This is a genomic window from Verrucomicrobiota bacterium (assembly GCA_027622555.1).
In the GTDB taxonomy this organism is placed as follows: Bacteria; Verrucomicrobiota; Verrucomicrobiia; order Opitutales; family UBA2995; genus UBA2995.
Window position 1 is genome coordinate 57,547 of sequence record JAQBYJ010000001.1, and the last position, 89,142, is coordinate 146,688.

Genomic DNA, 89,142 nt, shown 5'->3' on the forward strand with positions numbered 1-89,142 from the left:
CTCAATTCTTCCTTATTCCCACTCGATCGTGCTGGGGGGTTTTGAACTAATATCAAGCACAACTCGATTTACCCCCTTAACTTCATTAATGATTCTGTTTGAGATCTTCCCCAATAATTCATGGTCGAGCCGTGCCCAGTCTGCGGTCATTGCATCGACACTTTCAACGATCCGTAAGGCAATCACATTGTCGTAGGTTCTTTCGTCCCCCATGACTCCCACGGTTCGAACCGGCAGAAACACGGCAAAAGATTGCCATACTTTATAATAAAGATCGGCCGATTTCATTTCCTCCAAAAGAATGGCGTCCGCTTCACGAAGTACTTTAAGGATATCTTCTGTAATTGCACCCAATACACGAACGGCTAGGCCGGGTCCTGGAAAAGGCTGTCTCCAAACCACATTATCCGGGAGCCCCAAACTTTTGCCCAATACACGAACTTCGTCTTTAAACAACTGGTTGAGTGGTTCCAAAATCTTTAGTTTCATCCGCTCCGGCAAACCACCTACATTGTGATGACTCTTAATTAAAGAAGCAGGATTCCCGTCAATAGGAACCGATTCAATAATGTCAGGGTAGATAGTTCCCTGAGCGAGAAAGTCGACTTCGCCTATTTTCTCAACCTCGGCTTCGAATACATCAATGAATGTATTTCCGATAATCTTGCGCTTTTGTTCGGGATCGGTGACCCCGGCAAGGCGCGACAAAAATAAATCCGCTGCTTTTGAGACAACCAGGTTGATTTGAAAATGATCGCCGTAGAGTTTTTCAACCGCTTCCCGTTCATTTTTGCGAAGCAGCCCATTGTCCACAAATACACAGGTTAACTGGGTACCAATGGCCTCGTGAATTAATTTTGCAGCAACCGAGCTGTCGACTCCTCCACTTAATCCCAAAATTACTTTCTTGTCTCCGACGGTTTCTTTGATTGTGGCAATCGAGCTTTCAATGTAGTTTTCCATCGTCCAATCGCCGGTACAATCGCAGATCGAAAATACAAAATTCCGGATGATATCCGTTCCTTGTTCTGTATGGAAAACTTCTGGATGAAATTGAAGCCCATAAAAATTCCGCTTACAATTTTGTATCGCAGCAAAATTGCTGTTTTCAGTTTTCGCGACAGGAACAAATCCTTCAGGTAACACCGTCAACTTGTCCCCATGTGAATTCCAAACCTGGATTGTTTTTTCAATCCCTTGAAAAAGCGGGCTATCCCCGGTGATCTCCAAGGTTCCTTTACCATATTCACGTTCTTCACTGTGTTCCGTTTTGCCACCAAGAAGGAAACCAAGCAATTGTATCCCGTAACAAATACCAAGGACGGGCACGCCTAGATCAAAAATGGCAGTATCCGGTTTGGGTGCGTTATCTGCATAAACCGAGGACGGGCCGCCGGAGAGTATGACTCCTTTAACTCCATCTTTCTTGAGTGCTTCGGCTGTAGTCGAGAACGGATATACCTTTGAGTAAACTTTGCATTCCCTCAAGCGACGAGCGATTACTTGTGTATATTGTGAACCAAAATCCAGGACTGCAACTACTTCAGGCATAATCAAAATTGTAAATGGGTGTTCTTGAATTCACAACGCGGACAGTTCGATTGTTTAACTCCCATTTTGTCGGCGTAAATTTTCCCACATTTCACACAATGGTAAACTGTCTTAGAGCGCTCTGATTGATATAAATTTTTATCTCGGATGTCGTAATACACCCACAAGCATAGGACAGATCCAATCCCTAAAAGAAGATAAATAAGAAATCCGTCTGCCAAACTAATGGGTATCATTGTAAACACAAACGCGCCCGAAATTCAGGCGCGTTATAAAAGTGTTGATGGTGTGGGAAATCTCCAAGGTTATTTCTTGGATTCTTCCTCCGCTTCAGGTTCAGGTTCGTCAGCCACTGCTTCGGCTTCCAGTGTTACCTCCGCTTCAGCTACGGGTTCTTCCACTTTAGCTTCTTCGGCTTCAGCTTCTGGCTCCTCGACAACAACGGCCTCTGCTTTGGCTTCACTTTCAGAAGTTTCTACCTCTTCAGCAACGACCGCTTCAACTGCCTTGGCCGCAGCAGGTTTTTTGGCAGCTTTTTTAGCTTTCCGCTTCTTGCCGTAACCTTCGTCACCAGCAGGAATCAATTCGATGAGCGCCATTTCAGCAGCATCACCTATACGGTTACCAATTTTGTAAATCCGTGTATATCCACCTTGACGATCTTTAAACTCTTCAACCTTTTCGTTGAAGAGAATTTGAACGGCTTCCTTGTTGCGGATCCGAGAGTTTGCCAACCGACGATCAGCAAGAGTTCCCCGTTTAGCCAAGGTAATTAGCTTTTCAATGAAAGGTCGGAGTGCTCTGGCTTTTGCCAATGTTGTTTTGATTCGGCCTTCCTTGATGATGGCCATCGCAAGATTGGCCATCAGGGCCGGGCGGTGGGCTTTTTTTACCCCGAGTTCGTGTCTATGTTTTAAATGGCGCATTATGAATGATCAGTAAACTACTTTTTAGTCCATGCGAGAATCGAGGAGACGCTCATCGATTTTCATTCCCAAAGACAGACCGAGTTGCTCAAGTTTGGCTTTAATTTCATTCAGTGATTTCTTACCGAAATTACGATATTTGAGCATTTCTTGCTCAGACTTCATCGCCAACTCCCCAACGGTGGTTATGTTGGCGTTATTCAAGCAATTAGCTGCACGAACAGAAAGTTCGATTTCGTTAACGCTCATATTAAGCAGTTTGCGAAGCTTGTTCTGCTCTTCGCTAACTTCGGAGCCTTCACTTTCAAATTCTACACTTTCGTCATTAACCTTATCGAACACATCCAGGTGATGTTTAAGGATTGAAGCAGCATGCTTCATCGCGTCATCAGGTGTTATTCTGCCATCAGTGGAGATTTCAAAAATCAATTTGTCGTAATCGGTCATTTGACCAACCCGAGTGTTCTCTACGCTGTATTTCACAAGACGAACCGGGCTGTAAAGACAGTCAATTGGGATGACACCGATAGGATCATCTTCACTCTTGTTGTCCTCACCTGGGACATAGCCACGACCTACTTTAATTTCAAGCTCAGCGAAAAAACGTTTTTCGTGATCAAGTGTGCAAATCAATTGATCAGGATTAATGATCTCAATATTTGAGTCCGGCTGAATATCTGCCGCAGTGACTGGACCTTCTTTTGTCACATCGATAAGCAATTTTATAGGCTCGCGCTTATGATTAATCAAAAGAATTTTCTTAAGGTTCAAAACCAGATCGGTGATATCTTCAACAATACCCTCGATGCTTTGAAACTCATGACTAACTCCCTCAATTTTAATAGAAGAGATTGCTGCTCCTTCGATAGAGCTCAGAAGAACTCGGCGCAAAGAATTGCCAATGGTGTGTCCGTACCCGCCTTCAAAAGGTTCGGCTATAAACCGGGCAAACGTTTCATTTGAGCCCTCTTCGTCCTTAGTAAGGCGGTTGGGTATTTCGAATTTTCCTAATCGGGTGGCCATGGATCTATTTGAAGATGGTGTGTTAACTTAGCTGCAGACCGGATTAACGGTTATAGAATTCAACAATGAGCAGCTCATTGATGCCTACCTCTATCTCTTCACGAGTAGGTAGACGGTTTATTTTACCTTTGAAAGTATCTTCGGTGAGAGACGCCCATTCGGGAATGGTACGAGCCCGGGTTTCGTCAAGAGCGCGGGTCGCAAGTTGCTTTGAAGAGGTGGAGTCTTTAACTTCAATCTCGTCCCCAGCTTGAACTTGGTAACTTGGAATGTCTACTTTGTGGCCATTCACTTTGATGTGACCGTGGTTCACAAATTGGCGAGCACCCGAACGTGTCTTGGACAGATTTAATCGATAAATAACGTTATCCAAGCGAGTTTCCAACTTTTGCAAAAATACTTCACCAGTAACACCTTTGGCGTGTTTGGCTTGCTCATAGGTGCGACGGAATTGCTTTTCTGTCATACCGTACATATAACGAAGTTTTTGCTTTTCGTTCAGACCGATAGAGTAGTCGCTTTGCTTGCGGCGAAGGCGAGGTCCATGAACCCCGGGGGGATAGCTTTTGCGCTCAAAAGCCTTATTAGGTGGGAAAATCGCCATTCCAAAACGGCGATTAATACGTGTAGTGGGTCCTGTGTAACGAGCCATTCTAAGTAATTTAAAGGATTAAACGCGACGGCGTTTCGGTGGGCGGCATCCGTTGTGTGGAACGGGCGTTTTATCAACAATAGAGACAATGATCATTCCGAGCGCTTGAAGTGCACGAACAGCTGAGTCTCTTCCAAGGCCAGGGCCTTTAAGATGAACGGAAACTTCTCTCAATCCATGAGCCATGGCGGCGCGTGTGGCTTCTTGAGTCACAACCTGTGCAGCATATGCGGTTGATTTTCGTGATCCACGGAAATTGCATTTTCCAGCACTGCTCCAGGAAATAACATTTCCTTTTGTATCAGTAACCGAGACCTTCGTATTATTAAATGTAGCGATTACATGTACGATTCCATGGGTAACATTCTTACTACCCTTCGCTCTGCGAATTTTAACACCACTGAGATCATCCCCCAGTAATTCTTGAAGCGCAGAAGTTTCTCCCTTCTTTTCTTCAATTTTACCATCGCCGGAATCCTCTTCATCCGACGCGGTTGCTACCTTGGGTGACTCTTCGGAAACTTTGGCAGGTTTTGCGGCCTTCGCAGCAGGCGCCTCTTCCTTCTCCGCTTTCGCAGGTGCTTTAACTTTAGGCGCTTCTTCCTTAGTTGCAGCTTTCGGTGTTTTCTCGGTCGCCTTTGCTGGAGCTTTCGCTTTCTTCGCTACCTTTTTGGTTTTCGCTGGAACGTCTTCTGCAGGAGCCTCTTCTTCAGCTTTCACTACAGGAACTTCGGCTTTTGGAGCCTCTTCCTTAGAATCCACTTCGCTTGTTTCTTCAACTACCTTTTCGGATTTTTTAGCTTTTGGCTTATCAACCTTAGCTTCGGCTGCTGGAGCTTCTTGCTTGGGTTCTTCGGCATTTGCCTCTTCGTTCTCTGGATTGTCAGTGCTCATTTAGTGCAAAATTATTTTTTGGTTACTACGCCCACAGTTCTACGGCCGCCTTTACGAGTTCTAGCATTAGTGCTGGTACGCTGACCGCGGACTGGAAGTCCCCGGCGATGGCGATAACCCCTGTAGCACTGGATGGCTTGAAGACGCTTTAAATTCGATGCAATATCACGACGTAGATCACCTTCAGTCATCCATTGATTACGTATTATTATCTCCGAAATCTGGTTAATCTGCTCTTCAGAAAGTTCATGCGCCCGGTGGGCATGATCGAGCTTAAGCTCAGTAACAATCGCAGTTGAGCGAGTCGGGCCGATGCCGTAAATATAACGAAGAGCGAACTCGGTTCGCTTGTTATTTGGAATGTCTACACCTAGTAATCGAGGCATTGCTTATTGCTTGTTTGGAAATTGTGAAAAGTGGCCAAAATAACAGCTGATTAATGATTGAAAAGCTATTTTTTCGGTAAAGTTAATATTTCTGGACCGTCCTCTGAAATAAGGACTGTGTGCTCAAAATGGGCTGAAGGTTTGCTATCTAGAGTGACAGCAGTCCATCCATCGGAAAGAACGCGGACGCTTGGAGTTCCGAGATTGACCATTGGCTCAATAGCCAAAGTCATTCCTGGTTTTAGTTTCTCACCTTTACCTTTACGACCGTAATTGGGGATTTGCGGTTCTTCGTGCATGGATCTTCCGACTCCGTGACCTACAAAATCTCTAACGATCGCTAAACCGCGAGATTCGATGTAAGTTTGAACAGCATTGGAAATATCCCCTACTCGACCACCAGGTTTGGCAAAACCTATGGCGAATTCGAGTGATTTGCGCGTTTCTTCGACAAGGAATTGAACGTCCTCAGAAGCTTCCCCAACAATAATAGTTTTAGCATTATCGCCGATGAACCCATCTAAGCGAATGACAACGTCGAGTGATACAACGTCCCCATTCTTGATTGTTCGTTTCATACTTCCAATTCCGTGGACGACTTCTTCGTTCACAGAAATGCAAATATAACCGGGATACACTTTGCTTCCGTTACGATAATTGTAACAGGCGCTTGTGGCTCCCAATTCTTGAATGAACCGTTTCCCAGCTTGGTCGAGATCGTAAGTGTTAACTCCGGGTTCTACGAGCTGAGTGACTTTATAAAGAACAGTGGCTGCAACCTCACAGGCCGCCCTCATTTTAATGATTTCAGCGCTGTTTTTGACAGGAATCATGGATTCAGAGTCATGCAGTAAACTAACAGATATAGATCAGAGAACCCAGGTCCTTAGGACCCAAGAAATAATTCCAATCAGAAAAATTGCACCGAGAACGAGCATTAATGGACGTAGGTTGCCCATTTCAGACGTTACGGAAAGTTGTGGACGAGCTTTGGTAGCTGGATTGCGACCACGAATACGGCCCTTTTTCAAGAAGCCATCATAGTGGCGTTGCAAAAGATAAGTCTCAACTTGTTGTAAAACTTGAAGAATAACTCCCACCGTAATTAACATCCCGGTTCCTCCAAAGAAATTGGAGATTTGGTATGGAACGTTGAGGGAGAAAAGAAGAACATCAGGAAATAAAGCAATCAAAGTGAGGAACGCAGCACCCGCGAAGGTTAGACGAGTCATCACAAAGTCTAGAAACTTTGCAGTCGGCTCACCAGGACGAACGCCGGGAATGTAGCCCCCATTCTTTTTCAGATCATCAGCAACCTGGATCGGCTTAAACATGACCGATACCCAGAAGTAACTGAAAACCAATATTAGGAATCCAAAAATGAAATAGTAGGAGACCGTTCCTTGAACAAACCAACCGGAAATAGTTCCTAAAAATGAAAGACTGTTGAAACTGGCAGAAAGGGAAGACAGGATCTGTTGTGGAAACATCAAGATCGCACTGGCAAAAATCACAGGCATTACACCGGAGTAATTTACCTTCAGTGGAAGGAAAGAACTTTGTCCACCATAGACCTTGCGACCAACTACGCGTTTGGCGTACTGAACCGGAATTTTCCGCATGGCTTGAATAACAGCGACAAGTCCAGCCGTTACAACCAGCAGTAACACGAACATCAACGCGAGTTCGGGAACCTCAATTCGACTGGTGCCGATAGGCGCGAAAACCATGCGGTAAAGCGTGGCCATCGCACTGGGAAGATCGGAAATAATACCGATCATAATCAATAATGAAACTCCTTGGCCGATTCCTTTTTCAGTAATCTGCTCTCCGAGCCACATGAGAATGATAGTCCCCGTTGTTAATATGACGACCGAGCTCATTACAAACCAGGCACTATCACTCAGAATGATGGAACCATAGACCTCTTTCTCAAATCCGGAAAACAATCCTCCAGGATTTTTTAGTCCAATAATTAGCAGAGTCCCCTGGACTAAACAGATAACAATAGTAGCAAGTCGCGTGTATTGGGTAATCTTTTGTCGACCCACATCGCCTTCTCTGGCGAGACGAGCCAAACTGGGAACTACCGCTGTCATTAACTGAAAGATAATGGACGCCGATATGTAAGGCATGATGCCCAAAGCAAAAACCGCACCTTTCAGAAGTGCGCCACCCGTAAACATGTTGTAGAGACCAAGTACACCCGAGGAGCCCGATGCCGTTTGATCTGCAAAGAAATCTTGAAGCGGCGTAGGATCTATACCGGGAAGCGGAATATTGGCACCGATCCGTGCCACAAACAGCATAGACAAGGTGAAGAAAATCTTGTTACGCAGTTCCGGTATTTTGAAACTATTTGTAAAGGCGGATAGCATTTAGTTTTGGGTCAAAAAAGCTTAAGCAAGTTCGGTTACTTCACCACCAGCCGCTTCAATCTTTTGCTTGGCAGTAACAGAAAATTTATGAGCACTGACCTTGTAGGCTTTGTCTACTTCGCCAGTTCCCAAGATCTTTACCAGCTTCGATCCAGGACGCAAAACGCCCACCTTCGATAAGGTTTCGGGATTTGCTTCTGTCTCATCTCCGAGTTTTGCCAGATCACTGAGGTTCACAACTTCATACGAGGTCGTAAACTGGGCGTTACTGAAACCACGGTGCGGCAACTTACGATAAAGAGGCATTTGACCACCTTCAAAACCGATGCGAATTCCACCGCCAGTCCGTGCTTTCTGTCCTTTGTGGCCTTTCCCACAGGTCTTGCCTGTTCCGGAGCTTTCTCCGTTGCCAAGACGTTTTTTGCGGTGAACAGCACCAGGTGTATTTTTAAGATTATGTAATCTCATTGCGAAAATCTCGTTGATTAATCTGCGTTGCGAATTGCAGCAATATGTTCCTTTGAGCGTAATTGCCTCAATCCATCTAAAGTGGCGTTGATCATGGCCCGGTGGTTGTTTGAACCAAGGGACTTAGAAAGAATATTTTTAACTCCAACTGCTTCGAGCACAGCGCGAACCCCGCCTCCGGCAATGACTCCGGTTCCCGGACCGGCTGGGCGCAAAATAACTTTTCCGCCTCCGGACACACCGATAACGGCATGAGGTATGGTGTCATTACGCAGCGGAACAGTAACCATATTTTTGTGTGCTTTTTCCGTTCCTTTGCGAATTGCTTCAGGTACTTCTTTTGCTTTACCCATTCCAACACCTACGCGGCCATGGAGATCACCGGTTACTACGGTGGAGGAAAAACTAAAACGACGTCCACCCTTTACGACTTTCGCGCAACGGTTGATGTTGACAACTTTATCTACCAATTCTGGTGCTTCTTCTGGAGTAGCCATAATAAATTCGTTTAACAATTAGAATGTTAGGCCACCCTCCCGAGCAGCATCTGCGAATGCTTTTACGCACCCGTGGTATATACGTCCACTACGATCAAACACGACCTTTTCAACTCCTGCGCCTTTCGCCCGTTCGGCAACAATTTTGCCAACGGCTTGGGCACCTTCAACATTTGCCTTTAGGTTTTGACCCTTGAGGTCTTTGCTCAACGAGGACACATAGACCAAGGTCTTACCCGCATTGTCGTCAATGAGTTGGCCATAGACGTGTTTGTTACTGAGGTGAACAGCAAGACGAGGGCGTTCAGCTGAACCGATAATTTTCTTACGGATGCGCCAGCGACGTTTTTGTTTTTGAATAATTTTTTTATTAACTTTCATGATCAGTCCTCCCTTATTTACCGGCTGTTTTACCTTCCTTACGGCGGACGTATTCACCGACAATCTTCACCCCTTTGCCTTTGTATGGCTCTGGTGGGTAAAACGCGCGGATCGACGCAGCGGCTTCACCAACCATTTGCTTGTCGATGCCTTCGACTTTCAACTTGGTGTTGTCTTTAACCGTGATAGTTATTCCCGAAGGAATTGCATAAAGACACGGGTGAGAGTAACCCAGGTTCAGATCGAGATTATTGCCGTTTAACGCAGCTCGAAAACCTACTCCACTGATCTCAAGGTCTTTGCTGTATCCATCAACAACACCAGTCACCATATTGGCGATCAGTGAGCGGACAGTTCCATACATAGCCTTTGAAAAGCGTGAATTGCCAGAAGGTGCCACAATGATCTGAGCCTCTTCTTTTGTTATAGTTACAGCATTGGGGAACTCTTTTTTCAGTTTACCTTTAGGGCCCTCGACGGACACTACATTGGCTTCAACTGAAACAGTTACTTGTCCCGGAATGTCTACTGGTAATTTTCCAATTCTACTCATCGTATCCTCCTTATTGGACTTTGCAGATAAGTTCGCCACCCACGTTTTGCTGACGTGCCTGGTAATCCGTCATCAAACCCTGCGATGTAGTTAGAATGCCAGTACCCATGCCACCAAGTACTTTTGGTACTTCGCTCGCGGCAAAATAGATACGGCGACCTGGACGACTGAAGCGCTCAATGGATGAAAAGGCAGGTTCGCCATCTACGAATTTGAGCTCAACTTTCAGGAATTTCTTGTTTCCCGGCATGTCGATATCCTCGTAGCCTCGAATGTAACCACTCGCTTTTAAAATGCGGGCGATTTCGCGCTTCATTTTTGAATGCTGTACTTGGCAAGACTCCTTGTTCGCCGCGGATGCATTCCGTATTTGTGTTAAAAAATCTGCAATCGGATCTGTCATGGATTAATTAGGTGAAGTTGGATGATATCCGTATTCCCAACGTGTTTAGTTTACCAAGAGGATTTAGTTACCCCAGGGATACGACCAGCAAGAGCCAGTTCGCGGAAAGTTATACGAGAAAGACCGAAGCGCCCCATATAAGCACGGGGACGACCGGTGATGTTGCAACGGTTGCGCAAACGTACTGCAGAAGAGTTGCGTGGCAACTTTATGAGCGCACGTTGTGCCTGGAAAAACTCTTCGTCCTTTACGTCAGGGCTCGAGAGAATTTTCTTAAGTTCAGCACGACGCTCAGCATATTTTGCAACGAGGCGTTCGCGTTTCTTATTTCGATGAATTGCAGAGATCTTTGCCATAATATAAGAGAATTAAGCTGAAGGAGTAACCTTGCGAAAAGGCATACCCAGAAGCGTTAGAAGTTCGAGACCCTCATCGTCGGTAGATGCACTGGTGACGATACAAACATCCATTCCGACCAAGTGCTTATGGGTATCGACGTTGATTTCTGGGAAAATGGTATGATCGGCGATTCCGAGGGTATAATTACCACGGCCATCCAATTTTTTACCAATTCCTCGGAAATCCCGAATTAAAGGAAGGGAGACAGTGATCATACGATAAAGAAATTCCCACATGCTGTTACCCCGAAGCGTAACTTTAACTCCTACGGGCATTCCTTCGCGTAATTTGAAATTCGAAATGCTGACACGCGAAAGGGTAATGACTGGTTTTTGGCCGGTTATAAGACCTAGGTCCTTGGCGATGTCGTTGATAACATTCTTATCGTTACTGGAACCAACGCCCGAGTTTAGGACGATTTTGGTTACCTTGGGAACTTGCATTACGTTCTTATATCCGCGGCTCTTTATTAGCGCTGGAACGATTTGCTCGTTATAAGTAGTTTTAAGTGCTGGTTGATTCATTTTGTTTTTTGCCGGACTTTTAACCCGGCGGCTAAACCTTTGAGCCTAATTAGAAAGGTGGTGGAGAAAGACAAAGTTAAGATACCTTGGCAAGCGGTTAATCAATGGATTATTTTGAGCGTCGAGCGTTGTAGCGCGACTCTTCCATTAGGTTCGAATTGTGGATGCTAGCCTCACGTTCAATGATGCCACCAGACTGACGATCCTCGGCACTCGTTTGTTTTTGGTGACGCTTGACCATATTGAGGCCTTCAACGATAGACCGTTCTTTGTTCTTGTTGATCTGAAGAACTTTGCCGGACTTGCCCTTTTGGCTTCCGCTAATAGCGACGACGGTGTCGCCGGTTTTAAAGTGCATTTTCATTTATAGAACCTCCGGTGCTAAAGAAATAATTTTCATAAACCGCTTGCGGCGCAATTCACGGGCTACGGGACCAAAGATTCGAGTACCTTTGGGATTCTTTTTGTCATCGATAATGACGATGGCGTTGCTATCGAAGCGAAGGTAACTACCATCAGCCCGACGAATCGGCGCCTTGGTTCGAACTACCACCCCACGGACGACATCTCCTTTTTTAACGGACGCGTCAGTGGTGCTTTCTTTGATATGAACCACGACGATATCACCAACGCTGGCGGTTTTTTTCATCTGGCCGAGGCGACGGATCATCTTCGCTTTTTTGGCGCCGGTGTTGTCCGCAATGTCTACACTACTTAGAAGCTGAATCATTGTAAATTTTCTCTCTGTTAGAAGGGTTAGTCCAGGACGGGTGCCACTTCAATAACACGGGTAATACGAAAGCGTTTGAGCTTACTTATGGGACGTGTCTCCATGATCTCGACTTTATCGCCGGCCTTGGATTCGTTTTTCTCGTCATGCACGTGCAATACGGTCTTCCGGTTAATCACCTTATGATAACGTGGGTGTGGAATTTTATAAGCCACTGTCACTTTGACGGACTTGTCTCCAGAACGGCTTGAAACCACTCCTTGCAAAACTTTTCGACTATTTCTTTCTTCTGCCATGATAAATACTCCTGTTACTTGGCGGCGGCTACGGCGCGTTCTTTCAAAATGGTTTCCATACGGGCGATATTCCTTCGCAGAACTCGCAATTCGGAGGGCGTTTCCACCTGTCCCGATTGTTTACGTAAACGAAGGTGCAGCAATTCGCTACTAGTGTCGCGCAGTTGCTTTTCTATTTCTTGTTCGGAAAGGTTTCTAACTTCTTTAGCTTTCATGATAATAATTCCTAATCGATTGTCTCACGGACAACAAAACGGCATCTAAAAGGTAATTTCCCATCGGCAAGTCGCATGCCTTCGCGAGCGATAGTCTCACTGACACCTCCCACTTCGAACAACATGGTGCCGGGTTTGATGACAGCTACCCAATGGTCAACGCTACCTTTACCCTTACCCATCCGTACTTCTAATGGTTTTTTGGTAATTGGCTTTTGTGGGAATATACGAATCCACACTTTACCTTTTCTTTTTAAATAACGGGTCACAGCAACACGAGCAGCTTCAATTTGCTGAGCAGTCATGGCACCACGCTCGAGTGATTGGATGCCAAAATCTCCAAAGGCAAGGGTGTTCCCACGTTGGGCTATCCCATTAACGCGGCCTTTGTGCTGCTTGCGATACTTGGTTCTAGATGGTAATAAAGGCATGATTCAAATTCTCTTTTTCAGTCCGATTTATTCTTCGTTTTCTTTTAGTATCCAGCATTTCACACCGATAATTCCATATACGGTACTGGCTTCCGCAAATCCATAGTCGATATCTTCACGCAGGGTATGAAGAGGAACCCGACCTTTTTTTACCATTTCAGCGCGGGCGATATCAGTACCTCCCAGACGCCCGGCAACGCGGATCTTAATTCCTTGGACGCCGAGGCTATCAGCAATCTGCACGGCTTTTTTCATGGCGCGGCGAAATGAAATGCGTCGCTCAAGTTGAAGAGCCACATTCTCAGCGACCAATTGTGCTTCAATCTCAGGTTTTTTGACCTCCTGGATGTCCAGCATAACTTCGCGCTTTACCAGCTTGTTTAATTTCGCTTTGAGCTTTTCAAGCTCCTGACCTTTACGACCAATAACGATACCTGGACGAGCGGTATAGATTTTTACGCGAATACGATTGGACGCACGCTCAATAAAAATACGTGGCACAGAAGCGAACCTGAGTTTGTCGGTGAGTATCTTCCGGATACGGTAATCCTCTTCGAGGCAAATGCTGAAATTCTTCTTATCGGCATACCAGCGTGACTCCCAGTTACGGCGGACCGCTAGGCGAAAACCAATTGGATGTGTTTTTTGTCCCATGTTGCTTGTGTCTCTAAATTATTTGTCGTCAGAAAGGATGATGCGAATGTGGCTCGTACGCTTAACGAAAGGTTTAGCAGAACCACGGGCACCAGCACGAAAACGTTTAAGGCTAGGGCCTTCCTCAATAACTGCTTTTTTAATGATAAGATCCTCGCCGGAAAGGTTGTTGTTATTTTCGGCGTTCGCTATAGCTGAATGCAGGGTCTTTGCCACTAGACGAGCCGACTTGCGTGGAATAAACTTTAACAGTTGTTCTGCTTCAGCGGCGCGACGACCTTGAATCTCGCGAATAACTTCGCGGGCCTTCTTAGGTGATACCCGAACGTATTTTGTGAGTGCCTGGACTTCCATGATTACTTCGTTTTAAAGAGTTTGTACTTTGATTTTTGCCCGATCTCCAATTGCTAGAGATTCATGGGGACTAATTTGCGTAATGAGTGCTGCGGAGCAGTCTTTGTCTGAGCGAGTTACCAACAACTCCCCAATTTTACGACCTTCGCGAAAGACGGATAAAAGCATGCCACGTTCAATGCCCTGTTGGAGGCCGCCGCTGATCGCGACGAGATCCGCCAATTCACCGGCTTCGATAGCAGCAACAAGTATTCCATTCTGGGAGCCGTGATTATCCGCATACAGGCTGGCAGAGCTTGCTCCGAAAACCAGAGAAGCAACTAACAGCGAGCGTATACAAATAATCAGATTCATCCTAAAATTATTTCTTGGTATGAGTTCCGTGACTCTTGAATGTGCGGGTTTGAGAAAATTCACCTAACTTGTGTCCCACCATATTCTCAGTTACGTATACCGGCAAAAATGCTTTGCCGTTGTGCACGTTGATTGTCAGGCCGACAAAGTCTGGAGTGATAGTAGAACGGCGTGACCAAGTATTAAGTGGTTTGCGTGAGTTAGCCTTTTGAGCGATCGCAACCTTATCCATCAACTTGGGATCTATGAAAAAACCTTTTTTTAGTGAACGAGCCATGTGAATTAACGCTTAAACTTTTTACCGTTACGATTAACGAGAATGAATTTGTTGGTCGTCTTCGACTTACGACGTGTGGGGAAGCCCTTAGACAATTGACCCCACGGTGAAGTGGGATGTCCACCACCAGAGGTACGACCCTCACCACCACCCATAGGGTGATCGACAGGGTTCATCGCAACACCGCGAACACGAGGACGTTTTCCTAACCAGCGAGACCGACCTGCTTTACCGATTGTGCGACTTTGGTGTTGGTGGTTACCAACTTCTCCAATCGTGGCGCGGCACTTCAGATTCACCAAACGAATTTCTCCACTTGGCATTTTAACAGTCGCATAACCTCCATCAAGGCCCATCAACTGAGCAGCAGTTCCAGCAGCGCGAGCAACTTGTCCTCCCTTTCCGGGAATAAGCTCAATGTTGTGAATCTTGGTTGAGGGCGGAATATTGGAAAGAACTAATGAGTTGCCTGGATTGATCTCACTTGAAGTTTCAGAAGCAACAATACTGTCACCGATCTCTAGACCACGTGGGGCTATAATGTAGCGTTTTTCTCCATCCGCATACGCGAGCAATGCAAGATTGGCCGAACGATTTGGATCATACTGAATGTCCTGGATCTTCGCCGGGATATCCAACTTCTCTCTACGGAAATCAATGATACGAATGTGGCGTTTATGTCCTCCGCCTCTTCGGCGAGTGGTAATACGACCATAAGCATTACGTCCACTAGACCGCTTCTTGTGAATGGTCAGTCCACGCTCTGGGCGGGCTTTCGACAGTTCCACTTTGTTCTGCTTATAAAATCTCTGACTAGGAGTTATGGGTCTTTTTTCTACGAGTGCCATTTTGAAAGTTCGGTGTGTGTTATACTATTTCGATGGTGTCGCCGTCCTTCAAAGACACGATGGCCCTTTTGACAGATGCAGTCTGGCCGAATTTGCCACGACGTTTACGATCACTCTTTCTCTTACCTTTACGGTTAAGAATATTAACGCGAGTTACAGTCACATTGAATGTCTTTTCAACAGCATGCTTAACAGAGATCCTGTCGGCTTCTGGAAAGACTTCGAAAGTATACTGTCCAAGATTGGAAGACAGGATATTCGATTTCTCCGTGATACTAAATTCTTTCAATACTTGATACGCAGGTTTCATGAATTGTCGGCCTCCATCCGTTGCATGAGGGTGGCGATTGCTGCTTCAGTTATAACAATAGTGCTATAAAGTGAAAGTTGCAGTGTGTTGAGATAGGCAGCATCTTCAGTGTCCAACCCGGCGATATTGCGTGAAGCAAAAACCACTTCGTCTTGAAACCCGCTGTCTACGATGAGAATGGATCCGCGCGTTGGAACAACCTGCTTGATCACATCCACAAATAGCTTGGTCTTTGGCTCAGCAATTTTGAACTCTTTAATGACAACGAGAGATCCATCGACTGCCCGGTCGAAAAGTGCACGCTGGAAGGCAAGTGACTTAACCTTCTTGTTCACCTTTTTGGAATAGTCGCGTGGTTTAGGACCCATGGCAACACCACCACCAGAATGAAGGGGTGACCTGGAACTTCCCTGGCGAGCCATACCCGTGCCTTTTTGGCGGAAAGGTTTCTTACCTCCACCTCGAACCTCTGCGCGAGTTTTCGTGCTGGCGGTTCCGAAGCGCTTGTTCGCGCGAATGGCAATTATTACTTCCTTAATGGCTTGAACGCCTCTGTCTCCTTCGAATGAAGGGAAGGCAAATTCTTTATTACCGCTGGAAGATCCGTCTGATTTAAAAGTCTTCAGTTTCATGATTTAATGCTCCTGTTAGGCTCTCGCTGTGCGGGTTTTCTTTGAAGTACGGATAAGAACCTGAGAACCGTTGAACCCAGGAGTGCTTCCTTTAACAAGAATGAGGTTTTTGTCCTCATAAATCTTAACAACCTTCAAGTTTTGAACGGTCCGCTGCTTGTCACCCATATGACCAGGCATGATTTGCCCTTTAAACACATGGCCAGGATCTTGACACAGACCGATGGAACCAATCCGGCGATGGAACATAGATCCATGAGAGGCAGGACCACCTTTAACGTTCCAACGTTTTACTACGCCTTGGAAGCCACGGCCCTTAGTAGTTCCAACCACATCGACTTTAGCTCCTTCGACAAATCCAGATACTGTTAAAGTGTCTCCAACTTTTACCTCTGGTACTGAAGTGCAGCGAATTTCTCTCAATTGAGAAAGTCCTTCCAGCGAAGCCTTGGACAAGTGGCCGATTTGACCAGCAGTCATGTTTTTGGTCTTCTTGCGGATGTAACCGATCTGGACGGCATTGTAGCCATCGGTTTCCTCAGTCTTGACCTGAGTTACCGGACAGGGTCCGGCCTCGAAGACGGTGACAGGAACTAGACAATTTTCGGCGTCATAGACCTGGGTCATACCAACTTTTTTTGCAATCAGTGTATGTAGCATTTTACTAAGCGGTAGGCTGAGCCGAAGCTCACTTTTAAGTAGTCCTACGTTGAGTTATATGAAATTAAATTAGTTCGGTGGGTTGATTTAAAAATTAAACGTTAATAGAGATGTCCACCCCAGAAGGGAGGTTCAGTTTCTTCAATTCATCTACCGTTTGAGCAGTTGGCTCAATAATGTCGATCAAGCGCTTGTGCGTACGGATCTCAAATTGCTCCATCGATTTTTTGTTTACGTGAGGAGAGCGGTTCACGGAGAACTTCTCGATGTGAACGGGCAAAGGAACAGGGCCAGAAACTCGGGCTCCGGAGCGCTTTGCAGTCTCCACAATATCCTGGGCGGATGAATCAATTACTCGGTAATCGAAGCCCTTTAGTCTGATACGTATTTTTTGTGTGGACATGTTGATTTAAAATTAAGTGCGAACTGGTTCGCGATAAATAGAATTTGTAAGTGCCTCGAGCAGGCTATTAGGAACTTCCTCGAAATGTGAGGGCTCCATAGAGTAATTGGCTCTTCCTTTGGATAGCGAACGAACGTCCGTAGCATATCCAAACATCGCCTCTAATGGTACCATGGATGTAATAATGCAAGCATTCGTTTTACTTTCCATATTTTGGATGCGACCACGGCGGCGATTCAAGTCTCCCATAACTTCACCCTGATAATCCTCGGGCGTTGTTACTTCCACTTTCATGATGGGTTCCAAAAGGATAGGTCCAGCATTCTTCATCGCATCTTTAAAGGCAAAGATACCAGCCATTTTAAAGGCCATTTCAGAAGAATCCACCTCGTGAAAAGAACCATCGACGAGGCGTGCTTTAAAATCAATTACGGGATAAGCAGCAATGACACCATTCCTGGCGGCTTCAATAATTCCATCCAATGTTGGTTTGATAAATTCTTTGGGAATAGTACCGCCAACCACATCCGAAACTACTTGGATTCCTGCTCCAGGCTTGTTCGGTTCGATCTTTATAATAGCGTGTCCGTATTGACCACGACCACCCGATTGGCGGATAAACTTACCTTCGCCGGTGGCAGACTTCGACACAGTCTCGCGGTAGGCTATTTCTGGTTTTCCAGCTCTAGCCTGCACTTTGAATTCGCGGAAAAGCCGGTCGCTAATAATTTCCAGATGAAGCTCGCCCATACCAGCGATAATCGTTTGCCCTGTTTCCTCGTTAGAAGAAACGCGGAAGGTAGGATCTTCATCTGACAGACGTCCTAACGCCAGGGACATCTTTTCTTGATCGGCCGTTGTCTTGGGCTCGATTGACATCGAGATGACGGGCTCGGGAAATGTAGGGGGTTCAAGCGATACGTCCAAGGATTTATCGCAAACGGTATCTCCGGTCCAAACATTCTTCACGCCCACAATAGCACAGATATCACCGGAGTATGCCACGTTGATATCCTCGCGATCATCCGCTTTCATAATTAAAAGACGGCTCACGCGTTCCATTTTACGGGTGCGCGGATTGAAAACTTGAGAACCCTTGGCTAGCTTACCTGAGTAAACACGACAGAAAACCAGTTTACCAACAAATGGATCTGTCCAGAGTTTGAATACCAGGCCGACAAACTTTCCATTATCATTAGGACCTACTTCGACGGCTTCTTCCGAGGAGTTGTGTCCGACCATGGGAGGGAGATCGAGCGGTGAAGGCAGGTAATTAATAACCGCATCTAAAAGTCGTTGGACCCCTTTGTTTTTAAAGGCAGATCCCGGGATAACCCCCATAAAGTTGATGGTGGTTGTCGCTTTTCTTATGGCGATCTTAATTTCCGATTCGGACAGCTCGGTGCCGTTTAAATATTTCTCTGCGACCACATCGTCGAAATCAGATAGCGCCTCCAACAATGCTTCGCGATAACTTTCAGCTTGCTGCTTCAAATCCGCCGGGATTTCACGAACGTCGAAACTCACTCCTAGAGAATCGGATTCATCAAAGTAGATGGCGTTCATCGACACCAAATCGATCATTCCTACAAAATTCTCTTCTGCACCAATGGGAAGGTAAAGAGCATGGGCATTTGCACCAAGCTTTGTGCGCATTTCTTCAATTACGCTAAAAAAGTCTGCTCCGGTTCGGTCCATCTTGTTGACGAACGCGATTCGAGGAACCGCATATTTATCAGCTTGGCGCCACACAGTCTCCGATTGAGGTTGAACCCCTCCAACGGCACAAAATACGGCAATTGCGCCATCCAGAACTCGGAGAGAACGCTCCACTTCAGCAGTAAAGTCAACATGCCCGGGAGTATCGATGATATTAATTCTATGCTCCAATTCAGAATAGGGACCGCTCTTGGCAGACCACACGCAAGAGATTGCAGCAGAGGTTATGGTAATACCACGCTCGCGCTCTTGCACCATCCAGTCAGTAACAGCCGTGCCTTCGTGAACTTCACCGATCTTATGAACGACTCCGGTATAATATAGTATGCGTTCGGTAGTAGTAGTTTTACCGGCGTCAATATGGGCAGCTATGCCAATGTTCCGCGTACGCTCCAATGGGTATTCGCGTTCGGGCGAATTCAAAGAAGATATGTCGGAATACCCCATAGCGAATCCTTACCAACGAAGGTGCGCGAACGCACGATTGGCTTGCGCCATACGGTGGGTGTCTTCGCGTTTCTTAACAACAACTCCTGTGCTGTTATAGGCATCGACGATTTCAAGAGCAAGAGCTTCCGTTAGAGGAATTCCACGACGGTTCTGTGCGGCTGAGATCAACCAGCGGAAGGCTAGGCTTTGCTGACGCTCAAAAGATATTTCTACTGGTACTTGATAAGTAGCACCACCCACACGACGGCTTTTAACTTCAAGACGTGGGCGGATATTTTCCAAAGCTCCCAAAATAAGATCAACTGGATCACCCTTCTCAAGCTTTTCTGCTACGAGTTCAAAGGCTCCATAGACAATCTTTTGCGCAATGGATTTCTTTCCACAACGCATGACCATATTAGTAAGATTACTAACTAAAGTACTGTTGTAACGAGGATCGGGTGTTGGAACCCGTTTTACTGCTCTACGACGACGAGACATAATTCAAATTAAGATTTTTTTGGGCGTTTTACTCCGTATTTTGAACGACTACGGCGACGTTTATCGACGGCCAAGCAGTCAAGGGTACCTCGAACGATGTGATAACGCACTCCCGGTAAATCTTTTACCCGACCACCGCGTACCAACACAATACTGTGCTCCTGAAGATTGTGTCCTTCATCAGGAATATAGGCAATGACTTCGATGCCATTGGTTAGACGAACCTTCGCAACTTTGCGGATGGCTGAGTTCGGTTTTTTCGGCGTACGAGTCATTACCTGGATACAAACTCCACGACGAAATGGGTTCGAATCTAGTGCTGGCGATTTGGATTTCGCCTTAATGATATTCCGGCCTTTGCGGACTAACTGGTTAATGGTGGGCATTTCGTATCGTACAAATTTTGGGAAAAGAGGTGGAAAGTATCACCCCATAGTTGTTAATCAAGTATTAAATTGGTCTTTTCAGAATCGAATTTGGAATCATCGAAAACAGATGATTTCGAGTGTTTATCAGGCTTCGCGAGTGAATGAGATATGACGGTTTTTTGCTTTAAAAGCGATTGAGGCAGACCCGCTTAATGGGTCTGCCCCAATCGATAGAAATAGTTAGGGAAACACTTTAACCAACTTCTTCATCAGTATCCTCATCGCTTACAAATTCGTTTCCGAAAGTGTCAATTTTGAGATTCCGATAACGAGGCAGACCGGTTCCAGCAGGAATGAGGTGTCCCATAATTACGTTTTCCTTAAATCCGTTCAGTGTATCAACCTTTCCGAGTGTGGCAGAATCGGTCAGAACACGGGTGGTTTCTTGGAACGAGGCAGCAGAAATGAAACTTTCAGTTTCAATAGACGCTTTGGTGATACCAAGCAGGATTGGCTCCCCTTCGGCAGGTTTTCCACCAGCTTCTATGATTGCTTCATTTTCACGCATGAAGGTTTTCCGTTCAATCTGTTCTGCCCAGAAGAATTCGGTATCACCAGGATCTGAGATGCGAACTTTTCTAAGCATTTGAGAAATGATGACCTCAATGTGCTTATCGTTAATCGTCACACCCTGCATACGATATACTTTCTGAATTTCAGAAAGTAGAAACTCCTGCAACGCAGTTGGTCCCAAAATATCAAGGATTTCGTGTGGATCAGCTGAGCCCTCGGTGAGGTGCTGGCCTTTATAAACCAAGTCACCAACCTGAACGATAATGTGCTTTCCGTGTGCGATAAGATGCTCTTCCTGATTACCAGACTCTTCGTCAGTAACAACCAGACGCTTTTTACCGCGCACACTGGTACCGAAAGATACGATTCCATCGATCTTGGCCATTTCAGTCGCTTCCTTAGGACGACGAGCTTCAAAAAGCTCGGCTACCCGTGGAAGACCACCAGTAATATCCATCGTCTTGGAGGCCTGACGTGGTGTTTTGGCGATCAGCGTTCCCGCAGTAATGGTATCACCTTCTCCAACGGATACCTGAGCACCAGTTGGGATGGCATAGGTAGCGATAGCCTTACCCTTCTCGTCTTGAATCTCAAGTTGTGGATTCAAATCTTCCTTGTGCTCGGTTATAACCACTCCGATTCGTCCAGATGACTCATCAAGTTCTTTTTTGATGGTCACTCCAGGAATCATGTCACGAAAGACAATCTTACCAGCCTTTTCAGAAAGAATTGGCACATTATGCGGATCCCATTGGGCTAAGGTAGTTCCAGCTGTAATTGGGGCTCCATCTTCCAGTTGGATAACTGCTCCAACAGGAATGGCGTATTTTTCCAACTCTTTGTCACTATTGTCCAAGATCTGGATAGATCCCGTTTTGTTCAGGACAACGTTGATACCTGGACCAACTTCAACAAGGCGAAGTCCTTTGAACTTAACCACGCCATCATTGCGAACTTGAATATCATTACTCTTGGACAAATTCGATGCGACGCCACCAATGTGGAACGTCCGCATGGTCAACTGAGTCCCGGGTTCGCCAATAGATTGAGCAGCAATAATTCCGACAGAAGATCCCATTTCCACCTTTTTATTGGTGGCGGGATTGATACCGTAACTTCGAGCGGTAATTCCATCAACTCCACGGCATGTCAGTGGTGAAAGTATTTTCACACGTTCAATACCAAGTTCTTCAATTCGGTTGCCCACAAGTTCAGAGACCATACCGGCTTCTTCAACCAGAACTTCATCTGGATTCAATGGATTGCGAACTTCCTGTGCCACACAGCGACCAATGATGCGATCAGCCAATGGCACAATCTCCTCATCACCTTCACGGATGGCACGCTTCCAGATTCCTTCGCGGTGGCCATCATCATCTTCGGCGATGATCACATCCATGGCAACATCACAAAGCTTACGGGTCAGGTAACCGGCATCAGCTGTTTTAAGAGCTGTATCCGCCAATCCTTTACGAGCACCATGCGTTGAAATAAAATATTCAAGAACAGAAAGACCTTCCTTAAAGGAAGAAAGAATCGGACGTTCGATAATTTCACCAGAAGGTTTGGCCATCAATCCACGCGTTCCGCATAACTGACGAACTTGCTGACGATTACCACGAGCTCCTGAATCCATCATCAAATAGACAGGATTCGCTTCCTTCTTACCGTAATTATGGTCGAGACCTTCGAAAGTTGCTTTTTGGATTTGGTCAGTGGCACCGGTCCAAATATCGATGATCTTATTGTAGCGCTCACCTTGAGTGATAATACCTTTACGGTACTGCTCCTCCACTTCGTCGATCTTTTTCCGGGAATCTGCAACGATCTGGCCTTTGCTTTCCGGGATAATCATATCGCTAAGACCCATGGAAATACCAGCGGTGGTTGCGACATCGAAGCCCAGCTCTTTAAGATCATCCAGTACTTCAATGGTCTTTTCCTTACCGGAAATGTTATAGGTGGAAAGAATGATATCGCCCAACTTTGACTTCGCGACCGGGAAGTTTATATACCCTAATTCATCGGGCCAGATCTGGTTGAACATTATACGCCCAACAGTGGTGCGAATAAGCTTACGTTTGTTATTACCGTAATCCGTTTCTGGTCCTCCGTAGTCCGGGTTAACAAGATCAATCCAATCGTGCTTATTTAAAATACCGTCTGCTTCGGCCAAGAGAATTTCAGCGGCGTCGGCGGCCACAGGAATTTGGACACCTTTAGCAGGTTGAGTGCGTGGTTCGAGCGTGATGTAGTATGATCCTAAAACAATGTCCTGCGAAGGAGTAAGAGCAGGTTTACCACTGGATGGCAGGAAGATATTATTAGTAGCAAGCATCAATAGCTTACATTCCATAATCGCTTCCAGGGAGAGAGGAACATGAACCGCCATTTGATCACCATCGAAATCTGCATTGTAGGCAGCACATACGAGTGGATGTACGCGAATAGCATCACCTTCAATAAGAACCGGTTCGAACGCTTGAATCGAAAGTCTATGCAAGGTCGGCGCACGATTAAGAAGCACAGGGTGACCATTGGTTACTTCTTCAAGAATATCCCAAACTTCGGGCGTACGTTTCTCGATCATCTTACGCGCTCCGCGAACGGTATGGACGAATCCTAGTTCTTTGAGGCGACGAATAATAAAAGGTTCGAAGAGCACCAAAGCCATCTTCTTAGGAAGACCACATTGGTTTAACTTCAGGTCAGGACCGATAACAATAACCGAACGGCCCGAGTAATCCACGCGTTTACCCAATAGATTTTGCCGGAATCGTCCTTGTTTTCCTTTGAGCATATCACTCAAAGATTTCAACGGCCTGTTGCCTGCTCCAGTTACAGGACGGCCATGACGACCGTTGTCGAACATCGCATCAACCGCTTCCTGCAACATGCGCTTTTCGTTATTGATAATAACGTCAGGCGTTTTGAGCTGCATCAGATTTTTCAAACGATTATTCCGATTGATAACCCGTCGGTACAAATCGTTAAGATCGGAAGTGGCAAAACGACCCCCTTCAAGAGGAACCAATGGACGCAAATCAGGTGGAATGACTGGAAGAACCTCCAATACCATCCACTCGGGACGAGTTTCACTGGTTAAGAAACCTTGAATCAACTTCAACCGTTTCGAGATCTTCTTTTTGATTTGCTTGGAGCGCGTGTTTTGCATCGCTTCATGCAATTCTTCGATCATGGGTTCCAATTGTGCATTCGACAATACATCCCGAATCGCCTCTGCCCCCATTTTTGCGGTAAAGGCGTCTTCACCGTATTCATCGATGGCTTTTTGGTAATCGGACTCGGTAAGTAGCTGCTTCTCCTCGAGAGGAGTTTTACCTGCTTCCGTTACCATGTAATTCTCATAATAGATAACCCGCTCAAGATTACGTGCGGTTAAATCGAGCATAAGCCCTATACGGCTCGGCATACTCTTAAGGAACCAAATATGGGAAACAGGTACAGCCAACTCAATATGCCCCATGCGTTCGCGGCGAACGCGAGACACGGTAACTTCCACACCACAACGGTCGCAAACTACACCCTTGTATTTGATGCGTTTGTACTTTCCGCATGCGCATTCGTAATCCCGAACGGGACCAAAGATGCGCTGACAGAAAAGACCGCCTGGTTCAGGCTTAAAGGTTCGGTAATTAATCGTCTCCGGATTCTTTACCTCTCCACGTGACCACGAGCGAATAACATCGGGTGACGCCAGTGTGATTTTAACTGAATCGAATGTATTTTCCCGGTCCATCCCGAGAACTTCTCTTGCTTCTTGTGTGCTCATTTTTTCGAAGTGGAGTAAAAGTTAAAGTCCTGCTTTGGCTTGATTTTCAAGGCGTATATCCAAGCAGAGGCTTTGCATCTCCTTGATTAATACATTGAACGATTGCGGTGTTCCCGCGCTGAGTGAGTTGTCACCCTTTACCAGATTTTCGTAAATCTTGGTTCGGCCTTGAACGTCATCAGACTTGACCGTCAGTAACTCTTGTAAGGTATAGGCGGCACCATATGCCTCGAGTGCCCATACTTCCATCTCACCAAAACGCTGACCACCATACTGGGCTTTACCACCCAAAGGCTGTTGTGTGATGAGTGAGTAAGGACCAACCGCACGAGCATGAATCTTACTGGCGACAAGGTGGTTGAGTTTCATCATATAGATGTGACCAACTACCACTTCCTGGTCGAGCGGTTCACCCGTACGGCCATTAAAGAGTTGGCTTTTACCATGCTCGGGAATCCCAGCTTTTCGACAGTAATCCCGGATACCTTCTTCATCGATACCGTCAAAGACCGGAGTAGCAATCGTGATACCTAGCTTATGACAAGCGTAACCCAAATGGGTTTCCAACACCTGTCCTACGTTCATTCGCGAAGGAACACCTAGAGGATTCAAACAAATCTCAATGGGGGTTCCATCTGCAAGAAACGGCATGTCCTCCTCAGGAACGATCTTCGCGACAACCCCTTTATTTCCGTGGCGGCCGGCCATCTTATCACCCACTTGAAGCTTACGCTTGGTGGCGATATAAACCTTAACATGTTTGATCACTCCTGACTCTACTTCAGTTCCTGATTCAATGGTAGCGATCTTGCGTTCGCGTTCTTCTTCAAGCTCATCAAACTTCGCCTGAAAGGAACTGATGATCTCCATGATTTTGATGCGAACGGGAGAAGGATCAATTTCAACGTACTTGGCAACCGACGCGAGGCGACGAAGCAGGGTCTTTGTGATCTTCCGATTGGCCGGGATGATGATTTCATTCGTCTCACCGTTAACTACATCCAGAGGAATTTTTTCACCAAGAAGAATGTTGGAAAGGGCCTCGGTGAGGCTCTCTTTCAACTTGTCAGCTTCATTCCGGTATTCTTCGTTTATCTGTTTGGTTTGGCGACGGCGATCTGAAGGACTAAGTTTCTCCTGGTCTCCATCAATACGAGTCGACACTTTCACATCCATTACAATACCGGTAACACCGGAAGGAACGACGAGAGATGTGTCTTTTACGTCAGCAGCCTTTTCACCGAAAATGGCTCGGAGCAGTTTTTCTTCAGGAGCAAGTTCCGTTTCGCTTTTCGGAGTAATCTTTCCTACAAGAATGTCCCCGGACTTAACTTCAGCACCTACGCGGATAACGCCATCATGGTTCAAGTTTTTCAAAGCCTGTTCACCTACGTTAGGGATATCACGAGTTATTTCTTCAGGGCCAAGCTTGGTGTCGCGAGCAGTTACTTCTTTTTCTTCAATGTGAATCGAAGTGAAAATATCTTCTTTCAGGACTTTTTCACTGATCAGAATCGCATCCTCAAAGTTGTAACCATGCCAGGGCATGAAAGCGACCAGAACATTACGACCCAGGGCCAGCTCGCCATTATCGGTGCAAGCGCCATCGGCGATCACATCACCTGTTTTGAGCTTTTGACCTTTTTTAACGATGGGCTTTTGATTGAAACAAGTTCCCGCGTTCGAACGCATGAATTTGCGCAATTCGTAAACATTGAGTCCTTTCTTCGGATCGCTGACCGGACTGCGTGAGAACTTGATAGGTAATTCGCCATCAAGTGTTGTAATCACGCGGCGAGAATCAACTGAAGCTACGATGCCATCGTGCTCAGCGAGACCTACGGTTTTGGAATCCTGTGCAACCTTGGCTTCAATTCCAGTTCCCACGTATGGAGCTTGGGTCCGAAGAAGAGGGACACCTTGGCGTTGCATGTTCGAACCCATCAATGCGCGATTGGCATCATCGTGTTCGAGGAAAGGAATAAGCCCGGCAGCGACAGACACCAACTGTTTTGGTGAAACATCCATATAATGAATCGACTCAGGGGCTGCCTCAAAGAAATTATCTCCCTGACGAGCGGTAACGGCCTCAGTAAAGTTGCCTTTGGCATCTATCACAGAATTAGCCTGCGCGATGATTAGTCCTTCTTCTTCGTCGGCGGTGACATAACGGACATCATCCGTCACTTTGCCGTTTTTAACGACGCGGTAAGGAGTTTCGATAAATCCAAACTCATTAATCCGTGAGAAGATACTCAGCGAATTGATTAGACCAATATTGGGTCCTTCAGGAGTCTCAATCGGACAGATTCGACCATAATGAGAAGGGTGCACGTCACGTACTTCGAAACCGGCACGCTCACGATTCAACCCCCCAGGTCCTAAGGCACTCAAACGGCGCTTGTGGGTTATCTCAGCCAATGGATTAATTTGGTCCATGAATTGAGAGAGCTGGCTTCGAGCAAAGAAATCGCGGATAACTGTGCTGAGTGCTTTCGGGTTGATCAACTTTTGTGGAGTGATCGAATCGACGCTTTGATCATAAAGAGTCATGCGCTCACGTACGAGGCGCTCGGTGCGGGCTAACCCAATACGACATTGGTTGGCCAAAAGCTCACCGACCGTACGAACGCGGCGACTACCTAAATGATCAATGTCATCAACAACGCCTTCGCCTCTTTTGAGTCTGATCAAGTAACGGGTTGCTTCGACGATATCCTCAACCATGACGATTCGCATTTCAAGATCGGTGCCGAGGGACAGTTTTTGGTTGATCTTGTAACGACCAACACGACCCAAATCATAACGTTTTGGATCTTGGAACAGGCGCTTCAACAGCGCTTTGGCATTTGAGGTCGTGGGTGGCTCACCAGGGCGAAGACGCTTATAGATTTCCTTAAGCGCTTCTTCTTCATTGCGCGTCGGGTCTTTCTTTATGGCACGTACGATTGCACCTTCATCTACCGAAGTATCGATGACGTGAATGTCTGAAACTTCAGATTCGTGAAACTGACGAATGATACTTTTGGTAAGTGGCTCGAATGCACGCGCAAGAACTACTCCCTGGTTAGCATCGATAATATCTTCAACCAAGGTATAGTGACTGACGCTATCCAGTTTGAGTGCTGCATCCAGGTCCAAATCCTGAATCTTATAAAATAGGTCCAGGATATCAACATCGGAACCATAGCCCATGGCTCTCAGTAAGGTGGTAATAAGGAATTTACGACGACGACGACGACGGTCCAGAAAAACGTAAAGTAAGTCGTTGTTGTCAAATTGGACTTCCAACCAGGTTCCGCGATCGGGAATGATACGAAACGAATGAAGTAGTTTGCCGCTCGTGTGAGGAGCGGTTTCAAATGCGATACCCGGTGAGCGGTGAAGTTGACTTACAACGACACGTTCAGCTCCATTGATGATGAAGGAACCTCTCTCGGTAATGTGTGGAATTTCTCCCATGTAGATCTCTTCATCCTTGATCTGCTCCTCTTCCCGGAGGCGAAGTTTGACGTAGAGAGAAATGGAATATGTTACACCTTCACGAATACATTCCATCTCGGTATATTTCGGACCTACAATATTGTAGGATACGTATTCCAACATCGACTTGCCGTCATAACTCTCAATCGGAAAGATTTCTTGGAAGACAGCTTCCAGCCCTGTAGGCTTGCGCTTGGATGGCGAACAGTCCTGCTGGGTGTATTCCTTGAAGGAATCGATTTGGTTCTGGATGAGGTTCGGGGCGGAAATAACCTCCTGAAGTTTTCCGAAGTTTATGCGATCAGACATTTTAAAACCGGGATGGCGATGAATTTGTAATTGGAAACAGCCCTTTGGGGGCAGAATTTAAGCAGAAAGAGACGGCAGACTTGGCTCTTCGGCCAAGTCTGATCCGTCTCTGGAAAGAAGTTTATTCAGGTAAATCAGATTATTTGATTTCGACTTTGGCGCCTACAGCTTCGAGCTTCTTTTTAACTTCGTCAGCTTCGTCCTTGGAAACACCTTCCTTGACAGGTTTCGGAGCACCTTCAACGAGGTCTTTGGCTTCTTTAAGGCCAAGTCCTGTGATTGCACGGACTTCCTTAATAGACGCAATTTTGTTTTCCCCAGCAGCAGCGAAGATTACAGTAAACTCGGTTTGTTCCTCGGCAGCTTCAGCGGCCGCAGCAGCAGGCGCCGCAGCAACAGCTACAGGAGCAGCAGCACTGACGCCCCATTTTTCTTCGAGGTCCTTTACGAGGGCTGCGATATCGATTACAGACTGGCCGGAAAGCCAATTGATTACTTGTTCTTTTGTTATGTCAGACATATGTAACTCCTTGTTGACTAGTGTTTCTGTTAGAAACGTTTAAGAGATATCTCCTAATCAACTGTTTGAATTAATGGTGGTTTAGTTATCCGGATAGAATCCGAAATTGTTTAAATAATGGTTTCCCTTATTTGTCAGCGTAAGCTTTCAAAACGTTGACCACACTGGTCGGAACGGCGTTGAGCACAGAAACCATTTGTGTGGCGGGCGTATTGAGTAATCCAAGAAGCTGCGCCTTGAGCACTTCAATAGTAGGCAGGTCAGCCAGAATATTCACGTCGCCTTCGGTTAGCGTCTGGTCACCGAGAACACCTACCTTAACTTCGTTTTTATTTTTGGATTTGCAAAATGTTCTTAAGGCTTTGGCAACTCCGGAAGGATCGTTCCCACCAACTACGATAGCGGTAGGTCCAGCCAACCAGTCAGCCAGATCCGGCATATTGCGGCCTTTGGTCGCAACGTTGAGGATGCTGTTTTTGACCACATGGAATTCCGCACCTTGCTCAGTAAGCTTGCCGCGCAATTCTTCGGTTTCTTCAACTGTGATCCGCTCAAAATTTGTCAGAAAAACGTAATCAGACTTGCTGAGGTGTGTTACAACTTCGTCTACAAGATATTTTTTTTCAGTTCTCATATCAGTTTCTACTATAACTCAATGTATTTTGCGGTATCGACTGATATTCCAGGACTCATGGTCGAGCAAACGGATACACTTAAAATGAATTTACCACGAAAGCCTGTTGGGCGAGCCTTCGCAACGGTTTTAATAACGGTTTCGATATTCTCTTTGATCTTGTCCGAATCAAATGAACGCTTGCCTACAGGAACACCCATATTGGCGGTTTTGTCCATCTTGTATTCTACACGACCGGCCTTCACTTCATTAATCGCCTTTGCGACATCGTCCGTTACGGTGCCAGATTTTGGATTCGGCATCAGACCTCTTGGACCAAGAACACGAGCAATAGAACGAACTTCCTTCATCGCTGCTGGAGTGGATACCGCAACATCGAAGTCCATCCAACCACCCTGTACCTTGGCGATCAGGTCCGCCAGTCCCGCAAAATCAGCACCTGCATCAAGTGCTGCTTGCTCATCTTCTGTAAAAACAGCAACGACGACTTTTTTACCGCTGCCATTAGGCAAAGAAACGGTGCCACGAATCATTTGATCACTTTGGCGGGGATCAACCCCAAGCCTGAATGACAGTTCGACGGTTTCGTCAAATTTTGCGGGAGGAAATCCCTGTAAGATTGTAATAGCTTCGTCGAGATCGTAGTCTTTAAGAGTATCTACCGATTCGGAAGCTTGAGTATAGCGTTTGCTCTGAATTGCCATGGTTGCGCTTCTAATTAAAATTATCCTTCAACTTCAATTCCCATACTACGAGCAGTCCCAGCTATTATCTTGATAGCGGCCTCGTCGTCATTGGCATTTAAGTCGTTCTTTTTAGTTTTAACGATTTCGAGAATTTGAGCACGGGTTACCTTGCCCACCTTTTCACGATTTGGCACCCCTGAACCTTTTGCCAGTCCAGCAGCCTTCTTCAAAAGAACAGCAGCTGGAGGAGACTTAAGTATGAAGGTGAAAGACCGGTCAGCGTATACTGTGATCACAACCGGGAAAATAGTTCCGGCCTGATCTTTGGTCTTTGCATTAAACTCTTTACAAAACCCCATAATGTTAACCCCAGCAGCACCTAAAGCAGGTCCAACTGGAGGTGCGGGATTAGCCGCACCGGCAGGGAGTTGTAAACGTATAGTTCCTGTTACTTTCTTAGCCATTTAGCTTTAATCAGTGTTTTTTTCCACCTGCCAGTATTCGAGTTCGACAGGTGTAAAGCGTCCGAAGATGGAAACTGAAACTTTCAGTTTTCCCCTATCCGGATCAATTTCGTCAATTTTTCCACTCAGGTTGAGGAAAGGACCATCAGTGATCTTCACCTCTTCTCCAATATCGTGAGATACCTTGGGCACTTCTTTGCCTTCAGCCTCTTGAACATGAGCAATAATCCGGTCAATCTCATGTTTTTTGAGGGCACTTGGTTTTTCACCGCCGACAAAACCGATGACTCCGGTAGCTCCTTTTATAAAATAGTAAGGTTTGTTGAGGAGAATTCCATTCTCGTCATAAAGCCGCATGTGCACAAACACATAGCCCGGATAGAGCTTACGTGTTTTGCTGGTCTTCTTTCCCTGTTTGACCTCGGAAACGGTTTCAGTTGGTAGGAGAACATCCAGGAGAAATTCCTCCATTTCTTCCTGCTTCCTGTACTTATCTAAATAAAGCTTAGCCTGATTCTCTTTATTGGAAAGAGTCTGCAGCACGTACCAGCTCGCTTTCACTTCAGTAGTATCTGTGGTTTCAGTATCCATTTAACCGCGCACCCAATCTGTGAAAAGATTTACAACTTGAAATAAAGAAAAGTCCGCAATCCCAATAAATGCACCGAGTAAAACTACGGCGACCAACACAACCACCGTAGATTCACGAAGCTCCCGCAGACTAGGCCATGAGGCCTTTTTCAACTCGGTTATCGTTTCACTCCAGAAGATTCTGATGCTGCGAAATGGATTTTTCATAATTTTAAAATTGGCAGGACAGGAGGGAATCGAACCCCCAACCGACGGTTTTGGAGACCGCAACTCTACCAATTGAGCTACTGTCCTATAAATACTTTACAAAATTAGACAGGTAAGCCGGGAATCCGTTTTTCGAATTCCCGGCCCAATTGAAAGGGTTAATAAATTACTCAATGATATCAGTGATACGACCGGCACCAATGGTGCGACCGCCTTCACGAATAGCGAAACGCTGGCCTTTTTCCATCGCGATAGCTTTGTTCAATTGAACATCAAGTCCAAGATTATCACCAGGCATTACCATTTCTACGCCATCAGGAAGCTTTACGTCTCCAGTAACATCGGTAGTGCGGAAATAGAACTGTGGGCGATAGCCATCGAAGAAAGGAGTGTGGCGTCCGCCTTCATCCTTACTGAGGACATAGATCTCGGCCTTACCCTTGGTGTGTGGTTTAATCGTTCCTGGTTTTGCAAGAACTTGTCCACGTTGAACAGATTCTTTGTCGATACCACGGAGAAGAATACCTACATTGTCACCCGCTTGACCTTGGTCGAGCAACTTGCGGAACATCTCCACACCAGTAACAACGGTAGATTGTGTATCCCTCAAACCAACAATCTCGATGGTTTCACCGACCTTGACGATCCCGCGGTCAATACGACCTGTAACAACCGTTCCACGTCCCGTGATAGAGAAAACGTCTTCGATAGACATCAAGAAGGGTTGATCGATATCGCGAGTAGGCTCAGGGATATCAGCGTCTACAGCATCCATAAGAGCTTGAATGGCTGCCAATCCTTCTGGTTTGCCCTCCATTGCTGCTGTGGCAGATCCGCGAATGATTGTTATGTTGTCGCCATCAAACTCATATTTGGAGAGAAGTTCACGAACTTCCATCTCAACAAGCTCCAGTAACTCTTCGTCATCGATCAGATCGACTTTGTTTAGAAATACGACAATGTTTGGAACACCCACCTGACGGGCGAGCAAAATGTGCTCACGAGTCTGAGGCATTGGTCCGTCAGCTGCGCTAACAACCAAAATAGCACCGTCCATTTGTGCTGCACCGGTGATCATGTTTTTTACGAAATCGGCGTGTCCTGGACAATCGACGTGAGCGTAGTGTCGGTTGTCCGACTCATACTCAACATGAGCAACGGCGATCGTTACGATTTTTGAAGCGTCACGCACAGTTCCTCCTTTTGCAATGTCTGCATAAGTCTTAGCTTGTGCTAGTCCCTTGCCAGACTGTACGCTTAGAATCGCCGTGGTCAGTGTCGTCTTACCGTGGTCAACGTGACCAATAGTGCCGATATTTACGTGCGGTTTAGTTCTTTCGAATGTTCCCTTAGCCATGGGTCAAGTGTTCGATAAAGGTTTGATGATTAGTTATATGGATTAATTTATGAATCTCTTTTGTATGGAGCCCTCGAGCGGATTTGAACCGCCGACCTCGTCCTTACCAAGGACGCGCTCTACCAACTGAGCTACAAGGGCGCACTATCTGTAATAGAATTGCGCTAAGAAAAGAGAGGCGGGAAAATGGCAAAAAGGAAAATGGGTCGTCAACCATTTTCTCGCCTTTTTTAATAACACCGTCAAAGCCCGATTCTCACATGCAAATATCCTGTCGTTCCCAGCAATATGGGATGCACGTCTTGCAGAATAAATTCCCTCACAAAATTATCGGTGTTTTCGTTGCCGCTGGGGTTAATTAATAACGGCTCACCAGCTAGTCCAAATTCGGTGAGTAAAACGGAAAATTCGACCGGGTTGAGAGGGAAATCAATCTCCATCATATCCTCAAATTCAATGAAGGTTCTAAGAACCTGCTGCCCCAGAACGGTTTTCGCTTCTATAAACAGACCTCTCTTCTTGGGCATGGGGTTCCCCTGTTGTTCGGCTCCAAACTCAGAAACGAAGTCTCGCGGCACCTTTTCCAGCAGTTGAAGAGGGGTGTTCAGGTCTCCAGAGATACTTGTTTCCATCATTAAAAGAGAGTCGTCCCAACGGATATCAGGATCGTAGACAGCAGAAAGAGCCACTTCAGGCTCCCAAACGCTCGCATCCATTTTGATCGGGCCAGAATAGTTGCGATTGGTAGGTAAAAATATGGGTTCTGAGTCAAAAAGATACGCACGTTGCTCCAGTTCATCATCCGCTCTAGGGATATCTTCGGGTTGAAATACCACAAAACTGGTTTGTGCTTCACGTGCAGGGGCTTCTTCGAGATCGAGCGAAAAGAGATAAAAAACACCCATATGAACTGAAACACCTACTAGTACGAATAAAAAGACCCAGCGTTTGAAACCTAGATCTTTCTGAGACGGTTTGGAAGTTTTGCTCACTCAAAAGTCGGAAGTTCGTTAATCTCTTTCTCACCGGCGACATGGACAGTAGAAAAACCTGCTTTCTTGGCTTCTCCGCAAATCTTAAAAAAGGTTTCGGTATTAATAACTGGATCCAATCGGATCAGTAGCGTCACATTCTTTTTCCCATTTAAATAAATCCGGGCTTTCTCCTCAAATTGGGAAAGCTTCAAATTTTGACCCTCAAAAAGAAGCATGTTATCGCGTTTCACGGTTAGAACAGCAGTGACTTCTATTCCCGTAACGAGGTTTTCACTAAGCTGCAGGTCAACCTTAACGCCAGATGGTAGAATAAATGGAGTACCGAAAATACCAAAAAATACCACGATGATTAATATATCAATGATCGGAACCACTTCCAGACTCGACTCAGATTTAGTCCGGATGAAACGCTCGAGATTTAGCGGCTGACTAAACATCCTTACTCCGCTTCCTCCCCCATCGTCGGAGTAATTCCCTCATCACGAAGATCGCTCACGATAAACTTAAGCATTTCGTTGCCAGTCCATTCCATATCACGCACAAGAGCCCGAACACGTCCGTGGAGAAAATGAAATCCAAGGTAGGAGAGCACGGCAATAGCCAACCCGCATGCAGTCGTGATCAATGACTGCCACATCCCGTTGGCTAAGACGGTAGCATTGGAATAATTCCCCCCTTGCTCCATGTCATAAAATGTCTGGGCCAAACCAAGGACAGTACCTAAGAGGCCCACCAAGGGTGCAGATTTAGCCATAGCAATCAAAGTTCCAAGTCGTTTTTCCAGAACAGGAATCTCCACCAAAGCGGCCTCCTGAATGCCATATCGAATTTTTTCTTCCTGTTCACCAAAGTGAAGGAGACTCGCCTTTATGAGACTAGGCACCGGACCAGGTGTTTCTTCACACAGAGTCAATGCTTCGACCAACCGCTGCTTCCGAACAATATTTTTAATGCCGGTGACAAACTCTGATGAGCGAATTTGGCCGCGATGAAGAAATAGCACGCGTTCGACGAAAATAATGAAACTAATTAAACTCATTAATAGAAGCACCCACATAATAGGTCCTCCTTTTTCAAGTATACTAAGATCAAGTCCGGCCATAACTACCCTTTTTTCTGAGCCAATCGGCTCAATTTACCCTCAGCAAGTTTATTGAACGGCAACCCACGGTCAGGAATATATAAGTAAACCCGTCGGGCAGACTCCACATCACCAAGCCCCTCCAACGCTTCCCCCAAGGAAATAATAATACGGGACATCCAATACCGGCCTGTAGATCCTAACTTGGCTGATTGATCGTCATCGATGAGAAATTGATTAATGGCGAACCAGTAAATCTTTATCACTTCTTGTGGGTTGCTTCTCCGGTCATAGGAAAAAGCCCACTTGTAGCTAGCTTCAACACGAAGATCGATTGGCAAATCAGGCATTTCAGCTAAACGCTGAAATTTCCCTAGAGCCTGAGCGATTCTTGCCTGAGAGGTATCGGTTTGCGCCAGGATACATTCAGCCTGAGCCATTTCCACAATTGGACGATCTTTGTGATTTGGGAACGTAATTAAAAGTCGTCCAAAAACCACTTCCGCTCCACCGAAATCATTAAAGTCTCGCAAAAGATTTCCTTGATTTAGTCGGCCATAAAACACCAACGGATGATTCGGGAAATTTTCAGCGAGTCGCTGGAGGATGAGGTTGGCCTCCCTCAAAGTAGAATCAGTGCCGCGCCTCAAAGCATGAATGGCGGCTTCGTATAGCGCAACTGGGGCTAATTCACTTGTCGGATAATTATCAAACAATTCTGTATAACGTCGTTGAGCATCCACCATCCGGTTTTCTGAAGCATCAAAACGGGCCTCAGCGAGGTAACTTTGAGCAGCAGCCCGTGTGCTTGGAAAATCCCTGCGCACGGATTCCATAAGCTCCAGACCCTCACCATGCCGACCGGAAAAAATAAGTGCCTGAGCTTCGAGCACCTGGGTCAAACTGGCCACCTGAATACCGAGAGCAGGATCAATGGTTCCTTCAGCTTCTCTCAAAACGGTATAAACCTGGCCTGCCAGTACCGGGGTTAAATCAAAATGGCTCGTCGCTAAAGATAGTTGACAACGAAACCAGAGCAATCGGAGCCAAAGAGAAACCGGTAGCACCTCCCTGACATCTTGCGTTAACCACTCATTTAAAAGGTTATAAGCTTTAACCTCCTCCTTGTTCGTTTGCATAGCGGTTATCAGATTCCAAAAAGCCTTCCACTTCTGAACCGGGTCGATAGCCGGGTCCCTCTTATAGATTTCCATATGACTGGCCGCACGGTCGAGGTTGCCGGATTTAATTTCAGAGAGTACCCAATGAAATAAAATGCTGCCACGATCGATATCAGGTTCTTCTTGTTGAATGGCAATGCTATAGGACCGGGCAGCATTACCAAAATCTCCCCCTTGAAAGAAACAATCTGCCACCAAGAGCTGAATACGATTCCTCTCCCCTGCATCTTCAATGAGGCTGCTTAACTCTATTAAAAGGCCTGATGCCGATCGATACCGCTGTCGTTGAAACGCAATTAAAATGAGCAAGCGCAAGGTAGATTCACGCAACTCCGCATCTGGTCCACTTGCCAACAAAGTCTGGCACTCGATCTCGGAAGCCTCATAGTCCCTGAACCAATATAAAAGCTGCCCTCGATTGTAGAGTATTTGATGTACTAGCTTTTGCGGAAGCTTTTTTTGGTCGAGCTCCCCCGTAAATCGGAGGAAGCGTTGGATATCTTCAGCGCTTGTGGCAGCTGCGACCAACTCCTGAAGCGCCCTCAAGCGAAGATCGGTTGAAACCCCAACCGACAACAATTTTCGAAAAGCATCTTGGCCGGCTGAAGTTTCACGCTCCGAAATAATGCCTTCCAGTAGAAGCAACTCATCCCGTATGTCGTAATCCGCTTCTTGAATCCTAGGTATGGTTTCCCGGATTGCTCCGACTGCCTCATCTGCTCGGTCCATAAGAAAAAGACCAATGGCGTACTCTTTGGCGAACTGGAAACCAACGCGCTTACCTTGCCGAATCTCCAATTCCGAATCCGCTTTTAGCCGATTCAAATCCCCCTGATCCAACCCCTCATTCTCAAGAAGAAGCGCTCTGTAAATGAGTAGTTCTATTTGCGCACTTTGTTCAGGAGAAATCGTCGAAGCTCTCGCACGATTTAAAAACGATTTTTCATCATTCTCATCTCGGGACTTTAGATTCAGCAATCCACGAAGCATAAGATACCAAGGAAGCTCGTTAGCGTGTAACTCCCGCTCAACTACTCGATCAGCCATTCGCACAGCGACAGAACGATCGCCGTTATAAAAACTTACAAGTGCTCGCCTTAAATTAAATTGGGAATCCTGGATTTCGCTATACCGGCTAAGCGCTTCATCCGCTTGTTCCAATTTTCCCAAAGCAATGAAAGCAGAGATACGACTCAACTCCAACTCGCGCTTGCGGGGGTCGGATGGTTGTATTACTTTAAGAAGATCGTCATAGAGCCCAACAGCAATGGAAGCCAATCCGGATCGCAATGCATTGTCGGCAGCTTCCATTTTCCAGAGAAACCGTTGCGCATTCATTTCCTCGTCCTGGCTTGCCGGATCGACCAGCGGAACCAAAGAAACATCAGCAGGCACCTCCTGGCACACTCCCAGAACCAATCCAATATGAAGAAGCGCAGCTGTAATGACTGGAAAGCGGTTCATGAATTGGTATTTGATACGATGTTGGGCTAAAGCTCTAATGGAGAAAAACTAAATGTGCCGTGAGTCTTTTTCGTCTTTTGATTCATAGCCGCTATCCTGCCGCTCGTGATTCACCTGATTCTTTTTTAAATAAGCCTGGTATACATCATCTGCTGTCATTCCAAGGACTTGACCCAGGGAAATAAGGAAATGGAACAGGTCTATGACCTCCACCCGCGCATTTTGTTTATCAAATTCCTGATATTTCGCCCACCATTTCCATGGGACAGAGTCAATCAGCTCAGCCATTTCCTGCTGCATCGCACGGGTATAATTCAACACCCACTTGGCCTGCTCCTCTTCGCTTAAGCCGTCGGTATTTACCCCTATCCGTTTGTTTAATTGGTCTTGAAGCTTAAAAATTTCCTCGAGTTTGTCCATGGATTTGAAGATTTGTCCAAGCATTCATCCGGGGCAAGTCGAATTCAGGCCTATTACCAAGAGATTGAGGTCAGGTAAAGGTTTTGAAAGACCCACTTTCCGCACTCCAGCCCCATGCCCGAACAAGAAATCATGCTTCTCAGGATTATTACCTTGTCAAATTTTGAGGTACTTCTGAATGATGATCCTTTTTAACCAAGGTCACCTACCGACACGAACGGTTATTTACCGGCACTAAAAGAATGACTTGCCCACCTGAAATCTCATTCGCTCTCCCAACAGAGCCGATTCTGCGCGATGACACCAGCCGTGACCTCATAAATAAATCCAAAAACCATCTAAAATACATCTTACAATGCCCGAATTTGAAGAGGCCAAACCCGTTAATACTAAAACCGACTACGAGCTGAATTCCGAAAATTTTTCAGTTCCATCAGAGTCTAAATCACAACAGGTCCCAAGTCCGCCCAGATCTTCCCACGCTAACAAAGCAGGTGGGCAGCGACGTTCTCGTTACAAAAGCGAACGGAAACCGTCATATACCAGACCGAAACCGGACAACCCACCGGAATCCTCTGCCACTACGCCAACGCAAGCTGACCCTCCAACGACAAAACCCTCTGAGCATCGACCGGAAAATCGAAGAGAAGACGGAAATTTATCCTCCGAAAGGCAGTCACGGCCTCCGCGGAATCGGCAAAACCGTAATCGTCGTGGCCCAAGGGAAGAAAACAGAGAAGGCGAAAATTCCCAAAATCGTAGGCGCAATCCAAACAGAAATAACAACCGAAACCGCGATCAGCGGGACAATTCGAAGCGCGGCGATCAAAATAAAACCAGGGATCAAAGGAATCACCAGAATCCAAGAAATGAAAACGACCGGAGATCCCCAAGAAAGGAGCCCGTTAAGAAAGGATTTTTCGCTTCTTTAATTACTTCAATTAAAGCCGTCTTTGGAATCAAAGAACCAGAACCTAAAAAAGAATTCACACCCAACCAACCACGCAGCCGTGGGCCAAGAAAACGAGGCCCAAGAAATCGAAATAACCGACCTCAAGGCCAGGGCAAGCGCGAAGGAGTCGACACAAGGGATCAAGCCCAGTCCGATAATGGAGAACCTAAGAAATTTGCCAAAAAACGCCCGCGTCGCAGAAGAAGGCGTCCAAATCCAGAAATGAAAACAGGCGATTTGGCACCTAGGGATAGCTCGCGTAACACATCCTCCGAAAACGCGCCAAGGACATCTTCAGATTCTTCGCCGAAAGCATCTTCGGACAGTCCACCTAGCGATTCTTAATATTTAATACTCCAGTATCCTATGGATGTAATGCGAATTGAGGGCGGACATACCCTTAGCGGATCTATTTCAGTCAGCGGTGCAAAAAATGCCGCACTTCCCATTTTTGCGGCCACGCTTCTTACAGAGGAAACCTGCATCCTGGAAAACGTGCCGAATTTGAGCGATATCCGCTTTATGGCGCAGATACTGGAGCACCTTGGGGCTGAGGTCGAACAAACCGCGTCTACAAGCTGGAAAATTACCGCGAAGAACATCAGCCATCGAGCGCCTTACGATCTTGTTCGCAAGATGCGAGCCTCAGTCTGTTTGATGGGGCCCTTGGCAGGACGGCTTAAAAAAGCTGAAATCTCTTTGCCGGGTGGTTGTGTAATCGGACCACGCCCTATCGATATGCACCTCAAAGGTTTCGCCGGACTCGGCATGAAAGTTGAGGTAGATAAAGGATACGTATTTCTCGATGCGAAAGAAGCCCGAGGTAACCCGATCTTTCTCGGAGGTCGCCACGGTAGTACCGTAACCGGAACTGCAAACGTCCTTATGGCAGCGGTATTAACACCTGGCAAAACGGTGATTGAGTGTGCAGCTTGCGAGCCCGAAGTGGTCGACCTTTGCAAAATGCTTGTGAGCATGGGTGCGGACATCCAGGGAATCGGCAGCCCCACCCTCACCATTGTCGGAGTCGAAAAACTGGGTGGCTGCCAATACTCCATTTTGCCGGATCGTATTGAGGCAGGCACGTTCTTAATCGCAGGAGCCATGGCCGGTGACAAACTAACGGTCACCAACCTGCGCGCAGCAGACCAGGCAGCCCTCATTGATAAACTAAGAGAAGCAGGTGTCCCGCTATCCATCGATTCAGATTCATCCATCACGGTCAGCAAAAGTGCCAACCCCCTGAAGCCAGTTGATGTGGTTACACATCCCCACCCAGGATTCCCTACAGACATTCAGGCGCAAATGTGCACACTTATGTCTGTCACTCCCGGCATCAGTATCGTAACAGAGAAAATTTTTCCAAACCGTTTTATGCACGTCCCCGAGCTCCAACGCATGGGAGCGGATATCGCCATAGAAGGTCCTAACGCAATTGTTAAGGGTCAACCCAGACTTTCGGGAGCGCCAGTCATGGCATCTGACCTTCGAGCCAGTGCGGCATTGATCCTGGCCGGGCTGGTCGCCGAAGGCACCACCTGGGTCCTGCGCATCTATCATCTCGATCGTGGATACGACAAAATCGACGAGAAATTACGGGCGGTCGGAGCAGTTATTGATCGAATACCCGAAAGCGAGATGCCCAAAGACTTAAACCCCGAAGTCGCTTGACCTTTGGACCAAGTACCCGGAGACGCGCCTGAAAAGGGCATGCACTTTTTCCAGAACGCTCTGGAAAATAAGAATAACGTTACAGACAATAAGCTACGTCCACCCAGTTTTGGTGACTTTACCGGTCAGGCAAAAACACTGGAGCGCCTCCAAATTATGGTGGGGGCAGCCAGGGACCGAGGTGATGCGTTAAACCACATTCTTTTTAGCGGCCCTCCCGGTTTGGGTAAAACAACCTTGGCTTTAATTCTGGGAAACGAAATGGACCGAACCGTCCGTATCACTTCCGGCCCTATCATTGAAAAACCGGGCGATCTTGCCGGCCTGCTCACCAACCTCGAGGAAGGAGACCTACTCTTCATCGACGAGATCCACCGCATTTCCAAAACGGTTGAAGAGTACCTCTATTCGGCCATGGAAGATTTCCGGATTGATATCATGATCGATCAAGGTCCCAACGCCCGGAGTGTACGATTAAACATTCCCAGATTTACTTTAGTAGGCGCTACCACTCGCATGGGGATGCTCACTGCCCCACTCCGCAGTCGTTTTACGCTTCAAACCCGTCTCGACTATTACGACCACGATGCTTTGAACACCATCGTCATGCGCTCCTGTAAATTGCTCGACATACCCGCTGAGGAAGAAGGAACCAGAGAAATCGCACGCCGCGCAAGAGGCACCCCGCGCATAGCGAACAACCTGGTAAACTTCGTCCGCGACTATGCAGAGCAACGCGGGAAAGGAATCATCAATTTAAAAATGGCCCAAGCCGCACTTGAGTTACTGGAGATCGACGACAACGGCCTCGACGAAATGGACAAACGCCTCATGCGTATCATGGCAAACAACTATCGCGGTGGCCCGGTAGGTTTAGGCACTCTTGCTGTAGCCGTGGGTGAGGAAGAAGACACCCTTGCGGAAGTCCACGAACCTTTCCTAATCCAAGGTGGTTACATCCAACGTACGCCCCAGGGCCGTATGCTTTCATCCAAAGGATATCAAGCCATCGGCCTTGCGGATATCACCAGAAAGAATCCTTCCGCCAGTCAGGAACAATTCGAAATTTAATTTAATCCCCGAAATTTCGGTAAATTAAATTCTAAAATTCGGAGCCAATCAGGTCGAAGGAGACTCTGTTTCGAAGTCCTTCATCTTGAGTCGAAAGGATGAAAGAACTACTTACATCGCTCTTGGGAGTATTATTTGTGGCATTCGGGTTATCTGCCCAAACAGAAGAGGTATTTAACTCACCCAACCTGAATCCTGTCGTTGAGCCTGCCCATCCCTGGGCACAACCCGAGCAACAGGCGGATGTTCCCATGGCACCGTCGGCGACTCCTTCAATCGAATGGACCTACCATAAAACCAGTAACGGCATTCACCCGGATGCGAACGAACAGCACATGATGTGGCTCATGAACCGGGCGCGCTCCAATCCTGAACGTGAAGGTGTATGGTTGGCAGACAAGGCCGGTAGATCTTTTGGAAGTGTGAATTTGTTCAGAATACCTTTTCGAAGCGAGACCATCGAGTCGCTGGAGATGCTGCCTTCCCAGACGGTTTTCCATATCCAGGCATTCAGCTGGGCGCTACCTCCTTCGAAGTTTTCCAGGAGTCCGGCGAAGTCACGTTTGTTGCCAAACGGTATAAGACCATCGAGCTCGCCATTGTCCTTCTTAGTGCCCGCTGAATTGATGAGTTCCAAATCCTCATCGAAACCGAACCCGATTTTTTGCCCGTCGCTACCGAACCAACGCAGTTCGCTTTCCTGAAAAGCCGTATCCATCCACGAGGGTTGGTACTCGGAAAATCGTGCTGGTAGAATGTCTTCCTCCCAAAGAGCAGCACCGGCAGGGTAACAAAGAAATTGCTCAAGTACCGGATAGAGATCGTCCAATCCCGAGCCACGTTTAATCAATCCCTGGTAGTCGGCCAGAAACAAACCCAGGGACTCAATCGGCAAGGGTTCGAAATGCGGTTTGGCCGCCGCTCGTTTAAGCCGAAGCAAGAACTCATAGTTCTGCGCATCGCAGACGACCCAATCCGAGCTGTCCTCAACCAGCTCACCTGCAACCATTCTCTCAGTCTCGATTAAGTCATCGACATAGGTATCCAGCATTTCAGTAGATAGACCGACCTTCCCCTCTATCTGCGTTTTGGTAATAGGCCCATAAAATGAAATCCATTCACCGAACACATCCATCGCTTCCTGTTCGGTATCAACTTGGGGAACAGTTAAAGACTTGGTTCCAGACGCATCAAAAAACATAACGCCAACACCCAGAATTTCGGAAATCCTGTTAGCGTTCTCTACCGCCGCCAGACACCTGCTTGCCTCGCCGGAGGAACCTGAAGGCGGGACACCCGACACCTGCCTGTCTCGCCGTAGTTCCACGAAGGCGGAACACCAACAAAGTTTATCCCCCACTTCATCAAATAACTCCCCAAGAGGTACACCTTCTTTTTCCGCTGCCCCCTCCAGCTCCTTCCACTCCGCCTCCGGAATCAAGACACGTTCAACCACCCAATCGAAAAGCTCAAACGAGGTCGAAGGCACATATCCAGAAAACAAACGCTGACGCTTTTGCTCGAAGCCTTGGATGATCGATTTTGGAATCGGCAAACGTAGACCTGAACCAAAGACAACTTCTTTCAAAAGGTCCTTGTTAAGCTTGGACGACTTATCCACCGAAGGATCGTCCCGCACATACATGTACTGGTTAATCTGCCGCCAGGCCGCGTTCGCTGCGAATGGCGAAGACATTTCCATGGTACACTCGCTCCAGCTGATGACACCCGCCTCAAACTCCTCCAATACTTGTTGAAGGTGCACCATATCAAACTCGTCACGGAAACAGGTCCGCCAGGTTTCCAGCAGAATGGGAAAGTCCTCATACTGCATGACCGACTCCATGATCTTCTGAGACTTCAGCCGGTTCATCCATAGCGGCATGCGCTGGTTGGCCCGGGAACGCGTCACCAATAACACCCGTCCCGCACACTCACGAAAGCGCGCTCCAAAAAAACCGCTTCCTTCCAGGCGTTGCCGAATCAGCTCCTGCACATTGGTGGAAGTGACCAGGGACAACAGCTCCGCCGAAGCAACCTCTGCCGGAACCATCAACACCACGCAGTCATTGCTCACATAAACTTCCAAGCGATGTCCGAAGCGTTTCTCCCAAGCCGCATCCAAAGCCATGGCATAGGGGCGGTTTACTTTCCCTCCCCAACCGGTGTGAATGACAACCTGATTTCCTTCCTGCGTTCCGGGTCCGGATTTTACATGCTCAACCAGGATATGATGCCTATGTGGAAGAGGCTGTCCCGTCCGCTCTTTCTGACGTTTTAAAAAGTCTACCAGTTGCTCCACCGAAACATCGTTGAGTTGCAACTCGTCCGAAAGATGCTTCGTCCACTCTTTGGAATTCAGGTTGTTCTCTGCCTCTTCGAGAAAATCCGCAATGGCTTCCGAGAAATGAAAGTCGCGACTGTTATCTTCGGCTATCCAAAATGGAAAATTGTTTCCGTCCTTCGACGCTGGAACCACGAACACATCGTTGTGAGTGATCTTTCGAATCTTCCACGACTGCGCACCCAGGGTAAAATTCTGCCCTATCCGTGCTTCCCAGACGAACTCCTCATCCAGCTCACCGATGCGCGCATTTGATTTCTCATGTCGCAGATTGAAGTAACCCCGATCCGGAATCACACCGCCCGATAGATACAAGGCCATCAATGCACCTGGGAGAGCTCGTGCTGTGTTATCCAAACGGTCAATGGAGATACGGTGGCTTCAGCTCACGCAATCGGCTATCGGCGTAACGCCCGGCCAACATCTCCAGCACCAGATCAAACTCCTTACGCCCAAGATTCCGATAAGGATAACTCGTCCGAATAAAATCATACAAAGCATCGAGGTCCCATTCCTCGACTCCGACCATGCTCAGGAGCACCTGGGCCAAAACATCGAGTGGCCCCTCCAATGGTTTCAACGGCTCTATGTTCCGCGTGCGGATGTTCTTCGCCAAAACTGCTGATTCCAAAAAGTCCCGTGAGTGCGTCGGTATGAGTAGTCCGCGACTCGCCTCTCCGACCTGGTGACCTGCCCGACCAATGCGCTGAATCGCCGAGGCAATTCCCGGAGGCGCCTGAACCAGCACAACTTCATCAAGACTCCCAATATCGATGCCCATTTCCAAAGAGTTGGTTGCAATGATCGCCTTCAACTCACCTGCCTTGAGTTTGCTCTCCACTTCCTCACGAATCTCACGCGACAGTGACCCATGATGCGCGTATGCCAAAGGAGCCGGTTGTTTGAAATTGATCTTGTAGGCCAGCTTCTCGCACAACCGACGGTTGTTCACGAAGAACAAGGTCGAAGTGTTCTTTTCGATAATGGTTCTTAAACTGTTCCACCAACGGATCCCAGAGAGTTTCATCCGATCCTCGCTCGTCGGTGTCAGCCGGGAAAAACACGCTCAACTTGTATTCCTTCTGAATAGCCGAATCGATCTGCACCACCTCACGCGGAACGTAATATTCTCCTTCTCGAACCAATCCCCCGACAAACGCCGCCACCGTCTCCAGCGGCTTCACCGTTGCCGACAAGGCCACCCGCTGAAACTCACCAGCCAACGGCACCAGCCGGTCCACCGCAGTCAGCAAGTAAGTCCCGCGACGTCCACCAATCACTCCATGGATTTCATCCAGGATCACCGACTTCAATCCTGTCAACATCTGCCGTCCATGCACCGAGCTGAGTAACAGGTTTAAACTCTCCGGCGTAGTAATCAGAATCTCGGGCGGATTCCGAAGCATTCTCCTTCGATCCGTCTGTGAAGTATCACCACTCCGTGTTTGAAGCCGAATTTCGGGGAAAGCTTCCCCAGCCTCTTCGAACCTCTGCTTCAGTGCCTCCAACGGCTGGATCAAATTTCGCTGGATATCGTTATTCAACGCCTTCAGCGGCGAAATATACAATACCCGCGTTTGCCCCAGCTCCCACTCACCCGAGATCAATTGATTCAGAGCCCATAGAAACGCCGTCAGCGTTTTTCCACTCCCGGTCGGCGCCGTCGCCAACACATGCCGACCCTCCGCAATCTCCGGCCACGCCTTCGCCTGAACATCCGTCGGCTCCCCCAATTCCGTCTCAAACCACTCTCGAATGAGCGGGTGGAAAGGTGTGAGGGCATCTTGAAGCAGCGGCATGGGAAGAGAATCTAAACCTCATCTCATCTCGGCAAGAATCAAACTAAATTGTCTTCAGATTATTGGCCAATAGATGAAGAGTCACGTCTCTTCATCAGCCAAATACAAACGCCTATAAAGCCTAGCAGAAACAAAGTAACTAGATAACCATCAGCCACCCTTTCGGTGCCGAAGAAGGGATGTGCGCCTTCCACTTCATCCATGGTTTTGACCAGACTTTGAATAACAACCACCCACCCCGCATGAAGCCCTACACAGGTCCACAGGTTTCGTGTATAGAGAAAACCCAAATGCAAAAGTATCCCGACCAGAAAGAGATTTAGGAATAGCAATCCTTCAAAATACAAAAAGGTCGTCAGCGTTCCCCAAATAGCAAATAGACCATCGTCGAAACCGATCTCATTCACGGGTATATGTGCCATTACCTCGTAGGGCATTTTAAAATGCACATAAGCAAAAAACAGAGAGGAAAGAACCACAGCCAGTTTTGGTTTAAGGCTCGTGTAAAACGCACGAAAAACGAACCCTCGAAAAAACGACTCCTCCACAACTGCTATCAATAGAGCTGAGACAATACCGGATCCAATTTTTTCAAATTGATTGCCCCAACTCCAATTTTCGCGGGGTTCCAAAATACCAAAACTAAAATCGACGGCATAGACTAACGCCATCATACAGATACCGATTGCGAACCATTTTTTGAAATGCACCCGCCCTGGTGGTAGAAAACCCAGGCGTTTCCAGGATAACAAATTGGCCTTCTTCATCAACACGGGAAAAAGAATCAAAAGGCAGAGTACCCTACCACGGTCAAAGTATTTCCCGAAGGGCTTTTGGGCTAAGTAACTACTCGCATCAGGATCCAGGGAATGCACCAGATTAAATACCAAAGGAGCAACTATGGCCGCAAATACCAGAGCTCCAAAATAGAGATATACAATTAGCCACAATCCCTTAGCGGAAAATTCATTTTCCTTGAGGCCATGGAGTTGGAAAAAGTGGTCGCGCTTCATTGGATTGCACGCACTTTTCACACGACTAATTCAACGCTGTCAACGCAGCCATAAAAATCAATTGAAGGTGACTCAAACAACAAGCGGACTATTGTTTGAGATAGACCTACGATCCTCATTGATTTCAGGAGAGTCTTTCCAGCGATTGTAATGCCAGGTCCATTGTTCAGGATATAAATTAATTACACGTTCGATTGCGTCGGCCATCAGCTGGGTAAGTTCCTTGACGTCCGTTATTCCATGACCTGCAGGTGCCACTTCGTTGGCAATCATTTCATAGTGCATGGGACCTTTTCTAACCAAAAAAGTGGCGTAGACCGGAGCCTTTGCTATGAGAGCGGCAATAGCAGGGCCGGAAACAAAATCGGTTTTTCTGCCAAGGAAATCGACCGTGGTAGACCTGCCACCCGATGGTCTTTGATCCATAACTACGCCCAGGTAACTTCCACTCTTTAGCGTTTTTACCATGTCTCTCAGGATTAACGGCCGGTCGATCATTAAAATTTCTAACCCTAAACGACCACGCATTTTTACCAGGAATCGGTTGAGCGCACTGCAGGATGATCGCCTTGCGAGTGCATAACACTTTGCAGCGGTCATCCTTGAAACATACCAACTGATGGATTCCCAACTTCCCAAGTGACCGGTTAGAAAAAGGCAGCCCGTACCTGATTTCTTTGCACTCTCAAGCATTACGGCAAGTTCTTCTTGCCCATCCACTCGTAATGATTCCGGGACGCTGGAGAATTTCAAAGTCTCCAGGGCAGAACAGATATGATTAAAAAATGTTTGTTTTTCAAATGCTTCAGCAGCCGCACTACCTTTGGGCATATGAAGAATCTGTTCCAAATTATCCCGAAGAATTCTAATGTCCCGTTCGATAAACGGTCTTCCACAAAAGCAAAGTATTTTTGCGACTTTGGAGATCATCCAATTCGGCATAATCTTGATCACAAAGAGCACGCAATCGTATATACAAAGAAGGACTGATTCTTTGATGGTTGGTTTTTCAATCATTTGGAATAACGGTCGATCGGGGGAAGAAATCTATTTAAAAGGGTAAGCCCCTGGATCAAAAAGTAAAGGGCTGAAACTTTACAACAACAGAGGACGATTTAAAGGTTTTATCATAAAAACCCTTAAGATTGGCTTAAAAGCTTGGATTTTTGGAAGAAATAATGGGGAAAGTGGCCACTTACACAATGTTGGATTAAGGCGCGGCAATCGTATCCATAGCGAATTGGAACCCTGGAAGTTGGCTGCCTCTAGTCAACTGTAAGTAATGCTCAAGGAAAAATATCCTTCCTTGATTCGTAGCCCGCATAGCTCAAGATATGGGTTATTATCTGGAGAATTTCGAACTATCCAACTCGCGATTCATGACGATAGCCCTGTCAATCTCCTGATTTTTTCATGGACCTGCCGCTTAGATTTTAACCCTTTTACATGTTCGAATTTGCATTCCTAAAAGCAAGGAGAGCGACGCCCTCCACGATAAAGATTTCGGCCAACAGGTAATTCTATTTTTTATGAAACAGGAAATCCCTAAAGTCATTGCCAACGAACCGGTCAAGTTCGGGACGTTCTCAGGAGTATTTGTTCCGAACGTCCTTACGATACTTGGAGTCATCCTTTTTATGAGGTCGGGCTGGGTTGTCGGACAAGCAGGCGTTTACAACACCCTCATCATTCTGGTGTTGGCTAATAGTATAACGCTACTTACTTCGCTTTCACTTTCCGCAATCGCCACCAATACCAAAGTCGGCGGCGGAGGTGCCTATTTTTTGATATCCAGAAGCTTGGGACTAGAAGTGGGTGGGAGTATCGGGGTCCCACTTTTCCTGGCACAGGCCGTATCGGTTGCCTTCTACATTATTGGTTTTACCGAATCGATCACTCCGTTTTTTCCGGAGATTGATACGCGCCTGATTGCGATGACGATTCTGGCAATCATCTTTTTAATTGCATGGGCCAGCTCAGACCTGGCAGTGAAAGCACAGAATGTAATTCTCATAGTATTAGCGCTATCGCTACTTTCATTTTTCTTAGGATTTAAACCGGGTAATTTTCTATCGGAAAACTGGTCTGCTTCCTATGCCCCTGGATTTGAATTCTGGACCGTTTTTGCCATTTTCTTCCCTGCGGTTACTGGCGTCATGGCGGGTGCGAGTATGTCGGGCGACCTTAAAGATCCATCCAAAAGCATACCGATTGGAACCATTGGAGCGGTCGTGGTTACCTTCATCATCTATGCGGCCCAAATATTTTGGTTGGGTAAAAGTGCACCCCGTGCAGATCTGGTGGGAAACACCCTCATCATGAATGAGATCTCGGTTTTTGGACCGTTGATTTATGCGGGATTATGGGCTGCCACGATCAGCTCGGCCATTGCCAGTCTTCTCGGTGCTCCCCGCACCTTACAGGCTCTGGCAATGGATGGAGTTTTCCCTCGCATTCTTGCAAAAAAATCAGGCCCGAAAAATGAACCTCGCATAGCGCTGGTTGTTTCAGTTGCATTGGCAGCTGCTTGTATCTTGATCGGTGATCTAAACCTGATCGCGCCAATAATATCGATGTTCTTTTTGGCAACTTATGGGATGGTCAATCTCGTTGCAGGCATCGAACGATGGGTCGCCAATCCGAGTTTCCGACCTTCCTTCAAAGTGCCCTGGATTTTTTCAATGGTTGGTGGACTTGGCTGTTTGGTTGTTATGTTTCTTCTGAGTCCCTGGGCAACGATCGCAGCGATCATCTTGATGCTCGGGTTGTATATTTTTCTCACTACACGCCAATATCAAACCGCCTTCGGCGACACGTGGAGTGGTTTCTGGTTTTCGCTTGTTCGTTTCGGATTATTAAAATTCTACAAGTCACGCCAACATATGCGAAATTGGCGACCAGTTATCCTTGTTTTGTCCGGAAATCCCAGAGTGCGCACCAAGTTAGTGGAATTCGCTTCGCTCTTTGAATCCAAACGGGGATTCATGTTTCTCGCCCAGATTCTCACCGGTGACTGGACCAAATCCATTGCCCGAAGAAACTCTGCCAAGGAGTCGATTGAAAATTTTATTATGGATGAACAGCTATCGGCGGAAGCAATCGTGTTGTCAGTCGAGGATTTTGAACACGGGGTTTCTGCGATCATTCAAACCTGCGGGGTTGGTCCCCTTGTGCCCAATATAGTGATGGTGGGATGGAGCGAAGATACGATCAAACATGCCCTCTTCCGTCGCACGGTTCAACGAATCCTCGAGCTGCAAACAAGTTTGCTCCTGTTTGTGGAAGCCGAGAAAGAAGACAATGACCTCAACCCAACCATCGATGTATGGTGGGGAGCCAAAGTAAACGGAACGATGATGCTAACCCTGGCCCACTTGCTTCAATGCAATCCAGAATGGAAAGAGTGCACAATCCGCTTACTCCTGATTGTTCGGAACGAAGCGGGCTTGGAAGCGGCTCGCAGCAACCTCAATGCCGATCTAAAATCAGCTCGTATCGAAGGTGAAGCGATGCCCATTTACTCCACCGATGCTCCCTTTGATGTCATAGCGAAAGAATCCCAACATTCCCGCGTCACCTTCCTTGGATTCAACCTGCAAACTCTCACCGAGGGCGACAATCCTCTACAGGATTACGAAACCTTCATGAAGGCTCTTAAGGGACATATATTCTTCAACAAAAATTGGCGTGAACTGACCTTGAAATAGGAAGATTGTAACCTGACTAAGGTTTCATACGGGTGGGATCATTTTTTCTCGGCGGTCTCAGGCACATTTACTTCATTATGTTCAAACTAACCTGAAGCGGACCGCTCAGGCTACGCTGAAAGCTTCGACCCGACACTGTCGGCGATCGGTCCCTACCTTGGATTTATGTGGTTTAGGTAGGGCGGTTTTGCCAAAACCGCGCCAGTGGAATACCCTGCCTAAAGAATGACTCTCAATTGGCGAAGTCCGGATTTGCCACGGGCATTTGAGCTTCCATTTCTGTGCGCCAATGGTGAAGTTTTTCTCTCAAGTCGTCGGCAAGCTGTGGATGCTCAAGAGCCAGGTTTTGAGTCTCGCCGAGGTCCGTTTCGAGATTGTATAATTCGAGGTGCTTGTCTTCGAAGAATTCCAAAAGCTTCCACTTACCTTGGCGAATGGAACTGACAGGAGAAGTGGTCTGGTAATAGTGCGGGTAGTGCCAGTAAAGCGTATCCCGCTCGAGAGTGGTTGTCGGGCGCTTCAGTAGGGGAGCCAGACTAATGCCATCGACGGTTTTGTTGTGAACTTCGTTTCCATCCAACCCCGCGAGCTCGAGTAGGGTCGGATAAAAATCGGCGGTGTGAACCAGTTGATCCGATTGGCTGCTTTTTTTAGTAACGCCAGGCCATCGGATAATCAGAGGGACGCGAATGCCGCCTTCGTAGAGTGAGCCTTTGCCCGATCGAAGGGGGGTGTTTGAAGTCACAACCTCGTCCTGGTATTTATTAATAAACCCACCGTTGTCGGAGGTGAGAATAATCACAGTATGGTCCGCAATATTCTCGTCCTCCAACTTTTGAAGGAGTCGGCCAACATTGTCGTCCAAGGTTTCGTGCATGGCCGCGTAATGCGCATTTTGATGATTCATTCCCGATTGAATTTTATTTTCATAACGGCTGGCGATTTCCGGTTTCCCTTCGATTGGGGTATGAACAGTGTAGTAGGCCAGGTATAGAAAAAAGGGATCGCCAGAGGAACGTTCAATAAAGCCCAGGGCCTCGTCTGTCAGCCGGTCCGTCAGGTGTTCGCCTTCGCGCGGTTCACTGGCATCGATACCAGGCACGTAACGAGGATGTCTATTTTCGCCCGATCCCCAAAACCCACGATAGGGAAAATAGAAGGTACCCGGTGCTCCCCAAAAACTGCCCCCGAACGTAAAATCAAACCCTTGAGTTTCCGGATAGTGCGATGCCTCACCCAGGTGCCACTTTCCGATGTGCCCGGTCTTGTATCCAGCATCCTGTAACACTTCGGCGATTGTAACTTCCGAATGCGGTAAATTCCCTTCCACGATGGGCGGAATAAGTTTTCGATTTTGCGGCGGAGTCCTGGTTGCTTCATGCCAGATGGTCATATTCAATCGTGCCGGATACTTTCCAGTCATCATCGCTGCCCGGGTCGGCGTACATATCGACGCGCTTGCATAGGCACTTGTAAACTTCATCGCCCCATCAGCAAGTCCATCCATATGGGGAGTCTTATGCAGATCGGACCCATAACCACTGAGCCCCGTCCAACCCATGTCGTCTACGAGGATAACCAGGAAGTTTGGTTTCTCAGGCTCCTCGGCAGTCAAAGAAAAACCGCAGACGAGTCCGCAACTTAATATCAGGGATGCAAGGCGGTATCTGGAGTATCTAAACATGATTGCAATTGTATAAGACTTTAAATTTCGACCATAAGATCACAGGTCAATCACCAAGTCTCTCACCGAATTTTCCAGCACGCACGATTTTTTTATCAGCAAGTAAAACAAGCCACCGGAATGGAGACGTTTAATGTGGGCACGAGAGCCTAAGCACAACCCAAGGTACAGCCATTGGGGTCATATCTCCATTTTTGACAGAAATCGATGTGCATCTTCTTTTTTTTGTATGGTGTGGAAGTTATGAGTTGTACCGAAACATCATCTACATCTTGAAGCTTGTTTTCTCGTTAATGACCTCAGGTAATTACCAGTCCGAGATCTTTTTACCGAAGGGTGCGGCTGAAGTGTTTGAACAGATGATCGGTTCGATTCCTAAATGGGCTGTACCAGTCGATCACGTTCAGTGGGAATAGATAGGTTGGTCAAATGATTGTCATTGGAACCACCGACTTCGGTGACTAAGTTTGCTAAAAGATTGAATCTAAGTAAAAGGGAGTTCCTGGATAAAAAGGAAACAATCTTGTCAATTATGGAGATATGACCCTGTCCTTCGCTGTCAATTATGGAGATATGACCCTGTCCTTCGCTGTCCTTGTCAATTATGGAGATATGACCCTGTCCTTCGCTCTGCTGTCCTTCGCTCTGTCCTTCGCTGTCCTGTCCTTCGCTGTCATGACCCTGTCCTTCGCTCCCCCTGTCCTTCGCTCCAGATTTCGGTTTTGAACTGAACTTTTGTTCCCAAGGGCTTCCGGGAACAATCGGACAGGACCAGTTTTCGAGCTGGAGAAAAAGATGACATGGGAGTTGTCAGTGGGCTGACGGGGTCATGGGCTGACGGGGTCATGGGCTGACGGGGTCACATGGGCTGACGGGGTCATATCTTCATTGTTGATGGCGGCAGCCAAGTCCGGTGAGACGGGGACGGCGTTCGAACTGGCAGTACTAACACATAAAACAGAAAGGAAAGCATCGAACAACGGAAAGTCTCAAGCGGAACCCAGCGGGTAATCAATCCCGTCCGGTAAGGTCTGACCACCCGCCGGAAGCGAGTCTTGCATCGTCGTTAGAGATGGCGGCATGAAGCGTAGACAGCGAACCTTGAAGCCGTATGAATGAGCCTCGACAGGAAGAAACTATGGTGGAGTCTTCGTCGTTCAAGAAGCGGGGGCAACATTGGCCTGCCCAACAAAGTAACCCGGAGAGGTGAATGGTCTGGCAGAGTCAACCGAAACAAAGAGAGAACCAATGGAGAGAACCAATGGGGTCATGAGAGAACCAATGGGGTCATATCTCCATTATTGACAAGAGAGAACCAATGGGGTCATATCTCCATTATTGACAAGATCCGTTCGCATCTTGACAATTGACTATTGACCTTATCGGCTTTTCCTACCTTATCGGCTTTTCTTTGTTACCCACCGCACCGACAATCCCGGAAACATGGGTACCATGGCCGCTATCATCCTCAACGTCACCCGAATCTGTGATGGCATTGAAACCGTGTACATCATCATCAACACCGTTGGAATCATCGTCGATTCCATTTTCAGGAATTTCATTAGGATTATTCCATAAATTTGCGATCAAGTCGGAATGCCCGCTGTCGACTCCAGTATCGATAACCGCAACCACCACGTCGTTAGCCGTGGTACGAATATCCCAACCTCCAGCGGCATTTATGTCTTCCGAATTGTTGGTGTTCCAAAGACTCCACTGAGTACCATCCATGGTTAAAGGATCATTAGGCAAAAGCCGCGCTTCCTGAACGAAATCCGGCTCCGCGTAGCGCAAGTAAGAGGAAAACGGCTCCTCAGCAAATCGACTGACCAATCCGGCAACGGTATCGAGGCTCCAGTCTTTGAGAACCAATATGTAGCTGGAGTGACCGGCAATGGACTTTATGGGCTTCAGATCTCCCAATTCCTTGATACTGTCCGGCACTTCGTCGCCGGTGAATCCGAGTAGAATGTGGTTAGCGACATAGGAGACGGAACTCTTAACTGTGGTTTCCCCGTCGGCGTTTTGATGGAGGATTTGTTCCTTTCTCAGCGGATAAGGCAACCCGTTTTCATAGTAGATGCTTACTTCCTTCCAATGGTGATCGCTGATTTTCCCGCGGTAGATTTCGTGAACCGCAAGAGGGGTAGCAACCGTTTGAACCTGGGCGATTTGAATCGGCGAGGACTCCGAAGTACTGGGTTGGATCGCTGCTCCTTCGACAAACCTTTGCTCGCCCGTTTTGTCGTTCCTAGTAGAAACAAAAATTAAGATTCCTCCTGTTACGAGGAGCAAGAAGAGGACAACTATTCGTTTTGACTGGCTCATAAATTAGCCGAGAGAAAGGGTAGATCCTGCATGATAAGGGTTGAAAACTGTAGACAGTAAAAAAGAAACTGAAAAACAGAATCTTCTCTCCTATTTGCAACTAGGCAACTGGTCAAGTTGGCAATTGGCCGGTGATCTCTGTTGGGACACATCCTTTCTCCACAGACAGTGAATGAACAAATACACCCTAAGGACACAATACACTTGAGTGCAACCAATGCATCTCCCTGAATCCCATTGATGTCGATGTGTTTCACCATATTGGGAAGTAGCAGTTCAGGGAATTGTAGTCTCCTGACGACCAACCACTGTAAAATCCTGATTGATGCCGGTTACTCCGGCAAGCAGTTGTGCAACTTGCTGGATTCTGTGGGGGAGTCGATCGACAACATCGATGGGATATTTCTCACCCATGAACATTCGGATCACTCGGCCGGCATCCGTGGATTGAGCAGGTTTGAGCACCTCGAATTCTACGCAAACCGGGAGACAGCGAAAGCGGTGCAATCCAAGCTGAAGAAACGCCCAACCTGGAAGCTGTTTGAGACCGGAAGCACCTTTCAATTTCGCGATCTGGAGATTACCAGTTTTTCTGTTCCGCACGATGCTTATGATCCGGTGGGGTTTGTCTTTAAAAATGGCAATGGAGATCTCTTCACACCGCACCGTAGCCTGGCTTGGGCAACCGACCTGGGTTATGTTTCGGAGCTGGTTCGTGAACGGATCAGGCATGTAGACGTACTGGTGCTCGAAGCCAATTACGATACCGACATGCTAAATGAAGACACCAAACGCCCGTGGTCCGTGAAACAGCGCATTACCGGTCGCCATGGTCACTTGTCGAATTACGCGGCAAAGGAACTTCTTGATACGATGGAAGAACCTTGGTGGAAAAAAGTATACCTGGCTCACCTGAGCAAAGACTGTAACTCGGTGGAAAAAGTCACTCAAACCGTGACCAACGGGAAAAATCATCAACGAAACTATGACATTACGGTGGTACCACCGGGGGAAACATTGCCACCGTTTGATATTTAAGAAATCGTTTTCGTAATTTCCGAGTTTTGAACTAACACACATCCAATTTTGAAAAGAACTTATAACCAGAATCGGTATCGCCATACTAAAATAATCTTCACCATCGGGCCAGCGACTGAAAGTGAAGAAATGCTTACTAAGCTGATCAATGAAGGCGTCGATATTTGCCGGATCAACATGGCTCATGCGGATCATGATTGGACAAGAGCCACTATTGAAAAAATAAGAAAGGTGTCCAAAAAGGTGGGACGAGAAATCTCGATCATGATGGATGTTAAAGGTCCGGAAATTCGGACCTGCGCGTTGGGGAAACCCATTTTTCTAGAGCAGGATCAACGGGTCGACCTATCGATCGACGCCAATAAATTTTCTCAAGATTCAGATGGAACTCCGGTACTGGGAGTCAATTACCCGTCCCTGATCCAGGATATTTCGGTAGGGAATGAGGTCCAGGTAGATAATGGCCTCTTGAAATTCGAAGTCATCGGTAAAACCGAATCACGCATTCAATGTAAAGTGGTGATTGGTGGCGAACTGGGAAGCCGCAGGCACATCAATCTCCCGGGAGTTAAGATCAATCTCCCGGCGATTACCGAGAAAGACCGTGGCGACATTCAGGTCGGCCACGAAGCAGGGGTCGACCAATATGCTTTGTCCTTTGTGCGAGAGGCGACCGACATCGATATTCTACGCGAATTCATGGTCAGTATTGGGGCGACAGGAAAGGTTGTGGCAAAAATCGAAGATCAATCAGCCTTAAGCAATCTCAACGAAATCATCCAGGCTGCCGATTGCCTGATGGTCGCTCGTGGCGATCTGGGAATCGAATGTCCATACGAGGAACTTCCCATTATCCAACGACGTGCCGTTAAACAATGCCTGCTTAGGGGAAAGGGTGTGATCGTCGCGACGCACATGCTCGAATCGATGATTGAAAATCCCGTTCCCACACGCGCCGAAGTGACCGATGTTGCCAATGCCGTCTATGAACAGGCCGACTGCATCATGCTCTCAGGGGAAACGACTATCGGAAAATATCCGTTGGAATGCGTGCAGGCGTTTAAACGCATCTCTCTAAGAATCGAGCGATCCGGAGGGGCCGGGTTTGCCGAAGGGCGCATCCTGAAGGGCGCAAGGGATATGATGCTTCGTTCCGCAAAAATGCTCGCGGAGGAATTGCATGAAACGCCCATCGTGGTGTTCACAAAAACGGGTCGGTTCGGCGAGATACTTTCTTCGCTCCGATGCAAAGCTCCCGTTTACGCATTCACCGACCGACTCGAGATTCTTCGCCATTTGGTTACTTTGTGGGGCATTGAACCGTTCCTCATGGATTTTTGCGAAGATCCTGAACAAACAATTAAGGATGCCTTTCAGGTCCTACAGGAACGAAAGTGGGTCAAAAAAGGACAGCAGCTCGTAGTCATCACCAACGTGCTGGCACACGATCAATTAGTGGACACGGTGCAATTGCGTTACGTCGATTAATTTAGAAATGAGGAGTGGGAAGCCAGAAGTGAGAACAAAAAGCGTTTACTCACTTATCAGCTGCATGCGGTACTTGGTGAAACCGTCTTTCATAGCTTCGTAAGGGTCAATCGAAGCTTTGGTAAGCGACTCATACCTAAACATAAGAGCTGGGGAGTCGGTTACAAAATCGACGCCACCCACAATAAATCTATCGGTAGAATCGTCCAGGACTGTCCAGGGAGTATCTACAAGATCAGGCAAACGATCAGCAAATCGACCCACAAAATCACGGGCATTTGAAGGTCCTAAAAACGGAATGACGATATAAAATCCTTCGCCGAACCCCCAGGCACCAAACGCTTGCCCAATATCTTCCACAGGAGGATCCAAATACTCGAAATCATCGGATGCCTTATAAAACCCACCAAGACCCAGTGTTGTGTTCACAAAAAACTTGCCGGTCTCCTGAAAGGACTCTTCGACCTTCAACTGTAGTAGATTTCCCGTTAACCGAACAGGGTAATTTATGTTATCAAAAAAATTGCTGAAACCCCGCTCGACAGGATCGGGAGTGATCGCGCGGTATCCCTTAGCCAAAGGTCCAAGCAGGTTCTTGTAGACAAAATCATTGAAGCCAAAAAAGACCCGGTTCAGGCCTTCAATGGGATCTGAAATTGTTTCCTCTGTTTCAAATTCTTTGTCGTTAAACAAATCGTCTTCACTCAGAAAATCATCTTGAGCCGACACATGAGCATTCATCAGGAGCAGGATCGAGAAGCTCCAAATAGAGAGTTTAGCTAGAGGGTGAAAGCATTTCATAATTCAGCCAGTTTTGCTTCGAGTTGATCAATCAGGTCGTCTCCGTTTTTCTTCTGAAAATGAGCATCGAACTGTTTGCGGTAATTGCTAACCAGACTGACACCTTCAACAATGATGTCATATACCTGCCAACCGGATTCCAGGCGCGCCAAGCGATAAGAGAGGTTTATTTTATTATCTGAAAGGACCAGTGTGGAGGAAATCTCAATCTTGTTCTTAGCCAGTTCTAATGGGCTTTTGTATTCGACGATTGGCCTGATCCCTTCCTTAAATTCGCGCGTATAAGATCGGATCATCAGGTCAGTCGCCAGAGAGACAATCTGCTTTTGTTGCTCTGGCTTCAGTTTATCCCAATTGCGACCCAGTGTGCGGCGAACGATCACTTCGAAGGAAAAACTTCGGTTCAATACTGCGAGTACCTGCTCCCGTTTTGTCTCAATACTCACGGTTGAATCGGCTTGGAAAAGTACATCAATCACGCCCTCGACGGTATTTTTGAGAGCCACTTCGGGCTTTTCTTCGGCTGAAACAATGCCGCTGGAAATCATCAGGCAGGCGAAAAAGGAAAGGGCTTTAGGTAAGAGACTGGATCGCATTTGGAGGACTTGGTCGTGGTGGTTATTAAAAACTTACCAGTTCTATAAAAAAATAACATGCTTAATTTGCATTTAATTCCAGGTCATTTGTCTGTCGATTCATCTTCGATACTCCCGAACGCAAACCTGCTGATCAAACTCTCGATATCGACGGCCGATTCTGTGTCCACAATTATTTCATCAGGTTCCAAAGTTATTCCCGAGGCACCAGGGTAAAGGCTTAAAAATTTATCGCCGATCAGTCCGGTAGTTTTTATCGAAGCAATGGTGTCATCCTCCAACATCAAATCAACCGGTAACTTCAGTTCAACCATGGCCACCATTTGCTCCTTGTTAAGAGTGATACTTCCAACCGTGCCGACCTTGACGCCCGCTATCCGTATTGAGCTACCTTCATTGAGTCCGCCGGCATCCAGAAAACGCGCGTAAAGGCTGTAATGATCTCCCGACCACCGATTGCTGCCCACCTGAAGAGCAAGGTAAAGAATGGCGACCAGTCCGAGCAAAACAAATGCTCCCACAGTAAGTTCAAGTTTTTTGGAGTTCATAAAAAATTAGGCGAGTTGTGGTCGGATAAAGTTGGCAAGACCTTCGGGTGGATTCTCAAGTAAAGCGTCGGGTGCACCCCAAAAAGCGATTTTACCTCCTTCAAGCCAGGCGACTTGATCCGAAATTTCGAACACTTCAGGGACATCGTGGCTGACCATGATAACCGTAAATCCAAATTGAAGGCGGTACTGGCGAATCATTTCAAAAACACTGTACTTACGCTCAGGGTCCAAGCCGGTGGTCGGCTCGTCGAACAGGATGATTTCTGGTTGAGTAATCAGCGCTCTCGCCAACGCCACACGCTTTTGCATCCCACCGGAAATTTCTCCAGGGTACTTGTGGGCGGCATCTACAAGGTCGAGCTTCTCCAACATTTCAGAGACACGTATCTTCAAATCCGCCCTTGAGACGGCTTCTTTCTCCCGAACGGGCAAAGCCACATTGTCGAACACCGTCAAGGAATCGAACAAGGCATTTTGTTGAAACAGGTAACTGCAGTGAGGAACGGGACTCCCCGTATCCAACAGTAAAGTTCCCGAGTCGGGTGCCAATAGACCGGCGATACATTTGAGGAATACAGACTTACCAATGCCGCTCCTGCCGATCACCGTTATGTGTTTGCCCAGAGGGATATCCAAATCAATCGCATCCAGGACCACCTGTTCTCCAAATCGTTTTGAGAGTCCCCGTATTAATAATGTGGATGCACTCATGTCTGAAGCAGGAAGGAAGTGATGATGTAATCGGATGCAAGAATAACGATGCTTGAGTAGACGACTGCACGGGTTGTGGTTTGCGATACGCCACGAGCCCCCGGCACATCGGATAGTTGATGCGTAAAGTAGCCGTTGAAAGAGCAAACGGCTGTCGTGAGAAACCCAAAAGCCAACGCCTTGATGTATCCATCGCGCACATGAGTGAAGGTCACTTCGTCGTACAGGCGATTCCAATAGGACCCGGCGTCCACTCCGAGAAGTTCAACACCTGTAAGATGACCGCCAAGGATGGCCACCCAATCGAAACACGCCGTAAGAATAGGGAAACAGATGATGGCTGCCCATAAGCGAGGAGATACCAGGAAGCCTAGCGATTGAATCCGCATGGTTCCAAGCGCATCAATCTGTTCAGCATTGCGTTGAATACCCAGTTCTGCAGAAAGTGCTGATCCGGCTTGGCCCACGATCATGATAGCGGTAAAGACAGGTCCGATTTCCAGGATTACCGTCAATGCCACGGCCTGCCCAAGTAATGTCTCCGAGCTGAACTTGGATAGCACGTAATACAATTGGAGGCCAAGGACTAGTCCGGTGAACAACCCGACAATCAACACAATCGGAACACAACGCACACCGATTTCGTAGACCGCACGGATCAGTTTCTCAGATCTATGCCTCTGTCCAACAAACGAAACCAGGGAATGCGCAGTAAACAAAGTCAGCTGACCCAGCTCAGCCACTGCTCCAATTCCTATGCTTCCAAGTTTCCTAATCATGTTTGCCGTTAAAAATAATTTAACCCGAAGAATGCTTCCTAGTTCCCCTTTGTCCAAATAATTATCCCGGATCCTCAACCAATCAGAACCTGAGATAAAGTAGAACAGGCATCTTGCCTGTTAATTTTCTAAAACAAAACACCGCCGGGATGGTTGTGCTACTTTACTTCCATAAACGCTTTTGCTTTTTCCCAAGCTTCGAGGTCATCCACGTCCGATTCCTCAGGGAGCAAAGCAACGGTATACCCAAACTTCTGACAGATTTTCAAGGTCCTTTCAAAAACCGAATGTGTCCCCCAGGCAACATCCGTGAACAGTTCAGGCATTATCCGTTTCATTCCGATGAGATAATACCCGCCGTCCGTAGCTGGCCCAATCACCACGTCGTAATGATCGAGCTGCTGAAATGCTTCATCGATTCGAGCCTGGTCCACATAAGGACAATCGCCACCTAGGAAAATTAACTTCTCAGCTCCTACGATAAACTCCAGTTCCATGGCATGCAGCAAACGCTCACCCAAGCCAGCACCTTCCTGTGGGGTGTAGGAATAGCCATTTCCCAGCCAAGCTTTTAGAGTCTCCGGATCACCCGGTGTGAAGTGGATGTGCGCAAACGATTCTCCTATCTTCTTTAATAAAAACTCAACTAATTGCCGGTAAGCCACTAACGCGGCTTCGTCACCTAATGACTTAGCTAAACGGGTTTTTACAGTTCCCAGTACCGGGGCTTTAAGAAACAGGGCTGCGACATTCATGCGATCAAAACAACCTAAACATGGAGGTAAGACACTGACCAGCGCTATTCATTCCTTTCCCAGAGAAATTAAAAAATATTCTAAGAAATCCAAAGTTTGCCACGCCAATTGACAGGCCCTATCCCCATCACATGCTGCGCGCATCATGTATCTCGACGGAAAGCGTATCGCTATCATTATCACCACCGGAGTCCTCGCCATGCTCATGTGGTGGCTCACCGGAACCAGAAACACACACATGATAGACCGGATCGAGGAAATGGAAACAGGAACGTCATCGAATCCGAAAATAATAGCGGCTCAACAGACAGAGTACCTGAACACCGTCAACCAGGCGATTTCCCACCTGAAAAACAACCAGTTTAATTCCGCTTCACGGCTCCTCGCTCGCGCCTACCCGGAATTCGAAAACTATCTGAATTATCAGGGGCATACGGAAATGGGCCCGAATCTCACGCTCCGTCAGTGGCACGATCAACAAGCCAAGGTATTGATCGTCGCCCTGGAACAAGCCTACGAGCGGGCCAAGCAGCTTGTCGCTCAAGGAGATTACTCGCATATGGACTTGAGAGACTTTTTGCATAACACCCCCTTTCCCTACATTGGGCTTATCAAACCGCGTTGGCAAACCGATCAGGTCGAGGTCAAAGCCGCCCGAGTCGCAAACGCGGGTAACTGGGTCATCGTCAACGTTCTTGGCTCGATGGGAAGCAGCACCGCTTTTGAGGACGTAGTACGAGCAGCTCTGTCAAGCAAGTGGCCCAAGCACTCGCAGCAAAAACTCGTTTTCGGTGGCACCATGAGCCAGAAGGAAAAACAAACAGCCTTTCGCGTCATTCAGGTCAGCATCGAGGGTGACAAAGTCTCCTACCAGTTTGCGGAAAAGAGCGACAAACAGGGTAGTTCCACTTTTCACGAAACTCTCACCACCAAATTCATTCTGCTGTCCAAAAATGATTCTCAGCCATCAACCAGCTGGGACCAGTTATCTGAAATCGTCGCCCATCATAAAGCACCTGAAAACCTCACCGCGACCTTCGATCGATTCGATAAAAAACAGGAGGCAAACTTCAGCAAAATTCTGGAAGCGCAAAAGGAAGCCCTGCAAAGAGAGTTTGAGCAACAGCTTACCACAATTCCGGTGTTCGCTCAGAATCGCTGAGCCCGGCAAAGGCCCCGCTAATCCGCATTCTGGAATTTAAAATTCTGGACCAGCCAGCTTATATCCTGCAAGGTAATGAAAAGGACTGTTTGGGCTCTCCACCTAATAGTTTCCTGAATTCTCACTCTAACCATACACAGTATGCGAATCGGTCGTCTTTTCCGCACAATGGTTTTCTCTATTCTGGGACTCCTATTCTGGAGCTCAGCCGTTGGCGAAGAGGATTTTATCATTACAACAGCCCAGGAAGAGGGTCTGAAGTTTATTGGAAAACCGGTGATTAATGAATCCGGAGCAGTGGCATTTTATGGCCGGAGGACGGACGACACCGTAGCAGTTTTCATTGGCCAAGCAGGCATTCGGGACGCTTCGATTCTCGCATCCGTAGATGGAGAAAATATAATCGGAATCGGCAATGGCTTCACGACATACTTTCCAATGTTTCCAACTTTGTTGGTAGATTCTCCGTCCATCAATAACAACGGAACTGTAGCGTTTGTTGCGTTAGCAAAAAAACAAGCAGAGTCGCCGGACCAGGTAACACATCGAATTCTCAAAGGACCAACAGCGGATTCGCATCAACTGGACATACACGGCGGTATTTGGAGACAAACGATTAACGATTCCGGATATCTCGCGTTCAGCAGTGGAGCGTTAGAATTTGATGGCACCCTGCCGGTCATCAAACTCTCGACTCCGGAAATATTGGCAAATCCGGAACAAGGTAGTTTCACAGCAGCCATTCATGACCGGAACACCAATTTGAGTTTTCCCTTTATATCAGGTCCAGCAATGAACAATAGCGGGCAATTTGTTTATGCGGCCATACCGTTAGCGGACGCCACAACCTATTCCATATTTCGATCCATTAACATTTCTGAATGGTTATCACAACCAATGCCCCCACAATATGAGTTTCCAAGCTCCGTGCTGGATGGATTCATAGACCCTCCAGAAAGTCTTGAATTTACCAATTCAGGAAAAATCGCCTGCATCGGCAGACATACAGATCTAGGCACGGGTATATTTGCAGGAACCGGGAGCGAGATAGTTCACCTGCCAATGGATCAGTATGAAACGATTCTCAGCCTGGCTATGAATGACGACGGGGACATTGCTTTTCTTGCGCTTAAAAACGGGTCTACCGGCATTATACAATGGCCCAGACCCTAACAATGATGCCATCGTGGAATCTGGAGCTCCTTTGGGCAATTCGACGATCGATGAAATACTTGCTTTCGGCTCAGGGGGGTACAATCGAGCAGGCATAGTTGTATTTGCAGCGACGCTGGCGGATGGTTCACTCGTACTCGCCGCCACCGATGGAATCGAGGTTCCGGATCATGAGCCAATCGAAGGCCACCGTTGGATTAACGCGGAAGGGGGCTCTTTTGCCACGGCAAGCAACTGGAGCGACTTCAATGAAAATCAAATCGCCGACGATGTGCCGGGTCCGGATGACAACGCGATCTTCGATCTATCAGGAACCTATCCAGTGTTAGTGGGGACACAATCCGTGAACCGCTTGGTTGTTGGCGGAGACCCGAACGTTCAGGTAGAATTCATTAGTGCAGATCTCAACGCACAGGCTTTGTCTCCGGAAGAACCCAGTGTGCTGGTTGACAAAGGAAGTTTCAAACTCTCCAACGGAAATATACTCAGCTCCCATACAAAAATTGGGACTACAGCACAAACGACTGTGCATGTAACCGGATCGGAAACTCAATGGAATAACACCGGTCGATTCACTGTCGGCATATTGGGTGCACCTACGGTTTTTGTTGAAAATGGCGCAACAATTACAAGCGCCGAAACAGTTTTCGGAGATGGAGCCAACCAGGAAATCTCACGAGGACATGTAATCGGTGTTGGAAGCACCTGGAATATAGGAACCGCTCAGATAGGTAAGCAAGGCGATGGTCTTTTAGTAGCTTCATCGGGAGGGCAAATCATCGGTGAAGAAGTCTTAGTCGGAGGAACAGCAGGTTCAAATGGACTCTTGGTTTCCACAGGCAATAACAGTGAAGCCCTGATACCTTCTCAGATCAGGTTATTTATTCTTCGGCTTGGCATGGGAGGATCAGGTGATCCTTACTGTAAATGAAGGAGCGAAAGCAAATCTAACAAGACTTTATATCGGGCAAATTAGCAATGCATCCGCAACCGCGGATGGGGACGGATCAACTATTTCTGTGGAGCAGGGCCTTTTTGTGGGAGGCACCCTTCTTTTAGAATCCCAAGATCAAGTAGACTCCGAAGCAGTAGGAGAACTTCTTATCCAACAAGGTGGACAAGTAATTGCTGGAGAAAGCGAGGCTCTCGGTACGTATATTGGCAGCACCGCAAGAGGAATTGTCACTGTAGATGGGGAAATGGGCACAGCCAGATCTAAATTGGAAGACCACCTTGAAATTACGGTGGGAGTGCAAGGAGGACATGCTGCTCCAATGCGGGATGGGACGTTGAAAATTCTAAATGGCGGATTAGTGAATACACCTCAACTAACCATAGCTTCGGAACCATTTTCAACCGGCTTACTTGAAGTAAGAGGAGAATCGGCGGCACGAAACGAAGTTTCCACTCTAAACGTATCCCAATTCTTTGAAATCGGAGGGGGAACCATTTACGACATCGATGCGAATGAACCCGGTTTGGCCGAATTGTTGGTATACGAAGGGGGAAAAGTCGCTGTAATGGGGGACATTTCCATAGGTCGTTCAAACAAGGCGGAAGTGGTCGTCGATGGAGTCAGTGCCACCAATCGGGATATTCATTCCACCATTACTGCGGGAATGGTCCAGATCGGGAATGGCGTTTCAGGTAAAGTATGGGTCCAGTCCGGCGGAGATTTGCATGCAAGCACTATACTAATTGGAAATCCACCTGAGACCGAATATGAAAACGAAATGCCGGATGGTGAGTTGATCATTACAAACGGAGGACTGGTAACCTCCCAAGATTTAAGAATGATGCCGCTCCGTGGATCAGAAGGCCAAGCGCGAGGTACTGGTCATGTTTATGTAGGAGGATTTGGTGCGCTACGTGCATCAAAGCTCGAAACTAAAACCTTTTCGATCGGACACGGTTATAATCTTGAAATAAAGGAAGGGGGTTTTGTTAAAAGTCGCGATGCAGAAGTTTTCGCAGGCGGGGAAGTGTTGATAGGTGGGCGAGAAGTAACAGGAGGTTCAACGTGGTTTATTGAAAATGATCTGACACTAGGCGGTAATTTCGGTAACACATCGCATCTCGACGTTTTAGCGGACGGTGTGGTCACCGTACGGGGAAGCTTATCAGTAAATTCTGGCGGAATAATCTGCCTTGAAAGCGGAGCCATAATTAGAACGGATGCAGTTCTGGATCTGGCTGGATTACTAAGTCCTGGGTGTATAGAAGAAGAGGAGCCGGTCGAGAGTTCAGCATTCTTAACTCAATTAGACGCCCGAGTTAGCATACGCACTTCAAATCTAGCTGTGGCCAGAATCGAAGGAGATGTGAACCTACTCGCAACTGGTCTGATAACGATGGAAATCGCTGGACCAGAGCCAGAAAACCAAGACCGATTGGTCGTCACCGGTGCCCTTACCATGAACGGAACACTTCACCTGATCTTCTCCGGGCATGCTCCCACTCAGAGTGAACAACTTCAATTGATTGATGTAGGTGGAAATTTAACCGCAGAAAATTTGAACATCCAGATTAGCGGGCTCAAAGACGGATTTCAATATAGTTGGGCTGTTTCCGAAGGCATGTTCACCTTGACCGCCGAAAACGATGCAGCGATTCGGACCGCCGACGATCCAGTCCAGGTGTTTCAAACTCGCTATGCGCCAGGCGGCGAACTGGTTCTGCCAATCTTTGCTGTGGGTGATGCCACCTATCGTTTTGAAACCTCCACCGATCTGGAAACCTGGGAGCTCATTTCAGAGACGCCAGGAGACAACAGCCTGCTCGAGCTGAGCAACCTGCCCAACCTCGACCAGGGCCGTCGCTTCTACCGCATCGTGCAGGTGCCTGTGAGTCCGGGTAATTAAATTGACACCGCCAATGCAAAGGAATTTTCAGACTTGGGATTTGAGAGCGTGTGGAATCCCTTGAAATAGCCAAAGCGATAATAACCGGACACACAAACCGTGTTTGAGCATTTTAACTATTTCTTGGCGGCATCGCGGGGACGCGATTGCCCTACCAATTCAGCTAATAAAGGTAGGGCGACAGCGTCCTCGCGGTGCCGATTCAGTGTCTTGCCTTTGCCAATAAAATAGGCCCTTGTTGCTACTTTATTCATTCACCGAGATACTAATAGGCGTCTTCGGCCATATCGCCCTACCTATTCACCTTTAAATCTGATAGGTATTTCAGCTCAGTCCACTTGCAGGATCAACCCATGCAGGTACGCACTTTCGGGCATGTTCAGGAGAATGGGATGATCCGCGGCCTGAAAGCAGTGGTGCAGAATGCAAACGGATCGGCGTGCGTCTGTGGCAGCTTCGGCGACTACTGATTTGAACAGCTCTAATGAAATGCTTTGGTTCAACAAACGTCTCGACAAAGGCAGGCAAGAAAGTCCAAACTCGCCTTCTCTCTTCGCCTGTTATCCTTCTCTCAGATCTTAACATTTAAACGCCTGTTCTTATGTTCTCTTTACTGGCCTATACTTACTCTACTTACTCCTTCCTAAGAAATAATCAGAGATTTTGGAGATGGATCTTTTTAAACAAGAGGCTCATGATCGTTTGTATTTCATTCTTGGCAGCCTTTAAAGGCACAACCCAGGCAGCAGAAATTGTCGCCATCGCGGGACCCAACGGAGAGACCAATGCCACGGTTGAAGTGATGTCCCGAGACGGAACTACTCTGATAGGCAGGACCGGTAACAGCTTTTTCCGATGGACGGCGGAAGGGGGTTCCGTCGCGATGACTGATCCGGGATTCTCCTCCATACTAGACATCTCGGCTGACGGAAACACCATTCTCGCCACCTCAAACGGGGGAACGGGGGAAGAGGCCTATGGAAAAACGGTGAAGGTTTCACCGTATTAACCATCCCCGCTCCTGAATGCCATGAACAGGTCGTCATCCAACGCATGTCCGACGATGGTAAAACGATCGTTGGCACCCTAAGGATTTCCTTGCAAGCGAATGGAACCCGTGGCTTTGTCTGGACGGAGGAAGGGGGCATGACCATTTCCGATACCCTGTCAGACGCGGCATGGGGGGAAGTATTTTTGTCCGGTGACGGGATGGTGGTGGCCAGCTCGGGATTTGTAAATTCAGCCACGCGCGCCTTTCGGTGGATGCCAGGGCAATCCCCCACTTTGTTGGGAGAAATCCCAGGCGGAACCGAAGGTTCATCGCCTCTGGGCATATCCTTCGATGGGGCAACGATTGTGGGATGGGGCAATTCCGCCGGAGGCCTTGAAGCCATGCGCTGGACAGAGGCAACGGGCATGAAAGGACTGGGCGACCTTCCAGGCGGCGACTTCTTCGGTTCGGCTATAAGCTCCTCGGATAACGGCCTGGTGGTGGTAGGAACCAGCCGTTCGGACCAAGGTGTTTGGGATCCATCGGAACCTTTTATCTGGACGCCCAACGCCGGTATTCGCCGCATGGCGGATGTGTTTGCCACAGAAGAGGTCACAGGTATCGGAGATTGGGATCTCATCGACACAAAAGCAGTTTCCAAAGATGGATCCAGCTTTTGGGGTTGGGGTGGAATGGGCATAACAACACGGTTTTGGTATGTCGATCTTGGGGCTCCCCCGAATGATCCGGTTGGGGCTGCTACCATTGAAGGTTTCGTGGACGGTATCTGGAGCGAGGATACGTCCTGGTCGGGCGGCGTTGTCCCGAAACCGACGGATCACTGGCTGCACAATTCACCCGGAGGAGATGGAGTACACGCGGCCAAAATGCACGGTGCCCACGAGGTGCAGGACTTTACCTGGACGAGTTCCGACACGCTGAATTTCGAGGGCTGGCCTCAAAATTGGCGCCTGGGGAATTTCATCGTCAATGGAACCTTTCATCTCGGCGACGGCACCATTCACACAACAATTTGGGATCCTCGGGTGATTTTCAACGGACCTGTAAACCTGTCGGGAGGCGTGATTGGCAACACCGACGGCGCCTCTGAGGGTGGAGAGTTTTTCTTCGCCGATAATACAGAGCTTACGTTCACTGGGGCAACCTGGGTTTTCGGCAGACAGTACGATCCTGAACACTCGCAATTCCGGAGCCATAAAACAGCCGTAACCTGGGGGAAAGGAAGTATCAACCTCGACGGAGTCGGTCTCAACGAGTTCTTCACGGTTCATATGCTCGGAGACACACAGACTGAAGGAAACGCGAAGAACGTGTTCACTCGCAATCTTACCGGTCGTGGAGGCTTGCGTAAAACCGGACCTGGAAAATTCATTCTGCAAGCCATGCACGAGGACGCACCCCTGGTCTACGACTACGAACGGCAAACGTTGGTCGATGAAGGCGAATTTCAAATCGATGGTGTCCTGACCAAATCGCAGGTTGAGTTGAAGGAAGGAGCGAAAATTTCCGGAACCGGCTCAATCTGGGGCTTGGTAGGGAAAGGCGAGATCGGAGGCTCACTCACCGTAACCGATCGCTTTGCGCCAAACGACAGCAGCATTGGTCAATTTAGCTTCTCTGGCACCTCCCTCACCCTCAAGGGGCAAGTACGCATGGATCTGCCTGATTTTGATCCGGCCCTGGCTGACCGAGTTACTTCCAGTTCCGGAGGGAGTTTGAATCTGGATGGAGCCACTCTGGCCTTACTCGGAAGCAATTGGACTGTCGGACAGGTCTTTACACTATTCACCGGATTCAGTGAAGTCATCGGCACTTTCGCAGAAACCGCGGACGGAACCGTACTGACCGCACCCGTTTGGGATGCAGTCGGCTATGCTCTTCGCGTGAACTATCATGGGGACGGAGTCACTATAACGGTCGTCGCACCACCAAAGGTAACGGGTGGATTTGCCGATTTCCTGAATTCATTGCCCGGCGGCCAAAGCGGGACCACGGACAATGGTGACAACGATCCCTGGCCGAACATTTTTGAATATCTTTTTGGGCTGGATCCAAATGCACCCGATGGCCAAGTGGTAGATAGCTTGTTGAGTGAGGACAACGGAGAACCGTGCATGATCCTTACCTTTCCCCTCAAACAAGGCACGTCCGGAGCTTTTATCACCGTCGAAAAATCAGAAGATCTTACCGGGTGGACGACCATTTGGGATAGCTCTCAGGATCCGAACTATCAATCTGCCGCAGTTGTCAGTATCGAAACCATCGAGGGAAAAGACTTGGTTTCCATCAAAATACCTGCGCCTCAAAATGAGGCGGCCTGCTTCGCAAGAATCGCCGGTTCCCTCTCCGAATGACAGTTTAAGGAATGCTTTCGAAGAATTGCTCGGTTCGATGGTTCTTGGATTTGTTTGAAATTTTTTGAACAGAAGCGAAGAGTACAGACTTGCTCCGGAGTGACTGCAAATGGGGAGCCGGGCAGAAGATCGAGACTTTGATCAGCGAAGCCTGGAGAGAGCACGCTGATCCTTTCGATACGCTGAGAAGAGAGAGTTGAATCCGGCAGTGGAAAAATACTGCCGGGACATAAATGTAACATGAGCTTCAGGAAAGATGGATGGCACATGAAAAGGTAGGGCGTGTCTCGCCGAGACCGCCGTTTGAAGACGGCCCGCTTGGCAATCGGGCCCTGCCTCGTAACCACAACGCAGAATAACACATCTAAAACAAATCGCTTTTTTTCTCTGTCTGAGCCTGTCGCCAACATTGAAAGCCCTTGAGTAATCCGGAAACATATTTGCCGAAGTGGCTTTAAACGATCCACTCTTTTCACTCAGAAGAGATTCATTCTTCCGGATCGATGTTCGTAGATACTTTTAATTTACCTGAGTATCAACTTCCAGGTTGTATTCGAGAATCAATAGTAATTACTGTTTCGTCACCCTTACAAAAAAAGTCGAGTCGGTTATGTTGGAAACATCCGGTTACCCCATTGGATTTATGTCACCCTTATTTGCGCTTGATGATCTCTTCGTAACTAAAGGAGGTATCATCAATTTAAGAGGCTGGGCAGCATCGGTAGCTTTTGACTACCCCGCGTACGACCATTTCTTTTACGATACCAATTTAAAGAGAAAGAGTGACATTTATGGTTGGGGCCTCCCCACAATGTGCTCAACCCGGAGGTGGTTTCATTAGCAGAAACGCACATCCGCAATACGGACAAGGATTTGGACTTTGGATGTGGCACTGGAAAACTCATAACAGTTCTTCGAAGCAGAGGCATCGACATACAAGGATTAGACTTGAATACCATCGAGATTGAGGAAGCTTTACAAGAACCTGCTCGACCCCACGTCACTTTTTACGATGGGACGTTGCCTTTACCGTTTCCGGATGGTTATTTTGATGTCGTTACTGCTATGGAAGTTCTGGAGCATATTGAGGACGCAGAGGCCTTTTTGTTGGAAATCAGACGCATAACAAAACGAGTATTCATTATGACGGTACCTGATGCGACTGGCATCCCACGGAGCCATAGCCAGGGAGTTATCCCCTGGCACTTCCTCGAAAGTACGCATGTAAACTTTTTCACTCAAAAAGCTTTATCGGTCTTACTTGAACCACACAGGGAAAGCATCCAAATAAATAAGTTTGGATTCACAATTCTCCCGCAAACTTTTTTCGCCAACAACCTGAGTTGCGTATGCCAAATTCCAAGACCGTGAGCCTTAGTCGACTTGCAGAATGTAACCGCGCAGGTAGCCACTTTCTGGCATATTGAGGAGTACGGGATGATCCGCTGCCTGATAGGTAGTGTGCAAGATACGAACGGAACGCCGGGCATCAGAGGCCGCCGCGGCGAGCACTTCCTTGAAGAGCTCTTGAGAAATCGCCTGTGAACAGGTGTAGGTCGCCAGGATACCTCCTTTATTCAAAGACTTCAATGCGCGCAGATTTATTTCCTTATACCCTTTTAGTCCTCCTTCAACCTGGGCCTGAGTGCGCGCAAAGGGAGGTGGATCAAGCACAATAAGATCAAACGTTGATTCGCGATTCTCAGAAAAGTAATCGAAGACGTTGGCTTGATTGAATTGGGCATCAAGTCCATTGGCTTCCGCATTTTGAGTCGCTGCTACCACCGCGGTCTCTGAACTATCGATACCAATAACGGATACTGCCCCTGCTTTGGCGCATTGAAGCGCAAAGGCGCCTTGATTACAAAACGCGTCCAGAACCGTTCGACCCGAAGCATAGGATGCTACCAGTGCATGTTGTTCGCGCTGATCCAAATAAAACCCGGTCTTCTGACCTCCCAGCAAATCCAATCGGTAAATTATACCACCAATATCGAAATCGAATGGGTTGAGTTCTTTGTCTTCAAAAGTCCCGATGTAAGTTTCGAGACCTTCAAGTTTGCGTACCTGTGCGTCGTTGCGAAATACCACGGTTTCGGCGCCCGTCAGTTCTTGAAGAAAAGTGGCGATGGCCGGCAAACGCATATCAATGGCAAGGGTCAATGCTTGTATAACCAGCACCTTGCCAAATTGATCCACGACCAAGCCAGGGAGTGAATCTGATTCGGACCAGACGAGACGCCGGCACGATTCATCGGGCCTGCTTTGAACTGCCCTTGTAAGCGTTTCCCGTATGAAGGGCATGCTAAACGCGGTTCTCTCCCAGGAATAACGACGCCAGATAATCTGCGAATTCAGATTATAAATTCCGCTCCCAAGTATGTGTTTTCGCGAGTCCCTAAGGATGACGGTTTTTCCGTTCTCCGATTCTGGCAACAGGTCTTGAACTTCACCGGCGAAAACCCATGGATGACCATTTAAGGCACGGCTTCTGGACCGTGGTTTTAAAAAAATAGATTTCATAGACTCACTTTAATCGGGAGTACAAATAAACGGCAAAAACTGCCATAAGTAAATTGGGAGTCCAGGCGGCAATAACCGGAGAAATATGACCCTGTTCACCAAATAAAAGAACAAGCTTGATAATAATAAAGTAGGAGAAGAAAAGGCTGGTCGATTTAGATACGCCCACCATTGGGTTCGCACGGACACCTGTAACAGAATACGGCACAGCCAGGCCCACAATGATAAAACAAATCACTGTTCCAGCCAATAGAGAGTGATAGTGAACCCTGAATGGAATGGCCTTTGGATTATCGCCACCCCCATAGTAATCGAGTATGGTTTTTAGCTCAAACAGCGACAGGTCTTTTGCCCGCCTATCCAAGGTGAGCAACAGCCGTGGATTTTCAATCATTCCTTCGATTTCCAATAACTCAAATGGTTTGGACCGTACCAGGTCCCCGGTCTCGATTTCAAATCCGAGTTCCCGCCCTTGGATAAATCGCCACGTGTCTTCATTCTCGTTGTAAAAACATTCACGAGCCTGAATTTTTGAAAATTCCTGGTTCCATTCATTCAGTTTTGAAACCGTCACCCCGTATCCGCGGAACGTATTTTTGTTGAAGCGATTCATGAACCAAATGCGCCCATCTCGAGGATTGTTGAAGGCGACGTTGTAGATAAGCCCTGCCTCACGTACCTGCTTGGTCTCCAATTCGAAATAGTATTCCAAATCATCCAATCTCTGGCGCGATTCTTCCACGGCCCACGGAACTACTTTTGCATTCAGGTAAAGAAGAACGCCCGACAACCACAGACCCGCAACCCACAAACAGCGTGTAAGTTGCCAGAAGCTGACTCCCGAAGCCCTGAATCCGACGATCTCATTATTCGAATGCAGGTTGCTCAAGCTGAACAACAATGAAACCAGGAAGGCAATCGGAAGGATCAGTGGCAACAAGGTTGGCAGAACAATCGTGTAATAATAGAAAATGTCACCGGTCGAAGCCCGTAAATCCAGGAGGTTCCCCAAGTTGTCATACATATCAAATATGACCAGCAGCCCTAAGGTGGCACCAAGCGATAGCAAAAATGCACGCAACCACTCCCAAAAAATGTACCGATCAATCAGATTCACAGACTAACATCTCAATCAGGGTTACAGAATCCATCAAGGGATTTGTGCTTTTAATATCAAAGAATGTCGGTAGGCTTTCGATTATCACAAAATTACTCTCTTAATATATGGCGATTAAAGAATCTTGGAATTCCCGTTTGGGTGTCATTCTGGCTGTCTCCGGCAGTGCCGTCGGTTTGGGGAACTTCCTCCGATTCCCAGGACAAGTTGCTCAATATGGAGGAGGGGCATTCATGCTGGCCTACTTCATTTCTTTCCTGCTTATTGGGCTGCCCATTTGCTGGGCAGAATGGACCATGGGTCGTACCGGGGGTCAAAACGGGTTTAACTCCAGTCCCGGTATTCTCCAGGCAATTGTGAAACATCCCGCAGGGAAATACATCGGTGTAATTGGGGTCCTGGTGCCATTGGTCATCTATCTCTACTATGTTTACATTGAGGCCTGGTGTTTAGGATACTCCCTGAATTTCCTTCGAGGATCCATGGAGTTCACTTCCATCGAAGCATCCACAGGCTTTTGGGCCACCTTTATTGGAGCTGCCAAGGATGGGAGTGCACTTGGTTTTGGAATAAGCCAGGTGGGAACCTTCCTGGTTATCTGCTTCGCCCTGAATTTCTTCCTGATATACCGTGGACTTTCCAAGGGTATCGAATTCTTTTGCACGTATGCGATGCCCGCCCTGGTGGTCATGGCTATAATAATCCTGATACGCGTTCTAACACTCGGTGCTCCCGACGCCTCGAAACCCGATCAAAACATAGTCAATGGCTTGGGTTATTTGTGGAACCCTACCAAGGTGGTACTGCAGGAACGGCAATCGGCGGATGAGCCTTGGAAAACCGTAACCGAAATTGTGAGGCCGGCGGTAATGGCTACTCACAAAATGGAAGCCGCGACCAACAGCAATCTGCAGGTGGTTAAAATCGGCATCTTCGAACAGTTGCGCAGACCAGGTTTATGGTTAGCTGCCGCCGGTCAGATATTCTTTTCCCTTTCGGTGGGATTCGGCGTGATCATAACTTATGCAAGTTACCTTAAAAAATCAGACGATATTGTTTTGAGTGGATTGAGTGCAACGAGTGCCAACGAATTCTGCGAGGTCTCGCTCGGTGGACTCATTACTATACCAGCAGCTTATGCATTTATCGGTATAGCTGGTGTAGCTGGAATGGGGACCTTTGATCTCGGGTTTAAGGTACTTCCAATGGTATTCTCCAATATGCCATTCGGTAACTTGTTTGGATTCCTCTTTTTCTTCCTGCTGTTTCTGGCTGCGGTTACGAGCTCACTATCCATGTTGCAGCCAGTAATTGCATTTCTGGAAGAAAGCCTGGGGATAAACCGTAAAGCCTCTGTATCAATACTTGGCATGATCACCGCCATGGGAAGCTTGTTTGTCGTTTATTTCAGTGCCGATGTGAAAGCACTGGATACGATGGATTTTTGGATCGGCACTTTCATGCTCTATGTTTTGGCCACCATCCAAATTATTATTTTCGGATGGGTCATTGGTATTGATGAAGGATTTCGCCAGGCTCATGAGGGAGCTTCCATGAAAATCCCGGATATTTACCGAATCCTAATGAAATACATTACACCTGCTTTCCTTCTCATAATCATCGCATTTTTTGTAATGGAGAACATGCTGGGCTGGACGCCCTGGGGAGGCGAGAGTCAAGTATCTTCCTATGTAACGGATCTCGTCGGTGGAGAGGACCAAGCACCCAACACGGTAGCAAGAATGAGCGTCGGAGTAATCGCCATCATTTTTGTATTTCTTACTATTATCACCGCATCATCTAATAGATTTAAAGATTTCCTAAAGAAGGAGGGCACGCAATGACACTCGGAGGTTGGCTAGTAATGATCATTTCAGTAGGGACTGTAACAGGCCTTTTTATCTGGTGTATCTACAAAGTGATGACAGAGGACAAATTGGAAGATAAGCATATCCATGGCATCGAAAGAAAGACGCCGGATCAGATCGAAGGATAATAATTAACGATTGAGGTAGCTGATCAGAATTTGCGGATCGTCAAAGGATTCCAGGACCAGGGACGGTTCGTGCTCCATTAGCTGCTCAACCGTGTGATGACCCGTTGCCACTGCAACCGTGTGAGCACCAATATGTTTTCCGCACTCGATATCTTTCGGGGTATCACCAATGACATACACCTGCTCGGGCGACCAGTCTTCGTGAAGGTGTTGCCGGGCCAAATCGAGAGCGTGCGTGCTTAAATCATTACGAAAATCACTATGGTCGGCAAATGCACCAAATAAAAAATAATGGTTCACGCCAATATAACCGAGTTTAATATCGGAGCCACATTTCACGTTGCCGGTTAAAAGGGCTTGGTGCACATGGGGCATAAGATGAAAGTGCTCCAACAAATGAAGAACCCCCGGGTTGGCTTTGGCATTAGTGGACTCAAGCAAGTCAGGTAAATGGCTTAAATACTTATCGACAAGACCTTGGGCAGCTTCCCTCGTTACCTCACGACCCGCTTTCTCCAGAATGGCGTAGGCAATGGCGTAATCGGTCGCTCCAGGCCAGTTTATGGAAGACAAAGGAATCTCCTCGCCAAATGCGTGGAAGGTCGCTCGTTCAAACGCTTTGGGCCCTGCGCCTTTTGCGGATAAGATAGTTCCATCAATATCCCAGAGTAATAAAATGTCGCTCAAAGAAGCCATAGAAGGTTTTAGGAGAAAAAGTAGAAAAGTTCACTTAGGTTATCGAGAATTCATTAAGGTCGAGAAAGAAGGTCACACTTTCTTCCTCAACCGCCACCGATACAAAGTGGTGGGATGAATTCCCATCCGTGCCGCAACCCACGCAAAATCATTGTCGCTTTGTTCAAGCAACTTTTGCGCATGCTTGTAGCGATCCTTTTTGTTGGGAGGGGCACCTTGCAAGTACATGGAAATATCATCGCGCGCAGGAGTCGGAGGAGGAGGAGGCGGCGGAGAAGGCGGAGGAGGAGGAGCATAGTGAGGGTTAACCGTCTGAGGCGGCGGCGGCTCCATTTCCCAAGGCGGGTTAGAGGCAACAGGTGAATTGGGATAAACTGCAGGTCTGTTAACTCCATGCGAGCGCAGGGGCACTTCCCACCATCGGGCAAGTAGGGTTTGTCCATTATTGAGGATTACCAAGCGGTCGATCGATTGCTTCAACTCACGGACATTTCCTGGCCACACATGATTTTGAAATTTGTTTATGAGCTCCGGTTCGATCCACTCGAAACTTTTGCCGAACCGTTCAACACTCATTTTGAGAAAAGTCTGAGCCAAAATGGGAATGTCTTCCAGGCGCGCCCGAAGCGGTGGGATATTTAAAATAACCTCTGAGATGCGGTAGTACAAATCTGCTCGGAAAACACCGTTGGCGATATCCGCTTCAAGGTCCCTGTTCGTTGCAGTTACAATCCGAATATCGACCGAGTATTCCGCATTACTTCCCAATCGACGTGCTTTTCGTGTTTCGAGAAAACGCAGTAGTTTCGGCTGCAGCATGATATCGAGCTCGCCGATTTCATCGAGAAAGAGCGTCCCTCCATCCGCTTCTTGAATGAGTCCCTTTTTAGCCGCGACGGCACCGGTATAAGCACCCTTCTCCACTCCGAAAAGTTCGGATTCAATCAGGTCCTTCGGAATAGCGGCGCAATTCACTGGGATGAAAGTCTTGCGACCCGAAGCATTGTGAATGGCCTGGGCAACGCGTTCTTTTCCGGCACCCGATTCACCCAGAATCATTACCGAAGCATTGGTCGGACCGATGATTGAGGCACTTTGTTTTAAGCTTTGAATGCCAGCAGACCGACCAACCAAGTCGTCGTCCTGCTTGCCTGAATAGCCGCCATAAAGTTGCCACCAAAGATCCTGAGAGCTGTTCGCTTCGTGAATCGATGACATCCAACGCGCATCCGTATCTTTGAGGTCGAGTACATCGAAAGCACCATCGCGGATATGGGTAATGATACTTTCGCTGGTAAGATTTTCGCCTACCACAATAAAGTAACGATTCGCACCAGCGAGACGTGCTCGAACTTCAGACCAATCGGAGCTGTTCGTGAACTCCAGCGGGATCATGTAGATCCAATCAGTGGATTCTCCATCCAAGTCACGAATATGATCAAAGTCCTCCAAATAAGGAGTAATACCACTCACCGCCAACTTGGCCTGGTAATCCGCGGAATTTTCACCTTCTAGAAGCGTTACTTTCATGATCGGCAGCCTTTAGAAAAAGCAATGCAATTGCAAGAATCGAGAAATAGGAAGTTGAGAATCGCCTATAAACATACGAGGTTCCAACTAGTAGGACTTTGCAAAAACGACCTGCTGCGGACTTGGCTTCCCAGTGAAAATGCAAATGCCAGGCTCTGGACTTCCGCATTGTGGAATACACCGAACCGTCACTTTCAATTCAGATTGAATCAGCGCCTCCAGCTCAGGTTCGCCCGAATAATGAGCCAGTGCAAATCCTCCATGAATCTCCGGTTGATCAACATTATTTGGTGTGAAGAATTCATAGAAGTCTTCCTTCGAATCGATAGTTCGGGTGTTAGCTTGGCGGAAGTCCTTCGCTTTTGCTAACAATCCATCCTGCATATTATCCAAGGTCTCAATAAATCCCTCAACGAAAGCATCCCGGCCAATACCTTTCCGCTCCTTTGGACCCAAATCACGTCGACCAAAGAACACCGTTCCAGATTCCATATCCCGTGGACCTACCTCGATCCACGTTGGAATTCCTTTCTTGATCCAGGACCACATTTTTTCGCCTCCGCGGATATCGCGCTCATCAATTTCAACCCAGATCCGACGACCATGGTAGCTTTTACTTTCTAGCTCTTTTTTAATTTCCCGACAGTAATTCAAAATTGCCACAGGGTCAGAATCTTTGCGAAGAACGGGTAATATAACCAGATGGGTCGGCGCAATCTTCGGAGGAATGACCATACCATCATCATCGGCATGAGTCATGATCAAGCCACCGACCAAACGGGTGGAAACCCCCCAGGAAGTGGTCCAAGCCAATGCTCGCTCTCCTTTCTCATCGAGAAAATCAATATTTGAAGCCCTTGAGAAATTCTGACCGAGGAAATGAGATGTTCCGGCTTGGAGCGCTTTCCGATCCTGCATCATAGCCTCGATACAATAGGTATTAACAGCCCCTGGAAAACGTTCGCCTTCCGTTTTTTCGCCTTTGATAACAGGAACGGCCATCCAGTTCTCAGCAAAATTGGCATAAACATCCAGCATCTTTAGTGTTTCTTCAACTGCTTCTTCCTGGGTGGCGTGGGCCGTATGCCCCTCCTGCCATAGAAATTCGGTAGTTCGCAGAAAGAGCCGTGTGCGCAATTCCCAGCGAACCACATTGGCCCATTGATTTATCAATAAAGGCAGGTCGCGGTAGGATTGCACCCACTTGGAAAACATTTCTCCAATAATAGTCTCTGAAGTAGGTCGTACTATCAAAGGTTCATCCAATTCTCCCGCTGGCACCAGCTTCCCGTCTTCGTTAAGCTCAAGCCGATGGTGCGTTACTACGGCGCATTCCTTTGCAAAGCCATCTACATGCGCCGCTTCCTTCTCCAAATAGCTTATAGGGATAAACAAGGGAAAATAAGCATTCTTGTGCCCGGTCGCCTTGAACATGTCATCCAACTCGCGCTGCATATTTTCCCATAAAGCATAGCCCCAAGGCTTTATCACCATGCATCCGCGAACGGGCGAATTCTCGGCAAGTTCGGCCGCACGAACCACTTGCTGATACCATTCAGGGTAATCTTGATCTCTTGTTGGTGAAATGGCGGTTCTTTCCGACTTACTCATAGATGTAAAAAGTTTTAAAAAAGGAAAGGCCTCAGTGAACGCTTGTAGACCTCAACTGCAAGCCAAGTATTGTACGGAAAAATTTCCCGCTCCAAAGATCGGTGGTTTACATCCAATTAATAAGGAACCTTTTTACCAACTTTTTTCTCAAAAGCAGCTGCCACCTCACAAAACTATTCGACACTACGGCACACAAATAATCGAAACCTCAACTTCACATACCATGCAAACCTCAGAATCCAACGCAGTCTCTATTTCCAAAACCGAATTCGATGAAACATTCGCCACGATCAAGGAAATCCTTGAGCACAAAGGTGACCCCGGCGAGTTCATGGTCGAAGACCCATTTTTATCTTCTGTTCCTGTCAAAGTCGATCTGCGGCAGCATTTGCAAAATCTCTATAACCGCATGTTCGAGGCTCAAGATTCTGCCAATTCAACGAGCAAGGTGGTAACGATCGATTTCAGCTAGAGAGTTGCTCTTATTCAACCATTGCAGCCGACTATCCCAATAGTCGGCTTTTTTTGTGCTCAAAAGATCATACATGGAAATCACACATCCGAGTGTGCAAAGGCTCGACCAGCAGACCCACTGACCTGTAGTCTGGAGTCCGAAAAATGAAGCAAGTAACTCCAACAACTAGACGGTGGTTTTTGAAATCCACTGGTTTCGCGGGTTTGGGATTAAGCATCCACCAATTCCTACCGGCGGCGACCTCAACAGGGATCGCAAATACGTATGCTAATTTAGAGACCTCGGAATTCCTCGGACAACTTCGAGTAGAAACACGGATTCAGGACAACATTGTTTTCACGGAAGGTCCTGCGGTAGACAGGTCCGGAAACGTGTTCTTCACTAATGTCAGGGTGTCGAAAATATTGAAGTGGGATCCAAAAAAAGAGGAGCTAACCACCTTTAGAACAAACACCAACGAAGCCAACGGCCTGCGTTTTGCTATAAACGGAGATCTACTCACCTGCGAAGGATCAGCCGGGAGGGTTACCCGGACAGATAGGACGACCGGTAAGGTCTCAGTTCTGGCGGATACATTCGGGGGAAAAGGCATTCAGGCACCCAACGATCTGGATTTCGATTCAAAGGGAAGAATTTATTTTTCCTCGCGTACAGGTAATCCTGACCTGGAAAAGCAAAACAAGCGGGCGGTCTATCGTATCGATCCCGATGGAACCGTTTCGCAGCTGTTAACTGAGCCCGACATTCATATGCCCAATGGCATCATTGTATCGCCTGATGAGAAAACACTCTATTTAATTGAGGCGGACGGGGCAAAAGACAAAAACCGCAAGATCCTGGCTTTCGATCTGGGTGAGAATGGTTCCTTGTCAAATCGTAGAACCTTAATCGATTTTTATCCCGGACGCAGCGGGGATGGGATGTGCGTCGATGCCGAGGGAAACCTCTACGTGGCAGCCGGTCTGCACAAAACACGTGAATCCTCTGAGACCCTCGATACCCGCCCCGGCATACACGTTATTTCCCCGCAAGGTGATTTACTCGCGTTTCGCGAAACACCCGAAGACACCATAACCAACTGCAGCTTTGGAGGTGACGACCTAAGAACCTTGTATATCAGTTGTGGAACCTATCTTTTAAGCATCCGAACAGCCCTACCCGGCAAGAACACGTATCGACCAAAACATTAATCTCAGACTCACAGAAACCCTAAAAATATTCACCATGAATCTTCTCAAAACAGTTCTCCCATTAGCCCTTTTATCACTATCAGCCTGCAGTCCGTCCAAAGACTCAGGAACGCACACGATTGACCTATTCAATGGAACGAGCCTCGACGGCTGGCAAAACTTCGGTGGCGGAAAATTTTATGTGGAAGATGGGATGATTGTAGGCGAAGCAGCTCCGGGATTTCCCAATAGTTTTCTGGCCACGAACGACAGGTACGACGACTTTGAGTTGGAAGTGGATTTCAAGGTGGATGCTCTTCTCAATTCAGGCGTACAAATTCGCAGCAATGTCTACCCTGAAGAAACTACCACCATCCGTTGGGGTGGGACGTTCAAGGACGACGGCAGCAAAGACGTCAGAGAAAGGGTCTGGGAGAAGGGTCGCTTCTGGGGTTATCAAGTTGAAATTGACCCGAGCGACCGCGGTTGGACTGGCACTTTGTACGAAGAAGGCGCTCGTGGGTTTTTACATATTCCCGGTGAAGACATGGCTCCAAAAGGAACTTACAAACCTGAAGATTGGAACCACTTTAAAATCGTCGCCAAAGGAGACCGCATCCAAACATGGCTCAACGGAGTCCAGGTGGCCAATGTAAACGACAGCGACAAAGCCACTGGCTACATTGCGCTACAGCTTCACGGCATAGGAAACAGCAAGGAAAAGATTGGCCAGAAAGTGTGGTGGCGAAATATTCGCCTGGTCCAGTAACCGGACCGTAGGACTCTCCTGATGGTGGAGACTTACATCTCAGTGAAAGGGATTAGTCTTTCTCGAATTTTAAATTCGACCTTCCTCAATATCGTAGACGTCGAACCAGACATAGACGATTTTTCCTTCTGGGATGTATTTAGGAATGTACCCTTCAAGAAACTCCTGAAGCGGTGCTGGCATTTCGCAGAGCCGCTTTCCCCGCATATCGTTATTCCACTGAATGATCTTAGATTTCTCCCGTGGCGTGGCATGCTCAACAATCCAGGCAGCCACCGCTTCATCATCCGCTCCGGTCGCCACAAACGCTTTAAAGTCATCCGCTGAGATCCCAACAAAATCAAAAAAGAAGTTATCGAGTGGGCAATCGAAGTGATATTCACCCTTGGTCCCGGCGAGATCGGACCGACACTTATCAAGCGTCCGGCCAGCTACTACATAGCCACCGAGTACTTCTCGAGGGCTGCGTGGAAATTCGTGTGTGAGGTCTTTTGCGAGTTCTTCTACAGTTGCCATGAAACGAAGGATGTAAAATTCGGCCTACTATTCCAAACTAATCTGCCTTCTACATTAAAAACTTCTGGATCTCACTGTAAAGTTGGTAAATGCCGACCGAAGTCATCAACATCGCGGATATCCAAAGAAAGAAAATCCAACTGGCCCGAGGTCGAAGTTTCTCGTGGGTCTGATTATAAAGAAAATACAAAGCGGCACCACTCAGGAACGGAAGCATAAGCGCTTGGGCGACTGCGCCAATGGTGACCAAGGTCACCGGCTTTCCAACCGATAGATAGAAAATACAATACATAGCAGGTAGGACGACGCAGGCTATCCGAATAGCTTTCTGGCGTTTGGCATCGGTATCTATTTTTATCAATCCAAGGAGTCCCAGAAAGTCCGCGGCAAGGCGACTGTTCGAGGCGGTAGAAATGAATATCGTCGAATAGAGCACCACGATCGCACCCACAATAAATATCCACAAACCCACCACACCAAAGGAGGTGCTATAAAGATTCGAAAGGTTGATCATCAAACTGTCGTTTGTAACTTCGATCCCCTTGCCGTTCAGCACCGCCGCTCCGAGCAGGTAAAAAGCCACCGTAGCTCCCGTGTAAATGACCAAAGACATCAAGGCATCGTACCTCATAACACGCAGCCATCCTTTTGCACGATTCACCCAAACCTCACTGCCATCGTCGGGACCCACGTACTTGGCATATCCTTTTTCAAGACACCAGTAGGGGTAATAAATAAGTTCCGAGGCACCTACCCCGATGACTCCAAACGCAGCGAATGCCACTAAAAAATCATCCGGTAGTCCAAAGCTTAAGCCCTCCACTAACTGCGGCATGGTGATGCCGTAGTCTGTCCAATAGAGGGAAAATACCGCGAAGACCGTGAAAATGGAAAACGCCGCCACCATGAAAGTTGAAAAGAACTGAATAAACTTGTATCGACCAATGTAGAGTAGCACGGCACACGACCCCGTAATCAGAATCGCCAGCACCGTGTGCGACAAATCGGACCCTGCCAGTCCCAGAACCTGGGCGACTCCGCCAACCATGCCCGAGAGTTGAAAAAAAATGGCACAAAACATACAAGACCACAACCAGACCAGCCAGGATACCTTCGCACGAGGCCCTGGGACCGAGTTGATCGCCTGCAAGGTCGTTTTGCCTTTTGAAATCGTGTAGCGCCCAAGCTCAACCTGGACAAACACTTTGATGACACATCCGATGATGATAAACCAAAGCAAAATGAACCCAACATCGGCTCCAAGTTTAGTGGTCACAATCAACTCTCCAGACCCGACGATATTGGCGGATATGATGAGCCCGGGGCCGAGTTGCTTGAGTATACCTCTCCAGGTACGTGGTGCTTCTGATATTTCAGTCATGGGGTGGTAAGAAGATGAATGGCAATTCAACGCATGAAAACCCGATTCAAAACAGTCGTCGACGCTTAATTTCTTATGCCACAACTAAGGGGCGTGGTTCTTTCTACGGGTAAATCCCAGACGGCGGTTTTGGCAAAACCGCCCTACCTAGGTTAGAAACACCCAGGGTAGGGACCGATCGCCGACTGTGTCGGGTCGAAGCTTTCAGCGTAGCCTGAGCGGTCCGCTTCAGATGAGTCTGAAAAAAAGAGGTCATAATACTTCGGACCTCCCCGCGGAAAGAATCACACCCACAGCTAAGTGAGTGCCTAACTCATCACCTATAGAAATCGCTCAAGTAGATGCTTGGTCGCCAACACTCCTTCAACTGGAGGGGTCACTTTGCCCTCGTACTCGATGGCCACGATACCTTTAAAATCAGCGTCGATTACTGCTTTCATCAGGCGGTGATAGTCAAAGTCGACCTCGTTTCCTTTATCGTCAAAATTGTGACTCTTGGCAGATACAACCGAGGTAAACGGCATCATGGCCTCGGTGCCTCCGTAGGGATCGTGATCCTTCATCTTACCAAAGTCGGGCATCAAGCGTAGGTGTGGGTCGTTCATTTCCCGGGCGATATCGGCGAGAAAATCTCCCTGTTTGGCCCACTCCGACGCGCCCGGCTCGATGGCGATGATTATTCCTTTTTCCTTTGCGTACCGAGCGATAGGTTGAAGCGCATCAATACAATGCGCGATGGCGTCACCTCGATCCACATTCGGAGCTTTCAAGAATACGCGAACGAACGTACTCCGCAAAATAACCGCGTTGTCGATGTAAGCTTTAAAAGGTTCAACGGCAGCTTTTCGTTCTGCCAAGGTCTTTCCGTTCGCATCCACCGCACCGGCCATCAGGAGAAATAAATTGGTTCCCGCTTCATCGGCGTGCTTTTTCAATTCACGGAAATACTCAGGGTCCGTTTTTCGCTCCTTGGGGAATGCCCCATCCCATACATCGATTTCGGTTAATCCAAACGTCTTCCGGGAAAAAGCCGGATAGTCAAACACCGAGAGCGATCCATCCTGAAAAAGAAACCGTAGGGAATACATCGAGAGTCCGATCTTGTAGGATCCGGACGCATGGGCCTTCCCAGGAATTAAAGGCAAAGCAGACAGGGACAATCCGCCGAGACAAAACCCACTCGAACGTTTTAAAAAACTTCTTCTATTCATCTATCTCTTTTCGAAACCAGATTCAGTGGCCGGAATGTTATTCGGGATGTCCCCAAACCTTGGGTACTTTAAAGTCGTTCGGCATCGAATTAGGAGGTATAATGGGAGCAACAGCCTCTCCGGCCAACTCGGCTAGTTTCTTTTTCAGCCTTTGAAAGTCTTTAGGCCGTTTTGTGCTTAGATCGTTTTTTTCGTATGGATCATCGCTTATGTTAAACAGCTCCCATTTTTCTTTTCCAACCGCTGAGGTCTCGTTGGCATTTGCCTGCCCATTGTGCACGAGTTTCCAATCACCCATGCGGATCGCTCCATGAAAAGGAGTCAGGTTGTGGAGGATATAATCATGAGGAGTTTTCTTGCCTTGGCTTATAGTCGGCCACGCGTCTTTCCCATCGAGGGGTAATTTTTGTTTGGGCTTGCTTCCGGCCAAGCCGAGAAGAGTCGGATACAAATCCACGATGTGCAATGGCTCTTTCACAACAGAACCTGCTTTGAGTGTTCCATCCCAAGCCATGATGGCTGGAACCCGAACACCCCCTTCGTAAAGGGAACTCTTTCCGTCGCGAAGTTTTCCGTTGGAACCGAGTCGAACAATACCTCCGTTGTCGGAGCTGAAAAAGATCAAAGTGTTTTCCTTCGGTAGATGCTTATTGGCCGCACCGATGATCGCTCCAATCGCATCGTCCATGCTCGTAACCATCGCTGCGTAGATGCGACGGCTTTTGTCTTCAATGTGAGCATTTCGATTCAGATGTTCTTCTGTGGCCTGAAGCGGCGTGTGAGGCGCATTGAAAGGTATGTAGAGAAACAGAGGTTTACTATCACTATGTGCTTCGATGATTCCGACCGCCTCCTGACCGATGAGGTCGGTAGCGTAACCTTCTTCGTATAAGGGTTCGTCATTTCGATGCCAATCGTGGGCGCCATCGCGAATGTGAGTGAAGTAATCCAAGGCTCCATTGTAGTGTCCATATTGGATATCAAACCCGCGTTGGAGCGGAAGGTAGTCGCCATTGCTGTGCCCCAGATGCCACTTACCGGTAATCGCGGTAGTATAACCTGCAGCCCGTAATCCTTCAGCCAGGGTTTGCTCTTCCAAGGGAAGCCCATGAGTTGCCCAAGGCCGGACAACCCCACATTGCATCCCAAACCTAATCGGATATCGGCCTGTCATCAAAGCGCCTCTTGTAGGAGAACACACCGGTTGAACATAGAATTGGTCGAGTTGCACTCCACGACTTGCAAGACTGTCCAGGTGTGGAGTGGAGATATTGCCCTCCCCATGATAACTGACGTCCTGCCAGCCGAGATCGTCGGCCACCATTACAATGATGTGAGGTCGATCTTCAGCCAACGCAACATTGGCAAAACAGAAAAGCGATAAAAGAAGGAGTGGAACGGAAACTATATTTTTCATAGGGATAAAATAACAGAAAAAAGTCTTAGCCCAGGAACGCAAGAGTATGATTCAAAATGCGCGAATGAGATTAGATTTCACCGTAGGGCCAGTTGCTCGCAACTCGGCCTCTGTGACTCACAACATTCCCCGGGCAAAGCGTCGATGCAAGCATCGAGCCCTACGCTGGAAAGAATTACATCTGGAAGGCACCACGTGATTCTTTCTACGGGGTAAATCACTGACGGCGGTTTTGGCAAAACCGCCGTCAAATCCAGGGTAGGGACCGATCGATGTCTCCGGTCTGTACACGCCGAGCGGTCCGCTTCAGATGAGTCTGAACAAAAAGAGGCAAAAATACCTTGGACCTCCCCGCGGAAAGAATCACACCCCGGAAGGCATCGGATACCAGAATATAGTTTGCCAGATTCTCCAAGTATCCTTTGCATTTGGCCACCCCATGAAAATTAAAGATATTCGATTACTTCCCTTAAGAGGAGCCACGCCGGACGGTGGTTGGGATGACAAGTTTCTCGATGAAGATAATAACCTCCACACCTTGATAGAAATCATAACGGATGAGGGAATCACCGGCTTCGGAAGCGTATTTACATCCGCAACCCTCATAGAAGGTGCTGTAAACGTACTACGCCCGTTCTTGATTGGAGCGTCGGCCTTGGATCCTTCCGCAACCTCGGAGCGACTTCACCAACAGAGCTTCTGGCAAGGGCGCGGCGGAGCGATCACTCATGCCATCTCCGGCATCGATATCGCTCTCTGGGATATTCTGGGGAAAGTGACTCAACAGCCGATCAGTCGTCTTCTAGGAGGCCGCCATCGGGAAACCATCAAACCGTATGGCTCACTACTCATGGACGAACCCGATAAGCTGCGCGCCAGTTTGGAGGATGGTATGGCCCGCGGATTCAAAGCCTTCAAAATTGGCTGGGGTCCTTTTGGACGCGTGGATAACAAAACCGATGAGGCCATCGTACGCGCTGCTCGGGATACAGTTGGGCCGGACATTGAGTTGATGGTCGATGCGGGTGGGTCCGATGCCTTCTGGCCCCACGGTTATAAATGGGCAATCCAAACCGCGCGCATGCTCGCCGATTACGACGTCACCTGGTTTGAGGAAGCCCTGCGACCGGACGATATCGAAGGGTACATAAAATTAACGGAACACGCCCCACTACCAATCACCAGTTGTGAAGTGCTCACTCGACGCCAATCCTTTATTGATTGGATCGAACGACGCGCCGTAGACTACATACAACCCGATGTCACCAAAGTGGGCGGTATCAGCGAGGAGTACCGAATCGCTCAATACGCGGATGATCACTCCATTCTTTTTGTTCCCCACGGCTGGAATACAGCAGTGGGATTAGCCGCGGACCTTCAATTGGTTTCCGCCACATCCAATGCCCGTTGGGTCGAATATATTACTCCGGCACCTTACATCGATCAGCTTCTGCTCAATCCCATTGAATTAAACAGTGATGGCATGATCTCCATACCCGATGGCCCTGGCCTGGGCATGCAGTGGAACCCGGATGGAATTGCCAAATTCACCGGAGGCATGTCACTCACTCCAACCGATTTATAGATTCATCTTTCTCGTCCTATCCTTCTTCTTAATCTTCCTCCTACTCTTACTCTCCATCTTCATCTCCATCTTCATCTTCTTCCTACTCCTACTCTTTCCCAAAGTTCAGATTTCCGCCTTCTAACTCAAAACTTCTCACTCCTGAAAAAATGCCTACTCGCGCCGAAACCGAATACCGCTACGAAAAACTCACCTGGCCCGATATCAATGATGCGATCGACCTGGGCAAGGTATGCATCCTGCCTTGTGGTGCTATCGAACAACATGGCCCTCACCTACCACTGGATGTGGACGTGCTCTGTTCCTCACAAATTGCATTAGGAGCCGGGAAAGAGACTCCGCAAAACATCTTGGTACTTCCTACCGTCAACTATGGTTATACCGGCCACGTCATGGATTTTCCAGGCACCATTAACAATGACTACGAGCACTTCATCCAGCACGTGCTTGATGTGACCAAGTCGCTGGCCTACCACGGTTTCAAAAAAATCATCTTACTCAACGGTCATGGCTCCAACATGCCTAACCTCGATTTGGTTGCCCGACGCACCAATCTGGAAACGGATGCTGAATGTATTCTCACGGCGTGGTGGAATCTTTTAAAGGTCGATCCGGAATTCATGCCCAATTGGCGGGAAAGTAAATATCCCGGCGGCATGGCTCACGCCTGCGAACTGGAAACCTCGGTTTACCTCTACCTCGATGAGGACAATGTTCGAAAAGACCAAATAAAAAGTGGAAACGTTTCCTTCAACGAAGAAGGCAGTCCGTTTAATTATGTCGACTTGATGGGAGCAGGCCCCGCGACCATCGTTTCCTGGACCAGTAGCTACTCTGATTCCGGAGTGCTCGGCGCGGCCGAACTGGCCTCCGTCGAAAAAGGCAAGCGCGCTTATGACGAAGCGGTTAAGCAACTCGTTCGCCTGGTCTCATGGTTCAAGGATAGACCCAAAGACAAGCGGAAGGACCACCACCGCAAGCCCCCGACCATGCCGATGCCCTGGGGACAAGAGTCTGTTTAATTTAAAGGTTTTTTAGTCACTAAAGCCCCATTTTTTGGAGCCCAAAAAAATTCTGGATCGAATAGTCCATCCAGGATAATATCCCAGCATAAATCGTTTGAAGTTTGCCGAGCTCGATTTGGCATTAGTTTAGATGCTATTCTGCTTCCTGAAGTCTAGAGTGTAATCTCCAAATTCCTAAGACAAATAGAACTTGCGTGACCTAGTCTTTTTAGCATCAATCCATCCACCCTAGCCAGACCCTGTTCGAAAAGCCGCTGGTTGTCCGTAAAATGCGCATGATAAAGTTTTGGAAAACCA

Annotated in this window: 88 protein-coding genes, 2 tRNA genes and 1 pseudogene; 20 read left to right on the forward strand and 71 right to left on the reverse strand. The window is 47.7% G+C overall.

All coding sequences use genetic code 11. The features are described from left to right. Positions 1–12 precede the first annotated feature (12 nt). The 48 genes and pseudogenes from guaA to O3C43_00550 all read right to left on the reverse strand — a co-directional run bounded on the left by guaA (position 13) and on the right by O3C43_00550 (position 37,974). Entirely contained in the window at positions 13–1,551 is a 1,539-nt protein-coding gene (guaA, locus tag O3C43_00315; protein MDA1064922.1) for a glutamine-hydrolyzing GMP synthase, read from the reverse strand. A gap of 305 nt (positions 1,552–1,856) precedes the next feature. Continuing rightward, a complete protein-coding gene (rplQ, locus tag O3C43_00320; GenBank protein ID MDA1064923.1) occupies positions 1,857–2,477 on the reverse strand; it encodes a 50S ribosomal protein L17 in 621 nt (206 codons plus the stop codon). A gap of 24 nt (positions 2,478–2,501) precedes the next feature. Beyond that, positions 2,502–3,500, reverse strand: coding sequence for a DNA-directed RNA polymerase subunit alpha (locus O3C43_00325; protein MDA1064924.1), 999 nt, complete (start codon positions 3,498–3,500; stop codon positions 2,502–2,504). A 43-nt stretch (positions 3,501–3,543) separates the two neighbouring features. Beyond that, positions 3,544–4,152 (reverse strand): 30S ribosomal protein S4, encoded by a 609-nt coding sequence (rpsD, locus tag O3C43_00330; GenBank protein MDA1064925.1) that lies wholly within the window; start codon positions 4,150–4,152, stop codon positions 3,544–3,546. Positions 4,153–4,170: 18 nt separating this feature from the next. Further along, positions 4,171–4,605 (reverse strand): annotated as a pseudogene (gene rpsK, locus O3C43_00335) (30S ribosomal protein S11). A 452-nt stretch (positions 4,606–5,057) separates the two neighbouring features. Further along, positions 5,058–5,432 carry a 30S ribosomal protein S13 gene (gene rpsM, locus O3C43_00340; GenBank protein ID MDA1064926.1) on the reverse strand — a complete coding sequence of 125 codons (375 nt, stop codon included), beginning with the start codon at positions 5,430–5,432 and terminating at the stop codon, positions 5,058–5,060. A gap of 65 nt (positions 5,433–5,497) precedes the next feature. Further along, on the reverse strand, positions 5,498–6,265 hold the full coding sequence (map, locus tag O3C43_00345; GenBank protein ID MDA1064927.1) for a type I methionyl aminopeptidase: 768 nt from the start codon (positions 6,263–6,265) through the stop codon (positions 5,498–5,500). A 36-nt stretch (positions 6,266–6,301) separates the two neighbouring features. Then, the gene (secY, locus tag O3C43_00350; protein ID MDA1064928.1) at positions 6,302–7,810 is read right to left on the reverse strand and encodes a preprotein translocase subunit SecY; all 1,509 of its coding nucleotides are present in this window, start codon (positions 7,808–7,810) and stop codon (positions 6,302–6,304) included. A gap of 21 nt (positions 7,811–7,831) precedes the next feature. Next, complete coding sequence (rplO, locus tag O3C43_00355) at positions 7,832–8,278, reverse strand: 50S ribosomal protein L15 (GenBank protein ID MDA1064929.1); 447 nt, start codon at positions 8,276–8,278, stop codon at positions 7,832–7,834. Positions 8,279–8,295: 17 nt separating this feature from the next. Next, positions 8,296–8,775: a 30S ribosomal protein S5 gene (gene rpsE / locus O3C43_00360; protein MDA1064930.1), complete on the reverse strand. Its 480-nt coding sequence runs from the start codon at positions 8,773–8,775 to the stop codon at positions 8,296–8,298. Positions 8,776–8,793: 18 nt separating this feature from the next. Further along, complete coding sequence (gene rplR, locus O3C43_00365) at positions 8,794–9,156, reverse strand: 50S ribosomal protein L18 (protein ID MDA1064931.1); 363 nt, start codon at positions 9,154–9,156, stop codon at positions 8,794–8,796. A 13-nt stretch (positions 9,157–9,169) separates the two neighbouring features. Then, positions 9,170–9,709: a 50S ribosomal protein L6 gene (gene rplF, locus O3C43_00370; protein MDA1064932.1), complete on the reverse strand. Its 540-nt coding sequence runs from the start codon at positions 9,707–9,709 to the stop codon at positions 9,170–9,172. Positions 9,710–9,719: 10 nt separating this feature from the next. Further along, the gene (rpsH, locus tag O3C43_00375; GenBank protein ID MDA1064933.1) at positions 9,720–10,112 is read right to left on the reverse strand and encodes a 30S ribosomal protein S8; all 393 of its coding nucleotides are present in this window, start codon (positions 10,110–10,112) and stop codon (positions 9,720–9,722) included. A gap of 50 nt (positions 10,113–10,162) precedes the next feature. Further along, positions 10,163–10,468, reverse strand: coding sequence for a 30S ribosomal protein S14 (rpsN, locus tag O3C43_00380; GenBank protein MDA1064934.1), 306 nt, complete (start codon positions 10,466–10,468; stop codon positions 10,163–10,165). Positions 10,469–10,480: 12 nt separating this feature from the next. Further along, a complete protein-coding gene (gene rplE, locus O3C43_00385) occupies positions 10,481–11,035 on the reverse strand; it encodes a 50S ribosomal protein L5 (protein MDA1064935.1) in 555 nt (184 codons plus the stop codon). 109 nt (positions 11,036–11,144) lie between these two features. Further along, entirely contained in the window at positions 11,145–11,393 is a 249-nt protein-coding gene (gene rplX / locus O3C43_00390) for a 50S ribosomal protein L24 (protein MDA1064936.1), read from the reverse strand. Between the two features lie 6 nt (positions 11,394–11,399). Further along, on the reverse strand, positions 11,400–11,765 hold the full coding sequence (gene rplN, locus O3C43_00395; protein ID MDA1064937.1) for a 50S ribosomal protein L14: 366 nt from the start codon (positions 11,763–11,765) through the stop codon (positions 11,400–11,402). Positions 11,766–11,791: 26 nt separating this feature from the next. Beyond that, positions 11,792–12,061, reverse strand: a complete 270-nt coding sequence (gene rpsQ, locus O3C43_00400) for a 30S ribosomal protein S17 (GenBank protein MDA1064938.1) — start codon at positions 12,059–12,061, stop codon at positions 11,792–11,794. 14 nt (positions 12,062–12,075) lie between these two features. After that, on the reverse strand, positions 12,076–12,276 hold the full coding sequence (gene rpmC / locus O3C43_00405) for a 50S ribosomal protein L29 (protein ID MDA1064939.1): 201 nt from the start codon (positions 12,274–12,276) through the stop codon (positions 12,076–12,078). Between the two features lie 11 nt (positions 12,277–12,287). Then, positions 12,288–12,707, reverse strand: coding sequence for a 50S ribosomal protein L16 (rplP, locus tag O3C43_00410; protein MDA1064940.1), 420 nt, complete (start codon positions 12,705–12,707; stop codon positions 12,288–12,290). 27 nt (positions 12,708–12,734) lie between these two features. After that, on the reverse strand, positions 12,735–13,361 hold the full coding sequence (gene rpsC, locus O3C43_00415; GenBank protein ID MDA1064941.1) for a 30S ribosomal protein S3: 627 nt from the start codon (positions 13,359–13,361) through the stop codon (positions 12,735–12,737). An 18-nt stretch (positions 13,362–13,379) separates the two neighbouring features. Next, the gene (rplV, locus tag O3C43_00420; protein MDA1064942.1) at positions 13,380–13,715 is read right to left on the reverse strand and encodes a 50S ribosomal protein L22; all 336 of its coding nucleotides are present in this window, start codon (positions 13,713–13,715) and stop codon (positions 13,380–13,382) included. A gap of 12 nt (positions 13,716–13,727) precedes the next feature. Then, positions 13,728–14,069 (reverse strand): hypothetical protein, encoded by a 342-nt coding sequence (locus O3C43_00425; GenBank protein MDA1064943.1) that lies wholly within the window; start codon positions 14,067–14,069, stop codon positions 13,728–13,730. Between the two features lie 7 nt (positions 14,070–14,076). Next, positions 14,077–14,346 (reverse strand): 30S ribosomal protein S19, encoded by a 270-nt coding sequence (gene rpsS / locus O3C43_00430; protein ID MDA1064944.1) that lies wholly within the window; start codon positions 14,344–14,346, stop codon positions 14,077–14,079. A 5-nt stretch (positions 14,347–14,351) separates the two neighbouring features. Then, positions 14,352–15,194, reverse strand: a complete 843-nt coding sequence (gene rplB / locus O3C43_00435) for a 50S ribosomal protein L2 (GenBank protein MDA1064945.1) — start codon at positions 15,192–15,194, stop codon at positions 14,352–14,354. Between the two features lie 19 nt (positions 15,195–15,213). Next, the gene (gene rplW, locus O3C43_00440) at positions 15,214–15,504 is read right to left on the reverse strand and encodes a 50S ribosomal protein L23 (protein MDA1064946.1); all 291 of its coding nucleotides are present in this window, start codon (positions 15,502–15,504) and stop codon (positions 15,214–15,216) included. Beyond that, positions 15,501–16,136 (reverse strand): 50S ribosomal protein L4, encoded by a 636-nt coding sequence (gene rplD / locus O3C43_00445; GenBank protein ID MDA1064947.1) that lies wholly within the window; start codon positions 16,134–16,136, stop codon positions 15,501–15,503. The genes rplW and rplD overlap by 4 nt, the downstream gene beginning before the upstream one ends. 15 nt (positions 16,137–16,151) lie before the next feature. Next, positions 16,152–16,796: a 50S ribosomal protein L3 gene (rplC, locus tag O3C43_00450; protein ID MDA1064948.1), complete on the reverse strand. Its 645-nt coding sequence runs from the start codon at positions 16,794–16,796 to the stop codon at positions 16,152–16,154. Positions 16,797–16,890: 94 nt separating this feature from the next. Continuing rightward, on the reverse strand, positions 16,891–17,199 hold the full coding sequence (rpsJ, locus tag O3C43_00455; protein MDA1064949.1) for a 30S ribosomal protein S10: 309 nt from the start codon (positions 17,197–17,199) through the stop codon (positions 16,891–16,893). Between the two features lie 12 nt (positions 17,200–17,211). Continuing rightward, the gene (gene fusA, locus O3C43_00460; protein ID MDA1064950.1) at positions 17,212–19,365 is read right to left on the reverse strand and encodes an elongation factor G; all 2,154 of its coding nucleotides are present in this window, start codon (positions 19,363–19,365) and stop codon (positions 17,212–17,214) included. Positions 19,366–19,374: 9 nt separating this feature from the next. Next, a complete protein-coding gene (rpsG, locus tag O3C43_00465; protein ID MDA1064951.1) occupies positions 19,375–19,848 on the reverse strand; it encodes a 30S ribosomal protein S7 in 474 nt (157 codons plus the stop codon). An 8-nt stretch (positions 19,849–19,856) separates the two neighbouring features. Next, entirely contained in the window at positions 19,857–20,234 is a 378-nt protein-coding gene (gene rpsL, locus O3C43_00470; protein MDA1064952.1) for a 30S ribosomal protein S12, read from the reverse strand. A gap of 235 nt (positions 20,235–20,469) precedes the next feature. Beyond that, positions 20,470–24,582 carry a DNA-directed RNA polymerase subunit beta' gene (rpoC, locus tag O3C43_00475; protein MDA1064953.1) on the reverse strand — a complete coding sequence of 1,371 codons (4,113 nt, stop codon included), beginning with the start codon at positions 24,580–24,582 and terminating at the stop codon, positions 20,470–20,472. Between the two features lie 21 nt (positions 24,583–24,603). Next, positions 24,604–28,374 (reverse strand): DNA-directed RNA polymerase subunit beta, encoded by a 3,771-nt coding sequence (gene rpoB, locus O3C43_00480; protein ID MDA1064954.1) that lies wholly within the window; start codon positions 28,372–28,374, stop codon positions 24,604–24,606. A 139-nt stretch (positions 28,375–28,513) separates the two neighbouring features. Further along, on the reverse strand, positions 28,514–28,894 hold the full coding sequence (gene rplL / locus O3C43_00485; GenBank protein MDA1064955.1) for a 50S ribosomal protein L7/L12: 381 nt from the start codon (positions 28,892–28,894) through the stop codon (positions 28,514–28,516). A 127-nt stretch (positions 28,895–29,021) separates the two neighbouring features. Further along, a complete protein-coding gene (gene rplJ, locus O3C43_00490; GenBank protein ID MDA1064956.1) occupies positions 29,022–29,528 on the reverse strand; it encodes a 50S ribosomal protein L10 in 507 nt (168 codons plus the stop codon). A gap of 11 nt (positions 29,529–29,539) precedes the next feature. Further along, entirely contained in the window at positions 29,540–30,232 is a 693-nt protein-coding gene (gene rplA / locus O3C43_00495; GenBank protein MDA1064957.1) for a 50S ribosomal protein L1, read from the reverse strand. 20 nt (positions 30,233–30,252) lie between these two features. After that, positions 30,253–30,678, reverse strand: coding sequence for a 50S ribosomal protein L11 (rplK, locus tag O3C43_00500; protein ID MDA1064958.1), 426 nt, complete (start codon positions 30,676–30,678; stop codon positions 30,253–30,255). A gap of 6 nt (positions 30,679–30,684) precedes the next feature. Next, complete coding sequence (nusG, locus tag O3C43_00505) at positions 30,685–31,269, reverse strand: transcription termination/antitermination protein NusG (protein ID MDA1064959.1); 585 nt, start codon at positions 31,267–31,269, stop codon at positions 30,685–30,687. Next, the gene (gene secE, locus O3C43_00510; protein ID MDA1064960.1) at positions 31,270–31,476 is read right to left on the reverse strand and encodes a preprotein translocase subunit SecE; all 207 of its coding nucleotides are present in this window, start codon (positions 31,474–31,476) and stop codon (positions 31,270–31,272) included. An 11-nt stretch (positions 31,477–31,487) separates the two neighbouring features. Next, positions 31,488–31,563: transfer RNA gene (locus tag O3C43_00515), tRNA-Trp, on the reverse strand. A 79-nt stretch (positions 31,564–31,642) separates the two neighbouring features. Beyond that, positions 31,643–32,833 carry an elongation factor Tu gene (tuf, locus tag O3C43_00520; protein MDA1064961.1) on the reverse strand — a complete coding sequence of 397 codons (1,191 nt, stop codon included), beginning with the start codon at positions 32,831–32,833 and terminating at the stop codon, positions 31,643–31,645. A 65-nt stretch (positions 32,834–32,898) separates the two neighbouring features. Beyond that, positions 32,899–32,974, reverse strand: a tRNA-Thr gene (locus tag O3C43_00525). A 101-nt stretch (positions 32,975–33,075) separates the two neighbouring features. Further along, the gene (locus tag O3C43_00530) at positions 33,076–33,825 is read right to left on the reverse strand and encodes a hypothetical protein (protein MDA1064962.1); all 750 of its coding nucleotides are present in this window, start codon (positions 33,823–33,825) and stop codon (positions 33,076–33,078) included. Further along, on the reverse strand, positions 33,822–34,265 hold the full coding sequence (locus O3C43_00535) for a biopolymer transporter ExbD (protein ID MDA1064963.1): 444 nt from the start codon (positions 34,263–34,265) through the stop codon (positions 33,822–33,824). Before O3C43_00535 ends, O3C43_00530 begins: the two co-directional genes overlap by 4 nt. A 2-nt stretch (positions 34,266–34,267) precedes the next feature. Further along, positions 34,268–34,930: a MotA/TolQ/ExbB proton channel family protein gene (locus O3C43_00540; GenBank protein ID MDA1064964.1), complete on the reverse strand. Its 663-nt coding sequence runs from the start codon at positions 34,928–34,930 to the stop codon at positions 34,268–34,270. A 2-nt stretch (positions 34,931–34,932) separates the two neighbouring features. Further along, complete coding sequence (locus tag O3C43_00545) at positions 34,933–37,554, reverse strand: hypothetical protein (GenBank protein MDA1064965.1); 2,622 nt, start codon at positions 37,552–37,554, stop codon at positions 34,933–34,935. Between the two features lie 48 nt (positions 37,555–37,602). Next, on the reverse strand, positions 37,603–37,974 hold the full coding sequence (locus tag O3C43_00550) for a dUTPase (protein MDA1064966.1): 372 nt from the start codon (positions 37,972–37,974) through the stop codon (positions 37,603–37,605). A gap of 494 nt (positions 37,975–38,468) precedes the next feature. On the opposite strand from O3C43_00550, the gene O3C43_00555 reads away from it, so the two are divergent. From O3C43_00555 to ruvB, 3 genes are all read left to right on the forward strand, one after another. Next, positions 38,469–38,906, forward strand: a complete 438-nt coding sequence (locus tag O3C43_00555) for a hypothetical protein (protein ID MDA1064967.1) — start codon at positions 38,469–38,471, stop codon at positions 38,904–38,906. Between the two features lie 386 nt (positions 38,907–39,292). Beyond that, positions 39,293–40,597, forward strand: coding sequence for a UDP-N-acetylglucosamine 1-carboxyvinyltransferase (gene murA / locus O3C43_00560; protein ID MDA1064968.1), 1,305 nt, complete (start codon positions 39,293–39,295; stop codon positions 40,595–40,597). 39 nt (positions 40,598–40,636) lie between these two features. Next, on the forward strand, positions 40,637–41,668 hold the full coding sequence (ruvB, locus tag O3C43_00565) for a Holliday junction branch migration DNA helicase RuvB (GenBank protein MDA1064969.1): 1,032 nt from the start codon (positions 40,637–40,639) through the stop codon (positions 41,666–41,668). Between the two features lie 310 nt (positions 41,669–41,978). Here ruvB and O3C43_00570 read toward each other — a convergent pair whose 3' ends face one another. From O3C43_00570 to O3C43_00590, 5 genes are all read right to left on the reverse strand, one after another. After that, a complete protein-coding gene (locus O3C43_00570) occupies positions 41,979–44,333 on the reverse strand; it encodes a hypothetical protein (GenBank protein MDA1064970.1) in 2,355 nt (784 codons plus the stop codon). A gap of 40 nt (positions 44,334–44,373) precedes the next feature. Then, complete coding sequence (locus O3C43_00575; GenBank protein MDA1064971.1) at positions 44,374–44,964, reverse strand: helicase-related protein; 591 nt, start codon at positions 44,962–44,964, stop codon at positions 44,374–44,376. After that, a complete protein-coding gene (locus O3C43_00580; protein ID MDA1064972.1) occupies positions 44,867–45,811 on the reverse strand; it encodes a DEAD/DEAH box helicase in 945 nt (314 codons plus the stop codon). Before O3C43_00580 ends, O3C43_00575 begins: the two co-directional genes overlap by 98 nt. Before the next feature lie 59 nt (positions 45,812–45,870). After that, complete coding sequence (locus O3C43_00585) at positions 45,871–46,824, reverse strand: type II CAAX endopeptidase family protein (protein ID MDA1064973.1); 954 nt, start codon at positions 46,822–46,824, stop codon at positions 45,871–45,873. 72 nt (positions 46,825–46,896) lie between these two features. After that, the gene (locus tag O3C43_00590; protein MDA1064974.1) at positions 46,897–47,841 is read right to left on the reverse strand and encodes a lysophospholipid acyltransferase family protein; all 945 of its coding nucleotides are present in this window, start codon (positions 47,839–47,841) and stop codon (positions 46,897–46,899) included. A gap of 512 nt (positions 47,842–48,353) precedes the next feature. On the opposite strand from O3C43_00590, the gene O3C43_00595 reads away from it, so the two are divergent. Then, the gene (locus O3C43_00595; GenBank protein ID MDA1064975.1) at positions 48,354–50,531 is read left to right on the forward strand and encodes a Na-K-Cl cotransporter; all 2,178 of its coding nucleotides are present in this window, start codon (positions 48,354–48,356) and stop codon (positions 50,529–50,531) included. A 232-nt stretch (positions 50,532–50,763) separates the two neighbouring features. Here O3C43_00595 and O3C43_00600 read toward each other — a convergent pair whose 3' ends face one another. Together O3C43_00600 and O3C43_00605 are read right to left on the reverse strand one after the other, a co-directional pair. Next, positions 50,764–52,215, reverse strand: a complete 1,452-nt coding sequence (locus O3C43_00600; protein ID MDA1064976.1) for a sulfatase — start codon at positions 52,213–52,215, stop codon at positions 50,764–50,766. A gap of 1,392 nt (positions 52,216–53,607) precedes the next feature. Beyond that, positions 53,608–54,543 (reverse strand): S8 family serine peptidase, encoded by a 936-nt coding sequence (locus O3C43_00605; protein MDA1064977.1) that lies wholly within the window; start codon positions 54,541–54,543, stop codon positions 53,608–53,610. A gap of 246 nt (positions 54,544–54,789) precedes the next feature. Here O3C43_00605 and O3C43_00610 point away from each other — a divergent pair, with 246 nt between their 5' ends. Both O3C43_00610 and pyk read left to right on the forward strand, forming a co-directional pair. Beyond that, positions 54,790–55,581 (forward strand): MBL fold metallo-hydrolase, encoded by a 792-nt coding sequence (locus O3C43_00610; GenBank protein MDA1064978.1) that lies wholly within the window; start codon positions 54,790–54,792, stop codon positions 55,579–55,581. A 48-nt stretch (positions 55,582–55,629) separates the two neighbouring features. Further along, the gene (pyk, locus tag O3C43_00615) at positions 55,630–57,069 is read left to right on the forward strand and encodes a pyruvate kinase (protein ID MDA1064979.1); all 1,440 of its coding nucleotides are present in this window, start codon (positions 55,630–55,632) and stop codon (positions 57,067–57,069) included. A 45-nt stretch (positions 57,070–57,114) separates the two neighbouring features. On the opposite strand, the gene O3C43_00620 is transcribed toward pyk, so the two are convergent. The 6 genes from O3C43_00620 to O3C43_00645 all read right to left on the reverse strand — a co-directional run bounded on the left by O3C43_00620 (position 57,115) and on the right by O3C43_00645 (position 61,262). Beyond that, positions 57,115–57,870 carry a VacJ family lipoprotein gene (locus O3C43_00620; protein ID MDA1064980.1) on the reverse strand — a complete coding sequence of 252 codons (756 nt, stop codon included), beginning with the start codon at positions 57,868–57,870 and terminating at the stop codon, positions 57,115–57,117. After that, positions 57,867–58,466 (reverse strand): ABC transporter substrate-binding protein, encoded by a 600-nt coding sequence (locus tag O3C43_00625; protein ID MDA1064981.1) that lies wholly within the window; start codon positions 58,464–58,466, stop codon positions 57,867–57,869. The genes O3C43_00620 and O3C43_00625 overlap by 4 nt, the downstream gene beginning before the upstream one ends. An 83-nt stretch (positions 58,467–58,549) precedes the next feature. After that, positions 58,550–59,014: an outer membrane lipid asymmetry maintenance protein MlaD gene (mlaD, locus tag O3C43_00630; GenBank protein MDA1064982.1), complete on the reverse strand. Its 465-nt coding sequence runs from the start codon at positions 59,012–59,014 to the stop codon at positions 58,550–58,552. Between the two features lie 6 nt (positions 59,015–59,020). Continuing rightward, positions 59,021–59,728 (reverse strand): ATP-binding cassette domain-containing protein, encoded by a 708-nt coding sequence (locus O3C43_00635; protein MDA1064983.1) that lies wholly within the window; start codon positions 59,726–59,728, stop codon positions 59,021–59,023. Next, on the reverse strand, positions 59,725–60,507 hold the full coding sequence (locus O3C43_00640) for an ABC transporter permease (protein MDA1064984.1): 783 nt from the start codon (positions 60,505–60,507) through the stop codon (positions 59,725–59,727). The genes O3C43_00635 and O3C43_00640 overlap by 4 nt, the downstream gene beginning before the upstream one ends. A 158-nt stretch (positions 60,508–60,665) precedes the next feature. Further along, entirely contained in the window at positions 60,666–61,262 is a 597-nt protein-coding gene (locus O3C43_00645) for a TIGR04282 family arsenosugar biosynthesis glycosyltransferase (GenBank protein ID MDA1064985.1), read from the reverse strand. A gap of 145 nt (positions 61,263–61,407) precedes the next feature. Between O3C43_00645 and O3C43_00650 the strand changes: the two genes are divergently transcribed. The 4 genes from O3C43_00650 to O3C43_00665 all read left to right on the forward strand — a co-directional run bounded on the left by O3C43_00650 (position 61,408) and on the right by O3C43_00665 (position 66,458). After that, positions 61,408–62,424 carry a hypothetical protein gene (locus O3C43_00650; GenBank protein MDA1064986.1) on the forward strand — a complete coding sequence of 339 codons (1,017 nt, stop codon included), beginning with the start codon at positions 61,408–61,410 and terminating at the stop codon, positions 62,422–62,424. A 141-nt stretch (positions 62,425–62,565) separates the two neighbouring features. Next, entirely contained in the window at positions 62,566–63,597 is a 1,032-nt protein-coding gene (locus tag O3C43_00655) for a hypothetical protein (GenBank protein MDA1064987.1), read from the forward strand. Positions 63,598–63,610: 13 nt separating this feature from the next. Continuing rightward, on the forward strand, positions 63,611–64,528 hold the full coding sequence (locus tag O3C43_00660; protein ID MDA1064988.1) for a hypothetical protein: 918 nt from the start codon (positions 63,611–63,613) through the stop codon (positions 64,526–64,528). Further along, positions 64,509–66,458 (forward strand): hypothetical protein, encoded by a 1,950-nt coding sequence (locus tag O3C43_00665; GenBank protein ID MDA1064989.1) that lies wholly within the window; start codon positions 64,509–64,511, stop codon positions 66,456–66,458. The genes O3C43_00660 and O3C43_00665 overlap by 20 nt, the downstream gene beginning before the upstream one ends. 116 nt (positions 66,459–66,574) lie before the next feature. Here the strand turns inward: O3C43_00665 and O3C43_00670 are convergent, their stop codons facing one another. Next, a complete protein-coding gene (locus O3C43_00670) occupies positions 66,575–66,712 on the reverse strand; it encodes a hypothetical protein (protein ID MDA1064990.1) in 138 nt (45 codons plus the stop codon). 440 nt (positions 66,713–67,152) lie between these two features. Between O3C43_00670 and O3C43_00675 the strand changes: the two genes are divergently transcribed. The 3 genes from O3C43_00675 to O3C43_00685 all read left to right on the forward strand — a co-directional run bounded on the left by O3C43_00675 (position 67,153) and on the right by O3C43_00685 (position 71,195). Beyond that, on the forward strand, positions 67,153–67,467 hold the full coding sequence (locus O3C43_00675) for a hypothetical protein (GenBank protein ID MDA1064991.1): 315 nt from the start codon (positions 67,153–67,155) through the stop codon (positions 67,465–67,467). Between the two features lie 44 nt (positions 67,468–67,511). Continuing rightward, the gene (locus O3C43_00680; protein MDA1064992.1) at positions 67,512–69,824 is read left to right on the forward strand and encodes a hypothetical protein; all 2,313 of its coding nucleotides are present in this window, start codon (positions 67,512–67,514) and stop codon (positions 69,822–69,824) included. Positions 69,825–70,637: 813 nt separating this feature from the next. Further along, positions 70,638–71,195, forward strand: a complete 558-nt coding sequence (locus tag O3C43_00685) for a class I SAM-dependent methyltransferase (GenBank protein MDA1064993.1) — start codon at positions 70,638–70,640, stop codon at positions 71,193–71,195. A 3-nt stretch (positions 71,196–71,198) separates the two neighbouring features. On the opposite strand, the gene O3C43_00690 is transcribed toward O3C43_00685, so the two are convergent. Both O3C43_00690 and O3C43_00695 read right to left on the reverse strand, forming a co-directional pair. Further along, positions 71,199–72,347 (reverse strand): class I SAM-dependent rRNA methyltransferase, encoded by a 1,149-nt coding sequence (locus O3C43_00690; protein ID MDA1064994.1) that lies wholly within the window; start codon positions 72,345–72,347, stop codon positions 71,199–71,201. A gap of 4 nt (positions 72,348–72,351) precedes the next feature. After that, positions 72,352–73,464 carry an LptF/LptG family permease gene (locus tag O3C43_00695; GenBank protein ID MDA1064995.1) on the reverse strand — a complete coding sequence of 371 codons (1,113 nt, stop codon included), beginning with the start codon at positions 73,462–73,464 and terminating at the stop codon, positions 72,352–72,354. Between the two features lie 107 nt (positions 73,465–73,571). Here O3C43_00695 and O3C43_00700 point away from each other — a divergent pair, with 107 nt between their 5' ends. Together O3C43_00700 and O3C43_00705 are read left to right on the forward strand one after the other, a co-directional pair. After that, positions 73,572–75,308, forward strand: a complete 1,737-nt coding sequence (locus O3C43_00700) for a sodium:calcium symporter (protein MDA1064996.1) — start codon at positions 73,572–73,574, stop codon at positions 75,306–75,308. Between the two features lie 20 nt (positions 75,309–75,328). Then, positions 75,329–75,460, forward strand: a complete 132-nt coding sequence (locus O3C43_00705; GenBank protein MDA1064997.1) for a hypothetical protein — start codon at positions 75,329–75,331, stop codon at positions 75,458–75,460. A gap of 3 nt (positions 75,461–75,463) precedes the next feature. On the opposite strand, the gene O3C43_00710 is transcribed toward O3C43_00705, so the two are convergent. The 3 genes from O3C43_00710 to proS form a co-directional block, all read right to left on the reverse strand. Beyond that, a complete protein-coding gene (locus tag O3C43_00710; GenBank protein ID MDA1064998.1) occupies positions 75,464–76,156 on the reverse strand; it encodes an HAD hydrolase-like protein in 693 nt (230 codons plus the stop codon). Between the two features lie 72 nt (positions 76,157–76,228). Beyond that, positions 76,229–77,686 carry a sigma 54-interacting transcriptional regulator gene (locus tag O3C43_00715; protein ID MDA1064999.1) on the reverse strand — a complete coding sequence of 486 codons (1,458 nt, stop codon included), beginning with the start codon at positions 77,684–77,686 and terminating at the stop codon, positions 76,229–76,231. Between the two features lie 87 nt (positions 77,687–77,773). After that, positions 77,774–79,297, reverse strand: a complete 1,524-nt coding sequence (gene proS, locus O3C43_00720) for a proline--tRNA ligase (GenBank protein MDA1065000.1) — start codon at positions 79,295–79,297, stop codon at positions 77,774–77,776. 223 nt (positions 79,298–79,520) lie between these two features. Between proS and O3C43_00725 the strand changes: the two genes are divergently transcribed. The 3 genes from O3C43_00725 to O3C43_00735 all read left to right on the forward strand — a co-directional run bounded on the left by O3C43_00725 (position 79,521) and on the right by O3C43_00735 (position 81,710). Further along, on the forward strand, positions 79,521–79,769 hold the full coding sequence (locus O3C43_00725; protein ID MDA1065001.1) for a hypothetical protein: 249 nt from the start codon (positions 79,521–79,523) through the stop codon (positions 79,767–79,769). A 146-nt stretch (positions 79,770–79,915) separates the two neighbouring features. Continuing rightward, the gene (locus O3C43_00730; GenBank protein MDA1065002.1) at positions 79,916–80,962 is read left to right on the forward strand and encodes an SMP-30/gluconolactonase/LRE family protein; all 1,047 of its coding nucleotides are present in this window, start codon (positions 79,916–79,918) and stop codon (positions 80,960–80,962) included. Positions 80,963–80,996: 34 nt separating this feature from the next. After that, positions 80,997–81,710, forward strand: coding sequence for a DUF1080 domain-containing protein (locus tag O3C43_00735; GenBank protein ID MDA1065003.1), 714 nt, complete (start codon positions 80,997–80,999; stop codon positions 81,708–81,710). Between the two features lie 69 nt (positions 81,711–81,779). On the opposite strand, the gene O3C43_00740 is transcribed toward O3C43_00735, so the two are convergent. The 4 genes from O3C43_00740 to O3C43_00755 form a co-directional block, all read right to left on the reverse strand. Next, positions 81,780–82,226, reverse strand: coding sequence for a DUF5069 domain-containing protein (locus O3C43_00740; GenBank protein ID MDA1065004.1), 447 nt, complete (start codon positions 82,224–82,226; stop codon positions 81,780–81,782). A gap of 49 nt (positions 82,227–82,275) precedes the next feature. After that, a complete protein-coding gene (locus O3C43_00745) occupies positions 82,276–83,607 on the reverse strand; it encodes an Nramp family divalent metal transporter (GenBank protein MDA1065005.1) in 1,332 nt (443 codons plus the stop codon). Between the two features lie 320 nt (positions 83,608–83,927). Beyond that, entirely contained in the window at positions 83,928–84,818 is an 891-nt protein-coding gene (locus tag O3C43_00750) for a TIM barrel protein (protein ID MDA1065006.1), read from the reverse strand. A 37-nt stretch (positions 84,819–84,855) separates the two neighbouring features. Continuing rightward, positions 84,856–86,235, reverse strand: a complete 1,380-nt coding sequence (locus O3C43_00755; GenBank protein MDA1065007.1) for an arylsulfatase — start codon at positions 86,233–86,235, stop codon at positions 84,856–84,858. Between the two features lie 439 nt (positions 86,236–86,674). On the opposite strand from O3C43_00755, the gene O3C43_00760 reads away from it, so the two are divergent. After that, positions 86,675–87,820: a mandelate racemase/muconate lactonizing enzyme family protein gene (locus O3C43_00760; protein MDA1065008.1), complete on the forward strand. Its 1,146-nt coding sequence runs from the start codon at positions 86,675–86,677 to the stop codon at positions 87,818–87,820. A 149-nt stretch (positions 87,821–87,969) separates the two neighbouring features. Next, a complete protein-coding gene (locus O3C43_00765; GenBank protein ID MDA1065009.1) occupies positions 87,970–88,842 on the forward strand; it encodes a creatininase family protein in 873 nt (290 codons plus the stop codon). Positions 88,843–89,142 lie beyond the last annotated feature (300 nt).

What these genes read in the sequence shown, in the direction of transcription:
- rplA (MDA1064957.1), bottom strand. Translation starts at nt 30,232, where the DNA reads ATGGCAATTCAGAGCAAACGCTATACTCAAGCTTCCGAATCGGTAGAT.
- O3C43_00625 (MDA1064981.1), bottom strand. Translation starts at nt 58,466, where the DNA reads ATGCGATCCAGTCTCTTACCTAAAGCCCTTTCCTTTTTCGCCTGCCTG.
- rpsH (MDA1064933.1), bottom strand. Translation starts at nt 10,112, where the DNA reads ATGACAGATCCGATTGCAGATTTTTTAACACAAATACGGAATGCATCC.
- O3C43_00585 (MDA1064973.1), bottom strand. Translation starts at nt 46,824, where the DNA reads ATGAAGCGCGACCACTTTTTCCAACTCCATGGCCTCAAGGAAAATGAA.
- O3C43_00595 (MDA1064975.1), top strand. Translation starts at nt 48,354, where the DNA reads ATGAAACAGGAAATCCCTAAAGTCATTGCCAACGAACCGGTCAAGTTC.
- O3C43_00550 (MDA1064966.1), bottom strand. Translation starts at nt 37,974, where the DNA reads ATGGACAAACTCGAGGAAATTTTTAAGCTTCAAGACCAATTAAACAAA.
- O3C43_00670 (MDA1064990.1), bottom strand. Translation starts at nt 66,712, where the DNA reads ATGAATAAAGTAGCAACAAGGGCCTATTTTATTGGCAAAGGCAAGACA.
- rplN (MDA1064937.1), bottom strand. Translation starts at nt 11,765, where the DNA reads ATGATTCAGCTTCTAAGTAGTGTAGACATTGCGGACAACACCGGCGCC.
- O3C43_00425 (MDA1064943.1), bottom strand. Translation starts at nt 14,069, where the DNA reads ATGAATCTGATTATTTGTATACGCTCGCTGTTAGTTGCTTCTCTGGTT.
- O3C43_00700 (MDA1064996.1), top strand. Translation starts at nt 73,572, where the DNA reads ATGGCGATTAAAGAATCTTGGAATTCCCGTTTGGGTGTCATTCTGGCT.
- O3C43_00705 (MDA1064997.1), top strand. Translation starts at nt 75,329, where the DNA reads ATGATCATTTCAGTAGGGACTGTAACAGGCCTTTTTATCTGGTGTATC.
- rpsM (MDA1064926.1), bottom strand. Translation starts at nt 5,432, where the DNA reads ATGCCTCGATTACTAGGTGTAGACATTCCAAATAACAAGCGAACCGAG.
- secY (MDA1064928.1), bottom strand. Translation starts at nt 7,810, where the DNA reads ATGCTATCCGCCTTTACAAATAGTTTCAAAATACCGGAACTGCGTAAC.
- O3C43_00755 (MDA1065007.1), bottom strand. Translation starts at nt 86,235, where the DNA reads ATGAAAAATATAGTTTCCGTTCCACTCCTTCTTTTATCGCTTTTCTGT.
- O3C43_00680 (MDA1064992.1), top strand. Translation starts at nt 67,512, where the DNA reads ATGTCCGACGATGGTAAAACGATCGTTGGCACCCTAAGGATTTCCTTG.
- O3C43_00635 (MDA1064983.1), bottom strand. Translation starts at nt 59,728, where the DNA reads ATGAGTGCATCCACATTATTAATACGGGGACTCTCAAAACGATTTGGA.
- O3C43_00610 (MDA1064978.1), top strand. Translation starts at nt 54,790, where the DNA reads ATGTGTTTCACCATATTGGGAAGTAGCAGTTCAGGGAATTGTAGTCTC.
- rplO (MDA1064929.1), bottom strand. Translation starts at nt 8,278, where the DNA reads ATGAGATTACATAATCTTAAAAATACACCTGGTGCTGTTCACCGCAAA.
- mlaD (MDA1064982.1), bottom strand. Translation starts at nt 59,014, where the DNA reads ATGAACTCCAAAAAACTTGAACTTACTGTGGGAGCATTTGTTTTGCTC.
- rpsN (MDA1064934.1), bottom strand. Translation starts at nt 10,468, where the DNA reads ATGGCAAAGATCTCTGCAATTCATCGAAATAAGAAACGCGAACGCCTC.
- O3C43_00325 (MDA1064924.1), bottom strand. Translation starts at nt 3,500, where the DNA reads ATGGCCACCCGATTAGGAAAATTCGAAATACCCAACCGCCTTACTAAG.
- O3C43_00590 (MDA1064974.1), bottom strand. Translation starts at nt 47,841, where the DNA reads ATGATTGAAAAACCAACCATCAAAGAATCAGTCCTTCTTTGTATATAC.
- O3C43_00650 (MDA1064986.1), top strand. Translation starts at nt 61,408, where the DNA reads ATGTATCTCGACGGAAAGCGTATCGCTATCATTATCACCACCGGAGTC.
- rplR (MDA1064931.1), bottom strand. Translation starts at nt 9,156, where the DNA reads ATGAAAGTTAATAAAAAAATTATTCAAAAACAAAAACGTCGCTGGCGC.
- rplK (MDA1064958.1), bottom strand. Translation starts at nt 30,678, where the DNA reads ATGGCTAAGAAAGTAACAGGAACTATACGTTTACAACTCCCTGCCGGT.
- O3C43_00745 (MDA1065005.1), bottom strand. Translation starts at nt 83,607, where the DNA reads ATGACTGAAATATCAGAAGCACCACGTACCTGGAGAGGTATACTCAAG.
- O3C43_00750 (MDA1065006.1), bottom strand. Translation starts at nt 84,818, where the DNA reads ATGAATAGAAGAAGTTTTTTAAAACGTTCGAGTGGGTTTTGTCTCGGC.
- rplC (MDA1064948.1), bottom strand. Translation starts at nt 16,796, where the DNA reads ATGCTACATACACTGATTGCAAAAAAAGTTGGTATGACCCAGGTCTAT.
- rpoB (MDA1064954.1), bottom strand. Translation starts at nt 28,374, where the DNA reads ATGTCTGATCGCATAAACTTCGGAAAACTTCAGGAGGTTATTTCCGCC.
- O3C43_00760 (MDA1065008.1), top strand. Translation starts at nt 86,675, where the DNA reads ATGAAAATTAAAGATATTCGATTACTTCCCTTAAGAGGAGCCACGCCG.
- O3C43_00600 (MDA1064976.1), bottom strand. Translation starts at nt 52,215, where the DNA reads ATGTTTAGATACTCCAGATACCGCCTTGCATCCCTGATATTAAGTTGC.
- rpoC (MDA1064953.1), bottom strand. Translation starts at nt 24,582, where the DNA reads ATGAGCACACAAGAAGCAAGAGAAGTTCTCGGGATGGACCGGGAAAAT.
- nusG (MDA1064959.1), bottom strand. Translation starts at nt 31,269, where the DNA reads ATGGATACTGAAACCACAGATACTACTGAAGTGAAAGCGAGCTGGTAC.
- rplQ (MDA1064923.1), bottom strand. Translation starts at nt 2,477, where the DNA reads ATGCGCCATTTAAAACATAGACACGAACTCGGGGTAAAAAAAGCCCAC.
- O3C43_00605 (MDA1064977.1), bottom strand. Translation starts at nt 54,543, where the DNA reads ATGAGCCAGTCAAAACGAATAGTTGTCCTCTTCTTGCTCCTCGTAACA.
- O3C43_00535 (MDA1064963.1), bottom strand. Translation starts at nt 34,265, where the DNA reads ATGTTTAGTCAGCCGCTAAATCTCGAGCGTTTCATCCGGACTAAATCT.
- rplP (MDA1064940.1), bottom strand. Translation starts at nt 12,707, where the DNA reads ATGCCTTTATTACCATCTAGAACCAAGTATCGCAAGCAGCACAAAGGC.
- map (MDA1064927.1), bottom strand. Translation starts at nt 6,265, where the DNA reads ATGATTCCTGTCAAAAACAGCGCTGAAATCATTAAAATGAGGGCGGCC.
- O3C43_00675 (MDA1064991.1), top strand. Translation starts at nt 67,153, where the DNA reads ATGATCGTTTGTATTTCATTCTTGGCAGCCTTTAAAGGCACAACCCAG.
- rplF (MDA1064932.1), bottom strand. Translation starts at nt 9,709, where the DNA reads ATGAGTAGAATTGGAAAATTACCAGTAGACATTCCGGGACAAGTAACT.
- O3C43_00570 (MDA1064970.1), bottom strand. Translation starts at nt 44,333, where the DNA reads ATGGCCTTGTATCTATCGGGCGGTGTGATTCCGGATCGGGGTTACTTC.
- O3C43_00710 (MDA1064998.1), bottom strand. Translation starts at nt 76,156, where the DNA reads ATGGCTTCTTTGAGCGACATTTTATTACTCTGGGATATTGATGGAACT.
- rplJ (MDA1064956.1), bottom strand. Translation starts at nt 29,528, where the DNA reads ATGAGAACTGAAAAAAAATATCTTGTAGACGAAGTTGTAACACACCTC.
- O3C43_00580 (MDA1064972.1), bottom strand. Translation starts at nt 45,811, where the DNA reads ATGCCGCTGCTTCAAGATGCCCTCACACCTTTCCACCCGCTCATTCGA.
- rpsL (MDA1064952.1), bottom strand. Translation starts at nt 20,234, where the DNA reads ATGCCCACCATTAACCAGTTAGTCCGCAAAGGCCGGAATATCATTAAG.
- O3C43_00765 (MDA1065009.1), top strand. Translation starts at nt 87,970, where the DNA reads ATGCCTACTCGCGCCGAAACCGAATACCGCTACGAAAAACTCACCTGG.
- rpsE (MDA1064930.1), bottom strand. Translation starts at nt 8,775, where the DNA reads ATGGCTACTCCAGAAGAAGCACCAGAATTGGTAGATAAAGTTGTCAAC.
- proS (MDA1065000.1), bottom strand. Translation starts at nt 79,297, where the DNA reads ATGAGTAAGTCGGAAAGAACCGCCATTTCACCAACAAGAGATCAAGAT.
- rplD (MDA1064947.1), bottom strand. Translation starts at nt 16,136, where the DNA reads ATGAAACTGAAGACTTTTAAATCAGACGGATCTTCCAGCGGTAATAAA.
- guaA (MDA1064922.1), bottom strand. Translation starts at nt 1,551, where the DNA reads ATGCCTGAAGTAGTTGCAGTCCTGGATTTTGGTTCACAATATACACAA.
- O3C43_00545 (MDA1064965.1), bottom strand. Translation starts at nt 37,554, where the DNA reads ATGAACCGCTTTCCAGTCATTACAGCTGCGCTTCTTCATATTGGATTG.
- O3C43_00620 (MDA1064980.1), bottom strand. Translation starts at nt 57,870, where the DNA reads ATGAAATGCTTTCACCCTCTAGCTAAACTCTCTATTTGGAGCTTCTCG.
- tuf (MDA1064961.1), bottom strand. Translation starts at nt 32,833, where the DNA reads ATGGCTAAGGGAACATTCGAAAGAACTAAACCGCACGTAAATATCGGC.
- secE (MDA1064960.1), bottom strand. Translation starts at nt 31,476, where the DNA reads ATGAAAAATCCATTTCGCAGCATCAGAATCTTCTGGAGTGAAACGATA.
- O3C43_00725 (MDA1065001.1), top strand. Translation starts at nt 79,521, where the DNA reads ATGCAAACCTCAGAATCCAACGCAGTCTCTATTTCCAAAACCGAATTC.
- rplE (MDA1064935.1), bottom strand. Translation starts at nt 11,035, where the DNA reads ATGAATCAACCAGCACTTAAAACTACTTATAACGAGCAAATCGTTCCA.
- O3C43_00640 (MDA1064984.1), bottom strand. Translation starts at nt 60,507, where the DNA reads ATGATTAGGAAACTTGGAAGCATAGGAATTGGAGCAGTGGCTGAGCTG.
- O3C43_00715 (MDA1064999.1), bottom strand. Translation starts at nt 77,686, where the DNA reads ATGAAAGTAACGCTTCTAGAAGGTGAAAATTCCGCGGATTACCAGGCC.
- rpmC (MDA1064939.1), bottom strand. Translation starts at nt 12,276, where the DNA reads ATGAAAGCTAAAGAAGTTAGAAACCTTTCCGAACAAGAAATAGAAAAG.
- rpsS (MDA1064944.1), bottom strand. Translation starts at nt 14,346, where the DNA reads ATGGCTCGTTCACTAAAAAAAGGTTTTTTCATAGATCCCAAGTTGATG.
- O3C43_00690 (MDA1064994.1), bottom strand. Translation starts at nt 72,347, where the DNA reads ATGAAATCTATTTTTTTAAAACCACGGTCCAGAAGCCGTGCCTTAAAT.
- rpsQ (MDA1064938.1), bottom strand. Translation starts at nt 12,061, where the DNA reads ATGGCAGAAGAAAGAAATAGTCGAAAAGTTTTGCAAGGAGTGGTTTCA.
- rpsC (MDA1064941.1), bottom strand. Translation starts at nt 13,361, where the DNA reads ATGGGACAAAAAACACATCCAATTGGTTTTCGCCTAGCGGTCCGCCGT.
- O3C43_00740 (MDA1065004.1), bottom strand. Translation starts at nt 82,226, where the DNA reads ATGGCAACTGTAGAAGAACTCGCAAAAGACCTCACACACGAATTTCCA.
- O3C43_00645 (MDA1064985.1), bottom strand. Translation starts at nt 61,262, where the DNA reads ATGAATGTCGCAGCCCTGTTTCTTAAAGCCCCGGTACTGGGAACTGTA.
- murA (MDA1064968.1), top strand. Translation starts at nt 39,293, where the DNA reads ATGGATGTAATGCGAATTGAGGGCGGACATACCCTTAGCGGATCTATT.
- rplB (MDA1064945.1), bottom strand. Translation starts at nt 15,194, where the DNA reads ATGGCACTCGTAGAAAAAAGACCCATAACTCCTAGTCAGAGATTTTAT.
- O3C43_00655 (MDA1064987.1), top strand. Translation starts at nt 62,566, where the DNA reads ATGCGAATCGGTCGTCTTTTCCGCACAATGGTTTTCTCTATTCTGGGA.
- rplL (MDA1064955.1), bottom strand. Translation starts at nt 28,894, where the DNA reads ATGTCTGACATAACAAAAGAACAAGTAATCAATTGGCTTTCCGGCCAG.
- O3C43_00730 (MDA1065002.1), top strand. Translation starts at nt 79,916, where the DNA reads ATGAAGCAAGTAACTCCAACAACTAGACGGTGGTTTTTGAAATCCACT.
- rplV (MDA1064942.1), bottom strand. Translation starts at nt 13,715, where the DNA reads ATGGAAGTCCAGGCACTCACAAAATACGTTCGGGTATCACCTAAGAAG.
- O3C43_00540 (MDA1064964.1), bottom strand. Translation starts at nt 34,930, where the DNA reads ATGGCCGGACTTGATCTTAGTATACTTGAAAAAGGAGGACCTATTATG.
- rpsD (MDA1064925.1), bottom strand. Translation starts at nt 4,152, where the DNA reads ATGGCTCGTTACACAGGACCCACTACACGTATTAATCGCCGTTTTGGA.
- O3C43_00735 (MDA1065003.1), top strand. Translation starts at nt 80,997, where the DNA reads ATGAATCTTCTCAAAACAGTTCTCCCATTAGCCCTTTTATCACTATCA.
- rpsG (MDA1064951.1), bottom strand. Translation starts at nt 19,848, where the DNA reads ATGTCTCGTCGTCGTAGAGCAGTAAAACGGGTTCCAACACCCGATCCT.
- rplW (MDA1064946.1), bottom strand. Translation starts at nt 15,504, where the DNA reads ATGAAACCTGCGTATCAAGTATTGAAAGAATTTAGTATCACGGAGAAA.
- fusA (MDA1064950.1), bottom strand. Translation starts at nt 19,365, where the DNA reads ATGGGGTATTCCGACATATCTTCTTTGAATTCGCCCGAACGCGAATAC.
- rplX (MDA1064936.1), bottom strand. Translation starts at nt 11,393, where the DNA reads ATGCACTTTAAAACCGGCGACACCGTCGTCGCTATTAGCGGAAGCCAA.
- ruvB (MDA1064969.1), top strand. Translation starts at nt 40,637, where the DNA reads ATGCACTTTTTCCAGAACGCTCTGGAAAATAAGAATAACGTTACAGAC.
- rpsJ (MDA1064949.1), bottom strand. Translation starts at nt 17,199, where the DNA reads ATGTCCACACAAAAAATACGTATCAGACTAAAGGGCTTCGATTACCGA.